Here is a 92,679-nt window from a genome sequence, read left to right on the forward strand (position 1 = left end):
GCTGTTCCTTGTCGACAACGGCCTTGAGCAGCTTGGCCACGGCCAGCGAGGTCAGGTCTTCGGCGGACTCGACCAGAATGGCGCGATCAGCACCCAGCGCCAGCGCGGTACGCAGCTGTTCCTGAGCAGTGGTCGGGCCGATGGAGACGACGACGATTTCAGTCGCAACGCCTTTCTCTTTCAGGCGCACGGCTTCTTCCACGGCGATTTCGCAGAAGGGGTTCATCGACATCTTGACGTTGGCGAGGTCAACGCCGGAGTTGTCCGCTTTGACGCGCACTTTAACGTTGTAATCGACCACTCGTTTGACAGCTACAAGAACCTTCATGGATTCCTCGTTACTCTCCGGTGAAAAGAAAGTCGCCTAGGCGAACCTGGCGGTTGATGCTCGTCAGCACAAGGGCACCTCCAAAGATCGTTGCCTTATTAATAGACGGGTACCAGCGACTGCCCCTGCGACCGTCTGTCCGATGTGACTAACAAGTCATCCACCAAAAGGACGTGTAAACTCCGCTGCAAAAATGGCAGGCTCCCACTGGCTCATGCCTGTGCCCTGTCTTTAGAGGTGCTCTTGAAACCAACAATCAGCCTACGGCGAGCGCAAAACCGACCGTATCTTGACCGGAACACCATTTGCGGTCAATACAGCAAATGGGCCAGTTTTAAGCCGCGCGTCTTTGATTTGTCTGGGTTGCAGTGAATTCAAACAAACGTTTGTATTGGACCCTGCCAGTGGTGTAGATATAATGCCCGACCTCATAGAGAGAGCGGCGCCTCATCCATTGCGTCCTTGGCCTGCGTCGAGGGAATAATGGATGAAACGCCAAACCTCCAATTAGAAAAATACCGTTGAGCCTTGAGTAGGAGAGAACCTGTGGAACGCGAATACATGGAATTCGACGTGGTCATCGTCGGCGCCGGCCCTGCCGGTTTGTCCGCCGCCTGCCGCCTGAAGCAGAAGGCCGCCGAAGCCGGTAAAGAAATCAGCGTCTGCGTGGTTGAAAAAGGCTCCGAAGTCGGTGCTCATATCCTGTCCGGTGCGGTCTTTGAACCTCGCGCCCTGAACGAGTTGTTCCCGGACTGGAAAGAGCTCGGCGCTCCGCTCAACACTCCCGTTACCCGCGACGATATTTATGTACTGCGCAGCGACAGCACCGCGACCAAGGTGCCAGACCTGTTTGTGCCGAAAACCATGCACAACGAAGGCAACTACATCATCTCCCTGGGCAACCTGTGCCGCTGGCTGGCACAGCAGGCCGAAAACCTGGGTGTAGAAATCTACCCGGGCTTCGCTGCTCAAGAAGTGCTATTCGACGAAAACAATGTGGTTCGCGGGATCATCACCGGCGACCTGGGCGTTGACCGCGAAGGCAACCCCAAGGAAGGCCTGTACACCCCGGGCATGGAACTGCGTGGCAAGTACACCCTGTTCGCCGAAGGCTGCCGCGGTCACCTGGGCAAGCAACTGATCGAACGCTTCAAGCTCGACAGCGACGCAGATGCCCAACACTACGGTATCGGCCTGAAAGAAATCTGGGAAATCGACCCGGCCAAACACCAGCCAGGCCTGGTGGTGCACACTGCAGGCTGGCCGCTGGACATTATCAGCAGCGAAAACACCGGCGGTTCTTTCCTGTATCACCTGGAAAACAACCAGGTAGTAGTTGGCCTGATCGTTGATCTGTCCTACAGCAACACCTTCCTGTCGCCATTCGACGAATTCCAGCGCCTCAAGCATCACCCGGTGCTCAAGCAGTACCTGGAAGGCGGCAAACGTATCAGCTATGGCGCTCGCGCCATCTGCAAAGGCGGCCTGAACTCGCTGCCGAAAATGATCTTCAACGGCGGCGCATTGATCGGTTGCGATCTGGGCACCCTGAACTTCTCCAAGATCAAAGGCAGCCACACCGCGATGAAGTCCGGCATGCTCGCAGCTGAGGCCGTGGCTGACTCGTTGCTCGCCGACTCCGAAGGCGGTGATGCACTGAACACCTACGTTGAGGCCTTCAAGGCCAGCTGGCTGTTCGACGAACTGTTCGCCAGCCGCAACTTCGGTCCGGCACTGCACAAGTTCGGCCCTATCGTGGGCGGTGGTTTCAACTGGCTTGATCAGAACATCTTCGGCGGCAAACTGCCGTTCACCCTGCACGACACCAAGCCTGACTACGCCTGCCTCAAACAGGCCAAGGACTGCAAAAAGATCGACTACCCGAAGCCGGACGGCAAACTCAGCTTCGACAAGCTCAGCTCGGTATTCATCTCCAGCACCAACCACGAAGAAGAGCAGCCTTGCCACCTCAAGCTGCGCGACGCGAGCATCCCGATCAGCGTCAACCTGCCGCTCTACGACGAGCCTGCTCAGCGTTATTGCCCGGCGGGTGTGTACGAAGTGATCACCCAGGAAAGCGGCGAGAAGCGCTTCCAGATCAACTCGCAAAACTGCGTGCACTGCAAAACCTGTGACATCAAGGACCCGTCACAGAACATCACCTGGGTAACCCCGGAAGGTGGCGGCGGGCCGACTTACCCGAACATGTAAGTCTAAAAAAGGCTCCTTCGGGGGCCTTTTTTATTGCCCCCGGATTTGTGGGAGCGGGCTTGCTCGCGATGGGATCGCCCAGGTTTGCCTGACAGACTGCGCTGTGCGCATCGCGAGCAAGCCCGCTCCCACACCACGCCCGTCACACCGGCTGGCTAGCACCCCACCCCTTCATGACCGGGGCTGCGTTCGAAGTAGCGCTTGTACTCGCGACTGAACTGCGACGTACTCTGATAGCCCACCCGCTCCGCCACCTGCGCCACCCCCAGCCCCTCACTCAATAGCAACTGCTGCGCCCGCAACAGCCGCAACCGCTTGAGATACTGCACCGGCGACAACAAGGTGCTGCGCTTGAAATGCTCATGAAAGGTCGACGCGCTCATATTCGCGCAACGGGCCAATGTCTCGACATTCAGCGGCTGTGCGAAGTGTTCATGCAAGTAGCTCAATGACGCCGCCACCCGGGCAAACTGCCCTTGCTGCTCAACCAAAGCCCGCAACACACCCGCCTGCGGCCCCCGCAAGGCCGCGAACAGCACCTCGCGCAACCTCGCCTGCCCCATGATCCGGCACTCCAGAGGGTCGTGCAGGCAACGCAACAGGCGCTCGACCGCCTGGCGCATATCGTCATCCAGCACCGCCGAGGTCATCGACTCCGGAGTTTGGGCAACTGCACTGCGGTCAGGGGCCAGGCCCATGGCCAGTACCAACTCGCCCAGTACCGCTCGGTCGATGCTGATAGCAACACCCAGCAATGGCATTTCTTCCGAAGCGAAGGTTTCACACTCAAAAGGCACCGCCAGCGCCTGCACCAGATAATGTCCGGCACCGTATTCCAGGGTGCGCTGGCCCAGATAGGCCAACTTACTGCCTTGAGCAATCACCATTAGGCTAGGCTCATAAATCTGCGGCATTCGGGCTACTACCCGGCAGGCAGAAACCACCCGGACTTCGGGCAACAAGGTCGACACAAAACCGGTTTGTGTCGCCAGCGGTTCGATCAGAGACACCAGAGCGGCGTTCTCGTCACGGTGACGGGTCAAAAGCATGGAGAAAGGTTCGCAGGAGGAATAGACAGCCGCATCTTCGCAGAATTGGTCAATAAAATGGCAGCCACCCCGTCAATCCGGAGTATTAGGCATGACAGGCGGAGGAATCGTCATAGTCCTGAAAGGCATGTAAGCGCAAAATTGCGCCCTGTTCACAGTCAACGTTTCGCGAGGTTCTCATGTCCACTGTTACTTATAACGCTATCGGTTATGCCGCCCAGAATGCCAAGGCCCCACTGGCGCCCATGCCGTTCAACCGTCGCGCACCGCGACCGGACGACGTCTCGATCGAAGTGCTGTATTGCGGTGTCTGTCACTCCGACATCCACCAGGCGCGCAATGACTGGGGCTTCGCGACTTACCCGCTGATGCCGGGCCATGAAATCATCGGCAAAGTCACCGCCGTTGGCGACAAAGTTACCAAACACAAGGTCGGCGATCTGGTCGGCGTGGGCTGCATGGTAGATTCGTGCCGCACCTGCTCGGCCTGCCAGGAAGACCTGGAGCAATACTGCCTGGAAGGCATGACCCAAACCTACGCCAGCCCGGACCGCATCGACGGCACGCTGACCATGGGCGGTTACTCGGACAAGATGGTTGTCAGCGAACACTTCGTACTGAGCATTCCGAAAAATCTCGACCCGGCCAGCGCCGCACCCCTGCTGTGCGCCGGCATCACCACCTACTCGCCTCTGGTTCACTACGGCGTGGAAGCGGGCGACAAGGTCGGTATTCTGGGTATGGGCGGCCTGGGCCACATGGGCATCAAGTTCGCCAAGGCTCTGGGCGCTGAAGTGACCCTGTTCACCCGCTCCGAAGCCAAGGCTGAAGAAGCGCGTCGCCAGGGCGCCGACCATGTGATCGTGTCCACCGATGCCGAGCAGATGAAAGCCGCTGCCGGGCACTTCGACTTCCTGCTGGACACCATTCCGGTGCCGCACGACCTGAACCCGTACCTCGAAACCCTGACCTTTGACGGCGTACACATTCTGGTGGGCCTGATCGAGCCGGTCGAGCCGGCACTGAACGCCTTCAACCTGGTGTTCAAGCGGCGCGTACTGGCCGGCTCGCTGATCGGCGGCATTGCCGAAACTCAGGAAATGCTCGATTTCAGCGCCGAACACGGGATTACCTGCGATATCGAAATGCTCGACATCAAAAACATCAACGAAGCCTTTGAGCGCGTGGTGAAAGGCGATGTGAAATACCGCTTTGTGATCGATATGAAAACACTGAAGGCCTAAATGCGTCTTTGTGGGAGCGGGTTTCCCGCTCCCACAATCACTGGGCCTAGGGCTCAAGCCCTATCGGGAAAAACTCGCCAGCGCTCCACACGCCCAGCCAGTTTTGCCCATCGATTTCAGCAACCACCGCCAGTTCTATCAACTGATAGAACACATTGCGGTGGATCAGCGCTTCAAGGTTACGCCGTACATGCAGGTAAGGCGCAGGCTCCTGGGTCTCGGGGTTAATGACGAAGCGCAGCGGGTGCTCGCTGCCAGCGCTGACCGACTCATCGACATTGGTGGTAAAGCGCAGCACTTGCTGCTCCCCCACCCCTTCCACGTCCAGAGCGACCGCTACAAAAGGCGCGTCATCCACTTTGATGCCGACCTTTTCGACCGGTGTGATCAAAAAATATTCATCACCATCGCGACGAATGATGGTCGAGAATAATTTGACCATTGGCTTGCGACCGATCGGCGTACCCATGTAATACCAGGTGCCATCACGGGCGATACGCATATCGATGTCCCCGCAAAAGGCGGTATCCCACAAATGAACGGGCGGCAGCCCCTTGTCGGCCCTGAGGATTTGCGCCAGCAAATTGCTGACGTCTACCGGCTCGCTCATGGTGCTCTCCTCGACTTATTGATCGCTCAAGCCTATCAAGCTGCGGGCGTACTTGGCGAGCGGCGGGCCGATCAGGTCGGCGGGCTTGTTGTCATGGAACGTCAGCAAACCGCCACGGCTGCGAATGGTGGCAGTGTCAATCAAGTACTGAGTGCTGGTTTCGATCAGCATCACCTGAATCACCCCACTGTCGATGCCCAGGCGGCTGATTTCTTCCTGATCGAGCCATTCGTCGCTGTTGCCGATGCGGTCATCGGCCCGGGCAAAGCGGGTGTACAACAGGTAGTGGGCGCCAAAATTACGCGCTTCGGTCATGGCCTGATCGAGCCCCACCGGCTCCTTGGCCCGGCGCACCATGGGGAAGTATTCGACAAAACCGTTGAAAGCTTCTTCGGCAACGATATTGGGCCGCACATACGGATCGCCGATCGGTGCAAAAGGCCCCTGGGCGATATAAATAAAGGAATCAGGCTGAATGCGCAGCGAATTGCTGCGACGTGTATTGCTGTGATCGAGCAAACCGGCGTCGCTCATTTGATAGCGCGCGCCCTCGCCCAGATCACTGACGCTCATGCAGCCGCCCAGCGCCAAAAAAGCCAGCAACACAATCAGACCACGCATCCCGCTCTCCCGAAAGCCGATGACAAAAAACCGGCGAATAGCCCCGAGATGCAGATTACGCGCCAACACCCTCCTCCCCTGTGGGAACGGGCTTGCCCGCTTTGGCATCAACTCGGTGTATCAGCAAGACCGGGTTGCCAGCATCGCAGGCAAGCCCGCTCCCACTCAGATTGTTAGCCGCCGATGATTTTCATCACCGTAGCGCCGCCCGAGAAAGCCACGTCCTGTTTGTCGCCCAGGGCTTTCATCAATAAACCTTGCAGCGCTGGCAATGCCTCGTGGCGCGGCTTGTTCAGCAGATCACCCACATAGTGGCGATTGCTCGATGACAGGCAACCATGCAGCCACCCCGTGGACGACAACCGCAACCGCGAGCAGGTCCGGCAAAACGGCACGCTTTCGTTGGCAATCACGCCGAAATACCCGTGCCCGGGAATCTGGTAACGCACCGCCGTGGCGTCGATGGGCGCATCAGCCTGCTGGTATTCATGATGCTCGCCAATCAGCGCCAACAACTGCTGCAGGCTGACGAACTGCTGCAGGAAAGCATTGCCATCACTGGCCAGGTGCCCCATGCGCATAAGCTCGATAAAACGCAGCTCGTAACCACGCTCAAGGCAGTACTCCAGCAGCGGTATGACCTGATCCAGGTTCTGCCCGCGCAGCGGCACCATATTGACCTTGATTTTGATCCCGGCCTCACGCGCCTGTTGCATGCCATCGAGCACCGTTGCCAGGTCTCCGCCCCGGGCAATGCGGCGGAATGCTTCTGGGTCAAGGGTATCGAGGGAGACGTTGATGCGAGCGATGCCCGCGTCCAGCAGCAACGGCAGTTTGCGCGCAAGCAATTGGCCATTTGTAGTCAGGCTGATATCACCCAGGCCGAGCCGGCCGACATCACGCATAAAGGTGTCGAGCTTGGGGCTGATCAGCGGCTCACCGCCGGTGATGCGCAAGCGCTCGATGCCTGCAGCTTCGATCAGATAGGCCACGCCGCGCACCATGGCTTCGGCCGACAGCTCATCCTGTGCCGCCACCAGCCGTTTACCGTTGGGTACACAGTAAGTGCAGGCGTAGTTGCAGGCTGAAGTCAGGCTGATCCGCAAATTGCGAAAACGTCTGCCTTGGCGATCAACGATCATGAATGACTCCGGCGCGGGGGAAATGGGTCGCTGCAAAACCTGACTCATAAATCAGGTTTTGGCAAGACCCAAGCCTGAGTATAAGCCTCAAGGCCATAAGCCATGAAGGCAAATACAGGCTGTGGTTACTCGACTGCCGGGGTGTCGGTGTCACGCTTGCGCTTGTTGCCCATGCGCACGCCGATGTCCATCAGGAACTGGAAAAAGCCCTCCTGATCTTCCAGCACATTGCTCCAGAACGGCGAGTGATACAGCGCCACCGCACCATGCACCAGGGCCCAGGCCGCGCAATAATGGAAGTAAGGCGGCACGTCTTCGAGCTTGCCTTCGCTGATGCGGCCCTTGATCAGCAGGGTCAGGCGCTCAAAGTTGGAAGCGCGGATCTTGTGCAGCTCTTCGACCAGTTCAGGCACCTGATTGCCCTTGACCACCTTCTCTTCAAGGCGATCAAACAATCGGTAGCGCTGCGGGTCGCGCATGCGGAACTCAAAGTAGGCACGGGACAGCGCCTCCTTGTCTTTATCCACATCGGCGGAATGCAGCAGCTCGTTCAAATCGCGCTCGTAATCGAGCATCAGGCGCAGGTAGATTTCGGCCTTGGACTTGAAGTGCTTGTAGATCGTGCCTTTGCCGATACCCACGGCATCAGCGATCATCTCGACGGTGACACTGTCTTCACCCAGGTCGAGGAACAGCTTGAGCGCGGTATCGAGAATTTCTTGCTCACGGCGACGAAACTCACGGACCTTACGGGGTTCTTTGTGCATAAGAAAAGGTCTGTTCGGGTCAAAATCGAAGCGGAGTATTATGCATTAGTCACGCTAAATTGCACGGATCATCCTGCATATCGATGGGTTCAAACGATTTACCCACGATTAGATGAGCACTCAAGCGAAGCTGGGGTATTCCAAATCTGTTTAAAAAACGATCAGCTACGGCTGGACGTTCGACAAAGCTGACCAATACTTATCATGTCGGCGTGACATCCCCCCCAAAGTGCTGCGCCGATATTGGCCGCAATGGAATGTGTGCCTTTGTTTTACTCCTAATGGTCTTAACCCGGATTCCCCAGAGCCCGGGTTTTTTTTGCCTGCTGTTCAGTTAAACGCCAAACCTGTAGGAACGGGCTTGCTCGCGACACAGGCAACTCGGTTTAGCAGACACACCGCAGCGATCCCATCGCGAGCAAGCCCGCCCCCTCAAAGCCACGCAATCATCTGACCCGTGCCAGCGGGAACAGGCGCTTGAAGTTTTCGGTGGTTTGCTCTGCAAAGCGTTCGTAGGACTCACCGCGCAACATCGCCAAAAACTCAGCCACTTCACGCACGTATTGCGGCAGGTTTGGCTTGCCACGATGGGGGATCGGGGCGAGGTAAGGCGAGTCGGTCTCCACCAGCAGCCGGTCGGCAGGCACCTGACGGGCCACATCGCGCAGGGCATCAGCATTGCGAAAGGTCACAATCCCCGACAGCGAGATGTAGTAACCCATGTCCAGCGCCGCCTTGGCCATATCCCAGTCTTCGGTAAAGCAATGCAGCACACCGGCCTGCGGCAACGCTGCCTCACGCAACATGGCCAGGGTATCGGCGCGGGCACCGCGGGTGTGGATCACCACCGGCTTGCCGGTCTGTTGTGCCGCCTCCAGGTGAACCCTGAACGACAGTTGCTGCAAATCGGCTGCTTCAGGCTCGTAGTGGTAGTCCAGGCCAGTTTCACCAATGGCCACCACCCGTGGGTGATTCAATTCGTCCAACAGCCAGTCCAGAGCCGGTGCGGCACCGGGTTGTACGTCCAGCGGATGGACGCCCACCGAGCAGTCCACATCGGCATAGCGCTCAGTCAGGGCTTTGACATCGGCCGCGTTGTCGGCGCTTACGCCAATGCATAGAAAATGCCCGACACCACGTTGGCGCGCAGCCTCAAGGGCGGCATCCAGCGAGCCGTCATGGGCGCTCAGATCAAGACGATCGAGATGGCAATGGGAGTCAACCAGCATACAAAAAATTACCTGTTTATCAATTCAGTCAGATCAGCGCTGGCCGGGCAGGCCTGCCCACTGCACCAGCAACGCTTCAAGCAACAGATCACGGTTGAGGTTGGCCTTGCTCAAGACCTTCTGGCGCTGGGCAAGAATCCAGTCCTGAATAGTCAGGACTTTGTCCTGCGCAGTCTTCTGCGCCAGGTACTGCAGCACTTTGCGCATGTCCTCCAGCCCGAGACCGTCCTCGTCCTGAGTCAGTTGATAGCGCAGGATCAGGTTCGACCAGTCGCAAAACCAGTCAAACAGCAACAGCAGCGGGATGGCTTTCCAGCTTTCAGCCAACTGACTGGCCGACAACTCGCGCTTGAGCAGTTTTTTAACCCCCTCAACCACCGCCGCACGCTGCTCGCGCACACCCTGGGCCTGCAGCTTGACGGCCACCAGGGGGGAACCGGCTGCCAGAGTCAGTAATTCGACCCGCTCGGCCTCAGGGATATCGGGCAGCGCATGGGCCAGCCATTCAAGGCTCAGCGCTTCACTTGGCAACGGGCAGGCCTGCTGCACACAGCGGCTGCGAATGGTCGGCAGCAACCGGCTGGACTGATGACTGACCAACAGCAAGACAGTGTTGCCCGAGGGCTCTTCAAGGCTTTTGAGCAAGGCGTTGGCGGCGTTGATGTTCATCGCCTCCACCGGCTCGACCAGCACCACCTTGCGCCCGCCCAACTGGGCGGTCTGCACCACAAAACTGACCAGATCACGCACCTGGTCAACCTTGATCGCCTTGTCAGCCTCTTCAGGCTCAAGAATGTAGTTGTCGGGGTGACTGCCCGCCGCCAGCAACGAACAGGACTTGCACGTACCGCAAGCCTCAAGCCCGACCGGCTGTTTGCACAGCAGGCTGGCCATCAGCCGCTCGGCCAGCGCCCGCTTACCGATGCCCGCCGGGCCGTGCAGCAGGTAGGCATGAGCGTGCTGCGCGCGCCCGGCCATCTGCTGCCACAGGCCGTCTTGCCACGGATAAGCCTCAGCCACGGTGCATGCCCAGCAATTGCGGCAACAGGGCGTCGAGCTGGCCCTGCACCTGCTCCAGGGTTTGTGCGGCATCGATCAGGCGGTAGCGCCCGGGCTCAAGCCTGGCACGTTCAAGGTAGGTACTGCGCACGGCGTCAAAGAAGGTGCGGCCTTCCTGCTCAAAGCGGTCGAGGCGACCGCGGGCACTGGCACGGGCCATGCCGACTTCGATGGGCAGATCGAACACCAGGGTCAGATCCGGGCGCAGAGCCCCCTGAACAAAGGTCTCCAGGGTTGCGATGCGCTCACGGGGCAAGCCCCGGCCACCGCCCTGATAGGCATAGGTGGCGTCGGTAAAGCGATCACACAGCACTACTGCACCACGGGCCAGCGCCGGGCGAATGACTTCGGCCAGATGCTGGGCGCGGGCAGCGAACACCAGTAACAGCTCGGTATCGGCACACATAGCGTCGTCGCTGGGCGTGAGCAGCAGCTCGCGGATGCGCTCGGCCAGCGGCGTGCCGCCAGGTTCGCGGGTCAGCACCACGTCGATGCCTGCGGCGCGCAAACGCTCTGCCAGGTACTCGCGATTGGTACTTTTGCCCGCGCCTTCGGGGCCTTCCAAGGTAATAAACAAGCCAGTCACAAGCGGCAATCCTTAATCAGTGTCTTTCGGACTTTGCGGCTCGACCGGGGCGCTTGCCGGTTCAGCAGCGGGGGTCGGCGCAGGGCTCGAACGATAATCGGCCCGACGTTTGATCTGGAATTCACGCACAGCAGAGTTGTGCGCATCCAGGTCATCGGAAAACGTGTGGCTGCCATCGCCCTTGGCCACAAAGTACAGGCTGGTGCCATCCGCCGGGTGCAGTGCGGCATAAATGGCCTCACGCCCGACCATGGCAATCGGTGTCGGCGGCAGACCGGGAATAGTGTAGGTGTTGTACGGCGTAGGCTCGCGCAAATGGGCGCGGGTCAGTTTGCCGTTGTATCGCTCACCCAGACCGTAGATCACCGTAGGATCGGTTTGCAGTGGCATGCCGATTTTCATCCGACGCACAAATACTCCGGCAATTTGCCCACGCTCTTGTGGCACGCCGGTTTCTTTTTCCACCAGGGAAGCCATGATCAGCGCCTGGTATGGCGTTGTATAGGGTACGCCCGGGTCACGCTGTTCCCATTCCTGGGCCAGCACTTTATCCAGACGGTCGTAGGCCTTTTCCAGCAACTGGGCATCGGTCATCCCACGCACAAAACGGTAGGTATCAGGGAAAAACCGCCCTTCCGGGAATACCCCTTCGTGCCCGAGTTTGGCCATGACTTCGCTGTCGCTCAGGCCGTCGAGGGTCTGTTCGATTTTTTCGTGTTTGGCCAGGGCGCTACGCACCTGGCGAAAGTTCCAGCCTTCAACCAGGGTCAGGCTGTATTGCACCACCTCACCACGCTGCCACACACCGATCAACTCCTGGGCGGTCATGCCCGGAGTCATGCGATATTCGCCGCTGTGCAAAGGCTGGCCTTCAAGGTTAAAGCGCCAGTAAAGACGCAGCCAGAATGCGTCTTGCAGGGTACCGTCAGCTTCCAGTCGATTGAACGTGCCAGTCGGCGTGGCGCCGGCCGGGACATCGAGCAATTGCTCTTGCGTCAGGTTCAGCGGCTGGTCGAGCGCCGAGTTGAGCTTCCAGGCACTGACGCCCAGCAGCAAGCCCGCCAGCACCAGACCTGTCTCCAGCAGCACCAAGATTTTACGTTTCACGAATCAGACATCCAGTAAGGTGCGAGCAATACCTTGCAGTTTACGGGTCAGCGGCCCCACCGGCCAGCTAAGGTCTGCAAAAGCGCGCACCGGCCAAATGCCATATACGCTGTTGCAGAGAAAGAGTTCATCGGCCTGTTGCAACTGCGCAAGGCTGATATCGGTAACATGGCAAGGGATGCCCAGGCGCCCGGCCTCGGCCAGCAGTGCAGCCCGCATCACGCCAGCCACACCGCAGCGGCGCAGGTCGGCAGTCAGCAAAACGCCGTCACGCACAATAAACAGATTGCTGAACACACCTTCAATCACCCGCCCCGAGGTATCGCGCATCAAGCCCTCGGCACAGGCCGGGTCTTGCCATTCGGAGCGCGCAATGACCTGTTCGAGTCGATTGAGGTGTTTGAGCCCGGCCAATAGCGGTTGCTCGGCCAGACGGGTGGCACAGTCGAACAGCCGGACACCCTGCAGCGCGTGCGCTTCAGGCCAGGCAGCCGCCGGGCTGGCTTGCAGAATTCTTCGAGGCATGGCCCCGGGGGATATACCATAACCGCGCTGGCTGTCGCCGCGGGTCAGGATGAGCTTGAGGACGCCCTCGCCCATCGCGCGGGCGTAAGCCAGCAATTCGCTGCGGATCAGTGCTTGATCCGCAACAATCGCCAGCCGGGAACACCCTTGCGCCAGGCGCTGCAGGTGCAGCTCCAGCAGCAACGGCGTGCCAGCCTTGACGGCGATGGTCTCGAACAGTCCATCGCCATAGGCCAGCCCACGGTCTTTAAGCGACGCCAGGGCGCTCGCCGGTTGACCGTCGACCCAGCTTTGCATTACTCGGCGTACCGGCGGAACACCAGCGAGCCGTTGGTGCCACCAAAACCGAACGAGTTGGACAGCACCACATCGATCGGCATTTCGCGCGGCGTGTGCGGCACGAAATCCAGGTCGCAGCCTTCATCAGGCTCGTCGAGGTTGATGGTCGGCGGCGCAATCTGGCTGTTGATGGCCAGTACGCTGAAAATCGCCTCGACTGCACCGGCGGCACCCAACAGGTGACCGGTCATGGACTTGGTCGAACTCACGGCCAGGTTGTAGGCGTGATCGCCGAACACCGACTTGATCGCCGAAACTTCTGCCAGGTCACCGGCAGGCGTCGAGGTGCCGTGGGCGTTGATGTACTGCACCTGATCAGGGTTGACCCGGGCATCACGCAAGGCATTGGTGATGCAGCGTGCCGCACCCGCACCGTCAGCCGGAGGCGAGGTCATGTGGAAAGCGTCACCGCTCATACCAAAACCGATCAGCTCGGCGTAGATGGTCGCGCCACGCGCCTTGGCATGCTCGAGCTCTTCGAGCACCAGCGCGCCGGCACCGTCGGACAGCACAAAACCGTCACGGCCCTTGTCCCACGGACGGCTGGCCCGGGTCGGGTCGTCGTTGCGGGTCGACAGCGCACGGGAAGCACCAAAGCCGCCCATGCCCAGACCGCAAGCAGCCATTTCTGCGCCACCTGCAATCATCACATCGGCTTCGCCGTAGGCAATGTTGCGCGCCGCCATGCCAATACAGTGCGTACCGGTGGTACAGGCTGTGGCGATGGCGTAGTTAGGCCCCTGTGTACCCAGGTGGATAGACAGAAAGCCGGAAATCATGTTGATGATCGAGCCCGGCACAAAAAACGGAGAAATCCGTCGCGGGCCTTGCTCGTGCAGGGTACGGCTGGTTTCTTCGATATTGGTCAGACCGCCAATACCCGAACCCATTGCCACACCGATGCGCTCACGATTGGCGTCGGTAACTTCCAGGCCGGAATTGCGCACAGCCTGAAACCCGGCTGCCAGACCGTATTGAATAAACAGGTCAAGTTTTCGGGCTTCTTTGACGGAGAGGTAGTCCTCAACGTTAAAGCCCTGTACCGAGCCGCCAAAACGGGTGGAATAGGCAGAAAGATCCGTGTGTTCGATCAGACCAATGCCACTACGGCCTGCCAGAATGCCTTGCCAGGTGCTCGGAACATCCGCACCCAGTGGCGACAACATCCCCATACCGGTGACTACGACGCGTCTACGCGACACAGCACTCTCCTTTATTCTATTGACGACACTTTGCATCACACCTAAAGAAAAAACCGCACGCCAGAGCGGCAGTGCGGTTTTTCCATGACAGCGAGCAACGATTACAAACTATTACGCCTGGTGGCTAGTAACGTAGTCGATTGCTGCTTGTACAGTAGTGATCTTTTCAGCTTCTTCGTCAGGAATCTCAGTCTCGAATTCCTCTTCCAGAGCCATCACAAGCTCAACGGTGTCAAGGGAGTCGGCACCCAGGTCTTCAACGAAGGAAGCGGCATTGGTCACTTCTTCTTCTTTAACGCCCAGTTGCTCGGCAACGATTTTCTTGACGCGCTCTTCGATGGTGCTCATACCTTGTTTTCACTCCTAATGGACAAATTCAGGCAGCTGGCCAGTGGGCAAGTGTATCGAAAGCCTTTTCGGTTTTTCAACTGAAAGCTTTGCACTCACCCCGCAACAACCGGCCACCTATAAAAAGATTGCAGCTTTATAACGGATTTTAGACAGCTCGTATGACATTTTTTTGAAGCAATCCGTCACATTTAACTCATGTACATCCCGCCGTTGACCGGAATTGTAGCCCCGGTCACGTAGGCTGCACCGTCGGATGCCAGGAAAGCGACCACGTTTGCGATCTCTTGAGCCTGGCCCAGACGGCCCAGCGGAATCTGCGTCTGCAAGGCTTCGCGCTGTGCTTCTGGCAGCTCACGGGTCATATCGGTGTCGATAAAACCTGGAGCGACCGAGTTGACAGTGATCGAGCGAGAGCCCACTTCACGTGCCAGAGCACGACCGAAACCTTCAAGGCCTGCCTTGGCGGCGGCGTAGTTTACTTGGCCAGCGTTGCCCATGGCACCCACAACAGAGCCAATATTGATAATTCGTCCCCAACGGGCCTTGGTCATGCCGCGCAAAACACCTTTGGACAGGCGATACAGACTGTTCAGGTTGGTGTCGATGACATCATGCCATTCGTCATCTTTCATGCGCATCATCAGGTTATCACGGGTGATACCGGCATTATTGACCAGGATCGCCGGCGCGCCGAACTGCTCCTGAATGCTCGCCAGTACCGCAGCAACCGATTCATTGCTGGTCACGTTGAGTTCCATGCCAGTGCCCTGAACACCGTTTTCTTTCAGGGTGGCAGCGATGCGCTCGGCACCGGAAGCGGAAGTCGCCGTGCCAATGACAATGGCGCCCTGACGACCCAACTCCAACGCGATAGCCTGGCCAATGCCACGGCTTGCGCCTGTTACCAGTGCAACTTTACCTTGCAAGCTCATGCAGGCTTCTCCTGATTCAGACCAGAGCCAAGCGCGCAGCGGCGAAGGCATCCGGGGTATTCAAATTGTGAGTGGTAACGCCTTCGGCACAGCGCTTGCTGATGCCCACCAGGACCTTGCCCGGACCGCATTCGACCAGGTCAACCGGACCATTGGCCGCCAGGGCCTGAACCGATTCAACCCAGCGCACAGGCTTGTACAGCTGCTCAAGCAAATCGCGCTTGAGGGTTGGCAAATCGGCTGCCACCGCGGCGCTGACATTCTGCACCAGGGCAATGGCCGGCATTTTCCAGTCGATCGCTTCAATGGACTCGGCAAAACGCTCGGCAGCTGGACGCATCAGTTCGCAGTGCGACGGTACGCTTACCGGCAACGGCAAGGCACGCTTGGCGCCCTTGGCCTTGCACAGTTCCATGGCGCGCTCGACAGCGGCCTTGGCCCCGGCAATCACGACCTGACCCGGCGAGTTGAAGTTGACCGCGCTGACCACTTCGCCTTGCGCAGCTTCAGCACAGGCAGCCAGTACATCGGCATCTTCCAGACCCAGGATCGCCGCCATGGCGCCCTGCCCGGCCGGTACGGCCTCTTGCATCAACTGACCACGACGCTCGACCAGCTTGACCGCCTCGGCCAGGGTCAGGCATTCGGCGGCCACCAGCGCGCTGTACTCGCCCAGGCTGTGGCCGGCAACGAAGTCAGGACGCTTGCCACCTTCAGCCAGCCACAGACGCCAAAGGGCAATCGAGGCCGCAAGGATGGCAGGCTGGGTGATATCAGTCTGGTTCAGCTTCTCGGCAGGACCTTCCTGGGTCAGCGCCCACAGGTCGTAACCCAGGGCGTCAGACGCTTCTTTAAATGTTTCCAGGACCAGCGGATGTGCCGCGCCCAGCTCGGCCAACATGCCGAGGGACTGCGAACCCTGCCCTGGAAAGACGAATGCGAGGGATGTAGACATGTAACAAGCCCCTAATGATCTTGTCGTCGGAGAATTGACGTCCTGCCGTGGCGGACGCAAGAAACTGACAGTTGGATGGCTGATTGGACCGGGCGGTCACATTTAAGCGCCCGACCGCTAAAACGCCTACGGCAACAACCCTTCAAGGCGCCCATACAAACGCTTTGGCAGGTCTTCATGGATTTCAATCAGCGCACGTTCAATTGCACTTTGAAAGCCCTGAGCACCTGCCGAACCGTGACTCTTGACCACAATGCCCTGCAAGCCGAGAAAGCTCGCACCATTATGCCGCGCCGGCGCCAGATCCGCCTGCAAGCGCCGCATCAACGGCAATGCCAGCACGCCCACGAAGCGACTGAACAGGTTGCGCCTGAACACCGCCTCAAGCCGGCTCGAAATCATCGTTGCCAGGCCTTCGCTGGACTTGAGCATGATGTTGCCGACAAACCCGTCACACACCACCACATCAGCTTCGCCCCGATACACCCCGTCGCCTTCGACAAAACCGATGTAATGCAACCCCGGCGCCGCCTGCAACAATGCCGCCGCCTCCTTGACCTGCTGATTGCCCTTGACGTCCTCGGTACCGATATTGAGCAAGGCGACCCGCGGACGAGGCACACCAAGCGCCTGCGCCGCCACCGAGCCCATCACCGCAAACTGGAACAACTGACTGGCCGTGCAATCGACATTTGCCCCCAGATCCAGCAACTGACAGTAGCCGGTCTGGGTCGGAACTGCCGCCACCATCGCTGGACGGTCGATGCCCGGCAAGGTCTTGAGCACATGCCGGGACAAGGCCATCAGCGCCCCCGTGTTACCGGAACTGACACAAGCTTGCACCTTGCCATCACGGAGCAACTCCAGAGCAACGCGCATGGACGAGTCCGGCTTGCTGCGCAGGGCATGGGAAGGCCGCTCATTCATGGCAATGACTTCTGAAGCCGGGACAATAGACAGGCGCGAGCGATCCACAGCCGAATGGCCAGCGATCAGGGATTCAAGTAGGGAAGGTTGACCAACGAGGGTCAGATGCAGCGAGGGAGTAGCAGACAGGCAGGCAATACAGGCCTGAACAATGCTGCGGGGACCGAAGTCCCCGCCCATTGCGTCGATCGCGATGACCTGAGCGGACAAGTGATTACTCGTCAGCGCCCTTGTCGATCACTTTACGACCACGGTATACGCCTTCTGGCGATACGTGGTGACGCAGGTGAATTTCACCGGTGGTTTTTTCTACAGACAGAGTGCTAGCCGAAAGAGCATCGTGCGAACGACGCATGTCACGGGCAGAGCGGGATTTTTTGTTCTGCTGAACAGCCATAATTGATTAACTCCTAAACGTTTGGGTCACGCTTTAACTGCGCCAATACACTGAACGGGTTGGACCGCGTTACCTCGTCCTCGCCTGGTTCGGGCTCATCGAGACCCGCCGGCTGCTGGCATTCTTCCGGATGATGAGCAGGCACAATGGGCAAGGCGAGCAAAAGCTCCTCCTCGATCAGTGCATGCAGATCCAATGGATCTTCGCCCAGTTCCAGCACGTCATAACCTTTCGGTAACGACTGGGTATTCGCACCCTCTTTCACCACGGCGTAACTGCATTCGCTGTGGATCGGCAGGGTGACCAGCTCAAGACAACGCTGGCAAACCATCTTGACCTCGACGTCGATGGAGCTGTGTATTACCACAGATCTACGTTCGTCGCGCTCAAAAACAAATTTAGCCTGGACCGTACCGACATCGTCGGAAAGCGGATCGCAGAGTCTCTCCAAATCAGCCAGCAACACTTCACCTTGAAGGGTAGTGCCACGATCAGCCAATTTGCGCGGGTCAACGTGAGGTGGAATCGGGTCATTCAACATAGGCGCAGCATTCTAGGGAGGACCCCTTCACGTGTCAAAGGAAATTGTGTCTGTGCGACATTGCGTACGAGCATTAGAATCGTCAACTGCCTACAGGAGTCGCGCATGCTACCTTTATTACTCGCTTCAAGCTCGGTTTATCGCCGCGATTTATTGTCTCGCCTGCGTCTGCCCTTCACGTGCAGCTCGCCGGATATCGACGAAGGCCATCATCAAGGCGAGACCGCCATCGAACTGGTCAAGCGCCTGTCACTGGAAAAAGCCCGCGCGCTGGCTGCCAGCCATCCGAATCATCTGATTATCGGCTCGGACCAGGTTGCCGTACTCGACGGACGGATCATCGGCAAACCCCACACTTACGAAAAAGCGCACCAGCAATTGACCACAGCAAGCGGTGCCAGCGTCAGCTTCCTGACCGGCCTGACTCTGCTCAACAGCCAGACCGGCCATTATCAGACCGATTGCGTGCCGTTTACCGTACACATGCGCAGCCTGAGCGCAGAGCAGATCGAGCGTTATCTGCGCGCCGAGCAGCCCTACGACTGCGCAGGCAGCTTTAAAGCCGAAGGGCTTGGCGTGAGCCTGTTTCAGCGCACCGAAGGCGATGACGCCACCAGCCTGGTCGGCCTGCCACTGATCCGACTGGTGGACATGCTGCTTGCCGAGGGCGTACACCTGCCATGAATAAGCCGGACACTCTGTAGATACTCTGTTGCAGGTCAAGCCCTATTGTGGGAGCGAGCCTGCTCGCGAACGACCTTCGCGAGCAGGCTCGCTCCCACAGTTGCAGTGTTCCTGCAGCTGCCGAGGAACGAAGACTGCGTTCGGCGGCGAAGCCGTCGTAAACCCGATGATCGCAATTCGACGACGCACCGCGCCAGCTGATTTCACGACGGCTTCGCCGCCGAACGCAGCCTCGCTCCTTCGGCAGCTGCTACGCGACATAGAGCCTCTAAACTTTTTGCCAGCCATAAAAAAACCGGCCCTCTTTCAGGCCGGCTTGTTTGAAGCACTCAACAATCAGCGCAGCGTCGGCCCCTGAAAGCCCATCCACATGGCCAATTGCTCAGCCACGCTGGCACCGAGCTTTTTCGAGAAGCGGTCGAAAGCCGATTCCTGCACCGTGAAGTCCACCAGCTCCTTGGCGCCGATCACGTCACGGGCAACCGAACTGGTATTGCCCAGCCCGTCAATCAACCCCAGCGGCAGCGCCTGCTGCCCCGTCCAGACCAGGCCCGAGAACAGCTCCGGGTGCTCCTTGTCTTTCAGGCGATCGCCACGCCCCTGCTTGACGCTGTCAATGAACTGCTGGTGCGTCACATTCAACACACCCTGCCAGAACTTGGTCTCATCCGGCTTTTCCGGCTCAAACGGATCCAGGAACGCCTTGTGGTCGCCCGACGTGTAAGCACGACGCTGAATACCCAGCTTGTCCATCGCACCGACGAAACCGAAGCCTGCCGCCGTCACGCCAATCGACCCGACGAGACTGGCCTTGTCGGCGTAGATCTCATCAGCAGCACTGGCAATGTAATAAGCCCCGGATGCCCCCAGATCGGAAATCACCGCATACACCTTGGTATCGGGATGCAGCCCACGCAGGCGACGGATTTCATCGTAGACATAACCCGACTGCACAGGACTGCCGCCCGGGCTGTTGATGCGCAGCACCACCCCCTTGACCCGCGGATCGTCAAACGCAGCCTGCAGGCTGGTGACCAGATTGTCGGCACTGGCCGGTTCCTTATCGGCAATCGGACCACGCACATCGATCAGCGCGGTGTAGCTGGAACCGCCGACAGCGCTGCGCTCCATACTCACCAACGGGGTAAACAGCAACAACACCGCAATCAGGTAGCAGAACATCAACACCTTGAAGAAAATGCCCCAGCGCCGCGAGCGGCGCTGCTCCTGAATGCCCGCCAACAGGGTTTTTTCCAGCAACTGCCAGCTTTTGTCACCACCGACAGTGTTTTCAGCCGCAGAGGGCGCCTTCCATTGATCGACCATGCACTACCCCAGCAAAGATCTTAATTAGCCTGGCGATCAAGCCAGGCACGCAACTCGGGAAAACTGTCAATTGCCAACCGGGGCTCGAACGTCAGCAAGCGCTCCATCGATTGAGCACCATAGCCTACCGCAACCGAGTCGATACCCGCATTGCGCGCCATCAGCAAATCAAAGGACGCATCACCCACCATCAACGCCTGCTGCGGACACACATCGCAATGAGCCAGGATCTGATTGAGCATCAACGGATCAGGCTTGCTGGCGGTCTCGTCTGCAGCACGGGTGATATCGAAGAAATCCTCCCAGCCGTGGGCCTTGAGCACACGATCAAGGCCACGACGGGCCTTGCCCGTGGCCACCGCCAGACGATAGCCCTGGGCACGGAATGCTTCCAGCGATTCCCGGACTCCCGCAAACAACGGCGAAGGCTCGGCATCCATGGCGATATAAATATCGGCATAGTGCTGGCGGAAGGCAATCACCTGCTCCGGGGGCATGTCGGGGTAAAGGGTCAGGATCGCCTCAGGCAACCCCAGACCGATAATCCCCTTGACCGCCTGCGCATCACGTACCGGACGCCCCGCACGTTGCGCCGCACCCTGCATCGCCGTGACAATCCGACCAATGGAATCAGCCAGCGTGCCATCCCAGTCAAAAATGAGCAGCTTGTACTCAGTAAGGGGCACTCAGACGCTCCACGGTTTTGGCCCACATTTCATCGACCGGGGCCTGGAATTTCATTTCAGTCCCATCGGGCATCGGCACGGTCAGCATGTAGGCATGCAGAAACAGGCGCTTGCCGCCCAGGTCGCGGATTTCCTTGGAGAACCCCTCATCACCGTACTTGCTGTCGCCAGCAATGCAATGCCCGGCATGCAGGGTATGCACACGGATCTGGTGAGTACGCCCGGTAATCGGTCGCGCTTCGACCATGGTTGCAAAATCACCAAAGCGGCGCAGCACCTTGAACACAGTGACCGACTCTTTGCCTTCGTCTTCGTTGACTTCAACCATGCGCTCACCCGAACGCAAGTTGCTCTTCATCAGCGGCGCACGCACCTGCTTGATGGACGCCGCCCAGTTGCCACGCACCAGAGCCATATAACGCTTGTCGATACCGTCGCCGCGCAGGGCCTCGTGCAAATGACGCAACATGCTGCGCTTTTTGGCGATCATCAGCAGGCCGGACGTGTCACGGTCCAGGCGATGCACCAGCTCCAGCTCCTTGACGTCCGGGCGCATCTGACGAAAGGCTTCAATCACGCCAAAGGTCAGGCCGCTGCCGCCGTGCACGGCGATGCCTGCTGGCTTGTTCAATATAATCAGGGCCTTGTCTTCATAGACAATGGCCGCTTCAAGGCGCAGCAACAAACCCTGGGCCACAGGCACCGGCTCGTCGCGCTCAGGCACGCGAACCGGCGGCACGCGCACGATATCGCCGGCCTGCAGCTTGTACTCGGGCTTGATCCGGCCCTTGTTCACACGCACTTCGCCTTTACGCAAAATGCGGTAAATCAAGGTCTTGGGAACACCCTTGAGCCGAGCAAGAAGGAAGTTGTCGATGCGTTGGCCGGCATATTCCGGCGAGACCTCAAGCAGCTGGACGCTGGGGGTCGGGGGGGTAGTCGTCGTCATGCCGTGAATGATAACAATTTTTTATGGAATTGAAGCACTTAATCATTGCTGCTATAGTCGCGAACGCCGCCAAAAGCGGCCTGGACAGAGGATTAACGGTGAACAACCGGCCCTGACCAACGCTCTTGATCAGGACGCGAGGCCGTCCTACGGGGCTTTTGCTGGATACGCAAGACCTGGAGTTGTAACAAGCGCAGGTGACATGAGGCCTGAAGCGAGCCTGGAAAGCAGAGTGCAAACTCGCCTTTTACGCCGATATTCACGGCCAGTTCACAAAGTGCAGTCAGCCTCGGGAATTTCGAGCGAATGCTTCGGAAACAACGCCTTTATTAGCCATGATGCGTGAACTCCCCTTTGGAGAACACGGTAAATGCCAACCCGCTGCGGATTCTGCGCGCGGCAGCACCCGAATTATCAGGGATACGTGTAGGGTGGAGATGCACAACCGCCGGACTGTGTAGCAATAGGCTTTATCAAGACGCTTCATCTCGTCCACAGCCGCCGGTTGATTCCTCCTCCTGACCAGACTTTTGCTTAAGAGGTGCATTAGCACCACAGCAAGCAGGAAGCGTAAGTCGCGACTTCGCCCCCAAGGGTCGAACCTCGCTGTACACAGGAGTGGCCAACAACTCCTGACGCACCTGACACCGACCATGAGAAGTCGTGTGTGCCGAACGCCGTTTCCGGTAGCCCGGAAACCGACGGTACAACATGAAAAGAATGCTGATTAACGCAACTCAACCTGAAGAGTTGCGCGTTGCACTGGTAGATGGCCAACGCCTCTACGACCTGGACATCGAGTCGGGTGCTCGCGAGCAGAAGAAAGCCAACATCTATAAAGGCCGTATTACTCGCATCGAACCAAGCCTTGAGGCTGCCTTTGTCGATTTCGGCTCCGAGCGCCACGGCTTCCTGCCCCTCAAAGAAATCTCCCGCGAGTACTTCAAGAAAGCCCCTGAAGGCCGCGTCAACATCAAGGACGTCCTGAGCGAAGGCCAGGAAGTCATCGTGCAGGTCGAAAAAGAAGAACGCGGCAACAAGGGCGCAGCCCTGACCACGTTTATCAGCCTCGCCGGCCGCTACCTGGTCCTGATGCCGAACAACCCGCGTGCAGGCGGTATCTCCCGCCGCATCGAAGGTGAAGAGCGCAACGAACTGCGTGAAGCGCTGAACGGCCTGATCGCTCCTGCCGACATGGGCCTGATCGTTCGCACTGCCGGCCTTGGCCGCAGCAGTGAAGAAATGCAGTGGGACCTCGATTACCTGCTGCAACTGTGGACCGCCATCAAAGAAGCCTCGCTGGATCGCGCCGCACCCTTCCTGATCTACCAGGAAAGCAACGTGATCATCCGCGCCATCCGCGACTACCTGCGCCAGGACATCGGCGAAGTGCTGATCGACAGCGTTGAAGCCCAGGACGAAGCCCTGACCTTTATCCGCCAGGTGATGCCGCAGTACGCCAGCAAAATCAAACTCTACGAAGACAGCGTTCCGCTGTTCAACCGTTTCCAGATCGAAAGCCAGATCGAGACCGCTTTCCAGCGCGTCGTTGAACTGCCTTCCGGCGGCTCCATCGTTATCGACCCGACCGAAGCCCTGGTGTCCATCGACATCAACTCGGCCCGCGCCACCAAAGGCAGCGATATCGAAGAAACCGCACTGCAAACCAACCTTGAAGCGGCGGAAGAAATCGCCCGCCAGTTGCGCCTGCGCGACATCGGCGGCCTGATCGTCATCGACTTCATCGACATGACCCCGGCCAAAAACCAGCGCGCCGTGGAAGAAAAAGTCCGCGAATGCCTGGAAGCCGACCGCGCCCGCGTACAAGTGGGTCGTATCTCGCGCTTCGGCCTGCTGGAAATGTCCCGTCAGCGTCTGCGCCCATCCCTGGGTGAAAGCAGCGGCATCGTTTGCCCGCGCTGCAACGGCACCGGCATCATCCGTGATGTTGAATCGCTGTCGCTGGCGATCCTGCGCCTGATCGAAGAAGAAGCCCTGAAGGACCGCACTGCCGAAGTCCGCGCCCAGGTGCCAATCCCGGTTGCAGCGTTCCTGCTCAACGAAAAACGCAACTCGATCACCAAGATCGAACTGCGTACCCGTGCCCGCATCGTCATTCTGCCGAACGACCACCTCGAAACGCCGCACTTCGAAGTTCAGCGCCTGCGTGATGACAGCCCGGAAGCCCACACCAACCAGTCCAGCTATGAAATCGCTGCCGCTGCCGCTGAAGTGGAAGAAGTTCAACCGGCTGCTGCCACCCGCACCCTGGTTCGCCAGGAAGCCGCCGTTAAAACAGCACCGCCACGCACCTCGGCACCGGTTCCGACCGAAGCCGCTGCTGCTGCCGCACCTGCTCCTGCACCGGCGGCCACCATCGCCGAGCCAAGCCTGTTCAAGGGCCTGGTCAAGTCGCTGGTAAGCCTGTTCGCCTCCAAGGAAGAGCCTGCAGCACCGACCGTAGTCGAGAAGCCGGCAACCCCTGAGCGCCCTGCACGCAACGAAGAACGTCGCAACGGTCGCCAGCAGAGCCGTAACCGCAACGGTCGTCGCGACGAAGAACGTAAACCGCGCGAAGAGCGTGCTCCACGTGAAGAGCGTGCCGCTCGCGAACCACGCGAAGAGCGCAGCCCTCGCGAAGAAACTCCGGTTGTGGCTCAAGCCCCTCGCGAAGAGCGCGCACCGCGTCCACCGCGCGAAGAACGTGCGCCGCGTGCACCACGTGAAGACCGCAAGCCGCGTGGCGAACGCGAAGAGCGCGTACGTGAACTGCGCGAGCCTCTGGATGCAGCACCAGCCGTAGCCGCTGTGGCCGCTACCACTGCTGTAGCTGAAGAGCGCCCAGCCCGTCAGCCGCGTGAAGAGCGCCAGCCGCGCGCACCTCGCGAAGAACGTGCGCCACGCGAAGAGCAGGTTGTAGCTGCCGCTGAAGACGAAGAAGTGCTGAACGGTGAAGAGCAGTCCCAGGACGAGACCCAGGACAACGCCGAAGGCGATCGTCCACGTCGTCGCTCCCGTGGCCAGCGTCGTCGCAGCAACCGCCGCGAGCGTCAGCGTGACGCCAACGGCAACGTGATTGAAGGCTCGGAAGAGAACAGCGAAGAAGGCAACAGCCAGAACGCTCCTGCAACCACCTCTGAAGCAGCCGTCGTGGCCGTGACTGAAACCGTTGCCAGCCAGGTCGTCAGCGCTCCTGCTGAAGCCCAGGCGCACCAGCAGGCAGAACGCGCAACAGAAGTGGCCCAGGAATCGGCCCCGACTGAAACCGTGGCCGTCGTTGAAGCTGACAAGGAAATTGTGGCTGTCGAAACACCTGCGGCCCAGGCCCCAGCTGTTGAAACCGCTGGCGAAGCAGCAACCAAAGTAGAAGCAGTCGCTGCCCAGGCACCGACCACTGAAACGCCTGTTGTTGAAACTCCAGTAGTAGAAGCACCGGTAGTAGAAGCGCCAACAGTAGAAGCAGTGACGCCGATCGAAGCCGTCAAGGCGCCTGAAGTTGAAGTTGCACCAGCTCAAGAAGCACAGCCTGAAGTCCAGGCCGTTGCCCAGCCGGTTGCAGCGACTCCAGAGCCAGTGGTTGAAGCCGTGGTGGAAGCACCAGCGGTCGAAACTCCGGTTATCGAAAAAGCACCGCATGCCCGCGAAACCCGCGTTGTGCGCGCGCCAGTAGCAGAGCCTGCCGTTACTGAAGCCGTAGCAGAGCCTGTTGCCGCACCTGAAGTGGTAACCGTTGAAGCCGCGGTCGAAACGATAGTAGCCGTAGAGCCGGCCCCCGTTGAGACTGTTGTGACAACTGAAGTGGTTGAGGTAGTGGTTGCAGCAACTCCGGTTGTCAGCGCCCCAAGCAACGGTCGCGCACCTAACGACCCGCGTGAAGTACGTCGTCGCAAGCGTGAAGAGGCAGCTGCTGCAGCGGCCGCTCAGGCAACTGCGCATGAAGGCGTAGCCCAGGAAAAGGCACACGAGGATAAACCCCTCGCCTAATTCCAAAGGCCATTAAAAAGCCCCGCCAGTTCTGAACTGGCGGGGCTTTTTTTATGCCTGTGAGGTAAATCAAAAAGGCCAGAACGAGCGACGACCTCTCTCCAGCTCACCGCGACATTGGCCAAGCTGTGCACCATAGGTTTTGGACTGCTGCTCGACTTTACGCGCCACCTGCATCAACCAGGGTTTGGCGCGATAGGTATTGCGACTGTAACCCCCCCTGCCCTCGTGATACGCCAGGTACTGGTTATAGGTATCCCACTTGGAGATCCCCAATTGACGCTGGGTACCCGCGGTGTACCAACCGATAAACATGATGGCGTCAGCGAAATTGTCGCGCGACCCGGAACTGCCCATGCTGTTTTCAAAGTCACGCCATGCCGGAGGCTGAGCCTGTGCATAGCCGTAGGACGGGCTGACCCGGCCCCACGGGATGACCCACAAAAGGTAAGCACGAGGCGGAAGCGCATCGGCAACGAAGCTGCTTTCCTGCTTCATGATTGCCATCGCAACATGCACAGGCGTGCCCCAGCGCTCCTGCATCGCTACCGAGTCTTTGTACCAGGCCGGATATTGCCTATAGATACTGCACAGATTGTTTTGATCTTTGGGCGGAGCAGTGACACAACCGGTCAACGTCACCAGTGCCAACGCCAGCGCCCCTGCCGGTATGTGCTTCATTGATAGTCCAGACCGCTAATACAGGTTGGGCTCCATCTCCAGCTGCACCGCAAAGCGCTGCTCGATATCTGCCTGAATACGCTGCGCAAGGGCCAGCAACTGCAAACCGGTAGCCGACCCATAGTTGACCAGCACCAACGACTGCAGGCGATGCACTCCGGCATCCGCCTCACGAAAGCCCTTCCAGCCTGCAGTTTCGATCAGCCAGCCCGCCGCCAGCTTTACCTGGCCATCGGCTTGTGGGTAACCAATCAGGCCGGGGTGGGCCAATTTCAATTCCGCCGCCAGGCTTGCCGATACCAGCGGATTCTTGAAGAAGCTGCCGGCATTGCCCAACACCGCTGGGTCAGGCAGTTTTTCGCTGCGGATACTGCAGATAGCCCGACTTACATCACAGGCCGTCGGCTGTTCAATGCCCTGCTCGGCCAGGCGCTGACGCACAGGGCCGTACTCCAGATGCAGATGCATGGCCCTGCTCAGGGCAAAGCGCACACGCAAAATCAACCAGCGCCCGGCCTGCTGCTTGAACAGACTGTCACGATAGGCAAAGTTGCATTCGGCCAGACTGAACTCACGCAACTCGCCGGTTTGCCGGTCGAGCGCTGTAAGGCCTGCGAATACATCCTTGATCTCGACCCCATAGGCGCCGATATTCTGCATCGGCGCGGCACCCACGGTGCCAGGGATCAGGCTGAGGTTTTCCAGGCCCGACAAGCCCTGCTCAAGGGTCCACAGCACGAAGGCATGCCAGACCTCCCCCGCTTCAGCCTCCACCACTACCCGCTCGCCATCATCTTCCAGCAAGCGGATACCGCGACTGGCCATGCGCAAAACCAGCGCTGGCACATCGCCGGTCAACAGCAGGTTGCTGCCGCCGCCAATCACCAGCAACGGCAACTTGTGCTCAGCCGCACACAGCAAGGCCTGGCGCACATCATCATCGTTGTGCGCCTGGGCAAACAGGCTGGCCTTCACATCAACACCAAAGCTATTGAAGGGCTTGAGCGACGCATTGACCTGCATGTCCAAACTCATGACTCCAGCAAACGCCGAACGCGCTCAAGATCTTCCACGGTATCTACCCCGGCAGGCGGAGCTTCAAGCACATCGGCCACGTGAATACGCACACCATGCCACAGCGCCCGCAGTTGCTCGAGGCGCTCGGTGTTTTCGAGCCAGCAAGGCCCCCAGCTGACGAAGTCATGCAGGAAGCCCGCTCGATAGGCGTAGATGCCGATATGTCGACGGTAAGGCACGCCTGCTGGCAGTGCGTCCGGGTGCAGTGCAAAGTCATCCCGCGCCCAGGGCAACGTGGCCCGGCTGAAGGTCAGCGCCAGCCCGTTGATATCACTGACCACCTTGACCACATTGGGATTGAACAGCGTCTCGACATCATCAATAGGCTCGGCCAGGGTCGCCATGCTCGCCTCGCCATGGGCCGCCAGGTTGAGCGCAACCTGATCGATCACCTGTGGCGGGATCATCGGCTCATCGCCCTGCACGTTAACCACGATGGCATCGCTGGCCAGACCCAGTTGCGTAGCCACTTCGGCCAGGCGATCAGTGCCGGATTCATGGTCGGCACGGGTCAGCAGCACCTCGGCGCCGAACGCCTTGCAGGCCTCGACAATACGCATATCGTCAGTGGCAACGACCACACGTTGCGCGCTGCTTTTGCAGGCCTGCTCCCAGACATGCTGGACCATCGGCTTGCCGGCGATCATTTGCAGCGGCTTGCCCGGTAAACGGGTCGAGGCATAGCGCGACGGGATAACGACGGTAAAAACCGGGATCATTTATCCAGACGCTCTTCGGCAGTGAGGGTGCGGGCTTCGGTTTCGAGCATTACCGGAATGCCATCACGGATCGGGTAAGCCAGGCCTGCGCCCTTGCTGATCAGCTCGGTCTTGTCGGCGCTGAGCTTGAGCGGGCCTTTGCAAACAGGGCAGGCGAGGATATCGAGCAGCTTGGTGTCCATAAATGTTCCCCTTGAGATGAGTTAGGGTAAAAGACGATCAGGTAAAAGACGCAGCAATTGTTGGTCAAACCACAACACAAAGGCCTCGGAAGGCACTGCATCAACAGCCAGATACCACCAGTCGGATGACGCGAAGTCACGGCACTTCACCGCGTCCTTTTCGGTCATGACCACGGGTAATGATGGCGAGAAATTCAATATTTCGGCGCTATAAGGCGCGTGATCAGCAAACGCATGAGCAATTGGCCGCCAGTGTAGCGTTTCAAGGGTGGTGAAGAAACGCTGCGGGTTGCCGATACCGGCGACCGCATGCAGAGCCTGCTGCGCAGGAAAAAAGTCCAGCGCCTTGCGCTCCCCACTCACCAGATTCACCAGTGCGGTGGGTTGCAACGCAAAGGCAAAACCGCCCTGCGGGTCGCTGGCAGCGCCGTTATAGAGCACCGCGTCAACGCTCTGCAGGCGCTCGACCGGTTCGCGCAGCGGCCCGGCAGGCAGGCAACGGCCATTACCCAGGCCTCTGGCATTGTCGATCAACACCAGCTCCAGATCCCGCGCCATACGGTAGTGCTGCAACCCGTCATCCGACAGGATCAGGTCCAGCGGCTCGCTGGCCAGTAGCGCCTTGATCGCCCGACTGCGGTCGGGATCGATCATCAGGGGCACACCGGTGCGCTGCACGATCAGCAAAGGTTCATCCCCCGCCTGCACAGCACTTTGCTCGGCGCGTACACGCCACGGCAGTTGCGGCGGGGTCGCGCCATAGCCGCGACTGACCACGCCAACGCGCAGTCCCTGGCGCTGACAGTGCTCTATCAGCCACAGGATTAATGGCGTTTTGCCGGTGCCGCCGACCGTGATGTTCCCCACCACGATCAACGGCACCGGCGGGCGATAGATCTCGCCCTCACCGGCGACAAAACGTGCCCGCTTGCGCTCAACCACCCGTCGGTAGAGGCATTCGAGTGGTCGCAACAGGATCAGCAGCGGATGCCCGGCATACCAGGCACGCAGTAAACGATCGGACATGGCCATCAGGGAGTCGTCTGCGCCTCAACCGTGGTCATGCGCAAATGGCTAAAGCCGAGCTTGCCGGCCGCGTCCATCGCGGTGATGACCGCCTGATGTTGCGTTTTGCCATCGGCGCTGATCGACAGCGGCAAACGGGTATCGCCACCGGACTCTTTCTGCAGGGCCTCCATCAGGCTGGCCAGATCATTCTTGGGCAACAACTGGTTATTCACCGAGAAAACCCCGTCTGCGCTGATGGCGATATCCAGTTGCTTGCCATTCTGCTCATCGCTGGGTGAACCGCTGACAGCCTCCGGCAGATCGACGCGCAACTGGGTTTCGCGGGTGAAGGTGGTGGTCACGACAAAAAACAGCAACAGGATAAACACCACGTCAATCAATGACGCGAGGTTGATATCAACTGTTTCCCGTGGCTTGCGGCGAAATTTCACGCTTTACTCCCGACCATATCGACTTCACGGTCGCCCTGAACCACTTCAACCAGCTTGATTGCCTCCTGCTCCATGCCAACCACCAGGTCGTCAACACGACGCTGCAGGAAACGATGGAAGAATACGGCCGGGATACCCACCATCAGGCCTGCGGCCGTGGTGATCAGCGCCTTGGAAATACCACCCGCCAGCACCGCAGCATTGGAGGTCATTCCCGAGCCCATGAACGAGCTGAAAATATCGATCATGCCCAGCACCGTACCCAGCAGCCCCAGCAAGGGTGCCATTGCGGCAATGGTGCCCAGGGTATTGAGGTAGCGCTCAAGCTCATGAATAACGCGCGCGGCGGCCTCTTCAATGCACTCTTTCATGATTTCGCGACCATGACGGGAGTTGGCCAGGCCCGCGGCAAGAATCTCACCCAGAGGCGAATCGGCACGCAATTGCTTGAGTTTTTCCTTGTCCATTTGCTTGTCTTTGATCCAGACCCAGACCTGACCGAGCAGATGCTCCGGGGTCACGCGACTGGCACGCAGGGTCCACAGACGCTCGACAATAATGCCCAGCGCGGCAACAGAGCTCAGAATGATCGGCAACATCATCCAGCCGCCGGATTTGACCAGTTCCCACACAGTGACAATCCCCTCGAAAAAGTGTGCCACTCTACCACAGGGGCAGCGTCAATCGCGCCAGAACCGGCGTTGGTCGCGCATGCTTTCAGCCTTGCCCGACGCCCCCAGGCGAAACTTCACCGCACCCTGCTCGGCGCTGTCCAGTACCTGCACCCCCAGCGCCTGATACCGGGCCATCACCTGTGGATGGGGATGACCGAAGCTGTTGCCATGCCCCCGGGAGATCAGCACGATTTCAGGCGCCAGCGCCTTGAGAAACACCATCGACGACGAGGTCTTGCTGCCGTGATGAGGAGCCTGCAACCAGCGGGTAGGCACGCCCAGCGGGCTTTGCAGCAAGGCACGCTCGGCCCTGGCATCGATATCCCCGGTCAGCAGCAACCGCTCATCACCGGCCTGCACCTGCAATACGCAGGACTTTTGATTACTGTCGCTGGCCCCCGCCCACTGCCAGAGTGAAAAACTCACACCATCCCATTCCCAAGTCTCCCCACTGACACAGGGTTGCGCCCGCAACGACTCCGCCAGCCCCGGCACATCGCCGCCAATCACCCGTTTCACGCTGACGCCCCGCTGCACCGCCAGCGCCCCACCGGCATGATCCGAATCGGCGTGACTGAGCAGCATCAAATCCAGCTCGGCCACCCCCATTGAACGCAAAACCGGCACCACCACCCGCTCACCCTGATCCAGATTCCCTGACTTGGGGCCTGCGTCGTACAGCAGAGTGTGATTGCGGGTACGCAAGGCAATCGCCAGACCCTGACCAACATCCAGCTGCAGCACCTCGACCTGACCGCGGGGGATCTGTTCACGGGGCGCAAACAGCGCCAGCAGCACCAGCGGCCAACCCAGCGGCCGCAAGACCACCCCCGCTGGCAATAACAGGATCAGCACTCCGGCCGCACTCAACAGCCAAATGTAAATCGGCACGGATACGGGCAACCACGGCGTAAACACATCGGCCAGAAGGCTCAAGCCCTGGACCAACCCATCGATCAGGCCACCTGACAGCCACAGCAGGTTTTCCCCCAGCCAGGGCACAGGCAACAGCAAGGTCCCCAGCAAAGCTGTTGGCAGCACTGCCAGGCTGATCCAGGGGACGGCTATCAGATTGGCCAGCGGCCCGGTCAGGCTGATGGGCAGATCGAGTATCCACAGCATCGGGAACAAGCCCAGGGCGATCAGGCCGTGAGGGCGCAACCACATGGCCCGCCACCCCCACGCCCCCAAGCGGCCACTGAAGGTAAAGAGAAGCACCGCCACGGCGCTGAATGACAACCAGAACCCAGCCCGCAAACTCGCCAGCGGCTCGACGATCAGCACGGCATTGAGCGCCAGCAAAAAAGGCAACCACACGCCCAGTTGCCGAAACCACAAACGCCATGCCAGCACCAGTCCGAGCATCATGCACGCGCGCTGCACCGGCACTTCAAAGCCCGCCAGCACGCCGTAACCCGTGGCGCCAATAAACGCCAGGGCACAAGCCCAGGGCAACCACGGCAAACGACGTGGCCACAGCCCATAACGCGCCAGCAAGGCGATAAATCCATAGATAAAGCCGGCAAACAGGCCAATATGCTGGCCCGAGATCACCAGCAGATGCACCGTGCCGGTCGCTTGCAACAACGTCCAGTCATCGCGACTCAGACCCGATCCATCACCCAGTACCAGCGCCGCCAACCACGAAGCCCGGCCCTGGGCATCAATGCGCAGCAGACGCTGACGCAAGCCGTCACGCCAGGCGTGACTGGCAGCCTCCTGTAAATGCCCCTGCTTGACCGTACCGGTCGCACCGATGCGCTGCGCCAGTAACCAGGCCTCAAAATCAAACCCCTGAGGATTGAGCAAGCCTTTGGGTTTCTTGAGTTTGACCGCCAGCCGCCAGCGCTCGCCGCTGTTCACCGCAGGGCCGCCATACCAGCTCAGCCTGATAGTCGCGGGTAAAGCACCGTGGCGCGACTTTGCCCCCTGCAATTCAAAGCGGACGGATGTTCCAGACTGCTGCGGCAAGCCGATCACACGCCCCTCGACCCAGAGCGTACGCCCGTCGAATGAGTCAGCCAGACGGTTATCCAGTGCCCTTTGCCCCTGAAAGCAGGCCCAGCACAGCCCAAGCACATAAAGCCCCACCGGCCAGCCCCTGCAGGCCAATAGCAACACCCCCGCCGTCGCCATCAGCAGCAACCACCCGGCAGACGGTAAACCAGGTAAAAACCGCAGCGTGATCAGGCCCGCTGCCAGCGCAAACATCCCTGTGTACATGCCTATACTCAACTTATCCCTTTGACTCGGATTAGCTGGAATCCCGGGGCCGCGCTTAAGAAATTGTCACAAAGTCTAAATAGGCATCCTGTCGAATTTGGGCATACTGCCCCCTTGACCTAGGGAGAGGCCCATGCCACGGCGTTTGATCAAACGTTTCATGCCAGATCCGGCCCTGATCAGGGAACACAAGTCCTTACGATTTTTGGGCACCTTGCTCCATGATCCCAACCTCTGGCACCTCAACCGTCACTCCGTGGCCCGGGCAATGGCGGTGGGCATTTTCGCGGCCTTTATACCCATGCCGTTCCAGATGCTTCTGGCGGCCTTTCTGGCAATAAGGGTTCGCAGCAATATGCCGATCTCCGTGGGCCTGGTATGGCTGACCAACCCCATCACCATGCCCCCGGTGTTCTATTGCACCTACCAGCTGGGCGCCTGGCTGATGAACGTGCCGGCGCGCACCCTGCCCGACGAACTGACCTGGGAATGGATCAGCGGCCAGCTCTCTACTGTGTGGCAGCCATTCTTGCTGGGCTCGGTGGTCTGCGGCGTGGTGCTCGGCGCATTGGCCTATTGTCTGACCATGCTCTATTGGCGCTGGTGGGTCAGCCATAAATGGAAAGCCCGCAAAAACAGGCACCCATAAAAAAGGCCCCGAACAGGGGCCTTTTTTATCCGCATGTCACAACAACTACTGACGCATCCCGCGCCCGCTGACCAGCAGCCTGGCGCAGCCGAAGTAGAGCACGATGGTCGCCACCACCATAAAGGTCAGCGCGACACTGATCTTGATGTCCGAAACGCCCAGGATGCCGTAGCGAAAGGCGTTGACCATATGCAGCACCGGGTTGGCCAGCGACACGCTCTGCCAGAACGGCGGCAGCAGGGTGATGGAGTAGAAAACCCCGCCCAGATACGTCAGCGGCGTCAGTACGAAGGTCGGAATAATCGAAATATCGTCGAAATTGCGTGCAAAAACGGCGTTGATAAACCCCAGCAACGAGAAAATCGTAGCGGTCAGCACCACCACCACAATGGTCAGGCCCAGGTGATGCACCTGCAGATGGGTAAAGAACAGCGACAGCAGGGTCACGATCAGGCCCACGATCAGGCCACGCAAGATCCCGCCCACGGTAAAACCGATCAGGATCGTGTGGGGCGACACCGGCGAGACCATCAGCTCTTCAATCGAACGCTGGAACTTGGCGCCAAAGAAGCTCGACACCACGTTACCGTAGGAGTTGGTGATCACCGACATCATGATCAGACCCGGCACAATGTACTCCATATAGGTGAAGCCACCCATATCGCCGATTTGCCGACCAATCAGGTTACCGAAGATCACAAAGTACAAAACCATGGTGATCGCAGGTGGCAGCAGGGTTTGCGGCCAGATCCGCATAAAGCGGCGGACCTCACGGTAAATAATGGTGTTCAACGCAATCAGGTTGGGACGCAGCTCCGAGCTCATACCGCCACCTTTGCCAGGTTTTTCTCGACCAACGACACAAACAACTCCTCAAGGCGATTGGTTTTGTTGCGCAAGCTCACTACTTCAATATTTTGCGCGGCCAATTGAGTGAACAGACCGGTAATGCCCACCACCTTGTCGACCTGGACCTCCAGGGTCGCGGCATCGAGCAACTGGCTCGGGTAGCCGATCAACTGAGGGGCAGCCTGCAGCGGTTGCTTCAAGTCGAGCAAAAAGGTCTCGACATGCAACTGTCCAAGCAGTTGGCGCATGCTGGTGTTTTCGACAATGGTGCCGTGATCGATGATCCCGATATTGCGGCACAGCTGCTCAGCCTCTTCCAGATAGTGGGTGGTGAGGATGATGGTGGTGCCCTGCTCGTTCAGCCCGGTGAGGAAGGACCACATCGAGCGGCGCAGCTCAATGTCGACACCGGCGGTAGGCTCATCGAGGATCAACAGACGCGGCTCATGCACCAAAGCCCGGGCAATCATCAGGCGGCGCTTCATGCCACCGGACAACGAACGCGATGGCGTGTCGCGCTTGTCCCAGAGCCCTAACTGCGTCAGGTATTTTTCGGCTCGTTCCTTGGCGATTTTCGCCGGAATACCGTAGTACCCCGCCTGGGTCACGACGATATCGAAGGTCTTTTCAAACTGGTTGAAGTTGAATTCCTGCGGAACCACACCAATCGAACGCTTGAGGGCTGCGGGATTGCGATCAAGATCATGGCCAAAGATATTCACCGTGCCGCCGGTCTTGTTGACCAGGGTCGAGAGAATGCCGATGGTGGTGGATTTGCCGGCACCGTTAGGGCCCAGCAAGGCAAAAAAGTCACCTTCGGCGACATCCAGATCGATACCACTCAGGGCCTGGAAACCGTTGCCGTAGGTTTTGGTTAGCTGCCGTATGGACAGAGCGGAACTCATATCGGATTACGCACCAAGATGGGGGAAAGGGGAATTGTAAATAAGGGCGAACAGCCTGTAGGACAAGTCCGACAAGACCCTATGGTGCTTGGCCTCGCCGCACAAGTACAGTCGCCCGTATTAATAGTGGCTATTAAGTCAACGCGGTCATGACGGCATTTCGATAGGCCGGACGCTGCTTCAAGCGCTCATACCATGCACTCAGGTGCGGTAGGGGCGGGCGTTCGATGGGCATTTCAAACCAGGCGTAAATGAAGCTACCCAGCGGGATATCACCCATGCCGATTTCATCACCGGACAAGTAGGGTTTTTCAGCCAGGGCCCGATCGGCCACGGCAAGCAATTCGCCGCTGGCCTTGATTGCGGCGTTGATTGCCACCCAGTCCTGCTGCTCGGCCGGCGTGCGCAAGACACCCCAGAACACCGTGCGAAACACCCCGGCAAAGGAAGTGCTGGTCCAGTCCATCCACTTGTCTGCCTGCGCCCGCACACGTGCATCGGTTGGGTACCATGACGTATCCGAGCCATATCTGGCAGTGAGGTAGCGCACGATGGTGTTTGACTCCCACAGCACGAAGCCGTCGTCCTCTTCAATCACAGGCACCTGGCCATTAGGGTTCAACGCCCGGTACTCAGGGCTGTTGACCACCCCAAAGGCGCCGCCCGCCTCTACCCGGCTATACGGCAACGCCAGCTCTTCAACACACCACAACGCCTTGCGCACGTTTGACGAATTCTTGCGACCCCACACTTTCAGCATGATCTGGCTCCTGATTGATAGACGCCGAAGGAGTCTACGCCGGGATGACGAACTCCGTCTCCAGCGCGAGGTCACTATCCCTACAACCCTGATCGAAAGTTGCGACTAAGCTCACAAGGGTGCACGCCCCTGATTTCATGGAGGATTGAATATGCTGTTGTTGTGGATACTGGTTCTGATTGTTGGCATCGCCTATATGGCCCATCGCCGCATCGCCCCCCTGACGATCATTGCCGTGGTCGCGGTGTATTTACTGGCCATGGGGGTTATCGGCCATGTACCTGGCGGGTTGCTGGCAATCCTCTGGCTGCTGCTGGCCGCGCCCACGGCCCTGCTGCTGTTGCCCGAACTTCGTCGCAAAATCTTTACCGCCCCCCTGTTCAACTGGTTCCAGAAGACCCTGCCGCCGATGTCGCAAACCGAACGCGATGCCATCGATGCCGGCACCGTGTGGTGGGACGGCCAGTTGTTTAGCGGCCGCCCCGACTGGAACCAGCTGCTGGCCTACCCCAAGGCCCGGCTGACCGAAGAAGAACAGGCATTTATTGACGGACCTACCGAAGAGTTGTGCGCAATGGTCAGCGACTGGGAAATCGGCCAGGCCATGGACTTGCCACCGCAGGCCTGGGCGCACATCAAGGAGCATGGCTTCTTCGCCCTGATCATCCCCAAAGCCTACGGCGGTAAAGGGTTCTCGGCCTACGCCCATTCCCAGGTCGCCATGAAACTGGCCACCCGCAGTGGCGATCTGGCTTCCACCGTAATGGTGCCCAATTCCCTGGGCCCCGCTGAACTGCTGCTGCATTACGGTACCGATGAACAACGCGACCACTATCTGCCACGCCTGGCCCGTGGTGATGACATCCCCTGCTTTGCCCTGACCGGGCCACTGGCAGGCTCAGATGCCGGGGCAATGCCCGACACCGGGATCATTTGCAAAGGCCAATGGCAAGGTGAGGAAGTTATCGGCCTGCGCCTGAACTGGGAGAAACGCTATATCACTCTCGGCCCCGTCGCCACGCTGCTGGGCCTGGCGTTCAAGGCCCATGACCCGGACCATCTGCTGGGCGACAAAGAGGACCTGGGCATCAGCCTGGCATTGATCCCTACCGACACCCCCGGCGTCGAGATCGGCCGTCGCCATCTCCCCCTGGGCGCAGCCTTCATGAACGGCCCGAACTCGGGCAAAGATGTGTTTATCCCGCTCGACTACCTGATCGGCGGCCAGGAAATGCTCGGCAAAGGCTGGATGATGCTGATGAATTGCCTGTCGGTGGGACGCTCGATTTCGTTGCCGGCAGTGGGCACCGGCGCGGCCAAGTTCACCAGTCTGGTGACCGGCCAATATGCTCAGGTACGCGAACAGTTCAATGTGCCACTGGCCGCCTTCGAGGGCATTCAGGAGGCGCTGGCGCGTATCGGCGGCAATGCCTGGCTGATGGACAGCGCCCGCATGCTGACCGCCAACGCGGTGGATCTGGGGGAAAAACCCTCGGTTCTTTCGGCCATTCTCAAGTACCACCTTACCGAACGCGGCCGCGAGTGCATCAGCCATGCGATGGACGTGCACGGCGGCAAAGGCATCATCATGGGCCCCAACAACTACCTGGGGCGTAACTGGCAAGGGGCTCCGATCTTCATCACTGTAGAGGGCGCCAATATCCTCTCGCGCAACCTGATGATCTTTGGTCAGGGCGCCATCCGTTGCCATCCCTTTGTGCTGAAGGAAATGGCCTTGGCCGGGCGGGAAGATAAAGATCAAGCCATGCTGGAGTTTGACGCCCTGCTGCTCAAACACATTGGTTTTGCCATCAGCAACGCTTCCAGCACGCTGGTGTTGAACCTGGGCATTGGCCGTTTCGAAGCTGCGCCCGGCAACCCGTTGAGCCAGGGTTACTTCCGCGCGCTCAACCGTCAGGCGGCGGCGTTCGCCCTGCTCGCGGACCTGAGCATGATGCTGCTGGGCGGTGAGCTCAAACGCCGCGAACGCTTGTCTGCGCGCCTGGGCGATGTGCTGAGCCATTTGTATCTGGCGTCGGCCGCCCTCAAGCGTTATCACGACCTCGACTCGCCGCAATACCTTGATCCGCTGTTCAAATGGGCTATGGAAGAAAGCCTGGGCCACGCTGAGCGCGCACTGGATGAACTGTTGAAAAACTTCCCGAGCCGAACGCTGGGCTTTCTGTTGCGCGGCGTGGTATTTCCGTTTGGGCGCCGGCATACCGGTCCGTCGGACGCACTGGATGCCGAGGTCGCTGCAGTATTGGGCCGCGCCAAAGGGGATCCGGCACTTGAAGCAGTGCTCGCTGGCTGCTACCGCCCGCAATCGCCGGATGACGCTGTGGGCGCCCTGCAACATGCCAGCAACCTGCTGAGCGAAGCGCGCCCCCTGCACAAAAAACTCCACGAAGCGCTGAAAAGTGGCCAGGTAAAACCCGCTGCAGGAGAACCGTCCATCGATGCCGCGCTGCAAGCCGGGGTACTGCAACCGGCCGAAGCTGAAACCTTGCGCACCGCCGAAACCGCACGACGCAAGGTCATCGACGTGGATGACTTCAGCAAGGAAGAACTCAGCCACACAGAAGGAAAGATTCGATAACAGGACAGCGAGCGCGATGAGCTTTATACTCTCGCGCCCGTTTTACCCTAGAGGACACCCGCAATGGCCACCAACGATCTGAACCACAACCTTGTCCTGCTCGACATTCTGCGCAGCATCCTGGTTGCTGTCGGTGACGCTGAGCAGATCCCCGAGGAAAGCCACGCGCTGTTCCTGGAGCGTTTTGACGACATGCGCAGCTCGTTGCCGGTTGACCCGATCAACAGCCAGTACCTGGGCCAGGACATCATGTGCCAGGTAATCGAGCGCTATCCGCAGATCGCCCACCTGGTCCCGCGCGACCTGCTGTGGTACTTCGGCGGCGCCTGCTTCAACTTCCTGTCGGATGAAGAGCTGGACATGTATCAGGCCCTGGAAGAGCGCCGCCACGAAGCCGAACTGAACGATGAGCCGTTTGACTGGAATCAGGAAAAACAACTGATGGCGCTGCCCACGACACAAGACAGCCCGCAGCACTGATCGCAGTCCGACCCAAAAGCCCGCCCGGTTTTGCCTGGCGGGCTTTTTTTAAAGAAGCAAAAGCTCTGTAGCCGTTCCAACGGCTGCGTTCGGCGGCGCAGCCCTCGGCAGCTGCTACAGGAACACTGCAACTGTGGGAGCGAGCCTGCTCGCGAAGGTCGTTCGCGAGCAGGCTCGCTCCCACAATAGGGCTTGACCTGCAACAGAGTATCTACAGATTACGCCACATCTCCAGCGTCGGTTCCTGCGCCATCCGCTCCACCAGAAAGTCGATAAACACTCGCAGCTTGGGCGGCAAATACCGGGTGGGCGTTTGTAGCAACCACACGCCGCCGTGGTAGGAAGCAATAAAATTCCACTCGGGCAGCACCTGCACCACCACCCCCTCCTCCAGCGCCTGGCGTGCCGTAAAGTACGGCAAGCTGCCGATCCCGATATGCTGCAACACCGCATCCAGGCGCACGCCCGTATGATTGGCCGCATAACGTCCGCGCACCCCCACCGTTACCGACCTGCCACCCTGCCTGAATTTCCAGCGCGCATCAGCCGGGGTTTCCCCCAGGTAAATGCAACTATGGTCACGCAAGTCCTCAGGCTGCTGCGGTACCCCGTGCCCGGCCAGATACTGCGGTGTGGCGCAGAGTAAATGCTCGATCGGGAACAGTTGGCGCCCCACCAGCCCCGGTGGCGGCTGGTCGGTAATGCGAATGCTCAAGTCAATGTTGTCATCGATCAAATCGACATAACGATCCTCGAGGATCAATTGCACATCAACCTTGGGGTAACGGCGCAGAAACTCGGGCATATGGGGATGTATCACATACCGCCCCACGGCCTTGGGCACGCTCAGGCGAATGAGCCCCTCGGCCTCCCGGGTAAAACGCCCGCTCAGGTCCATCACCGCCTGAGCCGAACAGGCCATTTCATCGCAACGTTTGAAAACCTCTTCACCTGCATCGGTCAGGCCGAGCTTGCGGGTTGTGCGTTGCAGTAAGCGAATGGCCAGGGCTTTTTCCAGTCGGGCAACACTGCGACTGACCGCCGAAGGCGATGTGCCAAGCTGACGAGCGGCTTCAGAGAAGCTGCCTGCCTCGACCACTTTCACAAACACGACCATTTCAGCCAGTAATGACAACGGGAGATTTATGCTCACAGCGCACAGGTCCATTGAAAATTTGATGGATTATCACACTCCTGGCTCCCCCCTATACTAAAAACGAAACCCGCTCAGGAACACCTCCATGACCCAACGCCTGTTTTTCAATGACGACGCCGTGAGCTGCGAGGTCGAAGTCATCCACTGCGCGCCCCAAGAAGACGGGTTTGCCGTCATCCTCTGCGCCACCCCCTTTCATCCCCAGGGCGGCGGGCAACCCAGCGACACGGGCTGGATCGGCGACAGCCAGGTCATCAAGGTTGTACAGGGACAGGATGCTATCGTGCACCACGTCAGCGTGCCCGTACCGACAGGCCGGGCACAGGCTCAGGTCGACGAAACCCGCCGTCGGTTGCATGCCCGCCTGCATTCGGCCGGGCATTTGATTGGTGTATGCGGCGAGCAACTGGGCTGGGTACCCACCAAAGCCCATCACTGGCCAGGCGAATGCCGGGTAAGCTTTGTAGCCGGCGACAATCCGCAACCCCTTGAGGCCGAGGCCGTACAGCACACCCTGGCACAATGGATCGCTGCCGACCTGCAAAGGCATACCTGCCTGGACTCGGAGCAGCGCGCCATCCGTTTTGGCGAGCTGCCGGGCTATCCATGTGGCGGCACCCATGTGCAATCCCTGGCTGAACTGGGCACCGTCAACGTGTTGTCCGTAAGTCAGAAAAAGGGCGTGCTCTCAGTACGCTACGCTCTGGCCTGACGCAATCAAGGAAGGGATAAAAAAAGCCGCTGCGCCATGGCCCGATCCAGTTTGGCGCGATACACCGCGATATAGTCATGGGAACTCTGTGCCCGGGCGTACAACGCCTGTTCACTCAGGGTGCGCTGTTGGGCCGTTTTCAAGTGGGCCACGTCAAAGTCGGCGGCGAGTGTGTCCATTGCCTTGTAATGAAAATGTGCAAACCACAACTCATTACCATCCAAAGTGCTAATGGCGTATTCCTCAAGATAATCCTTGCGCTGGCCTTTGGACAAAAACCGCCGCCTCCCCACGCGGGTAATGTTTACCTCGCCCTGGGCCTTTAAATACTCGACGTTGGCACCCGTTGGCGGCAGCCGCTTGATAATGCTGATGCGCAGGCTTCGGCCCTCGGCGCGCAACCTGCCGGCCGCCGCCTTCAGGTCGGTAATTAATGCCAAAGCGCCAGCTCTGCGCTCTTGAGTCAGGGGCTCAACCTCAGGGCTGGATGTGAGCACAATCCGCTCCATCTTCTGCGCCACCTCGTCGAGTGAGCTGGCTTTGAAGCTCAGAATTTCTTCTATTTCGATCGGTATTCTGGATGTTGCAGCGCTTGCCCTGTTCTGTGCAATGACTCCCGAAATCCGCTCCAGCAACGTGCGGGCGTCAGCCTGGAGTCGGGATAACGACTTGGCTTGTGAAGCCTGAAGAGTGGGTGGTCTGCTGCTACCGATTTCTTCCCATTCTCCCGCCTCTGTTTTGCGATAGGAGCGGATATTCATTTGATCGATGCCCTCAGTCACATCGACGATTTCATCTTCAGACTCCGAGGACGGAGGACGACGCTGCCCTACCAGCGTCAGGTTTTTTGTGGTCTTGATTACTTGCTGAGTCCCGCGGGACGATCCTGCCCCGGCTCCTGGCTCATTGATCAGGCGACTGGGGCCTGGCCGGGGCTCTTCTGCTTCAGAAGAGGAGCTTTCGGACTCACGGATAACATTCTGCATCTGGGCTTCTGCAAACGTTCTCAGGCTGCTTAGAACCTCAATAATGTCGGGCAGATATTCATTACGGAAATGCTCGGAGCCAAGACTGACAAGGTTCTGGCAAACGCCTTCCGCTGCGTCGTATTTTTCGATGGTCTTATCGAAGAAATCGAGATGCTCTCCGGGATACTTCGTCTCTTCACGGCGCAAGCTTAATTGCGACCAGGCGGTATCAATCAATGTTCCTTGCCCGAACAGATCAAATGCATATTGCTCTTCAGGTATGAGGTTGACCGCATCACGGCGGATCACCAGTTCGCACAGGGTTTCCAGGTAGGCGGCGGACCAGTGGCGGTCGAAATAATCCCGATTGGGTTGATTGATTATCTCTTCCAGTGCGCTGTATCTGGGCAACGGCCTGGTTCTGACCTCATCAAGGGCGTCGCACTCGCGCAGCGAGTTTTTATATAACCGCGCCTCTAGCCGTTCGGCCTGTTTCAAGTTGGTAATCCAGCGCTCATAGGGAGCACTCGAGCCATTGTTTATCTCTGCCAGAACCTCCAGCAGCGAAGCGGTATAAGAGACCCTGGAGTTGGATACCGGCAGTTCACGGAGCGCTTCTTCCAGGTAGTTCTGTAATTTGAACAGCCTCAAGGTCAGCTGTACCCAAGTCTCCTGTGTTCTGGCCTCAAAGCCCTCCAGGGGGATAATTTGGTTCGACCTGGTTTTGACGTTGATCATGTCCAGCACACCCGCGCGCCACGCTTCCAGCTCAGCTTCGTAGCGATCAACAAACGTCGCTCGCCGATCGGGAAATTTAGTCAGCAACTCTTCAGTCAGTTTCAGCACTCGGTCGCGCCTCAGAAGCTCTTCGTCCAGGCGTTCGGCCTCTTGCTGCAACGCGGCCACTTTCTGGGTCTTTTTCTCGCGCAATGCCTGAATGGTTTTTTTGGGACCGCCGCCGCGCAATCCCAAACGCAGATCGAGTTGCCACTGCCCGGCCTCATCCCTTCTCAGGCGCGGGCCAAATCTTTCAGGCTGCCTGTCGTCCTGGATCACCAGCCCATCCGCGTCACGGCCAACGCGATAGGTTTTGGCACCGATCTGCACATATGACTTGCCCTCATGGTTGATAACACCTTTTAAGGGGCCTACTTCGATGCGCGTGCCCTGGCTCAAGTCCAGATCCAGCACAAAAGTGTCCAGGCTTGCCTGCTGCAGCTCTGTCAAACGGGGCTGAGCACTGAACCATGAGAAGTCCAGGGACGAATACTGGCTGGCAGCACGGGGTTCAATATCGGGCTGTTTCTTTTGCGCGATAACGCTAGCGGACACTGGCTCAACCGCCGGGAGGGCCTCAGGTTTATAGATCGTAAACAACGGTTCATCGACAGGGGCACTCAAGCGTAACCGGGCATTGGCTTTTGCCTTGAATCTCAGACCTTCGTGCAGAAGTGCCAGGCTGATATTGAATAAAAGATCGATAACCGTTTGTTGCCCCGCCTCTTTATCGCCATCAATTCGCGCCTGCAAACCGCTATCAAGGCTCAACAGGGTCTGAAAAAGCCAGGCGGCTTTCTGCAAGGGCCCACTGAGGAAAAACGTCAACCCGTTAAACAGGCTCCAGCCATAGTGCTTGAGCAGCATCCAGCGACGCTCAGAGGTCGACACCGTCTGGTTGTCCGCCATGCTCATCAACGCACTGACGTTGGCGTCAAACATCGCCCCGTAGTAGTTGCCCACCAGGCTACGCGTACTCAAGGTCGCCGGGCGACGTGGCAACAGGGCCAAAAAACCCTCCAGCAGTACATTCTCCAGATGCGGTCGCGCAAAACCGCCGTCGGCGTAATAACCACGGGCGTCATCGTCGAGCCAGGTCAATATGCTTTCTTGCAACTCACCCGGATGCTTGATGGCGTCAAACAATGCGGGCCAGCTGGCATACTCCAACAAGGGTTCAGGGGCAAAAGGCCGGTACAGGATAAAGGGCCCTGTCTGGATATTCAGCGAGCCGAAGACAAACATGTTCGCCGCCGTATCAACTCTGGCCCCTTCATAGGCGTAAAAGCCCAGGGGCCGCACGCACACATAGTCATGGCTGACCGACCGTTGCGCGTCGTGGCGCATGACCTGGGTGACCACATGCAAGCCCTGCGGGGTAAAACCGGCTTGCCCCCTGATTTTTTTCTCCAGGGCCAACAGCGGCAATTGAATTCTCAGTTGGGCCGCATATAACGCCTCGCGCTGCATGACTTGCTTGTCGTCGTCCACCAGGTAACCCTTGAGTAGCGCGATATAGCCCACTCCCACATCCAGCTCATCCACAAGGCTTTTCACGTAGCCACTGGTCAACCAGTCAGGTACTGGGGCGCCTGTGCGATCCTTGACCGCGATCAGGCCGACTGGCCAGCCGCCTCTGTAGCCAAGGACAAACTCGACAAAAGACAGCACATCGTCGCTGAAAACAGGCAGCTGCAAGTTTTCGACCCCCACGTCATGTATCTCAATGTGCGAGATATCGAGGCCTGACCGCGGATGATCGCGCTCGATGCGTTGCCTGATCATTTTCTCGGCGTACACCGGCAATGCATCAATACCGTCCAGAAAGGTGCGGCCCCGGGTCTGGCGCTGCCAGATCACTTCTGCGCTCATCAACCTGCTGTAGTCCAGTTGATCCACGGAGCTGGCCTGCTTGAGCCACTCGGGCAATACGGAGATCACATTCTCCAGGTGCGGGCGTTCCTGCTCGCTGAAAAACGGGAACATCGCAGCCGCTTCGTCCAGCACCTGCTCCAGTCGCCCGACGCTCCATTTGCCTGCCTGAGCGGCTTGCCCCACACGCACCATGTTGCGCAACTGCTGGTCGAGCAAGGTGCGGGCCAGGCCGGTGATAAAGTCCCCCTCGGGCTCATGCAGACTCCAGCTCAACAACCGAACGGGGGCAACCTGCAACACACGAGTCAGCATGCAGGTAGCGAACGCCTGTACCGAGCTGAAGGACTCAACCCCGTGCTCCAGTGAATAACCGAGCACAATCAGGTGATCGGGCATTTGCCGGGTGATCAGCACCACACCCGGCAGTTGAAAGCGCCGCCGAACGTTGTTCTCTGTACCGTCGATATTGACCAGATAGGCGTGCACCGGGGTTTCGAGGGTTCCTCTGGCCCGATTGTCCCTGTCAGGGAAGGATGCAACCACCGCCAGCACGACTGCCTGATCGGCAGGCAAGGCAGGCACGCGGTTTTGCATCAGGGCGGCACCCCCCAGGGCCATCCGTAACACTTCGCTCAACCATTGAAGCGGGGCCAATGAGCCGTTTTGCCTGTCACTCCAGAATTCGGCCAGCGCCTGTTGATAGGCCGCAATCAATAACCCCGAATGGTCGTTGATGATGCTTTGCAGCTCCGCCATGTTCACCGCCAATGGATGCGCAGACAGTTCGTTTTTATCGACGCTCAGGCGGTGAACCCCCTGGATAAGCACCACCGGCGTTGAGTCGATAAAGCACTGAATCATCACATCCGCAACGGCCATGAAACGATAGCGCCTGGGCATGCCCGGTGAGTTCTCATGGCTCAATGGCTCAGCGATAGCGAGCTGCGTAAAATCCACGTTCAGCGCCGGGTATTTATCCTGTAGCGCTTGCTTGAACCAGCTGGCAACGACACCTTGAAACGTCGGGCGCAGGGCAAAACTGTGACCCGCAAAGCTACTCAGGGCCGAGTAGCGGATCATGGCATCAGGGGTGGTCGAAAGTGTTTTCATGACAGTTCATCGCGTTGAATTAGACGAGGGTTACGCCCGCGAGAGGCAGAACCGGATCGGCTGATTAAACGCAATGAATCCGCATTACAGGCGGTATCTGGATATGTACAGGATCAGGCACTGGTGCGCCGGCGCTGGACGAAACGACCGACGTAGTCATCTGCCGGAGCCTGCAGAATCTCTTGCGGGCTGCCGACCTGGATCAACTGCCCGTCCTTGAGTACGGCAATACGATTGCCAATGCGCAACGCTTCGTCCAGGTCATGGGTGATAAACACGATGGTTTTTTGCAAAGTGCGCTGCAATTCCAGCAACTGATCTTGCATCTCTGCACGGATCAAAGGATCCAGGGCACTGAAAGCTTCGTCCATCAGGATGATGTCGGTGTCGGTGGCCAATGCCCGTGCCAGGCCGACGCGCTGACGCATGCCGCCCGACAGCTGATGAATGAACACCTGCTCGTAACCTTGCAGGCCGACCACGGAAATCCAGTGGAGGGCCCGCTGCTGGCATTGCGCGACGCTCTCGCCCCGGACTTTCAGGCCATAGGCGACGTTATCCAGTACGTTGCGGTGAGGCAGCAGGCCAAAATTCTGAAACACCATGCTGATCTTGTGTCGCCGAAAATGGCGCAAGGCAGGCATGTCGTAATCCAGGATGTCTTCTCCGTCGACCAGGATCTGACCACTGCTGGGGTCGATCAGCCGATTGAGATGACGCACCAGCGTGGACTTGCCTGACCCGGACAAGCCCATGATGACAAAAACCTCTCCCGCCCTGATCGATAGCGAAATGTCATTGATGCCCACCACGCAGCCTGTTTCGGCCAGCACTTGGTCTTTACTCTTGCCCGCGCGGATCATCGCCAGCACGGCCTTTTCGCGATTGCCGAACACCTTGTAAACGTTGCGTACTTCAATTTTGTTGACGGTCATTTCTGATCCCCATGCCGAGGTCGGCCATAAGCCTGGGTAATGCGGTCGATGACCACCGCCAGAATCACGATAGCCAGCCCGGCTTCCAGCCCTTTACCGACGTTGAGGGTCTGAATGCCTACCAGCACGTCTTCGCCAAGACCGCGTGCACCGATCATCGAGGCAATCACCACCATCGACAGGGCCATCATGGTGGTCTGGTTGATACCGGCCATGATGCTGGGCATGGCCAGCGGCAATTGCACACCGAACAACTGTTGCATCGGCGTGGCACCAAAGGCATTGATCGCCTCCATCACCTCGCGGTCGACCTGGCGCAGGCCCAGATCGGTCAGACGGATCAGCGGTGGTACGGCATAAATCACAGTGGCAAAAATCGCTGGCACCTTGCCCAGGCCAAACAGCATCAGCACCGGGATCAGGTACACGAAGCTGGGCATGGTTTGCATGATATCCAGCAGCGGCATCAGCACCGAACGCAGACGGTTGCTGCGGGCGGCCAGAATCCCCAGCGGGATGCCCAGCAGCACAGCAATCACCGTGGCCACCAGCATCAGCGCCAGGGTCTGCATCAGCTTGTCCCACAGGCCAACAGCACCTACCAGGAACAACAGGCCGACAATCAGCAAGGTGCTGAAAATTTTGCGCGTGGCATGCCAGGCAATGGCGCCGACGATGATCAGCATCAGCCACCACGGGGTCAGGCGCAGCAGGTTTTCGAGGTGGATGATGGCCCACAGCAGCGTGTCGGAGATGTGCCGAAACACATCGCCGTAGTTGCTCACCAGCGCATCAACGCCATCATTGACCCATCCTGCGATGGAAAACGTCAGATTTTCAGGAAACATGCGGTGCTCTTGTTCAAGGAATTAATTCGCTTTAAGCGCCGCATCGACCTTGGCCGCCGCTTCAGGAGTAACCCAGGCATGCCAGATCTGCGGTTGCTCGCGCAAAAAGGCCTGCGCCGCCTTACTCGGTTCGGTGCGTTTTTCGCTCATTTGCGCCAGGGTTGTGTTCAGCAGATCGATCGGGAAATCGACCTTCTGGTAGAACTCGACCAGTTGCGGGTATTGCTTGCTGAACGGGGTCGACACGCCGATCGCCAGTTTCGCCGGCAAGGAGCGGGTGCCCTTGGGGTTGGGATTGTTGGCGTCGGCCAGGGTTTTCCAGGCTTCGGCATCGAAGGCAGGCTCTTCGAGTTTTATCAGTTTGTAGCGGCCAATCAGCGGGGTTGGAGACCAGTAGTAAAACAACACCGGTTTGCCACGCTTGATCGATGAGCTGACCTCGGCATCCAGCGCCGCGCCGGAGCCTGTACGAAAGTTCACGAAGTCCTTGTCCAGCCCGTAGGCCTTGAGCTTTTGGCTGTTGACGATTTCAGAGGTCCAGCCGGTAGGGCTATTTAGAAAGCGACCGCGAGAAGGGTCTTCCTGATCGCGGAAAACATCTTTGTAGCGTGCCAGATCGTTGACCGACTTCAAGTCCGGGGCCAGTGCCTTGATGCCTTTTTCAGGGTCGCCCTTGATCACATACTCCGGCACCCACCAGCCCTCGCTGGCGTTCTTGACGATATCGCCCAGCCCCAGCACCTTGCCCTCGGCTTCGGCCTTGATCCACACCGGGCTGCGCCCTGCCCACTCTTCACCAATCACTTGAATATCGTTTTTGGCCAGTGCTGCTTCCAGACTGACTGTGCTGCCGGGCAATGTGTCCGTCGCCACGTCGTAGCCTTTCTCTGTAATCAGGCGCAGCACTTCGGTAATCAGGCTGCCGCTTTCCCAGGTGATATCACCAAAGTGAACCGGTGCCTTCTGCTCGGCCAGCACCGGTTGGGTGATCAATGCACAGGCCAGCAGCGGACCACCGAGCCATTTTTTCAAGTTATTCATGCGGATTCTCTTGTTATGGAGGGGCGGTAGGTGGGTTGCGCGGTGGCGTGCATGGCGCAACGCTTGAGGGCGCGAACCATGTAGTCACTCACGCTGCGCCGGGATATGCCCAGCTGTTGTGCGATTTCGGGATACGTCAGGCCATTGACCCGTGATAGAACGAAGGTTTCCCTTACCTTGTCGGGCAAACCATCGAGCCGGGCATCAATCATCTGCAAGGCTTGAATTGCCTGGGCCAGGGTCTCTGGCGAGGGGAAATGAAGGGGTTCTTGCTGTTGCACGCTCATCAGATAGGCCCGTTCCACATCCCGGCGACGCCACAGTTGAAAGATCAGACGCCGGGCGATAGTCGTCAACAACGCACGCGGCTCGCGGATGACCTGCCCCTGAGGTGCGCTTAAAAGATGGGCAAACGTGTCGGCCGCGATGTCTTCAGCGTAGCTGCTGGAATCGAGGTAACGGCACAAACGTGCATGCAGCCACAAATAGTGGGTGCGATAAAGCTGGCTCACATGGTCGCGGTGAGCGATGTCGGCGCCGGACATAGGGGCTCCAGGAATTAAACAGAACGGTATGTCCGGTGATCCGGTGCGGCGATCCTAGCAAATGGTTTTATGCAATTTAAATACTAAAAAAACATTTGTTTATTCGTTTCAGCTATTAAGTATGGCTCCACTACTGCAACACGTCATACCCGAACTCAGCCGCTTCCTGCCGATAATCGAGAACCATCTGATAATCCGCTTCACTGGCTGGTAAAACTTCCCGCAGCCCCAAGGTTAGAGCTACTTCGGGTAATTGCTCCAAGGCCGTATTCATTGCCTGGCGAATCTGCCCTGCGCCGTCACGTCCGGCACTGAGCGCAGTGATGTAAGGCAAGGTCGGGCTGGAGGCCGTACGCGCCACAATCCGCAGCCCGGCAACTTCTGCCGGCGCATAGCGGGCCAGGTAGGCATAGGTCACGCTGTCGATGGCGGCAAGGTCGGCCCAACCTTCGCGCACCCAGCGCAGGCTTTGCCGGTGCGCGCCGCTGACGGCCACGGAGGCAAAAAAGCGCCCACCGCGCTGCAGGGGCGCAAGGCGATGGCGCAATAGATTCATGCCGCTGTTGGAGTGCTGATCATTGATCACCCCGCGGCTGCCCGCGAAAGCGCCCAGATCGCGGCGCGGATCTGCATCACGGCTGACAATCACACTGCAATGCTCCCCCCCATTGCTGTCGGGCCATTCGTAATGCGGGCGACCGACCAATTGCACCTGACCGCGCAACTGGGTCAACAGCGGATAACCGCAGGTCTGGCTCAGCAACAACTCGGGGGCCCTGAACAACTCCAGCAGGCCAAGGCCCCGGGCATCGCCACGGGTATGCTGCAAAAGCTCGAGAACACGGGTCAACCAGCGTTCATTGGCTTCGCTGACCTGCTGGGGGGCTACATACATTGCCAATTCGGCATAACGGCCAGACATGGAAGGCACCTTGTGAAATTAACTGAACGGATGCTGCGGGCTATCAATCGCCTGCACCGCGTGACGGCGAATCAGTTCACCGTAGCCTTGCACCAGAAAACCGCCGCTGCGCTGCTGCCACTGCTCTCGTCGCGCACGGTAGACCCTGGGCATGTAAAACCACGGCAAACCCGGTAAATCATGGTGCACCAGATGCAAGTTGAGGTTCAGGAACAGCCAGGTCCAGGGCCAACCGGCTTCATTGAGTACCGTTCGCTGTTCCGGCCGGGATGCGGGACGGTGCTCATAAAAGGAACGAACCATGCCCACTGACAAAACCGGCACGGTAACCAGAAATACATACTGCCAAACAGCCAGTTCGCTGCAGTACGCGATGAAGGCAAACATCAGCATCGTGAAAAAACCGTGGGTCAGCCACATGCACCAGGCTTTCCGCTCGCCGCTGCGCAGGCGATGCAACTCCTCCCTGGCCATGCCGAACAATGCCAGGGGCGGGCCCAGCAGCAGGCGTCCGGGCACCGTTTTGTTCAGCCAGAGCAAACCACGCAGCAGACTGGAACTGCCCTGCCAGTGAGCCTGGCTTAAATAGCGGCTTTCGGGGTCAATGCCGGGCAAGGTCAGGTCATGATCGCGGTGATGCTGCAAATGGCTGTCCCGATAGAGGGTATAGGGGTACCACAGCGCAAAAGGTGCGTAGCCCAGCACCTTGTTAAGGTTACTGGAACCTGTGGGGTGGCCGTGCAGCAGTTCGTGCTGCACCGACATCCACAGCACCACCACCGGGATCAGCAGCACAATCGTCCAGCCAGCGCCAAGCACCGGGCTGCCCAGCAGCAACGCAAACCAGGCGGTGGGAACGGCAAGCAGCAATAACCAGGTAGGCCACTGGGTTCGACCGGTGAAGGTACGGGACAAGGCCTGGATGTCCCGTTGTTGGGCGCTATCGAAATAATGCGACATCTGATGAACTCAAAACAGGTTTGAATCCTTGTTGCGCCAGTCGCAGTTTTCTTGCAGATCGATTGGTTATGAGCTTAGAGGTGTTTGCGTACGGGTCGAAAAGCAAACCCCGGAAACGCAAAAAGCAGCCCGAAGGCTGCTTTCTGTGTGTTTTTTGAAACTGCGTTGCTCCAAAAAACAAAATTTGGAGCGGGAAACGAGACTCGAACTCGCGACCCCGACCTTGGCAAGGTCGTGCTCTACCAACTGAGCTATTCCCGCAATAATGGCGTCCCCTAGGGGACTCGAACCCCTGTTACCGCCGTGAAAGGGCGGTGTCCTAGGCCACTAGACGAAGGGGACGTTGCCCGAAATGTACACGTACATTTCAGTGCCAGATCACTAACAAACGTTAGTCTCTTGGCTTTCACTCAACTTCGCCCGAAAGCAAAGCTGCTTAAAAATGGAGCGGGAAACGAGACTCGAACTCGCGACCCCGACCTTGGCAAGGTCGTGCTCTACCAACTGAGCTATTCCCGCAATAATGGCGTCCCCTAGGGGACTCGAACCCCTGTTACCGCCGTGAAAGGGCGGTGTCCTAGGCCACTAGACGAAGGGGACGTTGCCCGAAATGCACACGTACATTTCAGTGCCAGATCACTAACAAACGTTAGTCTCTTGGCTTTCACTCAACTTCGCCCGAAAGCAAAGCTGCTTAAAAATGGAGCGGGAAACGAGACTCGAACTCGCGACCCCGACCTTGGCAAGGTCGTGCTCTACCAACTGAGCTATTCCCGCAATGGCGTCCCCTAGGGGACTCGAACCCCTGTTACCGCCGTGAAAGGGCGGTGTCCTAGGCCACTAGACGAAGGGGACACACTACAACTTCACTGGTTACATGCGTTTGGCTGTTCGCTTTACGCTGCAATTGGCGCGCATTCTAGGGATGGATTGGAAGGTCGTCAACCCCAATATGAAAATATATTGAAATCAATGACTTCCCCCCTATTAAGGCGTTTTCCTACAGAGTCTCGAGGCAAGCTCTTGGCGCCTATATTCCGGCACCCTACAAGGAGTTATGATTGCCGGACCTCAGTGATGGCAGTTTGCTGCCCAGTCGATCCTCACCCCCGTCCTAGCCAGGCACTGCGACTTCACCGAGACAGCGCATCTACACCCACAAGAGGTTTTAACGTTGACGCCCACCATGATCGCCCTGCTTGTCGTCGTCGGGATCGCACTGTTGATTGCCATCGTCTACATCAACCATATAGTGGAAAACAACAAACTGGAGAAAGCCCGCCTCAAGGTCGAGCTTAACGACCGCATCCGTCGTTGCAGCGAGGTCAACGAGACCTTCCCCGGCCAGTTGATGTCTCCCGCCCTCAAACTGCTGCTTACCCGCCTTGAGCTCAATGCGACACAGCGCCTGTTGCTCCTGGATAAATCCAGCGCGGCATTAAAGGCACAAGTGACCGAGCTCGGCGGCCTGATTGCCAAGGGCGAGTCAATTCCTGTCAACAACCCGCCCAACCCGGTGCTGACCGAAGCCAAAGCCAAGGACGTACGTTTTTTGCTTGAAACACTCCACGGGCAAATCACCCGTGCGGCCAAGGACGGTTTTTTGCCGACCAACGAAGCCAAGCAGTGGCTCACGGAAATTCGCCACTTGCTGGTGGTGTTGCATATCGAGTTCTTCAACAATCTGGGCAAGCTGGCCCTGCAGAAAAATCAGCCCGCACAGGCGCGCCTGGCTTTCGAACGTGCCGTACAGTACTTGCGCAAACAGCCGGTACCCGCCATGTACAACGCCCAGATCAAGGATTTCGAAGCACAACTGGCACGCGCCAACGCACAAGTGCAGAGCGCACTTGAGCCGACCACGGGTGAAGTCAACGAGCTGACTGAAGGTTTGAAGACAGACGAGGCCGATGCCGACTGGAAGAAGAAGTCGATTTACGACTGACAGACACATGCCATCTGTGCAGCTGTCGGAGAAACCAGGGAATGCGATGTAAAGCCCAGGACGGGCCAGAGGGGTAAAACATATAAAGGCAGCCCTTGGGCTGCCTTTATATTTGACGTCAGGCTACCGGATTGATTGGCTTTTCCGGGTACCACACGTCCAACAGCGGGCTAACTTCAACGGTGGTCAGCTCTGGACGCGCTTTGAGCCAGGCTTCAACAGCAGCACGCTGCTCTTCGCTGACCGAACCGCGCTTCTGCAGGCAAACCAGACCGTAGTCGTCGCCGCCAACATAACCCAAGCCGTTAGCTTCCATGGCTTCTGCCAGGAAAGCTGCCAGGAATGCATCGATAGCCTCTTCCGACAGGTCTTCTTTGAAATCCAGGTTCAGCTCAAAACCCAACTCCTGAAATTCATCAACGCACAGTTTTTTGCGCAGACGCTGGGAACGATTAGTAGCCATTGAACAATCCTCTTAAGTAATAACGGGCGGCACTTTAGCAGCTTCGGCCGCCCGGCGCCCGGTTCCGTGTGAACGGTTCATCGTTTTCTATACTTTATCCGCGAAACCCTGTAACAGGTGGATGCACAACCCCGACAACCTTGGGGCATAATGCCAATACTTTTATGACCATTGAGGGAACTTTTCATCATGCCCTCGTATTTCCCCCCCTCGCCTGCAGGGTTTTACTTAATATGATCAAATCTTTACGGCCACTGTTTCTCGCCAGCTTTTTTCTGCCACTGGCCTTCGGCGCCAACGCCGCCCCTGTCAATACCACCCTCACACCAAAAGTTCAGCAAGCGCTCAAGACCAACAAACTGGGCGACGACGCCCTGTCCCTGGTTCTGCTGCCGCTAAGCGGCCCTGGCATCCCCACTGTCTACAACGCCGATGTATCCATGAACCCGGCCTCCACCATGAAACTGGTGACCACCTACGCCGCCCTGGAAATGCTTGGCCCGACCCATCAATGGAAAACCGAGTTCTACACTGATGGCACGCTGAACAATGGCATTTTGCAAGGCAACCTGTACCTCAAGGGCGGCGGCGACCCCAAGCTCAACATGGAAAAACTCTGGCTGTTGATGCGCGATCTGCGCGCCAATGGTGTGCAAAAGATCACCGGCGACCTGGTACTCGATCGCAACTTCTTCAATCAGCCGCAACTGCCGGTATTCAACGACGACGGCAATGACAAGAACAAACCGTTCCTGGTCAAGCCCGACTCGCTGATGGTCAACCTCAAGGCCCTGCGTTTCGTGGCGCGCAACGATGGGGGCAAGGTTCTGATTTCGGTCGAACCACCAATTGCCAGCATCAAGATCGACAACCAGGTCAAGGCCGTCAACACCAAACAATGCACCGGCGACGTGCGCTACAACCCGGTACCGCAAGCCGACGGCTCGGTACTGGTAACCGTCAGCGGGCAACTGGCCGATGGCTGCAACTCGCAGACCTATCTGTCCCTGCTGGACCACGCGACCTACACTGCTGGCGCCGTACGCGCTATCTGGAAAGAGCTGGGTGGCAGCATTCAAGGCCAGGACCGCCAGGCCAGCGTACCCAAAAATGCCAAGCTGCTGGCACGCGCGTTCTCGCCCGACCTGGCCGAAATCATTCGTGACATCAACAAATACAGCAACAACACCATGGCCCAGCAACTGTTCCTGAGCCTGGGCGCGCAGTTCCGCAACGATGCTGACGGTGACGACGCCAAGGCCGCACAGCGCGTAGTACGCCAATGGCTGGCGAAAAAAGGCATTACCGCACCCCATTTGATCATGGAGAACGGTTCCGGCCTGTCCCGTGCAGAGCGCGTCAGCGCGCGGGAAATGGCGCAAATGCTACAGGCTGCCTGGAAAAGCCCCTACGCTGCCGAGTTCATCAGTTCCATGCCCATTGCCGGCAAAGACGGCACCATGCGCAAGCGCCTGAAAACCACGGCCATGAACGGCCAGGCCCATATCAAGACCGGCACCCTGAACACCGTGCGGGCCATTTCCGGCTTTAGTCGCGACAGCAACGGCAATACCTGGGCAGTGGTGGCCATCCTTAACGACCCTCGTCCGTGGGGCGCTTCGGCGATTCTGGATCAGGTTCTGCTCGACCTGTATCGTCAGCCGCAAATCCCGAATAGCGCGGTATCCATCGCCCAGTAGGACATTTGCCAGGCAATAAAAAACGCCCCCGATTTTGCAATCAGGGGCGTTTTTCATTGTGGGAGCGAGCCTGCTCGCGAAGCAGGCGACCCGCTCAGGCGCAAAACTGCGGTGATGCCATCGCGAGCAGGCTCGCTCCCACTACAGGCCCACCCCTGCAAGAAGCAGGCAGGCCAGTACTCAGCCGCTATTACCGGGCCATGATTTTCCAGGCACGGTGGATTTTGCTGTTGCGGGCAAAGTCCGGATCGATGGTGCTGGCAGTGATTTCTTCGACCGCGTAACGCGCTTCCAGATTTTCATCGAGGATGAATTTGCGGAAGTTGTTGGAGAAATACAGCACGCCACCCGGCGCCAGACGGGCCATGGCCAGATCCAGCAATTGCACGTGGTCGCGCTGCACATCGAAGATGCCTTCCATGCGCTTGGAGTTGGAGAAGGTCGGCGGATCGATAAAGATCAGGTCGTACTCTTCACGACAGGCATCCAGCCACACCATCACATCGCTCTGCTCCAGACGGTTCTTGTCCGAAAAACCGTTCAGGGACAGGTTGCGACGCGCCCAGTCCAGATAGGTTTTCGACAGGTCAACGCTGGTGGTGCTGCGCGCGCCGCCCTTGGCTGCGTGTACGCTGGCAGTTGCGGTGTAGCAGTACAGATTGAGGAAACGTTTGCCGGCAGCCTCTTTCTGGATACGCATGCGCATCGGGCGATGGTCCAGGAACAGACCGGTATCCAGGTAGTCCGTAAGGTTGACCAGCAGCTTCACACCGCCTTCATTGACCTCGGTGAACTTGCCCTGGGCACTTTGACGCTCGTACTGCTTGGTACCGCTCTGGCGCTCGCGACGCTTGACGATTACCCGGCTCTTGTCGATGTTCAACGCCTGCGGGATGGCCGCCAATGCATCGAACATGCGTTCCGAGGCTTTTACCGGATCAATGGATTTCGGTGCCACGTATTCCTGGACGTGAACCCAGTCGTGGTACAGATCGATCGCCATCGCATATTCCGGCATGTCGGCGTCGTAGACACGGTAGCAATCGATGCCTTCGCGCTTGACCCACTTGCCCAGCGCCTTGAGGTTCTTTTGCAGTCGGTTGGCAAACATCTGCCCGCCTTCGCTCAAGCGCGGCTGCTCGATCACCACCGGAGCCGGCTTGATCGGGTTACCGTTCTTGTTGAACTTCTCGTACTTGGTTGGCGCTTCGATGTTGGAAGGCAGATCGGACTCAGCCTGTTCGCGCTCAGCCTGACGCTGCTCGGGGGTACGGCGCTCGCCGGTAACGAACTGATCCGGCACCACCTTGATCAACAACAGCTTGCACGGCAAGGCGCCGTTCCAGAACGAATACTGCTTGTGGCTACGGATGCCCATACGCTTGCCCAGATCCGGAGCACCGGTAAACACCGCGGCCTCCCAGTTCAAGCAGGCCTGGCGCAGACGCTCGCCGAGGTTCTGATAGAGATAAAGCAAGCTCGCCTCATCACCCAGACGCTCGCCGTACGGCGGGTTGCAGATTACCAGGCCTTTCTGGTTCTGGTCCGGACGCGGCTCGAAGGTCGCCACTTCGCCCTGGTAGATCTTGATCCAGTGACTCAGGCCCGCGCGCTCGATGTTATTGCGCGCTGGCTGGATCAGGCGTGGATCGGCTTCATAGCCACGGATCCACAGCGGCGGCTTGGCCATGCCGATTTCGGCACGCTCGGTGGCTTCGTCGTGAAGTTTTTTCCAGATGGCCGGTATATGACCCAGCCAGGCATCGAAACCCCAGTGAATACGATTGAGGTTTGGCGCCATATCGGCGGCGATCATCGCGCCTTCGACAAGGAACGTACCTACACCACACATCGGGTCAGCCAGAGCAGCACCTTCGGCGGCCATACGTGGCCAGCCCGCACGGATCAGGATGGCCGCCGCGAGGTTTTCCTTCAGCGGAGCAGCACCCTGCTGCAGACGGTAGCCGCGCTGGTGCAGGCTGCTGCCTGACAGATCCAGCGACAGAATGGCTTCGCCACGGTCCAGGCGCAGGTGAATGCGCATGTCGGGGCTGATCTTGTCGATGGAAGGACGCTCACCGCTTGGCGTGCGCAGCTTGTCGACGATGGCGTCTTTTACCTTCAACGCACCAAAGTGGGTGTTGTCGATACCCGAGCCGTGACCGCTGAACTCAACGGCCAGGGTGCCATCCGGCACCATATGGTCTTGCCAGTCAACGTCCAGCACACCGTGGTACAGGTCTTCGGCGTCCTTCATCGGGAAGCGCTTGAGTACCAGCAACACACGGTTGGCAAGGCGCGACCACAGGCACAGGCGGTAGGCCGTCTCCATGGTAGCCATGCCTCGAATGGCCGAGGTGTGCTCGCGGGCTTCCTCAAGACCAAGGCCGGTGGCCTCTTCGAGAAGCAGGCCTTCAAGGCCTTTGGGACAGGTAAGGAAGAGTTCGTAACGATCCGACATGGGATTCCTGGGCTATTAGCTATCAGCGAGAAGGCGACGCATCGCCCGCTCCGTTTTCAATCAAGCGCTTTTCTTGAAGAGCGCTCGCGTGGCACGAAACTGTGCCGTTCCACCGAGGCGATCACTCATGCCCGCAGGCATGAACAGTTTAGACGCCGAGGCAGGTCATTCATCTGGAAACAACAGGTCATATACAGACCCTTCGTCGAATAGTCCCCCAGCAAAAGAGGCGGGTATTCGCGACGGGGAATGAAACGCATCCTCTTTGCAAACACTCGGCCTATCAGGCTTTGGTCGTATTCGGTGGTCAAAAAGCGACCTTACTTATGGCCTTAACACCATTATCGTTACGTCCTTATGACAAAACGATCATTCACACGCCTTGGCGCATTGGTTAGAACTCAACTCAGGTTACGGCCGCACAGGCCCTGACAAAATGCTCGCCACGCCGGCAGCGAGCACACCAACGGCAGAACACTCTGCCCCGGCCTCTGGAAGGCCGACGCTAAATAAACAGTCAACAAGTGAGGGCAATACCCTATGAGAAGACTTAAGCGTGATCCGTTGGAAAAAGCGTTCCTTCGCGGATATCAATACGGTGTTAACGGAAAATCCCGCGAGCTTTGCCCTTTTACTCTACCGTCGGTACGCCAAGCCTGGATTAACGGCTGGCGTGAAGGACGCGGCGACAACTGGGACGGTATGACAGGCACTGCGGGCATCCACAGACTCAACGAACTTCACGCCGTCGGCTAACTCCGGGCAAAATCCGACATCACCTCGAAGCTGTACTGACTCAACCTTGCCGCCCTTTCCAGGCGGCGGGCTACGGCCCAAGGGCTCCTTAGGGGAGCCCTTTTTATTGCCTGCCAATCAGCGCGCCAAGGCCGATATGGCGTCAACCGACTCGCGAATCAAGGCCGGACCCTTGTAGATAAAGCCCGAATAAATCTGCACCAGGCTCGCACCCGCAGTGATTTTTTCAGCTGCGTGTTTGCCCTCGGTAATCCCGCCCGCAGCGATGATCGGCATACGACCTGCCAGCTCACCGGCCAGTACTGACACCGTGTGAGTACTTTTCTCACGAACCGGCGCTCCAGACAGACCACCCGCCTCGTCGCCATGCTCCATACCTTCAACACCTGTACGACTCAGCGTGGTGTTGGTGGCAATCACTGCGTCCATACCCGTCTCAAGCAGCGCCTGAGCCACAAGCACGGTTTCTTCGTCTGTCATGTCAGGGGCGATCTTGATCGCCAGCGGTACGCGCTTGCCGTGGCGCTGAGTCAGCTCGTTCTGACGCAGCTGCAGGGCCTCGAGCAATTGCTTGAGCGAATCACCGAATTGCAGGCTGCGTAAACCCGGCGTGTTAGGCGAGCTGACGTTTACAGTCACGTAGCTGGCGTGCTCATACACCTTGTCCAGGCAAATCAGGTAATCATCGACCGCTCGCTCAACCGGCGTATCGAAGTTCTTGCCAATGTTGATACCCAGGATACCGCTGTACCTGGCTGCCTGAACCCGTGCAAGCAGGTGATCGACGCCAAGGTTGTTGAACCCCATGCGGTTGATGATCGCTTGCGCTTCAGGCAGTCGGAAAATACGGGGTTTGGGATTGCCCGGCTGAGGTCGCGGCGTCACGGTGCCGATCTCAACGAAGCCAAAACCCAGTTGTGCAAAGCCATCAATGGCCGCACCATTTTTGTCCAGACCTGCGGCCAGGCCGACCGGGTTAGGGAAGTCCAGCCCCATCACCGTCACTGGCAGCCTTGCCGGCGCCTTGCACAACAAACCGTTAAGCCCGAGACGGCCACCTGCGCCGATCAAGTCCAGGGACAGGTCGTGGGAGGTTTCAGGGGAGAGTTTGAAGAGCAACTGGCGGGCCAGGTTATACATGGGCTGATAGGACTCAAAGGGTTGCTTGAAGAGAGCGCGATTATAGCTGCGCGCTTCACTAAATCACAGGCAAAGAAAAACCCGGCCTGAGCCGGGTTTTTCTGAACAGCCTAGCTAAAAATTACTTAGCTTCTGCTTGAACGGTAGCTTCTACGCGACGGTTCAGGGCACGGCCTTCTTCAGTTGCGTTGCTTGCAACTGGGTTGGCTTCGCCGTGGCCAACTGCGTCTACGCGGTTGGCTGCAACACCTTGGTTAACCAGGGCTGCACGAACAGCGTCAGCACGACGCTGCGACAGTTTCTGGTTGTAGGCGTCTGGACCGATGCTGTCAGTGTAACCAGCAACAGTAGTGGTGGTCGCAGGGTACTGCTTCATGAAATCAGCAACGTTGTTGATGTCAGGCATGTACTGCGATTTAACAACCGACTTGTCGAAGTCGAATTTCACGTCAAGTTCAACGCGAACAACTTCAGCGATCGGAGCTTCTGGCTCTGGCTCAACTGGTGCTGGAGCTGGAACTGGAGCAGGAGCGACTTTACCGCCGTTACCGCCGAAGTTCACACCCAGACCAACGGTAGGAGCGTAGTCCCACTTGCCGTTGTCCAGTTTGTAGTCAGCTTCAACGCCAGCACGGGCGAACAGGTTGTCAGTGATGTACCACTTAACACCAGCGCCTGCAGTCAGGAAAGTCGACTTGTCGCGACCGCTGTGGCCGTCAGCCTCAACGTTGGTCATGCTCTTGTGAGCAACACCGCCGGAAACGTATGGACGCAGAGCGTCGCCTACGGTGCCGAAGTGGTACTGAGCGTTCAGACCAAAGTTGTCGCCTTTGATTTTCTGGTGGCCAGTGCCGTCATTCGAACGGGTGTGGTTGGTTTTGTCGTAGGTCAGGTTCAACGAAACGTCGTCGGTCAGGAAGTAACCGATCGATGCGCCTGGGTTGTAACCGTCTTCTACGTGCTTGACGCTGTCGTTGTACTGTTTTTTGTAGAACAGTTCACCCTCGACCGCGCCTTGGCCTTGTGCCAGGGCACCGAACGAAGTTGCGGCTACAAAGGAACCAATGGCAATGCCCAAGGTGTTTTTCAGTTTCATCCGTTAAATCCCCATCTGGTGATTGTAAAGCAGTCCCTCATACCGGGGGACAACTCGGCAGCAAGTCTATCAGACCTTGCCTACACGTAGAGCCATTTGCGCTGAACTAAGTTTCAGCAATGCCTGCAAATTTCTCACGCAATTTATCTAGAGCACGCTTGTAACGCATCTTTGTCGCACTCAAACCCATATGCATTATGTCCGCGATTTCCTGAAATTCCAGTTCTGCGACAAAACGCAGCACAAGAATCTCACGATCAATCGGATTTACATGCACCAGCCAGCGATCAAGTCCGCCCTTTTCCTCAGGTTTCGGCGCCTTTTCTTCGGACGCTTCCTCGAGGGGGTCAATACTTAATGCGTCCATCAAGCGACGCTTTCGCCGTTCCTTTCGATACTGTGTAATGCACTCGTTGTAGGTGATGCTATACAGCCATGTCTTGAATTTCGACTTACCTTCAAAATTTTTCAAACCGTACAGCACTTTCAGCATGACTTCCTGACAGACATCATCAGCGTCCCTATCGTTCCCTAAATACCTTGAACAAACGTTGAACAAAGTACGCTGATAGCGCCGCATCAGCTCTTCATAGGCACGTGTCACGTGAAACAACTCATCATGCGAGCGCGCCACCAGCTCCTCATCAGAGAGCTCGCGGGGGTCATAGCGCATGGATAGCGATTGTGCTTTATTCAAAACGAGTTGTGCCAACAGTCAGGTCAATGTCCGCCGCAACCAGTCAATCTTGGCTTTTTTGCGGCGGCGTACATTAGCAGGGTTTGCCGTGTTAGCGGCTGGTTACGTGCTGCTCCAGCAAGATCCGGTTCGAGATGGAGACTAGCTCACCCTCATCGGTCAGCAACGTGGTTTTAACCGTGCCAATTTCTTCGATCTGCCCTTCAACCTCGCCAATCCGCACTTCCTGACCAACCTGATACAGCTCACGCACATAGATCCCGGCCAGTATTTGCCCGGCGATTTCCCGGCTGCCAAGCCCCATTGCCAGTGCAATAGCCAGACCAACGGTAATCAACACAATAACAATCACATGGTTTAGCAGGTCGGTCTTGACCTCCAGCTGGCTGATAGCCACGGAGATGCTGATGATGATGACCAGCCCCTGGGTCACCCTGCCCAGCCCGCCGGCATAATCGAAGCCCACGCTCTCGGCAGCGCCACGCACCAGGCCGTTGAGCACCTGGGCCAGCAACACGCCTGCCAGCAGAACCAGCAGCGCACCAAAGACCTTGGGCAGATACACCGTCAACAGATCCAGCGCGGATGACACACGATCCAGGCCCAGAGACTGCGCCGCAGAAACCAGGAATACCAGCAGCACAAACCAGTAGACGATTTTGCCAATCAGCGTCGAAATGGGCACCTGAATTCCGACCCGGGCCAGAATCTTGGTCAAGCCCGTACCGCCCATCAGGCGGTCAAGGCCCAACTTGGCAAGCAGTTTGGACAGCAAGGCGTCGAGCAGTTTGGCAACCACGAAGCCCAGCAGTACTACCACCAACGCGCCGAAGAGGTTGGGAATAAAGTTGGCAATCTTGGTCCACAAGGCAGTCATTGCCGCGACCAGGCTTTGGGTCCAGACATTCAATTCCATGTTCAATCAGCCTTATCAACAGGGCGAGCAGCAGATTTGCGTCGCGAAACGGGCGCAATATGAGCCGAACCGCTATTCAAAGCAATCATCAGTGCTTGCATCCAGCGGCCCAGCAGGCTGAAAAGGTCTCCCGCACCGACCTGTCGGTTGGCGGTTTTCAGCACGCGACCCAGGCACGCATCGTCATCCCGGTTGGACGGCTCGGCCTTGAGCATTTCACGTAAGGACTGTTCAAACGGATCGTGCATAAGCACCTCTCGGTAAGTCAGTAAAAGACGAAGGGACATTTGCCGGGGTCACATTCACCCGGTCACAGCCACTGCAAACGACGGTAAAACCACCATTGCCCCGCCCCGATAACCAGCATCACGCCGCAGGTTATGGCAAAGCCATAAGAGTCATCGGAGAACGGTACGCCCCCCACATTGATGCCCAGCAAACCGGTAATAAAGGTGATCGGCAGAAAGATCCCCGTCAGCACGCCAAAGCGATACATGATGCGGCTCATACGCACGTTCAAACGCCGGTCTTCAGACTCGAGCACCAGCCCCACGCGCTCGCGGGTCAGTTCGAGCTCCTCCAGATAGCGGGTCAGGCTGTTGTTCAGTTCGTTCCAGTAGTCGGCATCATCGGCACTGAACCAGGGTAATTTGATACGCGTAAGCTGACCGAAAATATCCCGCTGAGGTGCCAGGAATCGACGCAAGGCGGCTGCCCTTCGACGAACCTGCAAGAGGCTGTTGTGATCAGGTGTGTACCGTTCGTCGGCATCTATTTTATCTTCTTCGTCATCGACGATTTCTGACAGTTCGCCGATCAAGTCCTGCACCTTCAATGTCAGGTGCTGGGCCAGGTACAGGATCAATTCAGAGGGATTTTTCGGGCCTTCACCCTGGGAAAACTCACTGAGCAACTCATCGGTGGCCCGCAATGGTCGCATGCGCAATGAGATCAAGCGCTGCGCACTGCCGAAAATACGCAGTGAAACCATGTCTTCAGGCTCTGCGCCGGGGTTCAGGTTGACCCCGCGCATAAACAGCAGCAGCTCATTGTTGGGGGCAGGCACCAGGCGCGGACGGGTATTTTCTTCAAGCAGCAGATCACAGTTGAAATCACTCAAGCCACTGGAATCACGCAGCCAGCTCTGGGTTTGCGGATGACTGCGATCCCAATGCAGCCAGAGGCTTTCGTGGGCCTGCAACTGAAGGTCGTTCAGCTCGGTGCGCGCAATCGAACGTGCGCCGCCTTCACCATCCAGCACCAGCGCATGCACCAGCCCCCATTGAGCGTTTTCTTCCTCGAACATCCGTGATCCTTAGTGGTAATGCGTTTAGCCCGGCATTTTCAGAGCGGTTGGCGAAATGATAACGCCATTATTGTCGGCATAAATGAATTCACCGGGGCGGAACGTGACACCCGCAAACGTCACGGGCACGTTGACATCGCCCACACCGCGACGGTTGCTCTTGAGCGGATGACTGGCCAAAGCCTGCACGCCGAGATCGGTTTGCGCGAGCACATCGACGTCGCGAATGCAGCCGTAAATAACAATACCTTCCCAGCCATTTTTTGCCGCCCTGTCTGCAATCATGTCGCCCAGCAAGGCATGACGCAGGGAACCGCCCCCATCGACCACCAGCACTTTGCCTTCACCGCTGAGTTCAGCCTGTTCCTTGACCCGGGAGTTGTCCTCGAAGCACTTGATGGTCACGATCTCGCCGCCAAAGGAGTCGCGCCCGCCGAAATTGCTGAACATGGGCTCAAGTACCTGCACCAGCTCAGGGTAGGCATCGCACAGATCGGGGGTGATGTAGTGATTCACGGGAAAGCTCCTGTTCAGGGTGGGCACAACAGTGAAAACAACGATAGCACTATGGGTTATAGACGCTTTGGACAAGCCCGGCTTTAAAAGTCGTCCAAGCCTCGAGCGGCAACCAATATCACATAAAAGAACACGTTATGACCACCTTGCGATATCGGGTCACACGCCATCCGCACCAGCTGCCGTATGAACGAAGCAGCTGCAGAAACACTGCAACTGTGGGAGCGAGCCTGCTCGCGAAGATCGTTCGCGAGCAGGCTCGCTCCCACAATAGAGGGCTTGACCTGCAACAGAGTATCTACAACGATTTCGTCGTGCCTTTTAGTAGCCAATCACGCACCAATGGCCACACTTCCTGCTGCGCAGACTGGCTGACCAGCATTTCAACGTGACTGTAATCAGAGCTGAAGCCATGCTCACGGCCAAGGGACACGAACATGCGCTGTTCTGAGCCCAACTGGTCGAACAGCTTGCGACACGCCCACTCCGGCGTTTGCCGATCACCCACCGCTGCCACCACCAGTGCCGGGGCCTGAACCTCGGCCAAACCGGCCCACCAGTCGCGCTCGGCGTCCTTGAAACGCCCCATAAAACCATTCCAGCGCAGGGTTTCCAGGGCGATGCTGACCGGCTCGTCTTCCGGGCCACGCTTGAGTCGCGTCCCCGACAGTTGCTTGAAGCGCTTCAACAACAGATAGGCACCCCACTCAATCGGAGGAATTTTCAGTGACCAGTAACGGCGATTGATCTGACAGCCAAAAAACGCCGCCGACGCCACATCCGGCTCACTCAGATACTTGCCCCCCAAGGCCGCGGCCAAACTGATGGCACCCTGAGAATGGCCGAGCCAGTGCGGAACTTGCCCGCTTTGCTCGCGAACAAATGCCGCGATGGCTGGCAAGTCGTAGCGGGCATAGTCCGCCACGCGATTTTTAGCCCAGCTAATATTTCGTGACGAAAGACCATGGCCACGCATTTCGGGCAGCCACACATCAAACCCGGCACGCGCCAAAAACGCCCCTAGCCCTGCCCCCTTGGGCGAGTACCAAAAACGCCGATTGGAAAAACTGCCATGCAACAGGATGACCGGCACGCCGCGTACCTGGCTGTCGTCGGCCATCCCCAGGCGGGTCACCACCAGTTCAACGGAAATATCCGGGCTGTTGGCCGGTTTCAAGCGATAAACGTCTTCGCTCAGATCGCCCCGACGCTCAGCGCTGATCAGGGCAACGGGAAAAAGGAGACTGCTGCTTTGCATAATGCTCTTGCACAAAAAAGGGCGATTTCACACAGGAACTCGCCCTACCACTGCCTATAAAGAGCAGGGCAGCCCTTTGGCTGCCCTGCTCCACGCTCAACGACTCAAGCCTGCGCCTGACCCTCTGCAAGGAAGAACCAGGTTTCCAGAACGGTGTCCGGGTTCAGGGAAACACTTTCGATACCCTGCTCCATCAGCCATAGCGCCAGATCCGGGTGATCGGACGGGCCCTGGCCGCAAATACCGATGTACTTGCCAGCCTTGTTGCACGCCTGAATGGCGTTGGACAGCAGCTTTTTAACCGCCGGGTTGCGCTCATCAAACAGGTGCGCAATGACACCGGAGTCGCGGTCCAGACCCAGGGTCAGCTGAGTCAGGTCGTTGGAGCCGATGGAGAACCCGTCGAAGAACTCCAGGAACTCTTCAGCCAGGATCGCGTTGGAAGGCAGTTCGCACATCATGATCACGCGCAGACCGTTTTCACCACGCTTGAGGCCGTTTTCCGCCAGCAGATCTATCACCTGGCTCGCTTCACCCAGGGTACGGACGAACGGCACCATGATTTCAACGTTGGTAAAGCCCATTTCGTTACGCACACGCTTGAGCGCACGGCATTCAAGCTCGAAGCAGTCGCGGAAGTTTTCACTGATGTAACGCGAAGCACCGCGGAAGCCCAGCATCGGGTTCTCTTCCTCAGGCTCGTACAGCTTGCCGCCGATCAGGTTGGCGTATTCGTTGGACTTGAAGTCCGACAGGCGCACGATGACTTTTTTCGGTGCAAAAGCGGCGGCCAGGGTGCTGATGCCTTCAACCAGTTTTTCGACGTAGAAGCCCACCGGATCGTTGTAGCCGGCGATGCGCTTGTCGACGCTGTCCTTGATTTCCTGCGGCAGGCCATCGTAGTTCAGCAGGGCTTTGGGGTGTACACCGATCATGCGGTTGATAATGAACTCCAGACGGGCCAGGCCCACACCGGCGTTCGGCAATTGCGCGAAGTCAAAGGCACGGTCCGGGTTGCCGACGTTCATCATGATCTTGAACGGCAGGTCCGGCATGGCGTCCACGGAGTTCTTCTTGATATCGAAGCCCAGTTCGCCTTCAAAGATAAACCCGGTATCGCCTTCAGCGCACGAAACGGTAACGCCCTGGCCGTCTTTCAACAGCTGGGTGGCGTTGCCGCAACCCACCACGGCCGGGATACCCAGCTCGCGAGCGATGATCGCCGCATGACAGGTACGACCGCCGCGGTTGGTGACGATGGCGCTGGCGCGCTTCATCACGGGTTCCCAGTCCGGGTCGGTCATGTCGGAGACCAGTACGTCGCCCGGCTGGACTTTATCCATTTCCGACACGTCCTTGATGATGCGGACCTTGCCTGCACCGATACGCTGGCCAATGGCGCGGCCTTCAGCCAGTACCGTACCGGTTTCCTTGAGCAGGTAGCGCTCCATGACATTGCCGGCGCTGCGGCTTTTCACGGTTTCCGGGCGCGCCTGTACGATGTACAGCTTGCCGTCATCGCCGTCTTTGGCCCACTCGATGTCCATCGGGCACTTGTAGTGCTTCTCGATGATCATGGCTTGCTTGGCCAGTTCGCTGACTTCAGCATCGGTCAGGCAGAAACGCGCGCGATCGGCTTTTTCAACGTCGATCACCTTGACCGACTTGCCGGCCTTGGCTTCGTCGCCGTAGATCATCTTGATGGCTTTGCTGCCCAGGTTACGACGCAGAATCGCAGGGCGACCCGCTTCCAGGGTTTGTTTGTGAACGTAGAATTCGTCCGGGTTTACCGCACCTTGCACGACGGTCTCACCCAGGCCGTAGGCGCCGGTGATAAACACTACATCACGGAAGCCTGATTCAGTGTCCAGGGTAAACATCACGCCCGCGGTGCCGGTTTCGGAGCGCACCATGCGCTGTACGCCTGCAGACAGGGCGACCAGTTTGTGGTCAAAGCCCTGGTGCACGCGGTAAGAAATAGCGCGGTCGTTGAACAGGGAGGCAAATACTTCCTTGGCCGCACGAATGACGTTTTCAACGCCACGGATATTCAGGAAGGTTTCTTGCTGACCGGCAAAGGACGCGTCCGGCAAGTCTTCGGCGGTGGCCGAGGAGCGCACGGCAACGGCCATGTCAGGGTTGCCCTGGGACAAAGCGGCAAAGGCGGTACGAATTTCGGCGTTAAGCTTCTCCGGGAACTCGGCTTCCATGATCCATTGACGGATCTGGGCACCGGTTTTGGCCAGGGCATTGACGTCATCTACATCGAGCGCATCCAGCGCAGCGTGGATCTGGTCGTTCAAACCACTCAGTTCGAGAAAATCACGATATGCCTGAGAAGTCGTGGCGAAGCCACCGGGAACTGAAACACCAGCGCCTGCAAGATTACTGATCATCTCGCCGAGGGATGCGTTCTTGCCCCCCACATGCTCCACGTCATGGGCGCCGAGCTTATCGAGGGAAACTACGTACTCTACCAAGGTGATCTCTCCACTAACGGTGTTGGGAAAAGCTCAGGGCGCTGGATCCTCATCATGAGGCATCACAGCGATTGTGGCCTGGACCTGGAAAATAAGTGACACTGCCTGTCATGTAGCGCGACAAAAGCGCGCCTATCATATCCAAGAATCGTCACCAGCTTAAGGCCCAAGGCGCAAATGAAACGATCTGCTTTCTTTATATCCGATGGCACCGGTATTACTGCCGAAACCCTGGGCCAGAGTTTGCTGGCACAATTCGAAAATGTGACCTTCAGCAAGTTCACGCGCCCCTACATAGACAGCGTGGAAAAAGCGCGGGCAATGGTACAACAAATCGATAACGCCGCCGAAAAAGACGGATTCAGCCCGATAATTTTCGACACTATCGTCAATCAGGACATTCGCGAAATCCTCGCCACGTCCAATGGTTTCATGATCGACATCTTCTCCAGTTTCCTTGCTCCACTGGAGCAGGCGCTGGGTGAACATTCCTCGTATTCGGTGGGCAAGTCCCACTCCATTGGCCACAACTCCAACTATATGGAGCGCATCGAGGCGGTGAACTTTGCCCTCGACAATGATGACGGCGCCCGCACACACAAGTACGACAAGGCCGACCTGATCCTGGTTGGCGTGTCCCGTTGCGGCAAAACCCCGACCTGCCTTTATATGGCCATGCAATTCGGCATCCGCGCTGCCAACTACCCGCTGACCGATGACGACATGGAAAGCCTCAAGCTGCCGGCTGCCCTGCGTGAACACAAACACAAGCTCTTCGGCCTGACCATCGACCCGGACCGCCTGACGGCCATCCGCAACGAACGCAAGCCCAACAGCCGCTACTCCAGCTTTGCCCAGTGTGAATTTGAAGTGCGCGAAGTTGAACGCCTGTTTCAGCGCGAAAACATTCCGCATATCAACTCCACGCATTTCTCGGTGGAAGAAATATCGGCCAAGATCCTGGTCGAAAAAGGCGTGGAGCGGCGGTTTAAATAACAGCCCTGAACACATGAAACCTGTGGGAGCGAGCCTGCTCGCGAAGCCGGTAAAGCCCTTTCGCGAGCAGGCTCGCTCCCACTTCTGGCTCAAATCACCAACAGGTCCACAAACCGGTTAACCGGCGTGGCCTCCAGCGCCTGCTGATCCTTGCACAGGGTAAAAATCTGCGCACACCGCTGGCTCACAAAACGGGTGGCCAGGTTGGCCCTGAACTTGTCCTCCAGCAATGGAATCCCCTCATCACGACGCCGACGATGGCCAATGGGGTATTCCACTTCCACCTGCCCGGTGCTGGTGCCATCGCTGAAAAAAACCTCGATGGCATTGGCAATTGAGCGTTTGTCTGCCTCCAGGTACTCGCGTGTGTAGCGCGGATTTTCGACCACTACCATTTTTTCCCGCAATTGGTCGATGATCGGGTGGGCCGCGTGAAAATCATCTTCGTAGTGTTCTGCTATCAGATTGCCAAACGCCAGCGGTACCGCGGTCATGTATTGAATACAGTGATCACGGTCCGCCGCGTTGGCCAATTTGCCTTGCTTGGAAATGATCCGAATCGCCGATTCGTGGGTTGTAATCACGATTTTCTCGATATCGTGCAAGCGGTCCTTGACCTGGGGATGCAAGGTCACCGCTGCTTCGCACGCAGTCTGCGCATGGAATTCGGCCGGGAAGCTGATCTTGAACAGCACGTTTTCCATTACATAGGTGCCATAGGGCTGGCTCAGGCTGAACTGGCGCTGGTCCTCGGGCTTGAGCGCCAGATCCTTGTTGGTATGGCTGAACAGCACATCGTAGAAGCCCCATTGCGGCGCAGTCAGCACCCCGGGGATGCCCATTTCACCGCGTAATGCAATGTCAGCCAGACGCACCCCGCGACTCGACGCATCCCCGGCGGCCCAGGATTTACGCGATCCGGCGTTCGGTGCATGACGATAGGTGCGCAACGCCTGCCCATCCACAAAAGCATGGGACAGCGCCGACAGCAACTGCTCGCGAGTGGCGCCCATCAGTTTGGCGCACACCGCCGTCGAGGCGACCTTGACCAGCAGAACATGGTCCAGGCCAACACGATTGAAAGAGTTTTCCAGGGCAATCACGCCCTGAATCTCATGGGCCATGATCATTGCTTCGAGCACCGCCCGCATCGTCATCGGCGCTTCGCCATTGGCTACACGTATTTGCGACAGGTGATCGGCTACCGCCAGAATACCGCCCAGATTATCCGAAGGATGGCCCCACTCCGCCGCCAGCCAGGTGTCGTTGTAGTCCAGCCAGCGCACGATACAGCCGATGTCCCATGCCGCCTTGACCGGATCCAGGCGAAACGAAGTACCTGGGACCCTCGCGCCAAAAGGTACAACCGTGCCCTCGACGAAAGGCCCCAGGTGCTTGCTGCACTCCGGAAAACGCAGCGCCAGCAGGCCGCAGCCCAAGGTATCCATCAGGCAGTTGCGGGCAGTATCGAGGGCTTCGGGGGAGGTGATGGTGTAGGTCAGGACATAATCGGCAATGTCCTGCAAAACCTTGTCGTAATCGGGGCGGTTGTTGAGGTCGACGTTGGCGCTCATGGGGCAGTCTCCAAAGAGTGGGTAAGGGTCGTGTCCATCCTCAGGTTCATCGTGATTTTGCGGGTCTAAATGCCCGTTTGATGTATCAGAATCAAAAGCCCCTCACCCTGGCCCTCTCCCGGAGGGAGAGGGCCAGGGTGAGGGCAAAGGGTTCACCCGATCAAAAAGAATCACCCGGCACCCGCACCCAGCCTTCCATCAGTACCCGCGCACTGCGGCTCATGATGGCTTTGGTCACGGTCCATTCGCCGTCAACCTGCCGGGCTTCGGCACCCACGCGCAAGGTGCCCGAGGGATGGCCAAAGCGCACGGCATCGCGCTGTTCACCACCGGCCGCCAGGTTGACCAGCGTGCCCGGGATCGCCGCAGCCGTACCGATGGCCACCGCAGCGGTGCCCATCATGGCGTGGTGCAACTTGCCCATCGACAAGGCCCGCACCAGCAAATCCACACTCTGGGCACTGACCGGCTTGCCGCTGGATGACACGTAGTCCGCAGGCCCGGCAACAAAGGCGACCTTGGGCGTGTGCTGACGCTTGGCCGCGTCTTCAAGCTTGTCTATCAGGCCCATGCGCAACGCACCGTGAGCACGGATAGTTTCGAACATGGCCAGGGCTTTCGGGTCGCTGTTGATGTCGTTCTGTAGCTCTGCACCGCTGTAACCGATATCCCGCGCATTGACGAAAATCGTCGGAATCCCGGCATTGATCATGGTCACATTCAAGGTGCCGACACCCGGTACTTCAAGGTCGTCCACCAGGTTACCGGTTGGAAACATCGAACCGCCTGCCCCCTCTTCATCCGCTGCCGGGCTGATAAATTCCAACTGCACCTCTGCGGCCGGGAAGGTCACGCCGTCGAGTTCAAAATCGCCGGTTTCCTGTACCGCACCGTCGGTGATCGGCACATGGGCAATGATGGTCTTGCCAATATTGGCCTGCCAGATACGTACCACCGCCGTACCATTGCGGGGGATACGAGCGGGATCCACCAGGCCGCTGCTGACCGCGAACGACCCGACCGCCGCAGACAGGTTGCCGCAGTTGCCGCTCCAGTCCACAAAGGGCTTGTCGATCGCGACCTGACCGAACAGGTAATCGACATCATGATCCGCACGCAGGCTTTTGCTGACGATCACGGTTTTGCTGGTGCTGGAAGTGGCCGCGCCCATGCCGTCGATCTGTTTTTCGTAAGGGTCTGGGCTACCGATCACGCGCAACAACAAGGCATCACGGGCGGCACCCGGTACCTGAGCCACGGCGGGAAGGTCCAGCAGACTGAAGAACACGCCTTTACTGGTGCCGCCACGCATATAGGTCGCGGGAATTCTGATTTGCGCTGCGTAGGCCATATCACTGAGTCCTGTAGTAGCCGGGGCTCGTGGCCCCGGCGCTGGGGTTAGGCTGTCGCCGATTCCAGGAAGTCCTGGGCAAAACGCTGCAACACGCCGCCTGCTTCGTAGATCGAAACTTCTTCCGCAGTATCCAGGCGGCAGGTCACCGGCACTTCCAGGCGCTCACCATTTTTGCGGGTGATCACCAGGGTCAGCGTGGCACGCGGGGTGCGTTCGCCGATCACGTCGTAGGTTTCACTGCCGTCGATTTGCAGGGTTTTGCGGTTGGTGCCCGGCAAAAATTCCAGTGGCAACACGCCCATGCCCACCAGGTTGGTACGGTGAATACGCTCAAAGCCCTCGGCCGCAATGGCCTCGACCCCTGCCAGGCGCACCCCTTTGGCCGCCCAGTCACGGGACGAACCCTGACCGTAATCGGCGCCCGCGATAATGATCAACGGCTGCTTGCGTTCCATGTAGGTTTCGATGGCTTCCCACATGCGCATCACCTGCCCTTCGGGCTCAAGGCGAGTCAGGGAGCCCTGTTTGACCTTGCCGTCCTCGATCACCATTTCGTTGAACAGTTTCGGGTTGGCGAAGGTCGCGCGCTGGGCCGTCAGGTGGTCGCCGCGGTGCGTTGCGTATGAGTTGAAGTCGACTTCCGGCAAGCCCATTTTCGCCAGATATTCGCCTGCGGCGCTGTCGAGCATGATGGCGTTGGACGGCGACAAGTGGTCTGTGGTGATGTTGTCCGGCAGTACCGCCAGCGGGCGCATGCCCTTGAGCGGACGAGCCCCGGCCAACGCACCTTCCCAGTACGGCGGACGGCGGATGTACGTGCTCTGCGGGCGCCAGTCATACAGCGGCTCGACTTTCGGGCCGGTGTCTTCATGAATGGCGAACATCGGGATATACACCTGGCGGAACTGCTCCGGCTTCACGGCGGCCTTGACCACAGCGTCGATTTCTTCATCGCTCGGCCAGATGTCTTTCAGGCGGATTTCCTTGCCATTGGCGTCCAGGCCCAATACATCTTTCTCGATATCGAAGCGGATAGTGCCGGCAATCGCGTAGGCCACCACCAGCGGCGGCGAGGCGAGAAACGCCTGTTTGGCGTAAGGGTGAATACGCCCGTCAAAGTTGCGATTGCCCGACAGTACAGCCGTGGCGTACAGGTCGCGGTCGATGATTTCCTGCTGGATGGCCGGGTCCAGGGCACCGGACATACCGTTGCAGGTGGTGCAGGCAAATGCCACCACGCCAAACCCCAGTTTTTCCAGTTCATGGGTCAAACCGGCTTCGTCCAGATACAGGGCCACGGTTTTGGAGCCCGGCGCCAGCGAGGTTTTGACCCACGGTTTGCGGCTCAGGCCAAGCTGGTTGGCATTGCGCGCCATCAAGCCCGCAGCGATCACGTTGCGCGGGTTGCTGGTATTCGTGCAGCTGGTGATCGCCGCGATGATGACCGCGCCGTCGGGCATTTGCCCCGGCACTTCGTCCCATTGACCGGCGATGCCTTTGGCCGCCAGATCAGTGGTGGCCACACGGGCGTGCGGGTTGCTCGGTCCGGCCATGTTGCGCACTACCGACGACAGGTCAAAGCTCAGGCTGCGCTCGTACTGCGCACCCTTCAGGCTGTCGGCCCACAGGCCGCTGACCCTGGCGTAGTTCTCCACCAGTTGCACTTGCTGATCTTCACGACCAGTCAGCTTGAGGTAGTCAATGGTTTGCTGGTCGATGTAAAACATCGCAGCCGTGGCGCCGTATTCAGGAGCCATGTTGGAAATGGTGGCACGGTCGCCCAGGGTCAGCGCTGCGGCACCTTCACCGAAGAACTCCAGCCAGGCACCGACCACTTTCTGCTTGCGCAGGAACTCGGTGAGCGCCAGCACCATATCGGTGGCGGTAATGCCCGGTTGCAGCTTGCCGGTCAGTTCGACGCCGACGATTTCCGGCAGGCGCATCCACGAGGCACGGCCAAGCATCACGCTTTCGGCCTCAAGACCACCGACACCAATGGCGATCACGCCCAGCGAATCCACGTGAGGGGTGTGGCTGTCAGTGCCTACGCAGGTATCCGGGAAGGCCACACCGTCGCGCACCTGGATCACCGGAGACATTTTCTCCAGGTTGATCTGGTGCATGATGCCGTTGCCCGGCGGGATCACATCAACGTTTTTAAAGGCTTTTTTGGTCCACTCGATAAAGTGGAAGCGGTCTTCGTTGCGACGGTCCTCGATGGCGCGGTTCTTTTCGAACGCCTCGGGGTCGTAGCCGCCGCATTCCACCGCCAGCGAGTGGTCGACGATCAGTTGGGTCGGCACTACCGGATTGACCTGGGCCGGATCACCACCCTGCTGGGCGATGGCGTCACGCAGGCCGGCGAGGTCGACCAGCGCGGTCTGGCCGAGAATGTCGTGGCACACCACACGCGCCGGGAACCACGGAAAGTCGAGATCGCGCTTGCGATCGATCAACTGGCTCAGCGATGCATTCAGGGTGGCAGGATCACAGCGGCGTACCAGGTTTTCGGCCAGTACGCGGGAGGTGTAAGGCAATGTGTCGTACGCACCGGGCTTGATCGCATCGACGGCCGCACGGGTGTCGAAATAATCCAGCCGGGTGCCCGGTAATGTTTTGCGAAATTCAGTATTCATTGGCGCAGGACTCGATCACGGTAGTTACAAAAGAGGGAACCGGCTCCCACCTTCAGCGGGAGCCAGTGGCCTCACTCAGCGACGTTCGATTGGCACGAACTTGCGCTGTTCTACGCCGATGTATTCGGCGCTCGGACGGATGATGCGGTTGTTGGCACGCTGTTCGAACACATGCGCCGCCCAGCCGGTCAGGCGTGAGCAGACAAAGATCGGGGTAAACAGCTTGGTCGGGATACCCATGAAGTGATACGCCGAGGCATGGTAGAAATCGGCGTTGGGGAACAGCTTCTTTTGTTCCCACATGGTTTTGTCGATCGCTTCGGAGACCGGGAACAACACGGTGTCGCCCACTTCGTCGGCAAGTTTTTTCGACCAGCCCTTGATCACTTCGTTACGCGGGTCGCTGTCTTTGTAGATCGCATGGCCAAAGCCCATGATCTTGTCCTTGCGCGCCAGCATGCCGAGGGTGCCTTGCACCGCCTCTTCTGCCGAGCCGAAGCGTTCGATCATTTCCATCGCCGCCTCGTTGGCGCCGCCGTGCAGCGGGCCGCGCAGCGAGCCGATCGCTGCAGTGATGCATGAATACAGGTCGGACAAGGTCGAGGCACAAACACGGGCAGTAAAGGTCGAAGCATTGAACTCGTGCTCGGCGTAAAGGATCAGTGACACGTTCATCACCTTGACGTGCAACTCGCTCGGTTTTTTGTCGTGCAGCAAGTGCAGGAAGTGGCCGCCGATCGACTCTTCGTCGGTTACGCAGTGAATGCGCTTGCCGTCATGGCTGAAGCGATACCAGTAGCACATGATCGCCGGGAAGGCGGCCAGCAGGCGGTCGGTCTTGTCCTGTTGCTCGGCGAAGTCTTTCTCCGGCTCGATATTGCCCAGGAACGAGCAACCGGTGCGCATCACGTCCATCGGGTGGGCGTCGGCGGGAATGCGCTCCAGCACTTCTTTCAATGCCTGGGGCAGATCGCGCAGCTTTTGCAGCTTGGCCGTGTAGGCAGCCAGTTGGGTCTTGGTCGGCAGTTCGCCATATAACAGCAGGTAAGCCACTTCTTCAAAGCGTGCTTCGGCCGCCAGTTCACGTACGTCATAACCACGATAAGTGAGGCCTGCGCCTTCCTGGCCTACGGTGGACAGGGCCGTTTGCCCGGCCACCTGGCCGCGTAGTCCGGCACCACTCAATACTTTTGCTTCGGCCATTGCGCTTCTCCAATCTTGAATTTGTTAGGGATTCGGCAACTACTGGGTTCAATACATACCTGTGTGGGAGCGAGCCTGCTCGCGATTCAGGCAACACGGTTTGCCTGAATCACTGCGGTGACCCTATCGCGAGCAAGCCCGCGCCCACAGAGTCACAGTGTTCTGTTACTTCTTCGCGGCAAACAACGCATCGAGTTTCTGCTCGAACTCGTGGTAGTTGATGGCATCGTAAAGTTCCATGCGGGTTTGCATGGTGTCGATCACGTTTTGCTGGGTGCCGTCGCGGCGGATCGCGGTGTAGACGTTTTCGGCCGCCTTGTTCATGGCCCGGAATGCCGACAGCGGATACAGCACCAGCGATACGTCAGCACCGGCCAGTTGCTCGGTGGTGTACAGCGGCGTGGCACCGAATTCGGTGATATTGGCCAGGATCGGGGCTTTGACCCGGTTGGCAAACAGTTTGTACATCTCAAGCTCGGTAATGGCTTCCGGGAACACCATGTCAGCACCCGCTTCAACACAGGCCGCGGCACGTTCCAGGGCTGACTCAAGCCCTTCCACCGCCAGCGCATCGGTTCGCGCCATGATCACGAAGCTGTCATCGGTACGCGCATCGACGGCGGCCTTGATACGGTCGACCATTTCCTGCAGCGAAACGATTTCCTTGTTCGGGCGATGACCGCAACGCTTGGCGCCTACCTGGTCTTCAATGTGAATCGCCGCAGCGCCGAACTTGATCATCGACTTGACCGTGCGGGACACGTTGAAAAACGAAGAGCCGAAGCCGGTATCCACGTCCACCAGCAATGGCAGATCACATACATCGGTAATGCGTCGTACATCAGTCAGTACATCGTCCAGACCCGTAATACCCAGATCAGGTACGCCCAGCGACCCGGCTGCGACGCCTCCACCCGATAGATAGATGGCCTTGAAACCCGCACGCTTGGCCAGCAGCGCATGATTGGCGTTGATCGCACCCACCACTTGCAAAGGATGTTCGCTTGCAACTGCATCACGGAAACGCTGGCCTGGACTGTTCTTATTGCTCATGACTCACCTCGTGGAGTGGCTGTCTGCTGGGCACCGTCTTGGTAATGACGGGCAATATTGCGTTTAGATGCGCCGATATGTCGGCGCATCAACAATTCGGCCAGTTCGCCGTCGCGATCGGCAATGGCATCGAGAATCCGGTGATGCTCGGCAAACGCCTGATGTGGACGGTTGGGCGTGGCGGAAAACTGGATGCGGTACATGCGCACCAACTGGTACAACTCGCCACAGAGCATTTGCGTCAGGGTGCGATTGCCACTGCCCTGAATAATTTTGTAATGAAAATCGAAGTCGCCTTCTTGCTGGTAGTAACCGACGCCCGCCTGAAACGCCTCATCGCGCTCATGGGTTTCGAGCACCTGGCGTAGCTCGGCGATGTCTTCGTCACTCATGCGTTCGGCGGCCAGGCGGCAGGCCATGCCTTCAAGGGACTCGCGAATTTCGTAGAGTTCGATCAGCTCGGCATGGCTCAGCGACACGACCCGCGCCCCGACATGGGGGACGCGCACCAACAAACGCTGGCCTTCAAGGCGATGGATGGCTTCGCGCAATGGCCCGCGGCTGATGCCGTAGGTGCGCGCCAGTTCGGGCTCGGAGATCTTGCTTCCCGGGGCGATTTCGCCTTTGACAATAGCCGCCTGAATGCGCCGAAAAACGTTCTCGGAAAGGGTTTCCGAGTCGTCCTGGGCGATCGTGGCAGGCTCCAGTGCTTGCAGCATATTGTCGACACCTTGAAAATCAATAGTGCTGAAATTAGCTATTTCAGCCCTGATAGTCAAAGAATAAATCGATATTGTCGACAATCAAAGAATACGACCTTGGTTGTATCGACAGGGTTGATCGCCGCTTGCAAGCGCCTCGGCGCTGGCGCCATAAAACCATCATGTTAGAATGCCGACCGCATCCGCCCTGCCCTCATCCATAGGGCAGCCGCACGAGGAAACTTGCGCTCCTGCCAGTCGCCTTGAACTGAAGATTGCAAGAGACGTGCTTCGATTTATGAAATTGCTTCCCCTCTATATCCTCGCCTTCCTGCTGTGCATACCCGGCCTGAGCCTGGCTGGCGAAAAAACCGTGTACGGCCTCAACGAATACGCTGAACTGGCAGGTATCGACCTGCAGGTGGCGGCCAAACTCGACACCGGCGCCAAGACCGCCTCGCTCAGCGCCCGAGATATCAAGCGCTTCAAGCGTGATGGCGAGAGCTGGGTACGCTTTTACCTGGCCATCGATGATGCCCACTCGCACCCCATCGAACGCCCGCTGGCCCGTGTCAGCAAGATCAAGCGACGCTCGGGTGATTACGATCCTGAGTCCGACAAGAACTACACCTCGCGCCCGGTTATTTCCCTGGAAATCTGCATGGGCAAGGCTTTACGCACCATCGAAGTGAACTTGACCGATAGAAGTGCGTTCCAATACCCGCTGTTGATTGGCTCCGAAGCGCTCAAACGCTTTGATGCGCTGGTCGACCCAAGCCTTAAATACGCTGCTGGCAAACCTGCCTGCGTCGCCAACGCTCAAACCGCAGAGTAATTGAAATGCGCGCTCTTACCCTTCACCTGAAAATCTTGATCACCATCCTTGTGGTGCTGGGCATTTCGATTACGGCCTATCAGATTTTCGTCCTCGGCATTCCTGTGACCGAAGACGCCACGGACGACTTGTGGAATATCGACGCCAAGGTCGAGTTCGTCGCCAGCTCCAAAGACCCGGTCAAGATCCAGATGTTCGTGCCGCCGCTTAACCGCGACTACGTCAGCCTCAACGAGAGCTTTATCTCCAACAACTACGGGGTGAGCGTCAACCGGGTTGACGGCAACCGCAAGGTCACCTGGTCGGCACGCCGGGTCAGTGGCAAGCAAACCCTGTACTACCGCCTGGTGTTGACCAAGCGCTACTCGGGCGACAAGACCAAGGTCAAAGGCCCGGTGTTCCGCGACAGCATCGCCGTGGAAGGCCCGGAAAAAATCGCCGCCGAAGCCTTGCTTGCACCTATCCGCCAGCACTCGGCCGATGTCGAAACCTTTATCAGCGAAACCATCAAGCGCGTCAGCAATGCCAATGATGACAACGTGAAACTGCTGCTGGCGGGTGATCCTTCGACTGCGCACAAGGCACAAATCATCGAGCTGCTGCTGTCGATTGCCCACGTTCCAATGGAAAAAGTCCACACCATCCGCCTGGTGGCCGACCAGCCGCAAACCCCGGAACTGTGGCTGCGCAGCTTTAACGGCAACGACTGGCTGTACTTCAACCCGGAAACCGGCGAACAGGGCCTGCCATCCGACCGCCTGCTGTGGTGGATCGGCGACGAACCGATGGTAACCGTCGATGGCGGCAAAAAAGCCAACGTTACCTTCAGCCTGAACAACAGCGAAATGAACGCCATTCGCCTGGCCAAGCTGACCGACGAAAACACCGACGCCAACTTCCTCGAATACTCACTGTACGGCTTGCCGCTGCAGACCCAGCAAACCTTCATGATCATGGTCATGATCCCGATCGGGGTACTGGTGATCCTGATTCTGCGCAACCTGATCGGCCTGCAAACCCTGGGCACATTCACCCCGGTACTGATTGCCCTGGCCTTCCGCGAGACCCAACTGGGCTTCGGCATCATCCTCTTTACGGTGATCACCGCACTTGGGCTGACGCTACGTTCCTACCTTGAACACTTGAAGCTGCAGATGCTGCCACGCCTGTCTGTAGTACTGACCTTTGTCGTTATCCTGATCGCGGCCATCAGCCTGTTCAGCCACAAGCTGGGTCTGGAGCGCGGGCTTTCAGTCGCCTTGTTCCCGATGGTGATTCTGACGATGACCATCGAGCGCCTGTCGATCACCTGGGAAGAGCGCGGTGGCGGGCATGCCATGAAGGTCGCGATCGGCACCCTGTTCGCAGCCACCCTGGCGTATCTGGTCATGAGCGTGCCGGAACTGGTGTACTTCGTGTTCACCTTCCCGGCGATCCTGCTGATCATGGTGGGCTTCATGCTGGCAATGGGTCGCTATCGTGGCTACCGCCTGACCGAACTGGTGCGTTTCAAAGCATTCTTGAAGGCTGACTCCTGATGTTCGGCTTCTGGAAGACCTGGAAGGCCCTGGAAGCCCGGGGCATCATGGGCATTAATCGGCGCAATGCGGACTACGTACTCAAGTACAACAAACGCAGCCTGTATCCGATTGTGGATGACAAGATCATCACCAAGGAACGTGCAATCAAAGCGGGCATTCACGTACCTGAGATGTACGGCGTGATTTCCACCGAGAAAGAAATCGAAAAGCTGGATGACATCATCGGTGACCGCAACGACTTCGTGATCAAGCCCGCACAAGGCGCGGGCGGTGACGGCATTCTGGTGATCGCGGACCGCTTCGAAGACCGCTTCCGTACCGTCTCGGGCAAGATCATCAGCCATGAAGAGATCGAACATCAGATTTCCAGCATCCTCACCGGCCTGTACTCCCTGGGTGGTCACCGGGACCGGGCATTGATCGAATACCGGGTAACCCCGGACCAGATCTTCAAAAGCATCAGCTACGAAGGCGTGCCGGATATCCGCATCATCGTGCTGATGGGTTACCCGGTAATGGCCATGCTGCGCCTGCCTACCCGGCAATCGGGCGGCAAGGCCAACCTGCACCAGGGCGCCATCGGTGTTGGCGTCGACCTGGCCACCGGCCTGACCCTGCGTGGCACCTGGCTGAACAACATCATCAGCAAGCACCCCGACACCACCAACGCGGTGGACGGCGTGCAACTGCCCAACTGGGACGGTTTCATGAAGCTGGCGGCCGGTTGCTACGAGTTATGCGGCCTGGGCTACATCGGCGTGGACATGGTTCTCGATCAGGATAAAGGCCCGCTGATTCTGGAACTCAACGCCCGTCCGGGGCTGAATATCCAGATTGCCAACGATTGCGGCCTGACCCTGCGCACCCACGCAGTCGAGGCCCACCTCGAAGAACTGGCCGCCAAAGGCATCAAGGAAACACCGGAAGAGCGCGTGCGCTTTGCCCAGGAACTGTTCGGCCATATTCACCCGCCCGAATAAGCGTTTTCACACCTTTGGGAGCGGGCTTGCTCGCGATGCTATCAACGCGTTTTACCTGCTAAACCGCGTCGCTTCTATCGCGAGCAAGCCCGCTCCCACAGTTCTCGCAGTCCCCACAAGCCGCATAGATTTGCAACCCTGCACAGGACTACAATCAGCCCCCCCCGCTCCGATGGCTGATTTGCTGCGCATGTTGACCTGCTCCGTACACCCGCTGCCTTACCTCGCCAACCCTGCCGACTATTTTTCGGCCATTCGCAATGCACCCGGCGCCGTGCTGCTCGACAGTGGCCGCCCCACTGCAGACCGTGGTCGCTTTGACCTGATGAGCGCATGGCCTGAGGCGGAACTGACCCTGCAGCCAGACGAGTCGGGGCGCGACTTTCTGCAACGCCTGCGTGAAGGCCTCAAGCAACTGGGCGCTGCCAGCCTCCCGGACGAATACGAGCTGCCGTTTGCTGGCGGTCTGATCGGTTACCTGAGTTACGACTTTGGCCGACAACTCGAACAGCTGCCCGCCAACGCCCGGGATGACCTGCACCTGCCCGAAGCGCAATTGGGCCTGTATGCCTGGGCGCTGATCAGTGACCATTATGCAGCCACCAGCCAGCTTGTATTTCACCCAAGCCTCGAAACAGCAGAGCGCCAGCGCCTGATCCAGTTGTTCAGCCAGCCTGCCCCGTCGCACAACAAGCCATTCAATCTCAAGCAACCGATGCAGCCGGATATCAGCGCCAGCCAGTACCAGCAGGCTCTGGAACAGATCCATCGGTATATCCAGGCGGGCGACTGCTATCAGGTCAATTACACCCAGCGCTTCAGCGGCCAGTGCGAGGGCGATGCCTGGAGTGCCTATGGCGCATTGCGCGCGGCCTGCCCCACACCTTTTTCCGGCTTTATGAGCCTGGCGGGCGGCAACGCGATCCTGAGCCTCTCTCCTGAACGCTTTGTACGGATAAGTCAGAATCAAGTGGAAACCCGACCGATCAAAGGCACCCGCCCAAGGGGCAAAGACAGCCGCGAAGATGCAGCCAACGCCGCCGAACTGCTGGCCAGCCCCAAGGATCGCGCAGAAAACCTGATGATCGTCGATTTGCTGCGCAACGACCTGGGGCGCACCTGCCGCACCGGTTCGGTGAGCGTGCCGCAGTTGTTTACACTCGAAAGCTATCCCAACGTCCATCACCTGGTGAGCAGCGTGATCGGCGAACTGGCCGATGGCAAAGACGCCCTGGACCTGATTGGCGACAGCTTCCCGGGCGGCTCGATTACCGGTGCCCCGAAAATCCGCGCCATGCAGATCATCGACGAGCTGGAACCCACCCGACGCAGCATTTACTGCGGCTCTCTGCTGTACCTCGACGTGCGTGGCGAAATGGACAGCTCCATCGCCATCCGCAGCCTGCTGGTCAAGGACGGGCGCATCAGTTGCTGGGGCGGCGGCGGCATTGTGGCCGACTCCGACTGGCAGGATGAATACCAGGAATCCATCACCAAAGTGAAGGTACTGCTCGATACGCTGCAAACCCTGTAGCCCGCGCTTTTTGATAAGATCACGAGACTAGAGAGCGCCCAGCGCCATTCACTGCAGGAAGCCGCCTGATGAGCCATCCGTTTGACGTCGCCGAACTCGCCGCGACATACGCCAGCAAGTCCCCGCAAGATATTCTCAAACTCGCCTTTGAACATTTTGGCGACGAACTCTGGATCTCCTTCAGCGGCGCCGAAGACGTGGTGCTGGTGGACATGGCCTGGAAGCTCAACAAGAACGTCAAGGTGTTCAGCCTCGACACCGGCCGCCTGCACCCCGAGACCTACCGGTTTATCGAACAGGTACGTGAACATTACAAGATCCAGATCGAGCTGATCTCGCCGGATCAAAGCAAGCTCGAACCCTTCGTCAAAGAGAAAGGCCTGTTCAGCTTCTATAAAGACGGCCATGGCGAATGCTGCGGCATACGCAAGATCGAGCCGCTGCGACGCAAGCTGTCGACGGTCAAGGCCTGGGCCACCGGCCAGCGCCGCGACCAGAGCCCCGGCACCCGCAGCCAGGTTGCCGCCCTGGAAATTGACGGCGCGTTCTCCACACCCGAGCGCACGCTGTACAAGTTCAACCCGTTGGCACAAATGACCAGCGAGGAAGTCTGGGGCTATATCCGCATGCTGGAGCTGCCTTACAACAGCCTGCATGAACGCGGCTTTATCAGCATCGGCTGCGAGCCCTGCACCCGTCCGGTACTGCCCAACCAGCACGAGCGCGAAGGCCGCTGGTGGTGGGAAGAAGCCACGCAAAAAGAATGCGGGCTGCATGCCGGCAATTTGATCGCGAAGAACTAAAACACCCGCCTCCACACTCTGTGGGAGCGGGCTTGCTCGCGATGGATACAACGCGGTGTACCTGCCACACCGAGGCGATCCCATCGCGAGCAAGCCCGCTCCCACAGTTGCAAGTGACCGTTACATTTCATCGCCCGCCTTGCGTTTACCCCGGACTTTCGTTGAGAATTGGTAATTATTCTCAATAACATTTAGGCAGCGTCCTATGTCTTCGGGTGAACCGTCCTACCAGAGCGCTATTACCGAACTGTACTGCGAGCATCACGGCTGGCTGTTTGGCTGGCTACGCAGAAAGCTCGGTTGCGCGCAAAATGCCGCCGATCTGGCCCAGGACACCTTCGCCCGAATTCTCAATGCCCGCGAGTCGGTAGCCACCCTGCGCGAGCCCCGGGCCTTTTTGAGCACCACGGCACGCCGCCTGATCATCGATCAGGTGCGCCGCAAACAGATAGAAAACGCCTACTTGCAAGAACTTGCGCTGACCGCCGAGGCACTCGAAGGCTATCAATCACCCGAGCAAATTCTTACCACCCTGGAAGCCCTGGAGCAGATCGCCTTTATTCTCGAAGGCATGCAGGACAAAGCCCGCCAGGCCTTTGTGCTGTATTACCTGGACGGCCTGACCCAGTGCCAAATCGCCCGGCAACTGGGCCTGTCTGACCGCACCGTGCGCAAGTACCTTATCCAGGCCCTGCTGCATTGCAGCCACAGCCTGAACACCTGAGCCCGCATGCCCGAACAGCCCGATTCAATAGACGAACAAGCCGCCGAATGGATCCTTCGCCTGCACGAGGAAGGCTTCAGCGAGGGCTTGCGCCTGGAATTCGAGCGCTGGAAACAGCAAAGCCCGCAACACGCCGCCGCAGCCCGGCGCATGCAAGATGTCATCAACCGCCTACAGGCGTTGCGCCAGCAGTCGACGCCAGCCAAGGCAGCGCTCAATGCCGCATTTGCCGGGCGCAAGGCAGTCACCCGACGCAAACATGCCTTGCGCGCCCTGCTGATTGCCGGCTGCCTGGCCCTGCCGGCCACCCTGCTGGTGCAAAGCCATTATCCCGAGCAATGGCTGGCCGATATCAGCACCGGCCCCAATGACTGGAAAACACAGCGCCTGGCCGACAACTCGAGCATTACCCTCAGCGGCACCAGCGCGCTCAATGTACATTTTGACGGCCAGGCGCGGCGCATTGAACTACTGCAAGGTGAAGTACTGGTCGACGTCGCCCATGACAGCGCCCGGCCATTTTTCGTGGAAACAGCCCAAGGCAGCATGCGCGCCCTGGGCACCCGCTTTGTAGTCAAGCGCCAGGGTGACACCACCGTATTGAGCATGTTGCAGTCTCGCGTCGCCGCGCAAAGCGCGAACGAGCAGCAAACCCTGGAGGTGAGTGCAGGCTCCCGGGCGCTGATTCGCCAGGGCTCGGTCGAACTGGCTGGCAGCATCTCCCCGGCCAGCATCGATCAGGCTTGGGAGCGCCATCAACTGGTGGTTGAAGATCAGCCGCTGCCACAGGTGCTTGATGAAATTTCCCGCCATCGACGCGGGCACCTGCAGTTTGATCGCAACACCCTGGCCGGCCTGCGCGTCTCGGCTGTACTGCCTCTGGACGATACCGACCGGGCGTTGCAACTGATCGCCGACACCTTGCCCCTGCAGATCAAAACCTACACACCCTGGCTGGTTGTGATCAGCCAGTTGCACACCCCTGAAAAATAATAATTCCCATTCGTTCCGCTTTTGTCGAGTCAGCCGTCAAGGTAGGTAACAACGACTCATAAAGGACTACGTCTTCCATGCTGACCTCCTACAAACCCCTTGCGCTGGCGATTCACTTGATCGTTGCGTCGGCGGCTGGCGTGGCATACGCCGCCACTGTCCAGGCACAAACTGCAGCCGTACAGAGCTACGACATACCCGCAGGCCCGCTGAGCAACGCACTGAACCGCTTCGCGCAACAAGCCGGCGTGGCGATCATTTTTCAGTCGAGCAACCTGGAAGGCCTGTCGACTCCGGGCCTGCAGGGTGCCTACAACGAACATGACGGATTCGAAGCCTTGTTGCGGGGCAGCGGCTATACCATGGTCAAAGGCGCCAACGGCTACAGGCTCGACGCCCTGCCCGCGGCAGGCGGCGCACTGGAGTTGGGCGCCACCCAGGTCAGCGCCAACCAGCTCGGGACTATCACCGAAGGCACCGGTTCCTACACCCCCGGCTCCATCGCGACAGCAACACGCATGGTGCTGACGCCAAGGGAAACCCCCCAGTCCATTTCCGTGGTGACCCGCCAGGCCATGGACGATTTCGGCATGAACTCCATCGATGACGTGATGCGCCACACTCCCGGCATCACCGTGGCCACCTATGACAGTGATCGCACCAGCTATTACTCCCGTGGTTTTGCGATCAAGAACTTCCAGTACGACGGCATCCCCATCTTGCAGGACCCGCAGTACTCGGCCGGGCACACCCTGACTGACACCGCCATCTATGACCGGGTCGAAATCCTGAAAGGCGCAACCGGCCTGCTCACCGGCGCTGGCGGACCGGGCGGTACCATCAATATGGTGCGCAAAAAACCGACCCGCGAATTCAAGGCCCATATCGATGTGGGCGCAGGCTCCTGGGAAAACTACCGCTCCGAAATCGATGTCAGCGGGCCATTAACCGAGAGCGGCAATGTGCGTGGCCGGGCCGTGGCGGCTTACCAGGACAAGCACTCATTCATGGATCACTACAAGCGTGACAGCGAGGTTTACTACGGCATTCTTGAAGTGGATCTGACCCCCGACACCCTGCTGACCCTGGGTGCCGATTATCAGGACAACAACCCCAAGGGTTCCAGCTGGTCAGGCAGCGCATCACTGTTCAATTCCAAAGGTGACCGGATCAGCACCCCGCGCTCATTCAACAATGGCGCCAAATGGAGCAGTTGGGAGCAATACACCCGCACGGTGTTCTCAACCCTGGAACACAACTTTGCCAACGGTTGGGTAGTCAAAGGCCAGTACAACCACCAGATCAACGGCTATAACGCCCCGCTGGGCGCCCTGCTTGACCCGGACGCCACTACCGGGCTGGCAAAAATGCTCGCCCGCAAATACACCGGCGAATACGTCAGCGATAGCGGTGACCTGTTTGCCACCGGTCCGTTCAGCCTGCTGGGGCGCGAACATGAACTGGTCGTCGGTGGCTCGGTGTCCAAATCGCACTGGACTGGCAAGGACTATACCAATGCCAATATGGTCAACAACGCCTACGACTACTACAACTGGAAAGGCAACAGCCTTGAGCCGGACTGGGGCAATGTCACTTCATACAACGATGAAACAACACGCCAGACCGGTACCTACGTGACCGGCCGCTTCAGCCTGACCGACGACCTTAAACTGATGCTGGGCACCCGGGTTGCCAATTACACCCTGACCGGCACCAGCCAGGCCAAGGACACGGGCAAAGTGCTGCCCTACGCAGCCCTGATCTACGACATCAATGACAATATTTCGGCCTATACCAGCTACACGGAGATTTTCCTGCCGCAGTCGTATTACCGCGATCGCGACAACAAGATGCTTGAGCCGGATGAAGGCACCAACTACGAGCTGGGGCTGAAAGGCGAGTTCTTTGATGGCCGCCTGAATTCAAGCCTGGCCTACTTTGAAGTGCATCAGGACAACCGTCCTGAAGCAGACATGGCCTACAACGGCAATCCGACCAACCCGGACATCGACTACGCCTACAAGGGTATCAAGGCCACGACCAAGGGCTACGAAGCAGAGATCTCCGGTGAACTGATGCCAGGCTGGCAATTGCAGGCGGGGTACACCCACAAGGTCAGCCGTGACCAGGGCGGCACAAAGGTCTCGACCTGGGAACCGGAAGACCAGATCAACCTGTACACCAGCTACAAGCTGACCGGCGATCTGGACAAACTGACCCTGGGCGGCGGCGTTCGCTGGCAGAGCACCGGCTGGCAGATGCTGACCAACTGGAACAAGGGCGGCACCGTGGAAAAATTCTCCCAGGACCCATACTGGCTGGTTGATCTGATGGCGCGCTATCAGATTTCGAAAAACCTGTCGGCCACGGTCAATCTGAACAACGCATTCGACAAGTCGTATTACACCAATATCGGTTTTTATAACTCGTCGTACTACGGTGACCCTCGCAATGTGATGGTGACCACGCGCTGGGATTTCTAAACCCCACACACCACAAAACACCCGCGCACAAAAAAGCCTGCACTAAGCAGGCTTTTTTGTTGATCACAAGCGTTCAAGGGGCCTGTGTTCAGAATATGGCGCAGCGGACGGGACTCGAACCCGCGACCCCCGGCGTGACAGGCCGGTATTCTAACCGACTGAACTACCGCTGCGCGTAACATTGAAAGCAAGTGGTGGGTGATGACGGGATCGAACCGCCGACCCTCTGCTTGTAAGGCAGATGCTCTCCCAGCTGAGCTAATCACCCATGTACTTCACTTTCGTTGCGGGGCGCATTCTCTCACACTATTTGTGTAAGTGGTTGTTTTATTTGAATTTTTTATCAATCAAAGAAAACATGCATACACAAAAAAGCCTGCACAAGGCAGGCTTTTTGTTGATCACAAGCGTTCAAGGGGCTTGTGTTCAGAATATGGCGCAGCGGACGGGACTCGAACCCGCGACCCCCGGCGTGACAGGCCGGTATTCTAACCGACTGAACTACCGCTGCGCGTAACATTGAAAGCAAGTGGTGGGTGATGACGGGATCGAACCGCCGACCCTCTGCTTGTAAGGCAGATGCTCTCCCAGCTGAGCTAATCACCCTTGTACTTCGCTTTCGTTGCGGGGCGCATTCTCTCACACTATTTGTGTAAGTGGTTGTTTTTATTTGGCTTTTTTCAAAGCCTTGTAAAAACATCCGTTTCCATCGCCCTGCATCTTTGATTTCGCAGCGAACTGCCAAACCGAAGCCTTTCGGGTAAACCTGCATTTATCAGGCTTATCCCAACCACAAGCGTTCAAGGGGCTTATGGCAACAAAAATGGCGCAGCGGACGGGACTCGAACCCGCGACCCCCGGCGTGACAGGCCGGTATTCTAACCGACTGAACTACCGCTGCGCGTAACACTGTGAGCGAATGGTGGGTGATGACGGGATCGAACCGCCGACCCTCTGCTTGTAAGGCAGATGCTCTCCCAGCTGAGCTAATCACCCTTTCACTCTCGGTGTGGCGCGCATTCTACGGAGCGACTTATAGTCTGGCAAGTACTTTTTAAAATAATTTTCCCAAGCACTACAAAGGCTTAGCGCAGGGTTGGCCTATTAAGGTTATCAAGCGAATAATGCGTCTTTGTATATAGGAGTGATTCACCCCATGTGGTTCAAAAACCTGCTTATCTATCGCCTGACCCAAGATCTGCCATTTGATGCACAGGTGCTGGAAACTGCACTGGCCACCAAACTGGCCCGCCCGTGTTCAAGCCAGGAAGTAGCCACCTACGGTTTCGTTGCCCCGTTCGGCAAAGGCGAAGACGCCCCGCTGGTTCACGTCAGCCAGGACTTCCTGCTGATTGCCGCCCGCAAAGAAGAGCGCATCCTGCCGAGCAGCGTGGTGCGTGATGCATTAAAGGAGAAGGTCGAAGAGATCGAGGCCGAGCAAATGCGCAAGGTCTACAAAAAGGAACGCGATCAGCTCAAGGATGAAATCATCCAGGCGTTTCTGCCCCGCGCCTTTATCCGCCGCTCCGCCACCTTTGCCGCCATCGCGCCAAAACAGGGCCTGATCCTGGTTAACGCCTCCAGCCCGAAACGCGCCGAGGATTTACTGTCCACCCTGCGTGAAGTGATCGGCTCGCTGCCGGTTCGCCCACTGGCAGTCAAGGTTGCACCAAGTGCGGTGATGACGGAATGGGTCAAGACCCAGAAAGCCGCCGACAACTTCTTTGTCCTCGACGAATGCGAGCTGCGCGACACCCATGAAGATGGCGGCATCATCCGCTGCAAACGCCAGGACCTGACCAGCGACGAAATCCAGCTGCACTTGAGCACTGGCAAAGTCGTAACCCAGCTGTCGCTGGCCTGGCAGGACAAACTGTCGTTCGTACTGGACGACAAACTGGTGGTCAAACGCCTGAAATTCGAAGACCTGCTGCAAGACCAGGCCGAACAGGACGGCGGTGATGACGATCTGGGCCAGCAGGACGCCAGCTTCACCCTGATGATGCTGACCTTCGGCGAGTTCTTGCCACAGCTGTTTGAAGCACTGGGCGGCGAAGAGATCCCACAGGGCATCTAAACACCCGCTGCAATCGTTTTTTTTGTGGGAGCGAGCCTGCTCGCGAAAGTAGCGCCACGGCGCTCACGAGATCTTCGCGAGCAGGCTCGCTCCCACAATCATATCCACCAGAACAACCACAATAAGGACCACCATGCGCGCACTTGCTGCCTTAAGCCGCTTTGTCGGTAATACCTTTGCTTACTGGGTTCTGATTTTTGCCGTGCTGGCGTTTCTTGAGCCAGCCTGGTTTGTTGGCCTTAAAGGCTACATCGTGCCGCTGCTTGGCGTGGTGATGTTCGGCATGGGCCTGACCCTCAAACTCGATGACTTCGCCGAAGTCGCCCGTCACCCCTGGCGTGTGGCGCTGGGTGTGGTTGCACATTTCGTGATCATGCCCGGCGTGGCGTGGTTGCTTTGCCAGGTGTTCCACCTGCCACCGGAAATCGCCGTTGGGGTGATCCTGGTCGGTTGCTGCCCAAGCGGCACCTCGTCCAATGTCATGACCTGGCTGGCCCGGGGCGATCTGGCGCTGTCGGTGGCGATTGCCGCCGTAACCACCCTCCTCGCCCCCTTGTTGACCCCGGCCCTGATCTGGCTGCTGGCGTCGGCCTGGCTGCCGGTTTCGTTTATGGAGCTGTTCTGGTCGATCCTGCAGGTTGTGTTGCTACCGATTGTGCTCGGCGTACTGGCCCAGCGCCTGCTTGGCGCACGGGTGCGCTTTGCCGTCGATGTGCTGCCGCTGGTGTCAGTGGTCAGCATCGTGATTATCGTCGCCGCCGTGGTGGCGGCCAGTCAGGCGCAAATCGCCAAGTCCGGCTTGCTGATTATGGCCGTGGTGATACTGCACAATAGTTTCGGCTATTTGCTCGGCTACTTTACCGGCCGTCTGTTCAAATTGCCCCTGGCCCAGCGTAAATCCCTGGCCCTGGAAGTCGGCATGCAGAACTCGGGGCTGGGCGCGGCTCTGGCCAGCGCCCACTTCTCGCCGTTGGCGGCCGTGCCCAGTGCGCTGTTCAGCGTTTGGCACAATATTTCGGGGGCGCTGCTGTCGACCTATTTCCGGCGCATGAGCGAAAAAGAAGATCGCCTGGCAGCAGCCAAGGCTGCTATTGAGTGAAAAATCGGGGTTGCCTGTGGGAATAATCATGTGCAATATACTGCGCACTGCGAGGACGACCTCGCGACTCATCGAGTGATTATTCCGGGGACGACCCCATCAGTTGATGGAGAAGACCATGTCCTGGATCATTCTGTTTTTCGCCGGCCTGTTTGAAGTTGGCTGGGCTGTAGGCCTTAAGTACACCGACGGTTTCAGCCGCCCGTTGCCGACGGCCCTGACTGTAGGCGCCATGATCATCAGCCTTGGCTTGCTGGGTCTGGCCATGAAAGAACTGCCGCTGGGCACTGCCTACGCAATCTGGACGGGCGTTGGCGCGGTGGGCACTGTGATTGCCGGGATCATCCTGTTTGGTGAATCCATGGCATTGTTCCGGCTGGCCAGTGTTGCACTGATCATTGCCGGCCTGGTGGGCCTTAAAGTCAGCACATAGCACGAAAAACTGTGGGAGCGGGCTTGCTCGCGATTGGGCCGACCTGGTATTCAAGTCCCCCTTCGCGAGCAGGCTCGCTCCCACAGTGTCTTTGATTTACTGCACAGCCCCGCGCAACGCCATCACCCGCTCACGCAACAGCTTTTGCGTAGCCTCATCAGCCGCTATCGGCGCACCGGCAACCAGCGTCACCCGCGACCACAAGCGATGGAAAAAGCCCTTGTGCGGATCGCGACTGAAAAAACTGCCCCACAGCCCCTGCAACGCCATCGGAATCACCGGCACCGGCGTGCGCTCCAGAATCCGCATCACCCCCGCCTTGAACTCGTCGATCTGTCCGTCCGTGGTGAGCTTGCCCTCAGGGAAGATGCACACCAGTTCGCCGTCAGCCAGATAGCGGGCAATCCTGTCGAATGCCTGATCATGGATTGCTTCATCTTCCCCCCGACCGGCAATGGGAATAGTCCCCGCAGTACGAAAGATAAAGTTCAGAACCGGCAAATTGTAAATTTTGTAATACATGACAAAGCGAATCGGACGACGCACTGCTCCGCCTATCAACAGCGCATCGACATACGACACATGGTTACACACCAGCAACGCCGCACCCTCATCCGGGATCAGCTCCAGGTGCTTGTGCTGCACGCGGTACATGGAATGGCCCAGCAGCCAGATCAAGAAGCGCATGCTGAATTCAGGCACGATTTTGAAGATGTAGGCGTTGACCGCAATATTCATCAACGACACCACCAGAAACAACTCGGGGATCGTCAGCCCGGCCACGCTGAGCAACAGGATGGTGACCAGTGCCGACACCACCATAAACAGCGCATTGAGGATATTGTTGGCCGCGATCACCCGCGCCCGCTCGCTCTCCGAGGTGCGCGACTGGATCAGCGCATACAACGGCACTATATAGAAGCCGCCAAACACGCCGAGCCCAAGAATATCCAGCAGCACCCACCAGGCCTGGCTGAAACCCAGCACGCCCAGCCAGTCGTTGGCGTGGATGTTTTGCGGCATCTGCCCCGAATGCCACCACAGCAACAGGCCAAATACGGTCAGGCCAAACGAACCAAAGGGCACCAGCCCAATTTCGACCTTGCGCCCCGACAGTTTCTCGCACAACAACGACCCCAGTGCGATACCCACTGAGAACACTGTAAGGATCAACGTCACAACGGTCTCGTCGCCAGACAGCCAGTCCTTGGCGTAGGCCGGGATCTGCGTCAGGTAGATCGCACCAACAAACCAGAACCACGAATTGCCCACCACGGAACGGGATACCGCAGGCGTCTGATTCAGACCCAGGCGCAGAGTGGCCCAGGATTCGCTGAAAATATTCCAGTTCAGCCGCAACTGCGGCGTATCTGCCGGCGCAGACGGAATGGCGCGACTGGCCAGGTACCCCAGCACTGCGATCGCGATAATCACCACCGAAACGATAACCGTGTAATTGCCGGAGGACAGCATGATCCCGGCGCCAATGGTGCCCGCCAGAATCGCCAGAAAAGTGCCCATTTCCACCAGGCCATTACCACCCACCAGCTCTTCAGGTCGCAGGGTCTGCGGCAGTATCGAGTACTTGACCGGGCCGAACAGCGCCGAATGGGTGCCCATCGCGAACAATGCGACCAGCATCAATGCCAGGTGGTCGAATGCAAAGCCAATGGCTGCAACCACCATGGTGGCGATTTCGCCCAGCTTAATCAGACGAATCAGACGGTCCTTGGCGTACTTTTCACCAAACTGACCGGCCAGGGCCGAGAACAGGAAAAAAGGCACGATAAACAGCAACGCGCACAGATTGACCCAGATACCCCGGTCACCTTCGATATTGAGCTTATAAAGGATGGCCAGAATCAGCGATTGCTTGAACAGGTTGTCATTGAGCGCGCCCAGGGCCTGGGTCACGAAAAAAGGCAGGAAGCGGCGCTTGCCTAGGCTCTGTACGTAAAGTATTGTCGCAAGCACCGCATAGCGCAGGCCAATGAGACCATCGCCGCAAAACTTGTTGCGAGCTTGTCGAAGCGCGTCACGATGCGACGGTTCTCCTTCAGCCAGCCAA

General features: G+C 58.3%; 80 protein-coding genes, 12 tRNA genes and 2 pseudogenes. 23 read left to right on the forward strand and 71 right to left on the reverse strand.

Annotation, left to right across the window (positions count from 1 at the left end; all coding sequences use genetic code 11):
* A pseudogene (locus HBN79_RS20755) lies at positions 1–328 on the reverse strand (alanine racemase); the annotation flags it as partial.
* 546 nt (positions 329–874) lie between these two features.
* Between HBN79_RS20755 and HBN79_RS20760 the strand changes: the two are divergent.
* Positions 875–2,539, forward strand: a complete 1,665-nt coding sequence (locus tag HBN79_RS20760; RefSeq protein WP_095019830.1) for an electron transfer flavoprotein-ubiquinone oxidoreductase — start codon at positions 875–877, stop codon at positions 2,537–2,539.
* 155 nt (positions 2,540–2,694) lie between these two features.
* Here HBN79_RS20760 and HBN79_RS20765 read toward each other — a convergent pair whose 3' ends face one another.
* On the reverse strand, positions 2,695–3,588 hold the full coding sequence (locus HBN79_RS20765) for an AraC family transcriptional regulator (protein WP_095003166.1): 894 nt from the start codon (positions 3,586–3,588) through the stop codon (positions 2,695–2,697).
* 179 nt (positions 3,589–3,767) lie between these two features.
* On the opposite strand from HBN79_RS20765, the gene HBN79_RS20770 reads away from it, so the two are divergent.
* A complete protein-coding gene (locus tag HBN79_RS20770) occupies positions 3,768–4,832 on the forward strand; it encodes an NAD(P)-dependent alcohol dehydrogenase (protein ID WP_095003165.1) in 1,065 nt (354 codons plus the stop codon).
* Between the two features lie 46 nt (positions 4,833–4,878).
* Here HBN79_RS20770 and HBN79_RS20775 read toward each other — a convergent pair whose 3' ends face one another.
* From HBN79_RS20775 to HBN79_RS20850, 16 genes are all read right to left on the reverse strand, one after another.
* Positions 4,879–5,442, reverse strand: a complete 564-nt coding sequence (locus tag HBN79_RS20775) for a DUF1285 domain-containing protein (protein ID WP_169917133.1) — start codon at positions 5,440–5,442, stop codon at positions 4,879–4,881.
* 15 nt (positions 5,443–5,457) lie between these two features.
* Entirely contained in the window at positions 5,458–6,063 is a 606-nt protein-coding gene (locus HBN79_RS20780) for a DUF4823 domain-containing protein (RefSeq protein WP_095019647.1), read from the reverse strand.
* 173 nt (positions 6,064–6,236) lie between these two features.
* Entirely contained in the window at positions 6,237–7,205 is a 969-nt protein-coding gene (locus HBN79_RS20785) for a radical SAM protein (protein WP_169917134.1), read from the reverse strand.
* 125 nt (positions 7,206–7,330) lie between these two features.
* Entirely contained in the window at positions 7,331–7,972 is a 642-nt protein-coding gene (locus HBN79_RS20790) for a TetR/AcrR family transcriptional regulator (protein ID WP_019827947.1), read from the reverse strand.
* Between the two features lie 446 nt (positions 7,973–8,418).
* Complete coding sequence (locus HBN79_RS20795; protein ID WP_169917135.1) at positions 8,419–9,201, reverse strand: TatD family hydrolase; 783 nt, start codon at positions 9,199–9,201, stop codon at positions 8,419–8,421.
* A 33-nt stretch (positions 9,202–9,234) separates the two neighbouring features.
* Positions 9,235–10,221, reverse strand: a complete 987-nt coding sequence (locus HBN79_RS20800) for a DNA polymerase III subunit delta' (protein WP_095019644.1) — start codon at positions 10,219–10,221, stop codon at positions 9,235–9,237.
* On the reverse strand, positions 10,214–10,846 hold the full coding sequence (gene tmk, locus HBN79_RS20805) for a dTMP kinase (protein ID WP_095003159.1): 633 nt from the start codon (positions 10,844–10,846) through the stop codon (positions 10,214–10,216). The genes HBN79_RS20800 and tmk overlap by 8 nt, the downstream gene beginning before the upstream one ends.
* Positions 10,847–10,858: 12 nt before the next feature.
* A complete protein-coding gene (mltG, locus tag HBN79_RS20810) occupies positions 10,859–11,953 on the reverse strand; it encodes an endolytic transglycosylase MltG (protein WP_095019643.1) in 1,095 nt (364 codons plus the stop codon).
* A gap of 3 nt (positions 11,954–11,956) precedes the next feature.
* Positions 11,957–12,775 (reverse strand): aminodeoxychorismate lyase, encoded by an 819-nt coding sequence (gene pabC, locus HBN79_RS20815; protein ID WP_169917136.1) that lies wholly within the window; start codon positions 12,773–12,775, stop codon positions 11,957–11,959.
* Positions 12,775–14,019, reverse strand: coding sequence for a beta-ketoacyl-ACP synthase II (fabF, locus tag HBN79_RS20820; RefSeq protein ID WP_029611296.1), 1,245 nt, complete (start codon positions 14,017–14,019; stop codon positions 12,775–12,777). The genes pabC and fabF overlap by 1 nt, the downstream gene beginning before the upstream one ends.
* Positions 14,020–14,130: 111 nt before the next feature.
* Entirely contained in the window at positions 14,131–14,367 is a 237-nt protein-coding gene (acpP, locus tag HBN79_RS20825; protein ID WP_016779952.1) for an acyl carrier protein, read from the reverse strand.
* A gap of 191 nt (positions 14,368–14,558) precedes the next feature.
* Positions 14,559–15,302, reverse strand: coding sequence for a 3-oxoacyl-ACP reductase FabG (fabG, locus tag HBN79_RS20830; protein WP_016779951.1), 744 nt, complete (start codon positions 15,300–15,302; stop codon positions 14,559–14,561).
* Positions 15,303–15,318: 16 nt separating this feature from the next.
* The gene (gene fabD, locus HBN79_RS20835) at positions 15,319–16,257 is read right to left on the reverse strand and encodes an ACP S-malonyltransferase (protein ID WP_095003156.1); all 939 of its coding nucleotides are present in this window, start codon (positions 16,255–16,257) and stop codon (positions 15,319–15,321) included.
* A gap of 126 nt (positions 16,258–16,383) precedes the next feature.
* Complete coding sequence (plsX, locus tag HBN79_RS20840) at positions 16,384–17,394, reverse strand: phosphate acyltransferase PlsX (RefSeq protein ID WP_095003155.1); 1,011 nt, start codon at positions 17,392–17,394, stop codon at positions 16,384–16,386.
* Positions 17,395–17,398: 4 nt separating this feature from the next.
* Positions 17,399–17,581 carry a 50S ribosomal protein L32 gene (gene rpmF / locus HBN79_RS20845; RefSeq protein WP_003442519.1) on the reverse strand — a complete coding sequence of 61 codons (183 nt, stop codon included), beginning with the start codon at positions 17,579–17,581 and terminating at the stop codon, positions 17,399–17,401.
* A 13-nt stretch (positions 17,582–17,594) separates the two neighbouring features.
* Positions 17,595–18,122, reverse strand: coding sequence for a YceD family protein (locus tag HBN79_RS20850; RefSeq protein WP_016779948.1), 528 nt, complete (start codon positions 18,120–18,122; stop codon positions 17,595–17,597).
* A 105-nt stretch (positions 18,123–18,227) separates the two neighbouring features.
* Here HBN79_RS20850 and HBN79_RS20855 point away from each other — a divergent pair, with 105 nt between their 5' ends.
* Entirely contained in the window at positions 18,228–18,806 is a 579-nt protein-coding gene (locus HBN79_RS20855) for a nucleoside triphosphate pyrophosphatase (RefSeq protein ID WP_095003153.1), read from the forward strand.
* Between the two features lie 336 nt (positions 18,807–19,142).
* On the opposite strand, the gene HBN79_RS20860 is transcribed toward HBN79_RS20855, so the two are convergent.
* The 3 genes from HBN79_RS20860 to rluC are packed head-to-tail and all read right to left on the reverse strand — an operon-like array spanning position 19,143 to position 21,767.
* A complete protein-coding gene (locus HBN79_RS20860; protein ID WP_095003152.1) occupies positions 19,143–20,132 on the reverse strand; it encodes a S49 family peptidase in 990 nt (329 codons plus the stop codon).
* Positions 20,133–20,152: 20 nt separating this feature from the next.
* A complete protein-coding gene (locus tag HBN79_RS20865; RefSeq protein ID WP_095003151.1) occupies positions 20,153–20,818 on the reverse strand; it encodes an HAD-IA family hydrolase in 666 nt (221 codons plus the stop codon).
* A complete protein-coding gene (gene rluC / locus HBN79_RS20870) occupies positions 20,805–21,767 on the reverse strand; it encodes a 23S rRNA pseudouridine(955/2504/2580) synthase RluC (protein ID WP_095003150.1) in 963 nt (320 codons plus the stop codon). Before rluC ends, HBN79_RS20865 begins: the two co-directional genes overlap by 14 nt.
* 720 nt (positions 21,768–22,487) lie before the next feature.
* Here rluC and rne point away from each other — a divergent pair.
* Entirely contained in the window at positions 22,488–25,751 is a 3,264-nt protein-coding gene (gene rne, locus HBN79_RS20875) for a ribonuclease E (protein WP_169917137.1), read from the forward strand.
* Between the two features lie 69 nt (positions 25,752–25,820).
* Here rne and HBN79_RS20880 read toward each other — a convergent pair whose 3' ends face one another.
* Genes HBN79_RS20880 through HBN79_RS20915 form a run of 8 tightly spaced genes read right to left on the reverse strand, consistent with a single transcriptional unit; the run spans position 25,821 to position 32,755 of the window.
* Complete coding sequence (locus tag HBN79_RS20880) at positions 25,821–26,432, reverse strand: hypothetical protein (protein WP_169917138.1); 612 nt, start codon at positions 26,430–26,432, stop codon at positions 25,821–25,823.
* Positions 26,433–26,447: 15 nt separating this feature from the next.
* A complete protein-coding gene (gene murB, locus HBN79_RS20885; RefSeq protein WP_095003148.1) occupies positions 26,448–27,467 on the reverse strand; it encodes a UDP-N-acetylmuramate dehydrogenase in 1,020 nt (339 codons plus the stop codon).
* Positions 27,464–28,228 carry a 3-deoxy-manno-octulosonate cytidylyltransferase gene (kdsB, locus tag HBN79_RS20890; protein WP_095019638.1) on the reverse strand — a complete coding sequence of 255 codons (765 nt, stop codon included), beginning with the start codon at positions 28,226–28,228 and terminating at the stop codon, positions 27,464–27,466. The genes murB and kdsB overlap by 4 nt, the downstream gene beginning before the upstream one ends.
* On the reverse strand, positions 28,225–28,410 hold the full coding sequence (locus tag HBN79_RS20895) for a Trm112 family protein (protein WP_086796064.1): 186 nt from the start codon (positions 28,408–28,410) through the stop codon (positions 28,225–28,227). The genes kdsB and HBN79_RS20895 overlap by 4 nt, the downstream gene beginning before the upstream one ends.
* Before the next feature lie 21 nt (positions 28,411–28,431).
* On the reverse strand, positions 28,432–29,442 hold the full coding sequence (gene lpxK, locus HBN79_RS20900) for a tetraacyldisaccharide 4'-kinase (protein WP_095019637.1): 1,011 nt from the start codon (positions 29,440–29,442) through the stop codon (positions 28,432–28,434).
* Entirely contained in the window at positions 29,442–29,870 is a 429-nt protein-coding gene (locus HBN79_RS20905; protein ID WP_095003145.1) for a biopolymer transporter ExbD, read from the reverse strand. Before HBN79_RS20905 ends, lpxK begins: the two co-directional genes overlap by 1 nt.
* Entirely contained in the window at positions 29,867–30,502 is a 636-nt protein-coding gene (locus HBN79_RS20910; RefSeq protein ID WP_095003171.1) for a MotA/TolQ/ExbB proton channel family protein, read from the reverse strand. The genes HBN79_RS20905 and HBN79_RS20910 overlap by 4 nt, the downstream gene beginning before the upstream one ends.
* A 48-nt stretch (positions 30,503–30,550) precedes the next feature.
* Positions 30,551–32,755: a DNA internalization-related competence protein ComEC/Rec2 gene (locus HBN79_RS20915; protein WP_240882451.1), complete on the reverse strand. Its 2,205-nt coding sequence runs from the start codon at positions 32,753–32,755 to the stop codon at positions 30,551–30,553.
* Between the two features lie 145 nt (positions 32,756–32,900).
* Between HBN79_RS20915 and HBN79_RS20920 the strand changes: the two genes are divergently transcribed.
* Positions 32,901–33,416: a DUF2062 domain-containing protein gene (locus HBN79_RS20920; protein ID WP_095003143.1), complete on the forward strand. Its 516-nt coding sequence runs from the start codon at positions 32,901–32,903 to the stop codon at positions 33,414–33,416.
* Between the two features lie 45 nt (positions 33,417–33,461).
* Here the strand turns inward: HBN79_RS20920 and HBN79_RS20925 are convergent, their stop codons facing one another.
* From HBN79_RS20925 to HBN79_RS20935, 3 genes are all read right to left on the reverse strand, one after another.
* Positions 33,462–34,241, reverse strand: a complete 780-nt coding sequence (locus tag HBN79_RS20925; RefSeq protein ID WP_095003142.1) for an ABC transporter permease — start codon at positions 34,239–34,241, stop codon at positions 33,462–33,464.
* Positions 34,238–35,170, reverse strand: a complete 933-nt coding sequence (locus HBN79_RS20930) for an ABC transporter ATP-binding protein (RefSeq protein ID WP_095003141.1) — start codon at positions 35,168–35,170, stop codon at positions 34,238–34,240. The genes HBN79_RS20925 and HBN79_RS20930 overlap by 4 nt, the downstream gene beginning before the upstream one ends.
* Before the next feature lie 133 nt (positions 35,171–35,303).
* A complete protein-coding gene (locus HBN79_RS20935) occupies positions 35,304–35,930 on the reverse strand; it encodes a glutathione S-transferase (protein ID WP_095021015.1) in 627 nt (208 codons plus the stop codon).
* Between the two features lie 151 nt (positions 35,931–36,081).
* Here HBN79_RS20935 and HBN79_RS20940 point away from each other — a divergent pair, with 151 nt between their 5' ends.
* Positions 36,082–38,529, forward strand: coding sequence for an acyl-CoA dehydrogenase (locus HBN79_RS20940; RefSeq protein ID WP_095019634.1), 2,448 nt, complete (start codon positions 36,082–36,084; stop codon positions 38,527–38,529).
* 63 nt (positions 38,530–38,592) lie between these two features.
* Positions 38,593–39,009, forward strand: a complete 417-nt coding sequence (locus HBN79_RS20945) for a PA2817 family protein (protein WP_083369822.1) — start codon at positions 38,593–38,595, stop codon at positions 39,007–39,009.
* Between the two features lie 211 nt (positions 39,010–39,220).
* Here HBN79_RS20945 and HBN79_RS20950 read toward each other — a convergent pair whose 3' ends face one another.
* Complete coding sequence (locus HBN79_RS20950) at positions 39,221–40,162, reverse strand: LysR family transcriptional regulator (RefSeq protein ID WP_095003170.1); 942 nt, start codon at positions 40,160–40,162, stop codon at positions 39,221–39,223.
* Positions 40,163–40,250: 88 nt separating this feature from the next.
* On the opposite strand from HBN79_RS20950, the gene HBN79_RS20955 reads away from it, so the two are divergent.
* A complete protein-coding gene (locus HBN79_RS20955; protein ID WP_095021013.1) occupies positions 40,251–40,877 on the forward strand; it encodes a hypothetical protein in 627 nt (208 codons plus the stop codon).
* A 5-nt stretch (positions 40,878–40,882) separates the two neighbouring features.
* On the opposite strand, the gene HBN79_RS20960 is transcribed toward HBN79_RS20955, so the two are convergent.
* The 13 genes from HBN79_RS20960 to HBN79_RS21020 all read right to left on the reverse strand — a co-directional run bounded on the left by HBN79_RS20960 (position 40,883) and on the right by HBN79_RS21020 (position 51,713).
* Positions 40,883–45,607 carry a DUF6543 domain-containing protein gene (locus HBN79_RS20960; RefSeq protein ID WP_169917141.1) on the reverse strand — a complete coding sequence of 1,575 codons (4,725 nt, stop codon included), beginning with the start codon at positions 45,605–45,607 and terminating at the stop codon, positions 40,883–40,885.
* A gap of 113 nt (positions 45,608–45,720) precedes the next feature.
* A complete protein-coding gene (locus tag HBN79_RS20965) occupies positions 45,721–46,542 on the reverse strand; it encodes a glycine betaine/L-proline ABC transporter ATP-binding protein (protein ID WP_095003136.1) in 822 nt (273 codons plus the stop codon).
* A complete protein-coding gene (locus tag HBN79_RS20970; protein WP_095003135.1) occupies positions 46,539–47,390 on the reverse strand; it encodes a proline/glycine betaine ABC transporter permease in 852 nt (283 codons plus the stop codon). The genes HBN79_RS20965 and HBN79_RS20970 overlap by 4 nt, the downstream gene beginning before the upstream one ends.
* A 21-nt stretch (positions 47,391–47,411) precedes the next feature.
* Positions 47,412–48,431, reverse strand: coding sequence for an ABC transporter substrate-binding protein (locus HBN79_RS20975; RefSeq protein WP_095019630.1), 1,020 nt, complete (start codon positions 48,429–48,431; stop codon positions 47,412–47,414).
* A complete protein-coding gene (locus HBN79_RS20980; protein WP_169917142.1) occupies positions 48,428–48,976 on the reverse strand; it encodes a sigma-70 family RNA polymerase sigma factor in 549 nt (182 codons plus the stop codon). Before HBN79_RS20980 ends, HBN79_RS20975 begins: the two co-directional genes overlap by 4 nt.
* A 130-nt stretch (positions 48,977–49,106) precedes the next feature.
* Positions 49,107–49,898 (reverse strand): PhnD/SsuA/transferrin family substrate-binding protein, encoded by a 792-nt coding sequence (locus tag HBN79_RS20985; RefSeq protein WP_169917143.1) that lies wholly within the window; start codon positions 49,896–49,898, stop codon positions 49,107–49,109.
* Positions 49,899–49,916: 18 nt separating this feature from the next.
* On the reverse strand, positions 49,917–50,858 hold the full coding sequence (locus tag HBN79_RS20990; protein WP_095027219.1) for a fatty acid desaturase: 942 nt from the start codon (positions 50,856–50,858) through the stop codon (positions 49,917–49,919).
* 185 nt (positions 50,859–51,043) lie between these two features.
* Positions 51,044–51,119 (reverse strand) — tRNA-Gly (locus HBN79_RS20995).
* Positions 51,120–51,124: 5 nt separating this feature from the next.
* Positions 51,125–51,200: transfer RNA gene (locus tag HBN79_RS21000), tRNA-Glu, on the reverse strand.
* Positions 51,201–51,301: 101 nt separating this feature from the next.
* A tRNA-Gly gene (locus HBN79_RS21005) sits at positions 51,302–51,377 on the reverse strand.
* A 5-nt stretch (positions 51,378–51,382) separates the two neighbouring features.
* Positions 51,383–51,458 (reverse strand) — tRNA-Glu (locus HBN79_RS21010).
* A 101-nt stretch (positions 51,459–51,559) separates the two neighbouring features.
* Positions 51,560–51,635: transfer RNA gene (locus HBN79_RS21015), tRNA-Gly, on the reverse strand.
* Positions 51,636–51,637: 2 nt separating this feature from the next.
* Positions 51,638–51,713 (reverse strand) — tRNA-Glu (locus tag HBN79_RS21020).
* A gap of 331 nt (positions 51,714–52,044) precedes the next feature.
* Between HBN79_RS21020 and HBN79_RS21025 the strand changes: the two genes are divergently transcribed.
* Positions 52,045–52,803, forward strand: a complete 759-nt coding sequence (locus HBN79_RS21025) for a hypothetical protein (RefSeq protein ID WP_095003130.1) — start codon at positions 52,045–52,047, stop codon at positions 52,801–52,803.
* Between the two features lie 118 nt (positions 52,804–52,921).
* Here the strand turns inward: HBN79_RS21025 and HBN79_RS21030 are convergent, their stop codons facing one another.
* Positions 52,922–53,266, reverse strand: coding sequence for a YggL family protein (locus tag HBN79_RS21030; RefSeq protein ID WP_095003129.1), 345 nt, complete (start codon positions 53,264–53,266; stop codon positions 52,922–52,924).
* A gap of 233 nt (positions 53,267–53,499) precedes the next feature.
* Between HBN79_RS21030 and dacB the strand changes: the two genes are divergently transcribed.
* Complete coding sequence (gene dacB, locus HBN79_RS21035) at positions 53,500–54,966, forward strand: D-alanyl-D-alanine carboxypeptidase/D-alanyl-D-alanine-endopeptidase (RefSeq protein WP_169917144.1); 1,467 nt, start codon at positions 53,500–53,502, stop codon at positions 54,964–54,966.
* Positions 54,967–55,156: 190 nt separating this feature from the next.
* Here the strand turns inward: dacB and rlmKL are convergent, their stop codons facing one another.
* Positions 55,157–57,427, reverse strand: coding sequence for a bifunctional 23S rRNA (guanine(2069)-N(7))-methyltransferase RlmK/23S rRNA (guanine(2445)-N(2))-methyltransferase RlmL (gene rlmKL, locus HBN79_RS21040; protein WP_095025762.1), 2,271 nt, complete (start codon positions 57,425–57,427; stop codon positions 55,157–55,159).
* A gap of 540 nt (positions 57,428–57,967) precedes the next feature.
* Between rlmKL and HBN79_RS21045 the strand changes: the two genes are divergently transcribed.
* Positions 57,968–58,183, forward strand: a complete 216-nt coding sequence (locus tag HBN79_RS21045) for a ribosome modulation factor (protein ID WP_095003125.1) — start codon at positions 57,968–57,970, stop codon at positions 58,181–58,183.
* A gap of 117 nt (positions 58,184–58,300) precedes the next feature.
* On the opposite strand, the gene HBN79_RS21050 is transcribed toward HBN79_RS21045, so the two are convergent.
* The 9 genes from HBN79_RS21050 to ppsA form a co-directional block, all read right to left on the reverse strand.
* Positions 58,301–59,323, reverse strand: coding sequence for a quinone-dependent dihydroorotate dehydrogenase (locus HBN79_RS21050; RefSeq protein ID WP_095003124.1), 1,023 nt, complete (start codon positions 59,321–59,323; stop codon positions 58,301–58,303).
* Positions 59,324–59,444: 121 nt separating this feature from the next.
* Positions 59,445–60,419 (reverse strand): OmpA family protein, encoded by a 975-nt coding sequence (locus tag HBN79_RS21055; protein WP_095003123.1) that lies wholly within the window; start codon positions 60,417–60,419, stop codon positions 59,445–59,447.
* 106 nt (positions 60,420–60,525) lie between these two features.
* Complete coding sequence (gene sigX / locus HBN79_RS21060) at positions 60,526–61,116, reverse strand: RNA polymerase sigma factor SigX (protein ID WP_029611289.1); 591 nt, start codon at positions 61,114–61,116, stop codon at positions 60,526–60,528.
* A 91-nt stretch (positions 61,117–61,207) separates the two neighbouring features.
* Complete coding sequence (locus HBN79_RS21065) at positions 61,208–62,032, reverse strand: mechanosensitive ion channel domain-containing protein (RefSeq protein ID WP_095003122.1); 825 nt, start codon at positions 62,030–62,032, stop codon at positions 61,208–61,210.
* Between the two features lie 2 nt (positions 62,033–62,034).
* Complete coding sequence (locus HBN79_RS21070; protein ID WP_095003121.1) at positions 62,035–62,280, reverse strand: CrfX protein; 246 nt, start codon at positions 62,278–62,280, stop codon at positions 62,035–62,037.
* Between the two features lie 62 nt (positions 62,281–62,342).
* Positions 62,343–63,338: a CorA family divalent cation transporter gene (locus HBN79_RS21075; protein ID WP_095021009.1), complete on the reverse strand. Its 996-nt coding sequence runs from the start codon at positions 63,336–63,338 to the stop codon at positions 62,343–62,345.
* A gap of 24 nt (positions 63,339–63,362) precedes the next feature.
* A complete protein-coding gene (rraA, locus tag HBN79_RS21080; RefSeq protein WP_095019625.1) occupies positions 63,363–63,854 on the reverse strand; it encodes a ribonuclease E activity regulator RraA in 492 nt (163 codons plus the stop codon).
* Between the two features lie 298 nt (positions 63,855–64,152).
* Positions 64,153–65,112, reverse strand: coding sequence for an alpha/beta fold hydrolase (locus HBN79_RS21085; protein WP_095025763.1), 960 nt, complete (start codon positions 65,110–65,112; stop codon positions 64,153–64,155).
* Positions 65,113–65,216: 104 nt separating this feature from the next.
* Entirely contained in the window at positions 65,217–67,592 is a 2,376-nt protein-coding gene (gene ppsA, locus HBN79_RS21090; protein WP_095003117.1) for a phosphoenolpyruvate synthase, read from the reverse strand.
* A gap of 177 nt (positions 67,593–67,769) precedes the next feature.
* Between ppsA and HBN79_RS21095 the strand changes: the two genes are divergently transcribed.
* Positions 67,770–68,588, forward strand: a complete 819-nt coding sequence (locus HBN79_RS21095) for a pyruvate, water dikinase regulatory protein (RefSeq protein WP_016779906.1) — start codon at positions 67,770–67,772, stop codon at positions 68,586–68,588.
* Positions 68,589–68,677: 89 nt separating this feature from the next.
* Here HBN79_RS21095 and prpD read toward each other — a convergent pair whose 3' ends face one another.
* The 6 genes from prpD to HBN79_RS21125 all read right to left on the reverse strand — a co-directional run bounded on the left by prpD (position 68,678) and on the right by HBN79_RS21125 (position 77,127).
* Positions 68,678–70,162, reverse strand: a complete 1,485-nt coding sequence (prpD, locus tag HBN79_RS21100) for a 2-methylcitrate dehydratase (protein ID WP_169917145.1) — start codon at positions 70,160–70,162, stop codon at positions 68,678–68,680.
* A gap of 160 nt (positions 70,163–70,322) precedes the next feature.
* Complete coding sequence (gene prpF, locus HBN79_RS21105) at positions 70,323–71,513, reverse strand: 2-methylaconitate cis-trans isomerase PrpF (protein ID WP_095027251.1); 1,191 nt, start codon at positions 71,511–71,513, stop codon at positions 70,323–70,325.
* Between the two features lie 47 nt (positions 71,514–71,560).
* Positions 71,561–74,152 (reverse strand): Fe/S-dependent 2-methylisocitrate dehydratase AcnD, encoded by a 2,592-nt coding sequence (gene acnD, locus HBN79_RS21110; RefSeq protein WP_095003114.1) that lies wholly within the window; start codon positions 74,150–74,152, stop codon positions 71,561–71,563.
* A 75-nt stretch (positions 74,153–74,227) separates the two neighbouring features.
* Positions 74,228–75,355: a 2-methylcitrate synthase gene (gene prpC, locus HBN79_RS21115; protein WP_095003113.1), complete on the reverse strand. Its 1,128-nt coding sequence runs from the start codon at positions 75,353–75,355 to the stop codon at positions 74,228–74,230.
* A 165-nt stretch (positions 75,356–75,520) separates the two neighbouring features.
* Positions 75,521–76,408, reverse strand: coding sequence for a methylisocitrate lyase (gene prpB, locus HBN79_RS21120; protein WP_019827683.1), 888 nt, complete (start codon positions 76,406–76,408; stop codon positions 75,521–75,523).
* The gene (locus tag HBN79_RS21125) at positions 76,405–77,127 is read right to left on the reverse strand and encodes a GntR family transcriptional regulator (RefSeq protein ID WP_095003169.1); all 723 of its coding nucleotides are present in this window, start codon (positions 77,125–77,127) and stop codon (positions 76,405–76,407) included. The genes prpB and HBN79_RS21125 overlap by 4 nt, the downstream gene beginning before the upstream one ends.
* Before the next feature lie 280 nt (positions 77,128–77,407).
* On the opposite strand from HBN79_RS21125, the gene HBN79_RS21130 reads away from it, so the two are divergent.
* The 8 genes from HBN79_RS21130 (at position 77,408) to HBN79_RS21165 (ending at position 87,002) form a co-directional block, all read left to right on the forward strand.
* Positions 77,408–77,944: an ATP-dependent zinc protease gene (locus tag HBN79_RS21130; RefSeq protein WP_095003112.1), complete on the forward strand. Its 537-nt coding sequence runs from the start codon at positions 77,408–77,410 to the stop codon at positions 77,942–77,944.
* 5 nt (positions 77,945–77,949) lie between these two features.
* Positions 77,950–79,482, forward strand: a complete 1,533-nt coding sequence (locus tag HBN79_RS21135) for an inactive transglutaminase family protein (protein ID WP_095003111.1) — start codon at positions 77,950–77,952, stop codon at positions 79,480–79,482.
* Positions 79,482–80,465, forward strand: a complete 984-nt coding sequence (locus HBN79_RS21140) for an alpha-L-glutamate ligase-like protein (RefSeq protein WP_095003110.1) — start codon at positions 79,482–79,484, stop codon at positions 80,463–80,465. The genes HBN79_RS21135 and HBN79_RS21140 overlap by 1 nt, the downstream gene beginning before the upstream one ends.
* 190 nt (positions 80,466–80,655) lie before the next feature.
* Positions 80,656–81,999 carry an aminodeoxychorismate synthase component I gene (gene pabB / locus HBN79_RS21145; RefSeq protein WP_095019650.1) on the forward strand — a complete coding sequence of 448 codons (1,344 nt, stop codon included), beginning with the start codon at positions 80,656–80,658 and terminating at the stop codon, positions 81,997–81,999.
* Between the two features lie 68 nt (positions 82,000–82,067).
* Positions 82,068–82,802, forward strand: a complete 735-nt coding sequence (locus HBN79_RS21150; RefSeq protein WP_095003109.1) for a phosphoadenylyl-sulfate reductase — start codon at positions 82,068–82,070, stop codon at positions 82,800–82,802.
* A gap of 205 nt (positions 82,803–83,007) precedes the next feature.
* On the forward strand, positions 83,008–83,526 hold the full coding sequence (locus tag HBN79_RS21155; protein WP_095003108.1) for a sigma-70 family RNA polymerase sigma factor: 519 nt from the start codon (positions 83,008–83,010) through the stop codon (positions 83,524–83,526).
* A 6-nt stretch (positions 83,527–83,532) separates the two neighbouring features.
* Complete coding sequence (locus tag HBN79_RS21160) at positions 83,533–84,519, forward strand: FecR family protein (protein WP_095019620.1); 987 nt, start codon at positions 83,533–83,535, stop codon at positions 84,517–84,519.
* Positions 84,520–84,596: 77 nt separating this feature from the next.
* Positions 84,597–87,002: a TonB-dependent siderophore receptor gene (locus tag HBN79_RS21165; RefSeq protein WP_169917146.1), complete on the forward strand. Its 2,406-nt coding sequence runs from the start codon at positions 84,597–84,599 to the stop codon at positions 87,000–87,002.
* Between the two features lie 96 nt (positions 87,003–87,098).
* Here HBN79_RS21165 and HBN79_RS21170 read toward each other — a convergent pair.
* From HBN79_RS21170 to HBN79_RS21195, 6 genes are all read right to left on the reverse strand, one after another.
* A tRNA-Asp gene (locus tag HBN79_RS21170) sits at positions 87,099–87,175 on the reverse strand.
* Between the two features lie 19 nt (positions 87,176–87,194).
* A tRNA-Val gene (locus HBN79_RS21175) sits at positions 87,195–87,270 on the reverse strand.
* 166 nt (positions 87,271–87,436) lie between these two features.
* Positions 87,437–87,513 (reverse strand) — tRNA-Asp (locus tag HBN79_RS21180).
* A 19-nt stretch (positions 87,514–87,532) separates the two neighbouring features.
* Positions 87,533–87,608 (reverse strand) — tRNA-Val (locus HBN79_RS21185).
* 218 nt (positions 87,609–87,826) lie between these two features.
* Positions 87,827–87,903: transfer RNA gene (locus tag HBN79_RS21190), tRNA-Asp, on the reverse strand.
* A 19-nt stretch (positions 87,904–87,922) separates the two neighbouring features.
* Positions 87,923–87,998 (reverse strand) — tRNA-Val (locus tag HBN79_RS21195).
* Between the two features lie 160 nt (positions 87,999–88,158).
* Between HBN79_RS21195 and rdgC the strand changes: the two genes are divergently transcribed.
* The 3 genes from rdgC (at position 88,159) to sugE (ending at position 90,611) form a co-directional block, all read left to right on the forward strand.
* Positions 88,159–89,079, forward strand: a complete 921-nt coding sequence (rdgC, locus tag HBN79_RS21200) for a recombination-associated protein RdgC (protein WP_088379231.1) — start codon at positions 88,159–88,161, stop codon at positions 89,077–89,079.
* Between the two features lie 133 nt (positions 89,080–89,212).
* The gene (locus HBN79_RS21205) at positions 89,213–90,178 is read left to right on the forward strand and encodes a bile acid:sodium symporter family protein (protein WP_095003104.1); all 966 of its coding nucleotides are present in this window, start codon (positions 89,213–89,215) and stop codon (positions 90,176–90,178) included.
* A gap of 118 nt (positions 90,179–90,296) precedes the next feature.
* Entirely contained in the window at positions 90,297–90,611 is a 315-nt protein-coding gene (sugE, locus tag HBN79_RS21210) for a quaternary ammonium compound efflux SMR transporter SugE (RefSeq protein WP_095003103.1), read from the forward strand.
* 96 nt (positions 90,612–90,707) lie between these two features.
* On the opposite strand, the gene HBN79_RS21215 is transcribed toward sugE, so the two are convergent.
* A complete protein-coding gene (locus HBN79_RS21215; RefSeq protein WP_169917147.1) occupies positions 90,708–92,573 on the reverse strand; it encodes an MFS transporter in 1,866 nt (621 codons plus the stop codon).
* A pseudogene (locus tag HBN79_RS21220) lies at positions 92,552–92,679 on the reverse strand (IS5/IS1182 family transposase); the annotation flags it as partial. The gene HBN79_RS21215 and the pseudogene HBN79_RS21220, both read right to left, overlap by 22 nt.

Source organism: Pseudomonas sp. WS 5051, assembly GCF_012985715.1.
Lineage (GTDB): Bacteria > Pseudomonadota > Gammaproteobacteria > Pseudomonadales > Pseudomonadaceae > Aquipseudomonas > Aquipseudomonas bubulae.

Bases quoted from the DNA above. Each gene is read 5' to 3' on its own strand.
- acpP (WP_016779952.1), bottom strand. From the start codon at position 14,367: ATGAGCACCATCGAAGAGCGCGTCAAGAAAATCGTTGCCGAGCAACTG.
- HBN79_RS20790 (WP_019827947.1), bottom strand. From the start codon at position 7,972: ATGCACAAAGAACCCCGTAAGGTCCGTGAGTTTCGTCGCCGTGAGCAA.
- rluC (WP_095003150.1), bottom strand. From the start codon at position 21,767: ATGACGACGACTACCCCCCCGACCCCCAGCGTCCAGCTGCTTGAGGTC.
- HBN79_RS21045 (WP_095003125.1), top strand. From the start codon at position 57,968: ATGAGAAGACTTAAGCGTGATCCGTTGGAAAAAGCGTTCCTTCGCGGA.
- dacB (WP_169917144.1), top strand. From the start codon at position 53,500: ATGATCAAATCTTTACGGCCACTGTTTCTCGCCAGCTTTTTTCTGCCA.
- HBN79_RS21150 (WP_095003109.1), top strand. From the start codon at position 82,068: ATGAGCCATCCGTTTGACGTCGCCGAACTCGCCGCGACATACGCCAGC.
- HBN79_RS20955 (WP_095021013.1), top strand. From the start codon at position 40,251: ATGACCCAACGCCTGTTTTTCAATGACGACGCCGTGAGCTGCGAGGTC.
- HBN79_RS21065 (WP_095003122.1), bottom strand. From the start codon at position 62,032: ATGGAATTGAATGTCTGGACCCAAAGCCTGGTCGCGGCAATGACTGCC.
- HBN79_RS20975 (WP_095019630.1), bottom strand. From the start codon at position 48,431: ATGAATAACTTGAAAAAATGGCTCGGTGGTCCGCTGCTGGCCTGTGCA.
- fabG (WP_016779951.1), bottom strand. From the start codon at position 15,302: ATGAGCTTGCAAGGTAAAGTTGCACTGGTAACAGGCGCAAGCCGTGGC.
- HBN79_RS21095 (WP_016779906.1), top strand. From the start codon at position 67,770: ATGAAACGATCTGCTTTCTTTATATCCGATGGCACCGGTATTACTGCC.
- HBN79_RS21055 (WP_095003123.1), bottom strand. From the start codon at position 60,419: ATGAAACTGAAAAACACCTTGGGCATTGCCATTGGTTCCTTTGTAGCC.
- HBN79_RS20785 (WP_169917134.1), bottom strand. From the start codon at position 7,205: ATGATCGTTGATCGCCAAGGCAGACGTTTTCGCAATTTGCGGATCAGC.
- HBN79_RS20775 (WP_169917133.1), bottom strand. From the start codon at position 5,442: ATGAGCGAGCCGGTAGACGTCAGCAATTTGCTGGCGCAAATCCTCAGG.
- HBN79_RS20960 (WP_169917141.1), bottom strand. From the start codon at position 45,607: ATGAAAACACTTTCGACCACCCCTGATGCCATGATCCGCTACTCGGCC.
- HBN79_RS20980 (WP_169917142.1), bottom strand. From the start codon at position 48,976: ATGTCCGGCGCCGACATCGCTCACCGCGACCATGTGAGCCAGCTTTAT.
- HBN79_RS20855 (WP_095003153.1), top strand. From the start codon at position 18,228: ATGCTACCTTTATTACTCGCTTCAAGCTCGGTTTATCGCCGCGATTTA.
- sugE (WP_095003103.1), top strand. From the start codon at position 90,297: ATGTCCTGGATCATTCTGTTTTTCGCCGGCCTGTTTGAAGTTGGCTGG.
- kdsB (WP_095019638.1), bottom strand. From the start codon at position 28,228: ATGATCCCGGTTTTTACCGTCGTTATCCCGTCGCGCTATGCCTCGACC.
- HBN79_RS20795 (WP_169917135.1), bottom strand. From the start codon at position 9,201: ATGCTGGTTGACTCCCATTGCCATCTCGATCGTCTTGATCTGAGCGCC.
- HBN79_RS20880 (WP_169917138.1), bottom strand. From the start codon at position 26,432: ATGAAGCACATACCGGCAGGGGCGCTGGCGTTGGCACTGGTGACGTTG.
- HBN79_RS20770 (WP_095003165.1), top strand. From the start codon at position 3,768: ATGTCCACTGTTACTTATAACGCTATCGGTTATGCCGCCCAGAATGCC.
- HBN79_RS21205 (WP_095003104.1), top strand. From the start codon at position 89,213: ATGCGCGCACTTGCTGCCTTAAGCCGCTTTGTCGGTAATACCTTTGCT.
- HBN79_RS21165 (WP_169917146.1), top strand. From the start codon at position 84,597: ATGCTGACCTCCTACAAACCCCTTGCGCTGGCGATTCACTTGATCGTT.
- HBN79_RS20860 (WP_095003152.1), bottom strand. From the start codon at position 20,132: ATGGTCGATCAATGGAAGGCGCCCTCTGCGGCTGAAAACACTGTCGGT.
- HBN79_RS20965 (WP_095003136.1), bottom strand. From the start codon at position 46,542: ATGACCGTCAACAAAATTGAAGTACGCAACGTTTACAAGGTGTTCGGC.
- HBN79_RS20990 (WP_095027219.1), bottom strand. From the start codon at position 50,858: ATGTCGCATTATTTCGATAGCGCCCAACAACGGGACATCCAGGCCTTG.
- HBN79_RS21050 (WP_095003124.1), bottom strand. From the start codon at position 59,323: ATGTATAACCTGGCCCGCCAGTTGCTCTTCAAACTCTCCCCTGAAACC.
- prpC (WP_095003113.1), bottom strand. From the start codon at position 75,355: ATGGCCGAAGCAAAAGTATTGAGTGGTGCCGGACTACGCGGCCAGGTG.
- HBN79_RS20915 (WP_240882451.1), bottom strand. From the start codon at position 32,755: ATGTTTGCGCTGGCAGCGGGCCTGATCACGCTGCGGTTTTTACCTGGT.
- HBN79_RS21070 (WP_095003121.1), bottom strand. From the start codon at position 62,280: ATGCACGATCCGTTTGAACAGTCCTTACGTGAAATGCTCAAGGCCGAG.
- HBN79_RS20920 (WP_095003143.1), top strand. From the start codon at position 32,901: ATGCCACGGCGTTTGATCAAACGTTTCATGCCAGATCCGGCCCTGATC.
- murB (WP_095003148.1), bottom strand. From the start codon at position 27,467: ATGAGTTTGGACATGCAGGTCAATGCGTCGCTCAAGCCCTTCAATAGC.
- pabB (WP_095019650.1), top strand. From the start codon at position 80,656: ATGTTGACCTGCTCCGTACACCCGCTGCCTTACCTCGCCAACCCTGCC.
- rdgC (WP_088379231.1), top strand. From the start codon at position 88,159: ATGTGGTTCAAAAACCTGCTTATCTATCGCCTGACCCAAGATCTGCCA.
- HBN79_RS20970 (WP_095003135.1), bottom strand. From the start codon at position 47,390: ATGTTTCCTGAAAATCTGACGTTTTCCATCGCAGGATGGGTCAATGAT.
- HBN79_RS20985 (WP_169917143.1), bottom strand. From the start codon at position 49,898: ATGTCTGGCCGTTATGCCGAATTGGCAATGTATGTAGCCCCCCAGCAG.
- HBN79_RS20940 (WP_095019634.1), top strand. From the start codon at position 36,082: ATGCTGTTGTTGTGGATACTGGTTCTGATTGTTGGCATCGCCTATATG.
- fabD (WP_095003156.1), bottom strand. From the start codon at position 16,257: ATGTCTACATCCCTCGCATTCGTCTTTCCAGGGCAGGGTTCGCAGTCC.
- acnD (WP_095003114.1), bottom strand. From the start codon at position 74,152: ATGAATACTGAATTTCGCAAAACATTACCGGGCACCCGGCTGGATTAT.
- HBN79_RS21135 (WP_095003111.1), top strand. From the start codon at position 77,950: ATGCGCGCTCTTACCCTTCACCTGAAAATCTTGATCACCATCCTTGTG.
- HBN79_RS20925 (WP_095003142.1), bottom strand. From the start codon at position 34,241: ATGAGCTCGGAGCTGCGTCCCAACCTGATTGCGTTGAACACCATTATT.
- HBN79_RS21140 (WP_095003110.1), top strand. From the start codon at position 79,482: ATGTTCGGCTTCTGGAAGACCTGGAAGGCCCTGGAAGCCCGGGGCATC.
- HBN79_RS21160 (WP_095019620.1), top strand. From the start codon at position 83,533: ATGCCCGAACAGCCCGATTCAATAGACGAACAAGCCGCCGAATGGATC.
- HBN79_RS21155 (WP_095003108.1), top strand. From the start codon at position 83,008: ATGTCTTCGGGTGAACCGTCCTACCAGAGCGCTATTACCGAACTGTAC.
- HBN79_RS20935 (WP_095021015.1), bottom strand. From the start codon at position 35,930: ATGCTGAAAGTGTGGGGTCGCAAGAATTCGTCAAACGTGCGCAAGGCG.
- HBN79_RS21025 (WP_095003130.1), top strand. From the start codon at position 52,045: ATGATCGCCCTGCTTGTCGTCGTCGGGATCGCACTGTTGATTGCCATC.
- prpD (WP_169917145.1), bottom strand. From the start codon at position 70,162: ATGAGCGCCAACGTCGACCTCAACAACCGCCCCGATTACGACAAGGTT.
- pabC (WP_169917136.1), bottom strand. From the start codon at position 12,775: ATGCAAAGCTGGGTCGACGGTCAACCGGCGAGCGCCCTGGCGTCGCTT.
- HBN79_RS20930 (WP_095003141.1), bottom strand. From the start codon at position 35,170: ATGAGTTCCGCTCTGTCCATACGGCAGCTAACCAAAACCTACGGCAAC.
- HBN79_RS20945 (WP_083369822.1), top strand. From the start codon at position 38,593: ATGGCCACCAACGATCTGAACCACAACCTTGTCCTGCTCGACATTCTG.
- HBN79_RS20765 (WP_095003166.1), bottom strand. From the start codon at position 3,588: ATGCTTTTGACCCGTCACCGTGACGAGAACGCCGCTCTGGTGTCTCTG.
- HBN79_RS21085 (WP_095025763.1), bottom strand. From the start codon at position 65,112: ATGCAAAGCAGCAGTCTCCTTTTTCCCGTTGCCCTGATCAGCGCTGAG.
- prpB (WP_019827683.1), bottom strand. From the start codon at position 76,408: ATGAGCAATAAGAACAGTCCAGGCCAGCGTTTCCGTGATGCAGTTGCA.
- lpxK (WP_095019637.1), bottom strand. From the start codon at position 29,442: ATGGCCATGTCCGATCGTTTACTGCGTGCCTGGTATGCCGGGCATCCG.
- HBN79_RS20780 (WP_095019647.1), bottom strand. From the start codon at position 6,063: ATGCGTGGTCTGATTGTGTTGCTGGCTTTTTTGGCGCTGGGCGGCTGC.
- HBN79_RS21075 (WP_095021009.1), bottom strand. From the start codon at position 63,338: ATGTTCGAGGAAGAAAACGCTCAATGGGGGCTGGTGCATGCGCTGGTG.
- prpF (WP_095027251.1), bottom strand. From the start codon at position 71,513: ATGGCCTACGCAGCGCAAATCAGAATTCCCGCGACCTATATGCGTGGC.
- rne (WP_169917137.1), top strand. From the start codon at position 22,488: ATGCTGATTAACGCAACTCAACCTGAAGAGTTGCGCGTTGCACTGGTA.
- rpmF (WP_003442519.1), bottom strand. From the start codon at position 17,581: ATGGCTGTTCAGCAGAACAAAAAATCCCGCTCTGCCCGTGACATGCGT.
- HBN79_RS21125 (WP_095003169.1), bottom strand. From the start codon at position 77,127: ATGCTGCAAGCACTGGAGCCTGCCACGATCGCCCAGGACGACTCGGAA.
- rlmKL (WP_095025762.1), bottom strand. From the start codon at position 57,427: ATGTCGGATCGTTACGAACTCTTCCTTACCTGTCCCAAAGGCCTTGAA.
- HBN79_RS20895 (WP_086796064.1), bottom strand. From the start codon at position 28,410: ATGGACACCAAGCTGCTCGATATCCTCGCCTGCCCTGTTTGCAAAGGC.
- HBN79_RS21030 (WP_095003129.1), bottom strand. From the start codon at position 53,266: ATGGCTACTAATCGTTCCCAGCGTCTGCGCAAAAAACTGTGCGTTGAT.
- HBN79_RS20850 (WP_016779948.1), bottom strand. From the start codon at position 18,122: ATGTTGAATGACCCGATTCCACCTCACGTTGACCCGCGCAAATTGGCT.
- HBN79_RS21130 (WP_095003112.1), top strand. From the start codon at position 77,408: ATGAAATTGCTTCCCCTCTATATCCTCGCCTTCCTGCTGTGCATACCC.